The organism is Candidatus Arsenophonus lipoptenae (genome assembly GCF_001534665.1).
GTDB classification, from domain to species: Bacteria; Pseudomonadota; Gammaproteobacteria; order Enterobacterales; family Enterobacteriaceae; genus Arsenophonus; species Arsenophonus lipoptenae.
Genome location: NZ_CP013920.1, coordinates 461371 through 576713 on the forward strand (window position 1 = coordinate 461371; position 115343 = coordinate 576713).

Sequence of the window (115343 nt, forward strand, 5' to 3'; positions counted from 1 at the left end):
ATTAATCAATTATTATATATATTTAATTTAAAATATATATAAAACGATAAACGCCTTTTGTTTTATATCAAAATAATAATTTTGAGTAATTATTTTATTTAAAATGTTAATTTTTTTGTTTTTACCTTATCTTAATTATTCTTAATTATTTTTTATCATCTTATTTAAATTATGGATTTTATTTGTCTACTAATCTACTAATCTCTACTAATCTATAAAATCATAGCTTACTGCTAGTACTATAATTAATTTAAATTATAAATTAATCTTAAATTTAAATAAGATTTACTTAATCATACTTTATAAGTATGATATCATTTTTGATATTTTTGAAATTTTCCAGTTAATGTACAGTACATTAATTACAACTTCTATAATTTAAAAATAATTTTATGATGGTAGTATTAGATCTGGTTTTATAATTTCCTTTTATTTTTGATACAATTACTTGTTTTTAATTTTTTATTATCATTTGTATTTATATAAAATTATTTTATTATTAGTTATATCAACAACAAATCATAAAGATTAATCATGTTATTTTAATAATGCCGGTATTTTTTAGTTTTTATACAATATATTATAGTGTATTATTATGCTAATACAATATTTTATTTATTTATTTTGTAAATTTTTTTGTAATTATAAAATTTTTTTATAGCAAGATGCAATCATTTTATTAATGATTGATTGTTTTTAACATCCTGATTATGTAGTATTCTACCAATTATTATTGTATTAATAATTTTATTAATATAATAATAATATTAGAAAATCCCTAATTAACGTTAGGCTTAAATGCTAATGCACGTAATAATGTCATTTCAACTCCTATGCGCTTTTCTGGAGCATATGGAAGTTCTTTACGTCCAATTAACAAAATTTGATAATACAGTTGTAAATCAGTTGGTGTAATTGAACGTGCTAGTAATCTTAATCTTTCCTCTATTGGGGAAATAATATTTTGTATGCTCATAGGTAAAAGTTGGATCATTGCTATTCTATGAATTAGTGATAACATTTGAATAATAACTTGTTCCCAATCTATTCCTTGTAAAGAAAGTTCTGCTATTAAAGCCATTGTTTTTTTTCCATCAGAATGTACAATAGATTCAATAATATCTAGTGGTTGATTATCATCTAATATACTTAACATTTTTTTTACTAAGTCTAAAATAATTTTTCCATTACCTATAGCAATAGCTTGATCAGTTAAACTTAATGCATCTCGTAAACTACCATCAGCTGCTTTAGCAATTAATTGACAAGCACTCGGCTCACTTAATATTTTTTCTGCTGATAAAACTTTTTCTAATTGATTACTAATTTGATCAATATTTAGTGTTTTTAAGTGAAATTGTATGCAACGTGATAAAACAGTAATAGGTAATTTCTGTGGGTCTGTAGTTGCTAATATAAATTTCACATGTTCAGGTGGTTCTTCTAGTGTTTTTAGGAATGCGTTAAAACTATATCTAGATAACATATGTACTTCATCAATTAAATATATTTTGAAACGTCCATTTATAGGTGCATATTGAACATTATCTAATAAATCTCTAGTATCTTCAACTTTAGTACGAGAAGCTGCATCAATTTCAATTAAATCAATAAATTTCCCATACTTGATTTCAAGACAGTTACTACATTTATTGCAAGGATTTTTGTTTATACCAGATCTACAATTAAGACTTTTAGCGAATAATCTAGCAATAGTAGTTTTGCCTACCCCTCTAGTTCCAGAAAATAGATATGCATGATGTAGTCGTTTTTGTTGTAAACTATTTTTAATAGCAATTAAAATATGTTGTTGACCTACTACATCATTAAATGTTTGAGGACGCCATTTACGAGCAAGTACTTGATAATTCATGATTTCTTAAATAACTATTTAATTAATTCTATTTATGATCTTAACTACTAGTTAAACTAATTTAAATAATTAACATAATTAAATGTATTAAATTATGTTAATATAGCATTTAGTAATAAGTGGGATGAATATCACTTAATTTCTTTTGATTTTAAAAATTTTATACTTAATTTTATCATAAAATCATAATATGAAAAATATAAATTATAAATTAAATTTATTCAAATATTTTTATCATATGAATTGGCTTTCATATTTTTAGAATAGTTTATTTATTGATTATGTTAAATTTATATCTGATATATAATAGATTATTAATAATGACAATTATTTTAATTATAAAAAATAATATTAATTTATAGAAATACAATAATTTTAAATATTATTTAGATAAAAAATAAATATATAATATAAAAATTTTTTAGTTTACTGTAATTTAATCAAATATAATTTTTGGTAATATTTAATATTAAAATAATATAGATATAATAATAGTTACTTTTTATAAAAATAAAAAATGATAATTATTACAATAATTGTTGTGGTATATTCTTTATATATATTTATTCAATAATTATAAAATTTAGATATCATTAAATATATTTAATTTATTATTTTCAATTTTTGAATTTGATTTATATTTATTTAATTCTTTTTTTTTTAAAAAAAAGACTCAATATTTCACCACATTCATTTGCTAAAATACCCCCTAATACTGTAATACGATGATTTATTTTAGGATGATGAAAAACATTCATTACAGAACCTGCTGCTCCTGTCTTATAATCATGCGCTCCATAAACTAAACGACTGATCCGTGCATGAAGTATAGCACCAGAACACATAATACAAGGTTCTAGAGTTACATAAAGTGTTGTATTAACTAAACGATAGTTTTGTAAATATTGACCACCAGCTCTTAAGGTAATAATTTCTGCATGAGCACATGGATCGTGTTTTGCAATAGGTTGATTCCAGCCACTAGCAATTAATTTATTTTTGTATATTAATAGAGAACCAATAGGAATTTCACCTTTATCTTGAGCATTTTTTGCTAAAAAAATGGCTTTTTGCATCCAATAATAATCTTTTTTTATTTTTTTCACTAAGTAAAAACTCTAAAAATTATTTTATGTGATTAATTACTATAATATCATAAAATGCAATATTTAATATATTAAACATTTTATAATCATTTATATAATTAAATATACAATTAATTCATCTGTTGTTTGTTATTATTATAAGATATATTAATTATTAATTTTATTAAATTAATAATTAATATATCTTATAATTAATTTAGTTTTTTATTTTGTAATCTATGCCTTTCTAATGTATTTTAGTTATATATATTAGAATTTTATATTATATATAAATGAATAATTCTTATATTACAAATTATAAAAATAATTTTGGATGTTTAAGATTTTATTAATTATTTATCGTATATTATCAATTATATTATCAATATATATATTGAAAAATAATCATTTTTACTATAGTAAATTATATTTGTAGAATTTAAGTCTACTAATTTTAAATATAAATTAAAATATTTTTTAACTTATTTAATAGATAATATATATTATATATTAAATTAAATATTGGTAATTTATATCAAAATATTTAATTTTTTAATTAAAAATAAAAGTTAATAATTATTTTTTGATGTAAAAAAATTAAATATTTTATAAAATAAAAAAATATCAAATATATTATAAATATAATATTCATTATAACAATTTTAATTAAATTCTTTAGTGTAAATTACAGATTACAGATTAATCAAAATTAAATATACTTTAAACATGTAAAAATTTTTACTGAAACTGATCAGCTATAATAAAAAATTATATTTCATATAAAATATTATATAGAATGTAAAAAATATTTCAATTTTTTTTGATAAGCATGTAAAAATAATTAAAATATAATTACTTCAATAATACATAATTTAATATATTTTGACTGAAAATATTTTTAACAAAACTTTCATAAAATGTATAACTTATACAGTACTTATAAAGTACAAGTAATAATAAAATTATTTATTTTTATTTAATGATAAATTATATAAATAAATATATCATTATTAGAAATAATTAATTAAGAAATTTTATTTGACATATATTATGTCATGAATCAATTTTTAAAATTGATTTTAGGATAAATATGATTAACAAAAGTACAACTGAAATCCGTCAAATGTTTCTAACATTTTTTCAAAATAAGGGACATAAAATTATACCAGGTAGTTCATTAATACCAAATAATGATCAAACATTATTATTTACTAATGCTGGTATGAACCAATTTAAAAATATATTTTTAGGATTAGAGTCAATAAATCATTCTCGAATTACAACTGCACAACATTGTATTAGAGCTGGAGGCAAACACAATGATTTAAAAAATGTTGGTTATACTAACAGACATCATACTTTTTTTGAAATGTTGGGTAATTTTAGTTTTGATGATTATTTTAAACAAGATGCCATAAAATACGCATGGGAGTTACTTACTGGAAAAAATTGGTTTAATATACCAGAGAATCGATTTTGGATTACTACTTATCATACTGATGATGAGTCATATAATATTTGGATAAAGGAAATAGGTATCCCAGAAGATCGTGTTATTAGAATAGGTGATAATAAAGGTTCTATTTATGCATCTGATAATTTTTGGCAAATGGGTAATACTGGTCCTTGTGGTCCTTGTACAGAGATATTTTACGATCATGGTGAATCTATTATAGGAAATTTACCAGGTTCGGTTGATGGATATGGTGATCGCTATACTGAAATATGGAATATAGTTTTTATGCAATTTAATCGATATAATGATGGAAGTTTAAAGCTATTATCAAAACCATTTGTTGATACAGGTATGGGATTAGAACGTATTTCTGCTGTTTTACAAAATGTTCATTCAAATTATGAAATTGATATCTTTCGTGAATTAATTGCTTCTATTTCCAAATTAATTATGTTATCTGATTTTAATAATAATTCAAGTAATAAATCACTACGTGTGATCGCTGATCACATTAGATCTAGCGTTTTTCTTATTTCAGATGGCGTATTTCCTTCTAATGAAGGTCGTGGTTATGTATTACGTCGTATTATTCGTAGAGCTATTTATCATGGATATATGATAGGGGTTAAGGGTTTATTTTTTTACAAATTAGTAAAACCATTAATTTATTTGTTGGATAATAATAAAATAGAATCTCAACAAATCACTATTGAAAAAATATTAATGAATGAGGAAAGACAATTCTTACGTATTTTAGATCGTGGAATTAAATTATTAGATTATGAATTATCTCAATTACAAGGTGACATATTAACTGGTGAAATAGTATTTCTTCTTTATGATACTTATGGGGTTCCATTTGATGTAACTGCTGATATTTGTTATGAACGTGGTATTAAATTTGATGAATTAGGATTTTATGCTGCTATGGAACAACAAAAATCTAAATCACGAAATTCTAGTATATTCACTAGTAATTATAATAATATTATTAAAATAGATAAAAATAGTGATTTTTCAGGCTATGAAAAAATTATACAACGATCTAAAGTGACTGCTATTTTTAAAAATGATCAATTTGTTAATGTTTTACATCAAAATGAGAACGGCATTATTATTTGTGATAAAACTTGTTTTTATGCTGAATCAGGTGGTCAAGTTGGTGATAGTGGGATAATTAGTAATAATTATTTTCAATTCGTTGTATCTGATACAAAGAAATATGCTAAAGCTATTGGACATATTGGCAAATTAATCAGTGGTTCAATATCGTTAAATGATTTAGTTAATACACAAATAGATATTAAACGTCGTAATGCTATTAGTATTAATCATTCTGCAACGCATTTATTGCATGCAGCTTTACGTAAAGTATTAGGAAATCATGTAATTCAGCAAGGATCTTTAGTAACTGATAAATATTTACGTTTCGATTTTAATCATTTTTCTGCAATGACTGCTATAGAAATAGATAAAATTGAAAATATTGTAAATTATCAAATTCGTAAAAATCATTCTATTGTTACAACACTGATGTATTTAGAAGAAGCAAAAGAAAAAGGTTTAGTAATCTTTAAAAATGATAGATGCAATGTAAAAGTACGTGTTCTTAATATAGGAGATTTTTCAACTGAATTGTGTTGTGGTACACATGCTAATCGTACTGGTGATATAGGATTATTTCGTATTAATAGTGAATCGAGTATTGCTGCAGGAATTCGTAGAATAGAAGCAGTAACAGGTCAAGTTGCTATAGATCTTATGCGATCTCAATCACATCTTTTATCAGAAATTTCTAAATTAATAAATACTGATGTTAATAATCTATTAAAAAAAATTAAAGTTACTTTAGATAAAGTAAAGTTATTAGAAAAATCGTTAAATGAGTTAAAATGGAAACAAGTTGCTCAAAAAATTATTTCTTTACATAAGCAAGTTAAAAAAATAAATGAAGTTAATTTATTAATAACTAATGTAGATAATATGGATTTTAATCAGTTACGTATGATTGTTGATGGTTTGAAAAATAAATTAAAATTAGCAATTATTGTTTTATTTACCATATATAATGGTAAAGTTAATATAACTGTTGGTGTGACAAGTAATCTATCTACTAAAATTAATGCCAATGATTTAATTATGTTTGTTTCTCAAAGATTAGGTGGAAAAGGAGGTGGCCGTGCTGATATAGCGCAATGTGTTATATCTAATATCACAATAGTTCATGATTTATTATTTTTAATTGAAGAATGGATTTATTCACGTTTAAGACTAATGAATAAATAAAATTATATAATTTATAATCAATATATAGATTTAATAAAAATTAAATATTAGTATTATATTTATTTAATGTTTTAGTATCATTGTTTTGCGTTTTCATAATATATAATAGATAATAGATAGGTATAAATAAAAGAAATTATTTTAATTTTCAAGGAGTAAAGAATGCTTATTCTGACTCGTCGAGTTGGTGAAACGCTCATGATAGGAGATGATATAACAGTAACAGTATTAGGTGTAAAAGGCAACCAAGTGCGAATAGGAGTTAATGCTCCTAGAGAAATCTTTGTTCATCGTGAAGAAATTTATCAACGGATACAAGCTGAAAAAGTCCAGCCTAGTAAATAGATAATTATATCAATCGTTTGTTATTTTATATACTATTAATATGCTTGTAACTTAAAGTTTTTGTAATCATTTAAAATTTGTATTCGTTACATTTATGTAACTTACAATAAATATTATTTAGATAAATTCTTTTTTTAGATTTTTAATCAAATTATTTTTATTTTGTTATTTATTAATTTTATTTAAATGTAAATTGATTTATAATTTACTTATAAGATATATAAAAATTTTGTTTTTTTGAATGATTAATTATATATTTTAAAATGTATAATTAATTTATAACTATAAAACATTAAATTATTTGATTTTTAAAATTTAGAAAAGTAATATAAATGATATTATATCAACGGATATCATATAATTATATTAATTTTATTTTATGGTGAGGTGGCCGAGAGGTTGAAGGCGCTCCCCTGCTAAGGGAGTATGTTGTTAATAACTGCATCGAGGGTTCGAATCTCTCCCTCACCGCCATGTTAATAATGCATCCATAGCTCAGTTTGGATAGAGTACTCGGCTACGAACCGGGTGGTCGGAGGTTCGAATCCTTCTGGATGCGTAGAATATAAAACCTTGTCAATTAAGACAAGGTTTTATATTCTACGATATATATAATTATTAATACATATTTTTTTAATTTTAAATTAGATATAAGACAATAATTTAAATTATTTTCGTAAAAGTTACTTTTAACAGTAATAATTAATAATTAATAATTAATAAATAACGGAAGATAATTTTGATTCCTAATGTATCAAAAAATCTATTTTTATTAAATTCATATCCTAATATTTTTAATGATATCCGTCGAGGAATTGAACGTGAAACATTAAGAATTACCCAAAAAGGAAGATTAGCTCAGTCACAACATCCTAATAGTTTAGGAAAAGCATTAACCCATCCATGGATTACAACTGATTTTGCAGAATCTTTATTAGAATTTATTACTCCTGTTAATAATAATATTAGGTATGATTTGGCATTTTTAAGAGATTTATATCGATATACAATACGTAATCTTGATAATGAATTGTTATGGCCATTAAGTATACCTTGTTTTATAGAACATCAAGATAATATAAAACTTGCTAAATATGGTGTTTCCAATATAGGTCGTTTTAAAACATTATATAGAGAAGGATTAAAAAATCGTTATGGTGCTTTTATGCAAACAATTGCTGGTATACATTATAATTTTTCATTGCCAATTAAATTTTGGCAAATATTAATAGGAATTAAAGATGCTGAAAGCGGCAAAGAAAAAATTTCTGCTGGTTATTTTAGACTTATTAGAAATTATTATCGTTTTGGTTGGGTTATTCCATATTTATTTGGTGCTTCTCCGGCAATTTATAGTTCTTTTGTTAAAGATAGATCTAGGAAATTAAATTTTGAAAAAACATCTACAGGAATCTATTATTTGCCTTATGCAACATCATTAAGAATGAGTGCTGTAGGATATAATAATAAATTTCAAAATCATTTAAAAATTAATTTAAATAATTTAAAAAATTATATTGGATTAATTCAACAAGCTATAAAAAAACCATCACCTGAGTTTGTAAAATTAGGTATTTATAATAAATATGGACAATATTTACAATTAAATACTAATATTTTGCAAATTGAAAATGAATTTTATGCTCCTATTCGTCCCAAACGTGTACTTATTGGTAATGAATCATCGTCATATGCATTATTAAAACGTGGAATTGAATATATTGAAGTTAGATCTTTGGATATTAATCCTTTTAATGCTATTGGTATTGATGAAATTCAGATTCTTTTTCTTGATCTCTTTTTGATTTGGTGTGTTTTAGCAGATTCACCATTAATGGATGAAAAAGAATTGAATTGCTGTAGATATAATTGGAATAAGGTTATTCTTGAAGGGCGTAAACCAGGACAAATAATTGCTATTAATTGTGGTAAATTAATAAAACCTTTAAAAGATGTAGGTCGGATTTTATTTGATAATTTAATAAAAATTGTTGATATGTTAGAATACATCGATAAAACAAGATATGAGAAAATTTTCTCTCAACTAACTATAATGTTTGATAATCCAGATCTCACTTATTCTGGAAAAATATTATCACCTATGATTGAAAAAGGTATTAGTTATTATGGATTACAGTTATCGCAATATTATTATAAACAGTTAAATAATGAATCTTATGAAGTTATAAATTCTACTAAATTTACTAATATCTGTCATAATTCAATTTATAAACAATTAGAAATTGAACAAAGAGATAAAATGAGTTTTGATAATTATTTAAAATTTTATTTTAAATAAAAAAATAAAATATTTTAGATTAATTAATAGAATAATTTCTTAAGAAGAATAAGAACTATAAAATTTAAGTTGTCACGTTCTTTTTTTTGTTGTAAATGGCACTTCTATAGGTGTTGCTATTATTTTTTTTATTACATTACCGTTGATAGCTAATACTTTAAAACAATATTTACCTATCTTAATTTGAGTATTTATTTTTGGAATATCTCCTAATTCTTCTAATAATAAACCATTTATAGTTCTAGCCCCATCAACAGGTAAATCCCAATTTAAAGCCTTGTTTAATTCCCTTATATTAGTGGTACCATCAATTAAAATAGAACCATCTTTTTGTAGTAAAATTTCTTCATCCAAACTTGGAAATATTGAAGTAGTAAAATCACCAACAATTTCTTCAAGAATATCTTCTACTGTTACTAATCCTTGAATATCGCCATATTCATCAACAATAATACCTACTTTTTCATTATTTCGTTGAAATTTTATAAGTTGTATATTTAATGGTGTGTTTTCTGGGATGAAATAAATTTCATCGGCAGCTCTTATTAAATTTTTTTTATTGAATTCTTTTTTTTTAACCATGAGACGATATGCTTCACGAACACGTAACATACCAATCATATCGTCAAGTGTATCACGATAAAGAACAATTCTTCCGTGTGGTGTATGAGTTAACTGCCTTATAATAGATTTCCATTCATCATTAACATTAATTCCAATGATTTCATTTCTTGGCACCATAATTTCTTCTACAGTCACTTTTTCTAAATCTAAAATTGAAATTAACATATCTTGGTTACGACTAGATAGTTTGCTTTTAGATTCATTAACAATTGTACGTAATTCATCTTTACTAATTGCATCGCTATTTATAATAGGTGATTTGATACCTAATAAATGCATAAATATAAATGTAATATTATTAAATAACCAGATAATTGGTAGCATTAATTTTTGTAATGGTTTTAATAGTAGACTACTATTGAATGCTACTTTTTCTGGATAAAGTGTAGCCATTGTTTTTGGTAACACTTCAGCAAAAATCAAGATTATAATAGTTAAGCTACTAGTGGCAATAACAACACCAATATCACCGTATAGTTTCATACCAATAATGGTTGCCAATGATGATGCTAAAATATTAATTAAATTATTACTTATTAAAATAAGACTGATTAAACGATCAGGTTGTTTTAAAAGAATTTCAACTCTACGAGCAGCTGAATGCCCGTGTTTTGATAAATGACGTAATTTATATTTATTTATCATCATCATCCCTGTTTCTGATGCAGAAAAATATGCAGATAAAATAATCATTATAATTAATATTATAATTAAAGTATTTATTGATATTTGCTCCAAAATTAAATTCCTGTGTTAATTAGTAAATAAAAATATTTTTAAATACATATATATTTAAAATTTATTATAATAAATTCATTTTATTTATGAAATAAATATGCTATCCAAATTTAGATAATTAATAATTTATTGTAAAATTAAATTTTAATACTTATTAAATTTAAAATGATTTAATTAAAGATTAAATACTTTTAATCTAAATACTTTTAATAAAATTTAAATAATTCTAAAATTATATAGTTATAAATATATTATATTTTTATAAATTTTATAGTATATTTAATGACAGATATATTATAACTATTTAGTTATATGTAATTCTATTTTTATTGAATAAACTAACTTAGATAACTTATTTTTTAAAATTAATTTTTTATTAGAAAACTTTTAGTTATGTTATATATATTAATATATTAGTATTAAAATCTTTTCACTAAAATATTTTTTATTTAAATCTAAAATTAATAATATATCTTTTTAAGATTTAGTTTGTAATGCTTAAAAATAATTTTTTATGAATTTTAATATATAATTTTAATATTCTTAAAAAGTTTTTTTGATTATTAAAAGTATTAATTTAAAATAAATCCAATAGAGTAAATAATATGTTTGATAATTTAACAAATAAATTTTCTAGTATATTAAGAAATATTAGTAGTCGTGGAAGATTAACTGAGAATAATATAAAAGAAACACTACGTGAAATTCGTATAGCATTATTAGAGGCTGATGTGGCTTTACCAGTTATTAGTGAATTTATTAAATTAATAAAAAAAGAAGCCATAGGGCAAGATATAAATAAAAATTTAACCCCAGGTCAAGAATTTGTAAAAATTGTTCAAAAAAAACTAACAAAACTAATAGAAGGAGTTAGTGGTGTTTTAGATTTAGAATCACAAAAACCAAGTGTTATTTTTGTAGTTGGGTTACCAGGTTCTGGTAAAACTACTACTGTTGTTAAATTAGGAAAGTTATTAAAATATCAAAAGAAAAAAAAAGTTTTAGTTACTTCCATTGACGTTTATCGTCCTGCTGCTATTAAACAATTAGAGGTACTGACTAAAATAGCTAATATAGATTTTTTTGCATCTAAATCTCATGATAAACCAATTACAATTGCTGTTAATGCACTACAACATACAAAAATAGAACTTTATGATGTGCTTATTGTTGATACTACAGGATATTTACATATTGATGAGTTTATGATGAAAGAAATTCAAACTGTCCATAATGCTATTAATCCGATAGAAACATTATTTGTTGTAGATGCTATGGTTGGACAAGATATTGCACATGCATCTAAAATTTTTAATGAGAAATTACTATTAACTGGAGTCATTTTAACTAAAATTGACAGTGATACTCGTGGAGGAGCAGCATTATCTATTCAATATATTACTGGTAAACCAATTAAGTTTTTAGGAATAGGAGAGAAAATTAATGATTTAGAGATTTTTTATGCTGAGAGAATAAGTTCTCGTATTCTTGGTATGGGGGATACTTTATCTTTTATTCAAGCAATAGAAAATAAATTAAATAATAAAAAAATAAAAAATATTGCTTATAAATTTAAAAATAGTAATAGTTTTAATTTAAATGATTTTCTTGATCAGCTAAAATATATGCGTAGTATTGGAGGTATAACTGCCTTATTAAATAAAATACCTAGTGTATTACAATGTTTTAATTTTATTGAATCAGATATTAATAATAAAACGTTAATTAGAATGGAAGCTATTATTCGTTCAATGACAAATAAAGAACGAGAAAATCCAGAAATTATTAAAGGTTCACGTAAAAGACGTATTGCGCTTGGTTCTGGAACACAAGTACAGCATGTTAATAAATTGCTTAAACAATTTTATGATATGAAACATATTATAAAGAATGTAAAAAAAGGAGGATTATATAAATTAATATGTAAGATTAAGATGTTAAATAATTTTTATAGTAATTAATTACTAATAATTAAGAATTTAATTCTTACTTGCTTTTTATAATAAAAATAATAAAATAAATTTAAATGTAATATTTAGCATATTTTATGATTTGTATCTCGCTAGAATTTTTTTGTTGAGGGAAGTTATGGTATCAATCCGTTTAGCTCGTGGTGGTGTAAAAAAGCGTCCATTTTATCACATTGTTATTACAGATAGTCGTAATTCTCGTGATGGTAGATTTATCGAACGTCTAGGTTTCTTTGATCCTATATCAGGAGGTAAGTCTGAACAATTGCGTTTAGATTTAGATCGTATTAACTATTGGATTAGTATAGGAGCTAAAGCATCAGATCGTGTATTAACTTTAATAAAAAAATATAAAAATCATTTAAGTTTTGATGGTCATGTTAAATAAAAAAAATTATTTGCAGACGCCTATTAATCCAATTGCATTAGGAAGATTAGGATCTCCGTATGGTATTCTTGGTTGGATTAGAGTGTATTTGTATACTGAATACATTGAAAATATTTTTAAATATCAACCGTTATTTGTTCGTTATTCTTATGAATGGAAACTGATAGAATTAGAGAAATGGAAATATCACAATAAATGTATTATTTTAAAAATAAAAAATATCAATAATAGAAGTTCTGCTATTTTGATGACTAATTTTGAAATTATTATTGATTCAATACAATTACCTATTCTTAATGATAAGGAATATTATTGGAGGGATTTAATTGGTTGTGAGGTTATTACTATACAAGGATATTATAATTTAGGTTATGTTAAGGATTTAATAGATACTGGTGTAAATGATGTATTAATAATACAAGCAACTATAAACGATGCATTTCATATTAAAGAACGATTAATACCATTTATTGATAAACAAGTAATAAAAACTATTAATTTTACTACTAATATTATTGAAGTAGATTGGGATCCTAAATTTTAAATTTTATATATTAAAAATATATTAGTGAATAGAAAAATGTTGATAGGGATAATTAGCTTATTTCCGGAAATGTTTCGTGCAATAACAGAATATGGAATTATAGGTCGAGCAGTAAAAAATGGTTTGTTAATTATACATTTTTGGAATCCAAGATATTACTCTCAAAATAAACATAAAACTATAGATGATCGGTTATATGGTGGTGGACGTGGTATGTTGATGATGGCACAGCCACTTATAGATGCTATTCATGCAGCTAAATCTAAACTAGGAGGTGAAGAAGATGATATTAAGGTGATTTATTTATCCCCACAGGGACGTAAATTAAATCAACAAGATTTATATAAAATTATGGTTAATAACAAATTAATTCTAGTTTGTGGAAGATATAAAGGTATTGATGAACGTATTATTGAAATGGAAATTGATGAAGAATGGTCAATCGGTGATTATGTTTTGAGTGGGGGAGAATTGCCAGCAATGGTAATTATTGATGCAGTTGCTAGGTTGATTCCTGGTGTATTAAATCATTATGAATCATTAAAAGATGATTCTTTTGTAACTGGATTACTTGATTGTCATCATTATACTAGGCCTAAAATATTTAATAACATACAAGTTCCTAGTGTTTTATTATCTGGTAATCATGCGAAAATAAAACGTTGGAGAAAAAAACATTCATTAGGTAGAACATGGTTGAGAAGACCAGATTTATTAGATAATCTATTACTTACTGAAGAGGAAACAATTTTATTAACAGAATTTAAAAAAGAAATTAAAGATTGTTAAATTAAGTCTAGATTATAAAAAATATTTTTTATACTTTTTGATAAATAGTAATTTTACAAGTACTAGGAATAAAATATTAATTATGAGTAATATTATTTATGCTCTTGAACAGAAACAAATTAAACAAGATATACCATTATTTCGTCCAGGTGATACCGTAGAAGTTAAGCTATGGGTGGTTGAAGGGTTAAAAAAACGGTTACAATCTTTTGAAGGTATTGTTATTGCTATTCGTAATAGAGGGTTACATTCAGCATTTGCTGTTCGTAAAATTTCTTATGGTGAAGGTGTTGAGAGAGTATTTCAGATACATTCACCAATTATAGATAGTATTATAGTTCACCATTTAGGTTCGGTACGTAGAGCGAAATTATATTATTTACGTAAACTTTCTGGTAAAGCAGCTCGCATTAAAAAGCGTTTAAAAATAAAATAAGTGTTTTTTAGAAAAATTGTCAAAAATATGGTGCATCATATATATGATATAGTATAATTTTTGTAAAAATTATACTATTAATAATTTAAACCATATATGTTTAAATATTAAAATTCTAATAAAATTAATATTAATTTTATTAGATATAGTAAGTATAATTTTTTAGTTAAAACAGACAAAATATTATTTGTTGTTAGATATATCAGTATAATTATATATGTTATTATTTAATAATATGTTGTAAAAAATTTTATTTAGTTTAATAACTAAATAGCAGACTAAATTGTTTATTTTTTTAACTAAAAATTATAGCAATGTTTTTAAAAAATCATTTATTTTAGTAAGTTTAATATATTTTTTTTCGTTATTTTGATGATAGTTACGTTGTTTATATTCAAACTCATTATTATCTAAGTTGCGATCACTAATCACAATTATGTGTGGTATTCCAATAAGATCCATTTCAGCAAACATGATACCAGATTGTACTTTTCGATCATCAAAAAGTACATCAATACCGTTTGTTAATAAATCATAATAAAGTTTTTCAGCTATTTCTTTAACTCTAGTTGAGTTATACATGTTTATTGGTAAAATAGCAACTTGAAAAGGTGCTATTGCATCAGGCCAGATAATTCCTTTATCATCATGATTTTGTTCAATTACCGCTCCTATAATTCTAGTGATACCAATACCATAACATCCCATCATTATTTTTTGATTATAACCAAATTTATTTTGAAATTTTACATTCATAGCTTTAGAATATTTGGTGCCTAATTGAAAAATATGTCCAATTTCTATTCCTCGTTTAATTTTTAGTATTCCTTTTCCATCCGGACTTAGATCTCCTTCAATAACATTACGTAGATCATAAATATTAGACAAAGGAAGATCTCTCTTCCAATTAATACCAAAATAATGTTTATGTTCAATATTTGCTCCAGCACTAAAATCACTCATTACTGCAACACTCCTATCGATTATGATTGGTATAGGTAAATTAATAGGTCCTAATGAATTTAATTTGAGTTTTAGTTTTGTATAAATTTCTTTTTCTGTTGCAAATCTTAATGGACTAGCGATTATAGGATGTTTTTCTGCTTTAATTTTATTTAATTGATGATCACCTCTAATTAATAAGGCAACAAATTGATGACCACTATTTTTTTTTGCATCAACAACAAATATTTTAATTGTTTTTTCAATAGGTATATTATATTTACTTATAAGTTCAGAAATAGTTTTGACATCAGGTGTATCTACAAGACGTAAATTTTCAGTAGGTGCAGCACAACAAGATTGTATACAAATTGCTTCTGCTAATTCTATATTAGCAGCGTAATTTGATATATTAGAAAATACAATATTATCTTCACCACTATTAGCCAATGCTTGAAATTCATGTGAAGTATTACCACCAATAGAACCAGTATCTGCTTGAACTACTTTAAAATTTAAGCCAATACGCTTAAATATTGAACTATATGCCGTATACATTGCATCGTATGTTTGTTGTAGAGACTCTTTGTCTTTATGAAAAGAATAAGCATCCTTCATAATAAATTCACGAGATCGCATAACACCAAAACGTGGTCTAATTTCATCACGAAATTTTGTTTGTATTTGATATAGATTTAATGGTAGTTGTTTATAAGATCGTACTTCATTACTGATAAGATCACTAATAACTTCTTCATTAGTTGGACCAAGTACAAAATATCTTTGGCTACGATCAATAAAACGAAGTAATTCTGCTCCATATTTTTCCCAACGTCCACTTTTTTTCCATAAATCTGCTTGTTGTACTATAGGCATAGAAATTTCCATTGCACCAGTTCTATTCATTTCTTCACGAATAATATTTTCAATCTTTCTTAAAACTCGTATACCAGTAGGTAACCAGTTATATAATCCTAAAGACATTTTACGTATCATACCTGAACGAAGCATTAATTGATGACTAATAACTTCTGCTTCTTTAGGATTTTTTTTTAAAGTAGATAGAAGGTATTGGCTGGTACGCATTCTTAAATTTCCATTGATAAAGAATGACTTATCATATTATTTAATAAATTTAGTTTAATTGTATATTACAAATTTATTTATAATTATTTTTTATTGAAAATATAAATATAATATTTAACTTATTTAAAATAAATGATATTTAATATTTATTAAATTTTATTTTTTATTGAATGTTATAGAATCATATAATGTATATGGTACAATAACAATATTTTTATTTATTTTATGTTACAATTTAGTAAATAAAATATTTTTTAAAAAGTATCTGTGATTATAAATTAATAGTTTTTAGAGGTTAAAATTATTCTTTAATATTATTAATCTAAATGAGATAAATTAAATGATTTATTTGATATTTTATAATTGATATAGAAATATATTAAACATATTCTTATATAACTGTTGAGTGATGATATTAATGAATTTAAATATTTCAGCTATTTTTCTCGATCGTGATGGTATTATTAATTATGACTATGGTTATGTATATGAAAAGGATACTTTTCAATTTATAGAAGGTAGCGTTGAAGCACTTCAAGAATTAAAAACAATGAATTATGTTTTAGTTATAGTAACTAATCAATCAGGCATTGCTAAAGGATTGTTCACAGAAACACAATTTATTGATTTGACTAACTGGATGTATAGGGAACTTATTCAATATGGTATAAAAATTGATGGTATTTATTATTGCCCACATCATCCTAATGCAATTAAAATGAAATATAAACAAATATGTAATTGTCGTAAACCAAAAGCTGGTTGGTTATTTACAGCACAAAAAAAAATGAATATTAATATGAAAACTTCTTATATGGTGGGAGATAAATTATCTGATATGAAAGCAGGTAAAAATGCTGGAATAGGTACTACTGTATTAGTAAGTGTTAATAATTCTATTATGGATTATGATAAAAAATATGTTGATTGGATTATAAATAGCTTAGCAGAATTACCATATAGAATAAAAAAATATCAAAGTGTTAATAATATATTATTAAAATAAATAAAAATTTATACATATATTTATATCAAAATTAGATAATTAAATATTATAAACAGTATAAATTTATTATTTTTATTCTAAATTTGACTATTAATTAACAAAAAGATATAGTTGCATTCTTAAATGCAATTATTGCTTTAAGAAATAAAATATATAATTTAAAATACAAATATATATAAAAATTACTTTATATATAAATTAACAAAATAAATTTAAATTATTTTTAAATATTAGTAATAGGAGTTATTAATGAGTTATATATTACCTTCTTTATCATATAATTATGATGCATTAGAACCGTATTTTGATGAAAAAACAATGAAAATACATCATACAAAGCATCATCAAACATATGTGGATAATACTAATGATATATTAAAAGATTTTCCTGAATTTTCTAAACTTGAAATAGAAGATTTGATACAAAATTTGAATAAAATACCTTTAGTTAAGCGTACTTTTTTGCGTAATAATGCTGGCGGGCATGCTAATCATAGCATGTTTTGGAAAGGATTAAAAATAGGTACTGAATTACAAGGACAATTAAAATCAGCAATTGAACGTGATTTTGTTAGTGTAGAAAATTTTAAACAAGTTTTTGAAAAAACAGCATTAACCCATTTTGGTTCTGGTTGGGCTTGGTTAATATTAACATCTAATGATAAATTAGTAGTAATTTCTACTTCTAATCAAGATAATCCATTAATGGGAAACTTAGTTTCCAATATTTTTGGTTATCCCATTCTAGGATTAGATCTTTGGGAACATGCTTATTATCTAAAATATGAAAATCGTCGACAAGAATATATTCAAGCATTTTGGTCGGTTATTAATTGGGATGAAGCAGCAAAACGATTTGCAAAAAAAACATTCTAATAAAATTTTTATTGTTTTTATATAGTATTTTAAAAATTAAAAGTTTATTTAAATTTTTATAAAAGAAAATTAAAATTAATGAAAGATAAGTATATCGAAATATTCGATATTTATACAATCTTAAATTGTTTATATTATATAAACTATATTAAATTATATTAAAATAATTAGAAAACAGCTTTTAATGTTGTTATGTATAGAAGATATCTATAGGTGATCTATTATCTTATAAATATTCTAAGTTTGTTTATATAAACTAGTTGTTTTTATTTTTATCAAAAAATTTTTATAAAATATTTTATATTAATACAGTATATTGACTATAATATAATGCATATATAAGTTAAATATTTAATATTTTTGTTATTTATTAATAAACAAAGTAAAAGCATTTAAGCAAAAGCATCTATACTGTAAATGGATATTTAATTGGTTCATGATGTTGATAATTAATAACATTAAAATCATTGCTACTTACCCAAGTTTCAATGTCTTTTAATGTTTTTATAGCAGGGTTAATATATAATTGTGGTAAAGAATAAGGAGTACGTTTTAACTGAATATCTCTCATAATTTGTAATTGATTATCATAAATATGGGCGTTAACTATTTTATGGTAAACCTTACCTGGTATAAGGCTTGTAATTTGAGCTACTAATGCTAATAAAACAAAACATTGAATTTGATTAAAATTAAGCCCTAAAGGGACGTCACAACTACGTTGATAAGAAGTTAAATATAACTCATTGGATAATAAAGAAAAATGATGAGTATGCATACATGGTCGTAAACAACCTAATTCTAATTCCCCAGGATTATAAAAAGTAATTATTTCTGCTCTATCATCTATCCCAATTGATAAATTATTAATAACTTTTTTAAGCTGATCTAAAAAGGTTCCATCATGAAGTCTCCATGATCTTCCTTGAACTCCATAAATTCTACCTAAATCATCTGTACCTTTACGGTTTGGATTATTAAGCCATGCTTGATTTTGATTTGCATTAGCATTCCAAGTATTACATCCAATATTTCTAAATTGTGCAGCGCTAACATATCCCCTTAGATAACCTAATAATTCAGCAATGGCTGATTTATAAAAACTTTTACGAGTTGTAATTAATGGGAATTGATTATTTTTTACATCATATTCAAAATCAACATTTATAACAGTTAAACATTTTGCTTTAGTTCGTTGATTTTCTATCCACTTTCCTTCATTAATAATACGTTGACATAAATCTAAATATTGTTTCATTATTATTATTTAGTGATACTTTAAGTTTTATAAAATTATATAAAATATAAATTTATTTATTTTTTAATTTATTTATTTCTTTTTAACATTTTTAGTAATGTACTATTATCATCATTACTTTTATATGTTTTATATGCATATATAAATATAATAATACCAATAATAATCATAGGAATCGATAAAATTTGTCCCATGCTTACCCCATAAATTAATCCTAACTGTGTGTCAGGTTGACGGAAAAATTCAATAAAAACACGAAAAATACCATAATTTATTAAAAATAAACCAGACACACTCCCCTGTGGGCGTTTTTTTTGTATAAATAAATTTAAAATAATAAACAATATAATACCTTCAAAAAACATTTCATAAAGTTGTGATGGATGTCTGGGTAACACCCCGTATTGTTTTAAAATAGGTAAAAATGAAGGATGTTGATTAACAATTTTGATATCTTCTAAATGTGATCTTGGAAATAATATTGCCCACGGTGTATTTAATGTTATACGCCCCCAAAGTTCTCCGTTAATAAAATTACCTATTCGTCCTAATCCTAACCCGAATGGAATTAATGGTGCAATAAAATCTGAAATTTGAAGAAAACGATAATTAGTTTTTTGAGAATAAATAAATATAGCTAATATTACACCAATTAATCCACCATGAAAAGACATTCCTCCATGCCATATTTTAAATAAATATAAAGGATTATGTATAAAATAAGATAAATTATAGAATAGAACATATCCTATGCGTCCACCAATGATAACACCTAAGAATCCTATATAGAGGATATTTTCAACATCATTACTTGTTAATCCATTATTATTTTTAATAGCTCTTTTTTTTGCTATCCATAAAGTGAAAGAGAACCCTAATAAATACATTACACCATACCAATAAATATTTATTGGTCCAATTGATAACATAACAGGATTAATATTAGGAAATATTATATAATTATTATACATTAATTTTATTCCTTTATTGTTAAAATAGAATTTAATAAATATAACATCATTAAATGAAGTTTAAAAAATAATAATGTTTTTATTTATAAAATAAATATTAAATAAAAAATACTATATGATATTTTTTATCATAAATTTTAATATAGATTTAGTTGATATATAAATATATTATTTTAATAAATAATATTGTCATTAGCTAATGACATAACTATTGGAGCAAATTCTTTCATGACATGTCGATAAACATTATATTTAAAAGTAATTACTTGACGAATAGGGTACCAATAACTCACCCATCGCCAACTGTCAAATTCAGGTGTTTTGGTTTTTTGTAAATTAATATTTTTGTCATCACAAACTAATTCTAATAAAAACCAGAGTTGCTTTTGTCCAATACATAATGGTTTTTTATTCCAACGTACTAAACGTTTTGGTAGCTTATAATGAAGCCATTTTTTTGTATATGTTAATATTTTTACATCATTATCATTTAATCCAATTTCTTCAAATAATTCCCTATACATGGCTTGTTTAGGTGATTCATTTTGATGAATCCCTCCTTGAGGGAACTGCCATGAATGTTGTTCATACCGCTTAGCCCATAATACTTGACTCTTTCGATTACAAATTACAATTCCTATATTATGGCGGTAGCCATCATTATCAACCATCTGACTACCTCATTTAAAAGTTAATTAACTTATTAGTATATATTGTATTGTATTATTTTTTGATTAGTATTATTATGTCTATTAAAATTTATTTAATAATAATATTATTTTTTTAAAAAAAACAAATTACATAATGTGTTTTAATTAAAGTTAAGTGTTTCTAAGTTATTTATAAAATATTTTTAAATAATTAATAATTAGTTACATAACTATATTGTTCTAAATTAGAAGTAGTGGATATTGTATTATCCAGTCTTATGTTAAATAATTTTATTAAATGAATTATTCATATAAAATAATTAATTTAATAAAATATTATTAGTGATAAAATTGAAAATTTAGTGTTTTATTTTATAAAAAATTAAAAATCGTTTATTTATAGTATATGATGTTAGGTTAATATAGTTATAAATTTTTTAAAATGCATATTTTTATTTATAAAATATTTGTAATTGTAAAAGACATTCTAAAGAACAAAAAATATAGATTATTTTATTATAGTTATTTTTTAATATAATATATTTTAATGTAAAATATATTAATAATTGTAAACTATAGTAATAATTATATCATAAAATTAGTTTGTAATGTTTAACGTTTTTCATTTATATCTTACAAAGATTAATTATAAAATAAACTATAAAATATAGAAATATATATATTTTATTTTCAGTTAAAATTTATAATGAAATATTTTTAATTAATTCAAACAAATTATTATTATCATTTCTTTTTTACTGTTCTTGCAATTTAAGAATAGTATGTAAAATTTTAATAGTATGTTTTTATGAATAGTGGCAATATAAAACTTTATTAATATTTAGTAAATTATTTATTGATATGTAAGTATTGGTATAGTTAATTAAATTGCATTTATGTTAACTAATTAATAATTGTTAAAATTAACATATTTATGTAAAATTAATATTTACATGTAATATTTATATATAAATTTGAGTGACTGATCAATCTATTAAATATTTTTATTAGTTGTTTAAATTCTTATTTTAATTTAGTTAGATTTTATTATCTTTATTATAGATAAAGAGGAGCTAGTTATTGATATTTTTTAAATTAATAATTGTTATTATAATATTTTTATCATCTTTTTCAATTCAAACCAAACCTATATTGACTGTGTATACTTATAATTCTTTCATTTCAGATTGGGGTCCAGGACCTATAGCAAAATATATTTTTGAACAAGTATGTAATTGTAATCTTAAATTAATTGGTTTAAATGATGGAATATCTTTATTAAATCGACTTAGAATAGAAGGAAAAAATAGTCCAGCTGATATTGTATTAGGTCTGGATAATAATTTAATTGATTTAGCTAAAAAAACTGGATTATTTATTGAAAGTAAAGTTGATATAAGTCAATTGAAATTACCTATAGCTTGGAAAAATAATATTTTTATTCCTTATGATTATAGTTATTTTGCTTTTATTTATGATAAAAAAAGGATTACTGAAGTACCTAATAGTTTAGATGAACTTATCAACAGTCCAAAACCATGGAAAATTATCTATCAAGATCCACGTACTAGTACACCAGGTTTAGGGTTATTACTTTGGATCCAAAAAATTTATAAAAAATATAGTGTGCAAGCTTGGAAAAAATTATCTATAAAAACAGTGACTGTTACTAGAGGATGGAGTGAGGCATATGGACTATTTTTAAAAGGTGAGAGTGATTTTGTTCTCAGTTATAGTTCTTCACCAGGATTTCATTTATTAATAGAAAATAAGAAAAATTATGCTGCTGCTCTTTTTTATGAAGGCCATTATCTTCAAATTGAAGTTGCTGGTCAGTTAGCAACCAGCAAAAATCCTAAGCTTGCACAACAATTTATGCAATTTATTTTATCACCAAAATTTCAAAGAATATTACCAATAACTAACTGGATGTATCCAGTAATTGATATCCCCTTACCTGATTTTTATAATAATATACCAGTGCCAAAAAAATCTTTACAATTCAACGCAGAAGATATAAGTAAATATCATAATCAATGGATCTATTTATGGCAAAATGCTGTCAACCAAAAGTAAGTAATTCAATTTGGCCTGGGATAGTTATATCAATTATATTGATTTCTATCACTGTAGTTATTTTTAGTTCTTTATTGTTTTTTTTTTCTAAAATTAGATGGGAAGAATTTATATATGATGGTTATTTATTCTATGTTATTAAATTTACTTTTATACAAGCGTCAATATCTACCGGGTTAGCCATTATACCTGCAATTTTTTTAGCAAAAGCACTTTTTAGACGTCATTTTCTAGGTAGAAAATTATTGCTGCATTTATGCTCTATTACACTAGTATTACCAGTATTAGTAACTATTTTAGGTTTATTAACTGTATATGGGCGTATGGGTTGGATTTTCAAGTTGTGTAACTTATTAGGAATTAATTATAATTTTACTCCTTATGGATTAAAAGGTATAGTACTAGCTCATATTTTTTTTAATTTTCCATTAGCTAGCAAAATTTTATTATTTTCATTAGAAAATATTTCAGTTGAGCAAAGACAACTTGCTGCACAATTGGGTATGAATCAATGGCATATTTTTTGTATTATTGAATGGCCTTATCTTAGAAGACAAATATTACCAATATGTACATTAATTTTTATGCTGTGCTTTACTAGTTTTGCTACTGTATTAATACTTGGTGGTGGTCCTAATGTAACTACGATTGCATTAGCTATATATCAATCATTAAGTTATGATTTTGATCTAAATAAAGCAGCCGTATTGGCGTTAATTCAACTTTTTTTTTGTTTATCTGTAGCTTTATTAAATCAAAATCTTAATATTATTATTTCGGTTGGTAATAGCCACAATTTAAAATGGAAACATTTAAATGATAGTAATTTGCTAAAATTGTGGGATACACTAATAATTAGTATTACAATAATTTTTTTAATTCCACCATTATTAGCAATTATTATTGATTCCTTAAATTTTAGATTATTACAGGTATTACATAACATAAAATTACTGCAAGCATTTACAAATTCAATACTTATCTCCATTAATTCTGGTATACTTTGTGTTATCTGTACTGTAATGTTACTTTGGAGTATTCGTGAATTACGTTTACGACATTCAATATTTTTTTGCAGAATATTGGAAGTTAGTGGATTATTAATATTTTCAATATCAGATTTAGTTTTAGCAACTGGATTATTTTTGTTATTACATAATTTTATTAATTTAAGTTATTTAACTTATAGTTTACTTATATTAACAAATGCTTTAATGGCTATTCCTTATGCTTTTAAAATACTAGAAAACCCTATGTATGATTTAGCTGAACGTTATAATTTATTATGCATTTCATTAAATATAAAAGGTATTAATAGATTTAATCTTATTGAATTAAAATCTTTAAAAAAAACAATAGGACAAGCTTTTTCTTTTGCTTGTATGCTTTCAATAGGTGATTTTGGTGTTATTTCTTTATTTGGTAATGAGAATTTTCTTACGCTACCTTATTATCTTTATCAACAACTAAGTTCATACCGTAATAATGATGCTGCTGTAACTGTATTAATAATATTATTACTTTGTTTTAGCTTATTTATTTTGATAAAATATTTATCTGGAAAAAAATATGATTAAATTAGATAACCTTATTTATTCTTATAATAAAGTAAGAATGCAATTTGATTTTCAAGTAAGTAAAGCAGAAAAGGTTGTAATATTAGGACCTAGTGGTGCAGGAAAAAGTACTTTACTATATTTAATTGCTGGATTTAAGTTTTCACAAAGTGGAAAAATTTTATTGGATGGGAAAAATCATACTACTTCATTACCTGAAAAACGACCGGTTTCAATACTTTTTCAGGAAAATAATCTTTTCCATCATCTAACAGTTTGGCAAAATATTGCTTTAGGTATTGCACCAAATTTACATTTAGATCGAGCTCAACAAGTTGCAGTAAATAATATTATAGAACAAGTTTCATTAAATAATTGTATTCAATGCTTACCTTCTCAAATATCAGGTGGGCAGCGTCAACGTACTGCTTTAGCACGTTGTTTAATTAGAAAAAAACCAATTTTATTATTAGATGAACCATTTTCTGCCCTTGATCCAGTATTACGTAATGAAATGTTAACCTTACTTAAACAGGTATGTGATAAACATCAATTAACACTATTAATGGTATCACATAATCTAGAAGATACTAAAAAAATTGCAATTCGTGCAATATTAATTGCAGAAGAAAAAATTGCTTATGATGGTCAATTAGATAATTTGATAAATGGATTAACGCAAGAAAGCATTTTATTAGGTATAACTCCTCGTTAATAATAAAATAATTATAATAAAACTAATTAATTATGTATTTTTAAAAAGTGTATATTTATAAATATTTTTGAAGATTAATTACATGTATTATTTATTTAATGATCATCATTAAATATTTTAGCTATATTTCAGATTAATTAATATTAATAAATATTAATTATGCTTTATTATTACTGAATAACTAATCTTAAATTTGTATTTAAGACTAATCAGAGTATTTATATACTATATAATAATTTATTCATGACAATTATATAATATATATTATTATATCAGTAGAGAGTTAGTAGATTAATACTAAGTGATTTTTATATAAATTAAAAGTTTGATATTATTTGTTAATAATATATCTCCATTTTTTAAAAATTTTAATAATTTTAAATTATAGTGTTTCTATAATTGAAAGATAATTTAATATTTTGATATTTTTATTTTTTTATATTTTTTATCTTACTTTGAATTAAGGATAAATTTTGTTATTATATTTAATATAACAAAAAAATTAATTATTTTTAATATATAAAATTAATAAAACTTATTTCTTATTTTGATTTTAAAATGTATTTATTAAAATATTTTATATCATGTCATCATAAATAAAATCATTTAATAAGATGTAATAAAAAATAAATTATATATCATTTAAATAATTTTTAATTATAGTTTAATATTTATTAAATTTATAAAAAATAATAATATAAACATATAATGTAAAACAATTTTGTAATATTGATGTAATATTAGATTTTATATTAAATTATTTTTTTAGTTTTTATCTTAAATTTTTATTTTTTGAAAATGTGATAATGATAAAAAATCACTTAACACTATTTGCTATTTTGATTGGAATAATTATTCATAGCAAAAATACTTATTCTAAGCTAACAGAACAATGCTTATTAGGAATACCTATATATACCAAACCAATCGTAAAAGATAATCTAAATAATTTACCTATTTATATCAATGCAAAAAAAATGACTAGTAATAATACTAATGTTATTGAATATGAAGGTAATGTGGATATTCAACAAGGTAATCATACTATTAATGCTAACAAAGTTCTTTTAACTAAAGAAAAAACTACAAATAGAAAAATATTACGTAAGATCACTGCAACAGGAAACGTTAGTTATGATAATTCACAAATTATCTTGACAGGATCAAAGGCATGGTTTGATTTTAATAATCAAAATATTGATGTTGAAAAAGGTGAATATCTAATGATTGGGCGTCAGGGTCGTGGTTATGCAGATAAAATAAAGTTACGAATGAAAAATCGTTATACTATTTTAGAAAAAGGTATGTTTACTACTTGTCTTCCAGGTAATAATAGTTGGAGTATTATTGGTTCAAAATTTGTTTTAGATCGTGAAGAACAACTTACTAAGATATGGAATGCTTATTTTCGTATTGCCAATGTTCCTATTTTTTATATCCCGTATTTACAGTTGCCAACTGGTACTACTAAACATTCTGGTTTTTTGTTACCTAATGGCAGTTATTCTAGAGGAGTTGGATTGAATTTTATATTACCTTTTTATTGGAAAATTAAACCAAATTATGATTTAACTATTACTCCACAATTTATGACTTTTCGTGGAATAAAATTAAATAATGAGTTTCGTTATATTACTCCAGCTGGAGATGGCATTGTTTCTATTGATTGGCTTCCAAGAGATCGTAGTTATATTAAAAATAAAAAAAATGGTAAATATCCTAATCGTGAAAGTAATGGACGTTGGCTTTTATATTGGTATCATTCTGGTATCTTAAATCAAATATGGTGTTTTGATATTGATTATACAAAAGTTAGTGATTCAAAATATTTTACAGATTTTGCTTCTAAATATGGTAAAAGCACTGATGGATATATAACTCAAAAATTTAGTTTTGGTTATGATAAAGCTAATTTAAATATATCTTTAACATATAAACAGTTTCAGCTTTTTGTCCATTCATTAAATAACAAAAATAAAAATTATAAAATTGAACCTCAATTAGATATTAATTATTATAATAATAATTTAAATTTATTTAATTTTAATACTTATATCCAAGCTATGCGTATTATTAGCATTAAATCAACTAATCCTAATGTCACTAGATTACATGTTGAACCAGAATTTAATTTACCATTATCAAATGGTTGGATAAATATAAATAACAAAATAAAAGTAATGGCAACATATTATAATCAAAATATTGATAACACTATAGTTAATAGTCAATTAAAAAAAAATGTTGTTCGTATTTTGCCTTTAATAAGTTCTGAGATTAAATTATTGTTTAAAAGAAATATTTTGATGCAAAAATATTATTTACAAACATTAAAGCCTAGAATTCAATATCTTTATATCCCTTATCGTGATCAAAATAATATTAATAATTATGATTCATCATTATTACATACAGATTATAATGGATTATTTCGTCATCTTATATATAGTGGATTAGATCGTATTGCTTCTGCTAATCAATTGACAACTGGTATTACTATGAGTATTTATGATGATACATTAAATGAATGGTTTAATTTTTCTATTGGACAAAAATATTATTTTACTAATTCAAAAAATAAAGATGGTTTTTTACCTTTTAAAGAGAAAGTAAATAATGGTTCATTATTATGGGTTGGTGATATTTATTTACGATTAACTAATAATTGGTTATTGCGTGGTGGATTACAATATAGCAGACGTTTTAATGATATAACTATGGGTAATATTTTGACAGAATATCATCGTGGTTTTAATAAATTAATTCAATTAAATTATCGTTTTGTAGATTATAATTATATTAAAGACACTATTAAAACTCAACGAATTTTTCAAAAAGAGATATCTCAAATAGGAGCTATAATTAATTGGCCTTTAGGTTGTAATTGGGATTTTTGTGCATCATATTATCATGATATATATAAGAATCAACCAGTTAGTAGATTAATAGGTATACAATATAAAACTTGCTGTTGGTCAATTAATATCGGATATGAGCGTAAAATTGTTGATTGGCAACAAAAAACTTGTTTAAGTAGTTATGATAATAGATGGTCGATTAATGTAGAATTAAATGGATTAAATAATAATCATCATTGGGAAAGTAAAAAAATGTTATCAAGTGGCATTATACCTTATCAAGGATATTTTGAATAAATTTGATATATTATATTTGTAATATTAATAGGTCCAGTTATAAAAAAGATTAATTAAATAGTAATATGTTATGGCATATATAATGAGAATTATTATATGAATTTTAGCAAAAAATGTATTTTTGCCTTGTTTTTTATATTTAATATCCCTACATTGAAAGCAATAGAAAAATTAGATCAAATAACTGCTATTGTTAATGAAAGTATTGTATTAAAAAGTGATATTGATCGTATGTTAAGTATAGTTAAAATTAATACTAAAAATACTGGACAAAATTTTTTTAATGAAAAAAAATTATATAATAAAATATTAGAAAACCTAATTTTAGAAAAAATTATTTTGCAACTTGCAGAAAAAATGCAAATTCAAATATCAGATTCAGTAATAGATGAAACTATCAATAGTATTGCAGAACAAAATGGTTTAACAATTAATCAATTTAAACAACAATTATTAAGAGATGGTATTAATTTACAAGATTATCGTAGTAAAATTAATAATGAAATTATGATGCAAGAGGTGCGTAATAAGGAAATTAGCCGTCAAATTATCATTTTGCCACAAGAAGTAGATTTGCTAAAAAAACAACTTAATTCACAAGTTATTGGTCAGGATGTTAATGTTAATTTAAGTCAAATTTTGCTTTTATTACCAAAATATTCAACTAATGAAAATAATCAATCATTAATTAATTTAGTTAAAGATATCTTTATACAGTTAGAACAAGGAGTTGAGTTTGATAAACTTGCCACTAATTATTCTTCAGATATTAATGCTTTTAAAGGTGGTAGCATGGGATGGAGTAAAGTTTCCGAATTACCAATTGAAGTTGCTAAAGAAATACAATATTCTAAAAAAGGTGATGTAATTGGACCTATACGTTCTGAAATAGGATTTCATATATTAAAAATTAATGATATAAAAAATAATAATATTCCAATATTAGTTACTGAAGTAAAAACTTGTCATATACTAATTAAGTTTTCTCCAATTATGGAGAATAGGCGAGCATATTTAAAAATAAAACAAATTGCTAGGCAAATTCAAATAGGAAGAATAACATTTTCTGAAGCAGTTAAAAAATACTCAGAAGATCCATTATCTGTATTAATAGATAAAAATTTAAAGTGGAATATACTGAGTGAATATAATCCTATATTTCGTGATGCTATAATGAATTTAAGTAAAGGTGAAATAAGTAAGCCAATTAGATCTTCTTTAGGTTGGCATTTAATTAGATTGGAAGATATTAGACAGATTGATAAAACTGATATAATAAAGAAAGACTATGCATATCGAATATTATTCAATCGTAAATTTAATGAAAAATTTCCTTTATGGTTGAAAGAATTGCGTGCATCAGCATATATAAAAATTTTTCATGATAGTGATATGTAATAATTTTTATGAAAAAAATGACTAATACTATTGTTTTAACTACTGGTGAGCCATCTGGAATTGGTCCTGATTTATTAATTCAACTTGTTCAACAAGATTGGCCTGTACAATTAGTTACAATTGCTGATCCAGAATTGTTACTTAATAGAGCTAATCAACTTGGTTTAAAATTAGAATTAATTAGGTATTCTTCTAAGTTACAAAATAAAGGTCAAAGTGCTAAATCATTAATGATTTTACCTGTAAAATTACCAGAGCCTGTAAAATTAGGACAATTTAGTAAACAAAATAGTAGTTATGTAATAGAAACCTTAAGTAAAGCATGTGATGGTTGTATTTCAGGTGAATTTGCAGGATTAGTTACAGGTCCAATTCATAAAGGTATTATTAATGATGCTGGTATTCCATTTACTGGTCATACAGAATTTCTTGCTAAGAAAAGTAAAGTAAAAACAGTTGTAATGATGTTAGTTATAGAAACTTTTCGTGTTGCACTTGTAACAACTCATTTACCTATTAAGGAAGTTGCAGATCAAATTACTTTTGAGAACCTTCAGCAAGTCATTTATATATTAAATAGTGAATTACAATATAAATTTAGAATTAAGTCACCATCTATTTATATTTGTGGATTAAATCCACATGCTGGTGAAGGTGGTCATATTGGTCGAGAAGAAATTGATACCATAATTCCAGTAATAAAAAAATTACGCAATGAAGGATTACAACTGCATGGCCCTTTTCCTGCAGATACATTATTTCAATGTAAATATATAAATAAGGCTGATGTTATTTTAGCAATGTATCATGATCAAGGTCTTCCTGTGCTAAAATACTGTGGGTTTAATAATTCGGTAAATATTACTTTAGGATTACCTTTTATTAGAACATCAGTAGATCATGGTACTGCAATTGAGTTGGTTGGAACTGGTAATGCGAATGTGAATAGTTTAACCAATGCTTTAAAATTAGCTATCAGAATATTTCAAAATAACAATGAATAATCAAATGTATTTAGGATATGTTGCTCGTAAATGTTTTGGACAACATTTTTTGACTGATCAATTAATTATTAATGATATAGTTAATTTTTTTAATCCAAAAGTAAATCAGTCTATTGTTGAAATCGGTCCTGGTTTTGGTGCATTAACTGTGCCAGTTAGTAATCGTATAGATCATATGACAATAATAGAGTTAGATCGTAATCTTGCTATTTATCTATCTTTACATCCTATGCTTTTGGGAAAAATAACAGTAATACAAAAAGATGCAATGACGTTTGATTTTAGTAAAATATTAAAAAAAAATAATAAACTAATTAGAATATTTGGTAATTTACCTTATAATATTTCAATTCCTTTAATATTTCATATTTTTGCTTATTCTGATATTATTTTTGATATGAATTTTATGTTACAAAAAGAGGTTGTTAATCGTTTAATAGCAAAACCAAACACAAAGACATATGGTCGTCTTAGTGTAATGGCACAGTATTATTGCAAAATAATTCCTATATTAAATATTCCACCCTCAGCTTTTACACCAGTCCCAAAAGTGGAGTCAACTGTTGTTAGATTTATTCCTCATGAATTAAATCCATATTCTATTTGTGATGTAAAGTTATTACGTCTTATTACTACGAGAGCATTTAATCAACGACGTAAAACTATTCGTAATAGTTTAGGAAGTTTATTTAAAATTGAAGATTTTAAACAATTAGATATTAATCTAAACAATAGAGCTGAAAATATTTCAATAGAAAATTATTGTAAATTAGCTTGTAAATTATCTAAAATAATTAATGGTTTTAGATAAAATTTAGAAGTACTATGTTAAATAAATTACTGAGTATATATAAGTTTACAGTTTTTTATTAATAAAAAATCTTTACTAAAAATATATAAATTAGTTTTTATATAAACTTTTACTTACTTAAATTAGTATTTTTTAGTATGATTTTTTAAATATTAGTTAATTATTAATAATTATGTTATAACTTTCATAAGAAAATTTTATTTTTAATTTATTTTATTCTAACGGTTATAAATTAATTATGGCTACTTATCTTATAGGAGATATTCATGGATGTTATCGTGAACTCAGGGAACTTTTAAATAAAGTAAATTTTAAACCACAAAACGATATTTTATGGTTAACAGGTGATTTAGTTACTCGTGGTCCTGATTCTCTAAAAGTTTTACGATATATTAAAAATTTAGGTTCATCAGTTAGAATGGTTCTAGGTAATCATGATCTAAATCTTATTAGTGTATATGCTAATATTAGTCATCATAAACCAAAAGAAAAATTAAAAAAATTAATAAAAGCTAATGATTTTGCTGAATTAGTTTTTTGGTTACGAAATCAACCATTATTACAAGTAGATAATAATAAAAAAATTATTATGAGTCATGCTGGGATAACCCCTCAATGGAATTTATTAATCGCTGAAATGTGTGCTAAAGAGGTAGAAAAAGTACTAAGTAGTGATATTTATCATCCATTATTAATGGATTTTATGTATAAAGATATACCGAATAGTTGGTCTCCTAATTTAAGTGGATTATCTCGTTTATGTTTTAGTATTCAAGCGTTAACGCGCATGCGTTATTGTTTACCTGATGGTCAATTAAATATGATGTTTAAGAATAAACCAGAAAAAACACCATTACCTTTAAAACCGTGGTTTAGTTTTCCTATAAATATACCAGCAGGGTATTCTATTATTTTTGGTCATTGGGCTTCTTTAGAGGGTAAAGGGACTCCTAAAATGATTTATGGATTAGACACAGGATGTTGTTGGGGGGGGGAATTAACTTTATTACGTTGGGAAGATAAACAGTACTTTAGCCAGCCTGCTTTTATAACCAGATAAATTAAAAATTTTATTTTAATCGTTCTAATATCTCAAAACGGTAATTATGAGTATTTTTTTTGTCTGCTCTATGATACTCTATGAATACTGTTTTCCATGAAGTAGACTTATAATTAGGAAAAAAAACATCTCCTATAATATTAATATCTACATGTGTTAAATAAATTTTATTTGCATAGGGTAAAAATAATTCATAAATTTTTCCACCACCGATAATCATTGTTTCTTCCATACTTTCTGTTATATCTAGAACTTCATTAATTGAATGAACCCAAATAATTCTGTTATCATTATTTAAATAAGTATGACTAAGAATGATATTTAATCTTTGGTCTAAAGGATTACCTATAGATTCATAAGTTATACGTCCCATGACAACAGGTTTATTTAATGTGTTTTTTCTAAACCAAGCCAAATCAGTAGATAAAATCCATGGTATGCGGTTTTTAAAGCCAATAGCTTTATTTATTGAAATTGCTGCAATTAAGCTAATATTCATTAAGTTGTTTTATAATTATAAGTAATTTATATTTTATAATAAAAATATAACAATTGATAAATTAATATTTTTAATATTAATTTTATAATTTTAAAAATTATTATTTTTTAGATTATATAAAAACAATTAATATATTCTTATAATTTTTAATTATATTATTGTTAATAAATTTATACTATTATTTAATATAATTATTATTAATAATTATATTTTTTTAATGCAGCATATATAATAGACATAAATGAATCTAAATTTAGTGATGCACTGCCAACTAATACACCGTCAATATCTGGTTGAATAAAAAATTCAGCTGCATTATTAGCGTTTACTGAACCACCATATTGAATAATTACTTGTTTAGCAATAGAATAATTTTCTTTTGCAAGATAATTACGAATATGTTTATGTACTGCTTGTGCATGAGTTGGAGAAGCTGATTTACCACTACCAATAGCCCAAATAGGTTCATATGCAATAACAGTATTTTTAAAAGCATGAATACCTAATTTATTTAATATTATATCAATTTGATTAATACAAACTTTTTCAGTTTTACCAGAATTATATTCTTCTTGAGTGTCACCAATGCATAGTATTGGTATTAATTCTTTTGATTTTAAAATTAAAAATTTCTTTGAAATTTGTTCATTAGTTTCCTTATGGTGAATTCTACGTTCAGAATGTCCAATAATAGTATATTTTACACCTATATCTTTTAGCATTTCAGCTGATGTTTCGCCAGTAAAAGCTCCAGATATATTTATATCTACATCTTGAGCGCTAAGTTCTATATTACTACCAGTCAAAGCTTTTTTTACTTGTGATAGGTAAATTGTAGGTGGGGCGATTACAATATTACATTTAGTTATATTATTTAACTTTTTATGTAAAATTTGAACAAATTCTTCAATTATTTTTGTATTGCCATTTAATTTCCAATTCCCAATGATTAATGGATAATGCATTTTTTCTCCATATGTAATATGTTTATTATAAAAAATTAATTATTATTTTACATATGTTTTACATATTTTAAAATAGTAATTTTATTTTTGTTATTTAATAATCATTGAAATATTTGATTAAAAAATTATTTTTTAGTCCTCTATTAATAGAATTAAGTGTTTAATTTTAGTTTTGTCTATTAATAAATTCTATTTTTGCTAAATTAATAATTTACCAGTATTGCTCAGTACTAATTTGTCCATTTTTATTATTGAAACGTTTATTCATCCCCCTTTGTATTTTTAATAAATTTTGTGTATCTTTAATCATCCCTGGATTTCCACAAAGCATAATATGACTAGTTACTGGATCAATTTTTGCTTTTGTTTCTTTTTCTAGTTGTCCATTTTCAATTAATTTTGGAATGCGACCTGTAAGTGATCCAATCTTATTTTCTCGACTTATAATTGTTTGTATTTTTAATTTATTTTTATATTTTTTTTCTAATATTTTCATCAATGGTAAGTAACTAAGATCTTTAGCATATCGTACTGCATGTACTAAAATTATTTGCTTAAATTTCATGAAATTTTTACCTAGTTGTAAAATAGATAAAAACGGTCCAATTGCAGTCCCTGTTGATAACATCCAAAGAGTTTCACAATCAGGTAATTCTTCTAATATAAAAAAACCTGAAGCTTTTTCAGTGATATATATATCATCACCATATTTTAATTCTGCAAGATGCGGACTGAGTTTTCCATTTTTTATATTAACAAGATAAAATTCTAATTTATTATTAAATGGAGAATTAACATAAGAATAAGCTCGTTGAATACGTTGGCCATTAATTTCTAATGCAAGTTTAGCATATTGTCCAGCAATAAATGGTTTAATTGGTGCTTCAAGAATTAAACTAAATAATGATTTTGTCCATTTATGATTTTTAATAATTTTGCCTTTAACCCAATTAGTCATATAATTATCCTCAAGGTGCATAAGAATTTAATTCTTATTACTATTTGTATTAATAATAATTTATTAATGATGTAATTATTATTTAATAATTTATAAATATATTATAATATAAATAAAATCATAAACTATATATTTATAAGTTTATTTTTAATTTCTTCTTAAGAAGATTGGCGTTAATGTATTTTAAGGTATTAATTTTTATTTAAAAATAAGTAAGTTATTGAGATAATAGGTTAATTATATAATTGTAAGGTTAAATTAAAATTGCTTTTAATAAAATTATCTTAATAATTTACTTTAATAAAGTATGGTATTAAAGAAAATTGAAAAACGTAGTTTTATATGAACAAATACTTTTATTTTTTATTAAAAATCTGAAAAAATAATTTGTTTTTTAAAATAGTTATATTGTTATAATTAAAGATGTTATATTGAAAATAATAAGGTCATTAATGTCAAAAAAATTAATAAAACCCGCAGAAAATACTACAACAATATTGCGTCAAGAATTGAAATCTAGTCATTTAATAATGATAGCTATTGGTGGATCTATTGGAACAGGGTTATTTATTGCCTCTGGGGCAACTATAGCCCAAGCTGGGCCAGGCGGTGCTTTAGTATCTTATGTTATTGTTGGTTTAATGGTTTATTTTTTGATGACCAGTTTAGGTGAGCTTGCAGCCTATTTGCCTATTTCTGGTTCATTTGCTACTTATGGTTCTCGATATGTAGATGATGGATTTGGTTTTGCCTTAGGTTGGAATTATTGGTATAATTGGGCTATTACTATAGCTGTTGATTTAGTAGCAGTACAATTGATTATGGAATACTGGTTTCCTAAAATTGATGGTTGGGTTTGGAGTACAATATTTTTAATTATTATTTTTATTTTTAATTATATTTCTATTAAAGGTTTTGCTGAAGCAGAGTATTGGTTTTCTTTAATTAAAATAATTACTGTAATAATATTTATTATTATTGGTTTATTACTTATTATTGGTAGTATTAATCATGGATTAGAAAATATTGGATGGCATAATTGGAAAATTGGTGAAGCTCCTTTTGTTGGAGGATTATCCTCAATTATAGGAGTATCTATGATTGTTGGTTTTTCTTTTCAAGGAACCGAATTAATTGGTGTTGTTGCTGCTGAATCTAAAGATCCATATAGTAGTATCCCTAAAGCAGTACGACAAGTATTTTGGAGAATTTTACTATTTTATGTTTTGTCTATATTGGTCATCAGTTTAATTATTCCATATTGGGATCCACGTTTATTATGTAATAATATTAGAGATATTAATATTAGTCCATTTGCGTTAGTATTTAAAAATGCAGGACTAGTATCTGCAGCTAATATTATGAATATAGTTATTTTAATAGCAGTATTATCTTCATGTAATTCTGGTATGTATGCTTCTACTAGAATGTTATATAATTTAGCTAAAGAAGGAAAAGCACCTAAAATTTTTTCTAGGTTATCATCAAGTGGAGTTCCTAGATATGCTTTATTTGTTACTGCTACAGTAGCAGGATTTTGTTTTTTAAGTTCTATATTTGGAAATCAGGTTATTTATTTATGGTTATTAAATACATCAGGTATAACCGGATTTATAGCATGGTTAGGAATTGCTATAAGTCATTATCGGTTTCGTAAAGGTTATATATTAAATGGATATGATTTAAATCATTTACCTTATCTTTCTGTTTATTTTCCAATTGGACCGATATTTGCTTTTATTTTTTGTTTAGTAATTATTTTTGGTCAAAATTATCAATTATTTTTAGAAGATCAAATTGATTGGTATGATATAATGACTCATTATTTTGGTATTTTTATATTCCTCATAATATGGTTTTGTTATAAAATTATTAAAAAAACTCATTTTATTAATTATCGTAATATGAATTTTTCTAATTGTGATAAAAATAAATAATTATCAGTAATATTATTACTTTTTACTAAAAAAATAGTATTTTAAATTCATGATTATATATTTTATAATTATTAATAAAATATACTAATATCAAAAATTAATATTCCTAATTAAATAATTTATTAGACCAAATATTAAATTATATTAAAAGCTATTAAATATTGAGTGATATCATGCAATATAGTAAACGTCCTTTCATACTTAGTGGCACAATGATTATTACAGGAACAACTGTTGGTGCTGGAATGTTATCGATTCCTATCGTAACTGCTGGTGTTTGGTTTATAGGTTCAATAATTTTGTTAGCATATACCTGGATATGCTTGTTTTTTTCTGGTCTAATGATTTTAGAAGTAAATATGAATTATCCTATTGGCACTAGTTTTCATACTATGGTGAAAGATTTATTAGGTACTAAATGGAATATACTAAATAGTATGTCAATTATGTTTGTTCTTTATATCTTAACATATGCGTACATTTCAGCTGGTGGGAAAATTATTGCATATAATTTTGATAAAATTATATCGATAAACTATACTATTTCTAGTATATTATTTGGTTTATTAATTTCTTTTATTATTTGGCTTCCAACTAAAGTATTAGGTCGCTTAAGTATTATTTTAATTTGTGGTATGATGGTTTTTTTTATTATTTTTATCAGTGAAATTATAAAAAATATTTCATTTGAAATTTTGTTTAATCAAAATGACGTTGATAAAAATTATTTTTATTATACATTTATTGCCTTACCTTACTTATTAACTTCTTTTGGTTATCATGGTAATATACCAGGATTAATTAAATATTATAATGGGGAAAGTAAGGCTGTTATTTTAAGTATATTAAATGGTACATTTATTGCTTTAGTTATTTATGTTTTATGGCAATTTACTATACAAGGTAATATATCACGTATTAGTTTTAAAGAAATTCTTTTTGAGAATGCCAATGTTGATTCACTCTTACGACAAATTAATTGTTATATAAAAAATAATTCTATTAAACAGTGTTTAAATATCTTTTCTTATATGGCTATTATAAGTTCATGTTTAGGTGTTACATTAGGTTTATTTGATTTTTTAACTGATTTTTTAAAATTTAAAGATAATAATATAGGACGTTTACAATCAGTCATAATAACTTTTACTCCACCTATTATTTTAACTTTATGTTATCCTAATGGATTTATTCATGCTATTGGTTTTACTGGTTTAGCGGCTACTATATGGGCAGTAATAGTACCAGCTATGATGATGAAGGCTAGTAGAAAAAAATTTCCTAGTTCTGTCTATTATGTGCCTAAAGGTAAAATATTATTTTGTTTTGTTATATCATATGGTTTAATGAATGAAATTATTCAGATATTATCTATGTTTAATATATTGCCTGTTTACAATTAATATTTTTATAGCATTTCAAAGAAGTATTAAAATTAGATACTTTAATATTTATAGATTATATCTATGATAAATAATCATATTAAATCTAAACATTATTTTATAAATTAATTACTAATTTAGTAATAAATTTTATATATAATTATATTAAAAACAACTTATCTAGTAATAGATATATTATTAAAAATAAATTTTTTACTTATCTGTTTTCTATAACAGAGTTACTTTTTTTAAGTATGTTAATCTATCTAAATATGATAATAGATCAATAGATCATTAAATTAAATAACTTAAGATATAGGAATATCAAAATTAAAAAATATTTAATTGAGTTTTTATTAATATTAATACATAATAAACTAAATTATAGATGTTTTATCTTAGTATATTTTTATTTTTTAGAAAATTGAAAATTACTTTTTATAATATCTTAACATATAAGTAAATATCTTATATTATGAGAATAATTATGATTATTATTAATATTGCAGAAATTCGTTGTAAAAAAGGAAAGAGTGCTTGTCGTCGTTTGCGTAAAAATAAAAAAATACCTGCCATAATATATGGAAGGAATCAGAATGGGGGAAATCAAAATCCTATTCTAATTGAAATTGATCATGATGAATTTATTAATCAAGAATGTAAATTTGATTTTTATCATACAATAATAATTATGATTAATGGAGAAGAAAATAAAGTAAAAGTACAAGAATTGCAAAGGCATCCATTTAAACCAAAGATTACACATATAGATTTCTTACGTATATGAAAATTTATGGTTGTATTAATATTTAAAATTAAGATTAAAATATAATTTTTCATTTAAACTAAATTTATTTATTTAAAATAAAATTATAATTAATTAAATTATAATTAATTATCTATGGGATAAGATAATATGGTTGTTTATATAATAAGATTATAGGCATTAGTAATTATAAAAATATAATAAGACAGTTGTTTTTTGGAAAACTATTAAAAATAAATATTAGTAATAGATAAAATTTATAGGTTTATTAATTTTTAATATATATGTTTTTATATATCATATCGGCATGTAGCGCAGTATGGTAGCGTACCGTCATGGGGTGTCGGTGGTCAGAGGTTCAAATCCTCTCATGCCGAAAAATAATAAGTTATTTTTTTAATTTTTTAGAAAAATAAAATAGTTAATATATTTATATACTTATTAATAGTAATGTTTACTAATTAATTTTTTTCTAATATTTAATTATTATTTTTATACTTTATAAGTATAACATTATTTATTATTTATTTTTAATAAATTTTGTCTTAACAATTTTCGTTATGATATAAATCAAATATTATATTTTAAATAAATATTTTAGTTAAAATAGTTATAATAGATAATATAGTTAATGGTTATTTGTTTATTATTAATCTAAGTAAATTTGATATAAAATATTTAAAAATTGTAAAAAATATAATTACTATTAGTTATTTTAATGTGCTGTTATTAGTTTTTAATATATTTAATATTATATGACCGGAAGTCGTATTTCGTTATTTATAGAACTAAATTAATAATAAATAATAGATAAAAGTTATAATAATTTAATATTACCTAATATTTTAAAAATTCTTTGTTAAAACTGTTATAATAAAATTATTTAAAGAATATAGTGATTTATTTTATGTAATATATTTATCATAAAAATATTAATTAAGTATCAACAAGTATCAATAATACGTTGTAAGCCAACTACTTTTTCATTACTATCAATACGCATTAAAGTAACACCTTGAGTATTACGTCCAACAATACTAACTTCTGTTACTTTTGTACGCACTAAAGTACCGGTATCCGTAATTATCATAATTTGATCATTTTTATCTACTTGTAATGCTCCGACAACATACCCATTACGTTTACTAACTTTCATAGAAATAACTCCTTTTGTAGCTCTAGATTTTGTTGAATATTTTTTTTGCTCTGTTAGTTTTCCGTAACCATTTTCTGTAATAGTTAAAATATCCCCATCATTTTTAGGTATAATTAAAGAAACAACTTTATCTTTAGGTTGTAACTTAATACCCCTAACGCCCATTGCATTACGCCCCATAGGACGAACTGTATTTTCAGGAAAACGAACTACTTTTCCTGCAGCTGAAAAAAGCATTATTTCATTTTTACCTGATGTTAAGCTAACCCCAATTAATTCATCACTATCATTTAGATTAATTGCAACCATACCATTTCCTCTAGGACGACTAAAATCTTGTAGTAATGTTTTTTTAACTATTCCTTTAGCAGTGACCATAAATATATAATGTTGATTATCAAATTGCTGTACTGGTAAAATTGTGGTAATACGCTCATTTTGTTTTAGTGGTAATAAATTAATTATTGGTTTACCACGAGCATTACGTCCTGATTCAGGTAATTGATAAACTTTTATACAATAAAGTCTACCTTTATTTGAGAAACATAAAATACTGTCATGAGTATTAGCTATCAATAAACACTTAATAAAATCTTCTTCTTTAATACGTACTGCAGATTTACCCTTACCACCGCGTCTTTGTGTGTCATAAATAGATATTGCTTGATATTTCACATATCCTTGATGAGATAGTGTAATAACAACATCTTCTCGATTAATTAAATTTTCCGTATTAATATCTGCTTGATTTTCAGTAATTTCTGTACGTCGGACATCATTATATTGTTCTTTAACTATTTTTAATTCATTACGAATAATCTCCATCAATTGTTTTTGATTGTTTAATATGTATGATAATGAAGTAATTTGTTTTATCAAATTATTATATTCATTTAATATTTTTTCATGTTCTAAATTAATTAATTTTTGTAAACGTAAGTCCAAAATTGCCTGAGATTGTAGAGTAGTTAAGTAATATTGATTATTTTTTACTCCGTATTGAGATTGAACCCATTTAGGAATAGCTAGTTTATTAGCTGGTTTTGCTAAGATATTAGTAATATTACCTAATTTCCAAGGATAAGTTATTAAAGCTACCTTTGCTTCATGAGCTGTTGAAGATTTGCGTATTAATTCGATAATAGAATCAATATTTATAAATGCTATTGCAAGAGCTTCTAATATATGAGCACGTTCTTGTGCTTTATGTAATTCAAAAATAGTTCTTCTAGTTACAACTTCTTTACGGTGACGAATAAAAGCTTCAATAATTTCTTTTAAGTTTAAAAGTCTAGGTTGACCATAACATAAAGCAACCATATTAATACCAAATGAAACCTGAAGTTGAGTGAGTGAATATAAATTATTCAGCACTACATCTGCTTTTGAATCACGTTTTATTTCAATGACAATACGCATTCCATCTTTGTCAGATTCATCACGTAATGCACTAATTCCTTCAATACGTTTGTTTTTAACTAAATGAGCTATTTTTTCAATTAAACGAGATTTATTAACCTGATATGGAATCTCATTTATAATAATTATTTCTCGTCCATTTATACTATCAACTTCAGTTTTAACTCGTGCTCGAATATATACTTTACCCCTTCCAGTACGGTATGCATTTATAATACCATTACGCCCATTAATAATAGCTGCGGTAGGAAAATCAGGACCTGGAATATATTTAAATAATTCTTCAATACTAATATTTTTGTTATCTATATAAGCTAAACAAGCATTAATAACTTCATTAAGATTATGTGGTGGAATATTGGTCGCCATACCAACAGCAATACCTGAAGAACCGTTAATCAATAAATTTGGAATCCTAGTTGGCATAATATCAGGTATTTGTTCTGTATCATCATAATTTGGAATAAAATCAACAGTTTTTTTATCTAAATCTTCTAGTAATTCATGAGCAAGCTTTGTCATCCTTACTTCAGTATAACGCATAGCAGCTGCAGAATCACCATCGATAGATCCAAAATTACCTTGGCCATCAATTAACGTATAACGCATTGAAAAGGGTTGTGCTAACCGTACTATCGCATCATAAACAGCACTATCTCCATGAGGATGATATTTTCCAATAACATCACCTACTATACGAGCTGATTTTTTATATGGTTTGTTCCAATAATTACCTAATACATGCATTGCGTATAATACCCGACGATGAACTGGCTTTAATCCATCTCGTACATCTGGAAGAGCTCGTCCTATAATTACAGACATAGCATAATCCAAATAAGAACTTTTTAATTCCTCATCGATATTAATATGAGTAATTTCTCTTGCTATATCGTTCATTAATTCATTATCCTTTATTATTCTTATTTTTGATAAGAATAATAATATCACAAATCAATATTTTATAAAAATATGAGGATATAATAAGCGATTATTTTACAAGATAAAGTAGAGCTTTTTTTAATATAACTTAATCAAAGGAGTAACTTTTTAATGAAAAAAAAAATATTAATTGATAATTTAAATATTGATAAAACTGAAATTAACAAATTTAGTTCTATTGCTGCTGATGGATGGGATCATAAAAGTGTTTTTCAATCTCTTCATAATATTAATCCATTACGTTTAAATTATATTATGCATCATGCTAATGGTTTATTTGGTAAAAAAGTACTTGATATAGGTTGTGGAATTGGAATCTTATCAGAAAGTATGGCATTAGAAGGTGCTATAGTAACAGGAATTGATATGGATACTAAGTCACTAGCAGTTGCAAGGCAACATGCTTTAAAACAAGATATCATAATTAACTATTTACAAGAAACAGTTGAATCACATGCAAAATATTACTCTAAAAATTACGATATTATCACCTGTATGGAAATGTTAGAACATGTCCCTAATCCTGAATCAATAGTTCGTTCATGTGCTAAATTAGTTAGATCTAGTGGTCATGTATTTTTTTCTACAATCAATCGTAATAAAAAATCTTGGTTTTGTGCAATCATTATTGCTGAACATATTTTAAAAATAATTCCAAAAGGTACACATAATGTAAAAACATTTATCAGACCTTCTGAATTGCTTAGTTGGATAGATAAAACATCTTTAGAAGAAAGACATATAATTGGATTACAATATAATCCAATTATTGATAAGTTTCAATTAAAATCTAATGTTGATATTAATTATATACTACATTTATCAATTAGTAATAATGATTAGTATTGTTAAAATTTAAAATTTTAAAAAATAAATATTATATTATATAGTAATTTTTTTTAATTTTTGATAAGATCTATTATAATAATTTTATATAAATAATTATCTAAATTTAAGTGATTAAAAAATAAATTTTTAGACTTTAGTAAATGTATTAATTACTATTGTTATATAATACTTTAATATAATAATCTAATATTATACTGGAATATATCTTTTGTTATTGTTTATCTACTTAATGATAGATATATCATAAGAATAATAACTAGGAAGAATTATTAACTTATTTTTTATTAGTTGATTTATATATCAATCATAGGCATATTCGCTAATGAGTCAAAAACTATTAGTTACTAAACGTGATGGACATAAAGAATATATTGATCTTGATAAAATTCATAAAGTAATTACTTGGGCAGCTGATGGTTTAAAAGATGTATCTGTATCACAAGTAGAATTACGTTCTCAAATTCAATTTTATGATGGTATTAAAACGTCTGATATTCATGAGACAATGATTAAATCAGCAGCTGATTTAATTTCAGCTGATACACCTGATTATCAGTATCTTGCAGCTAGATTAGCTATTTTTCATTTACGTAAAAAAGCTTATGGTCAGTTTGAGCCACCTAAATTATATCAACATGTTACTCATATGGTTGATATTGGTAAATATGATAAACATCTTTTAAATGATTATTCAGCAGAAGAATTTAAAAAAATGGATAGTTTTTTAGATCATTGTCGTGATATGTATTTTTCTTATGCGGCAGTTAAACAATTAGAAGGTAAATATTTATTACAAAATAGAGTAACAGGTAAAATTTATGAAAGTGCTCAATTTTTATATATTCTTGTTGCGGCTTGTCTTTTTGCCCGATATCCGCTTAAAACAAGATTAAGTTATATTCATAGTTTTTATGATGCAATTTCAAAATTTAAAATTTCACTACCTACTCCTATTATGGCTGGAGTACGTACACCAACACGTCAATTTAGTTCTTGTGTATTAATTGAATGTGGTGACAGCCTTAATTCTATTAATGCTACTTCTAGTGCTATTGTAAAATATGTGTCTCAACGTGCTGGTATCGGTATTAATGCTGGTCGAATTCGCGCATTAGGTAGTCCAATTCGTGATGGAGAAGCTTTTCATACAGGTTGTATTCCTTTTTATAAACACTTTCAAACGGCAGTTAAATCTTGTTCTCAAGGTGGTGTTCGTGGAGGATCTGCTACATTATTTTATCCTCTTTGGCATTTAGAGATTGAAAGTCTTTTAGTATTAAAAAATAATCGTGGAATTGAAAATAATCGTGTTCGTCATTTAGATTATAGTGTACAAATTAATAAACTGATGTATGAAAGACTTCTTAAAGATAAACATATTACTCTCTTTAGCCCTTCTGATGTAATTGATTTATATGAATCATTTTTTACTAATCAAGATGAATTTGAACTGTTATATTTAAAATATGAACAAGATACACGTATACGAAAAAAGCTAGTGAAAGCTGTTGATTTATTTTCTTTAATGATGCAAGAACGAGCATCTACAGGTAGAATTTATATTCAACATGTTGATCACTGTAATACACATAGTCCATTTGATTCTAATATAGCACCTATTAGGCAGTCTAATCTTTGTATGGAAATAACCTTGCCAACTCAACTAATGAATAATATTGATGATGATAAAGGTGAAATTGCACTTTGTACTCTTTCCGCATTTAATTTAGGTATCATTAATTCATTAGATGAATTAGAAGAGTTAGCTATATTAGCTGTTCGCGCATTAGATTCTTTGCTAGATTATCAAAATTATCCTATTTTTGCTGCAAAAAAGAGCTCTATGGGTCGTCGTGCTTTAGGTATAGGAATAGTAAATTATGCTTATTATTTAGCTAAAAATGGTGTTTATTATTCAGATGGTAGTAGTAATAATTTAACTCATAAAACATTTGAAGCAATTCAATATTATTTATTAAAAGCATCTAATGAATTAGCAAAAGAACAAGGACCTTGTCCATTATTTAACGATACAAACTATGCAAAAGGAATTTTGCCGATTGATAATTATAAAAAAGCATTAGATGAATTAACATCTGAACCGTTACATTATGATTGGAAGACATTGCGTAAAAATATCAAGAAATATGGATTGCGTAATTCAACTCTTTCAGCTTTAATGCCATCAGAAACCTCTTCTCAAATATCTAATGCCACTAGTGGTATTGAACCTCCTAGAGGTTATGTTAGCATTAAAGCATCAAAAGATGGCATTTTGCGACAAGTAATACCAGAGTACGAACGTTTAAAAAATAAATATGAACTATTATGGCAAATGCCAAATAATGAAGGTTATTTACAGTTAGTCGGTATTATGCAAAAATTCATTGATCAATCTATTTCTACTAATACGAATTATGATCCGACACGGTTTCCTAAAAACAAAGTACCTATGAATCAATTACTAAAAGATTTATTACTTGCTTATAAATATGGAATAAAAACTTTGTATTATCATAATACTCGTGATGGTGCAAAAGATATTCAATCAGATCTTGAAGAAAATATTGAATATACGGATAATACTTGTGATAGTGGTGCTTGTAATATTTAACATGAGGTGATATGGAATATCAATATACAACTTTTTCACAAATTAAAAATAATCAATTACAAGAACCTATGTTTTTTGGACAGCCTGTTAACATTGCACGTTATGATCAGCAAAAATATTTTATCTTTGAAGAGTTAATTGAAAAACAATTATCTTTTTTTTGGCGTCCAGAAGAAATTGATGTATCTCGTGATCGTATTGATTATCAATCTTTACCTGAAATAGAAAAACATATTTTTATCAGTAACTTAAAATATCAAACTTTATTAGATTCTATTCAAGGACGTAGTCCTAATATTGCATTATTGCCAATTATTTCAATTCCAGAATTAGAAACTTGGATAGAAACATGGTCTTTTTCAGAAACTATTCATTCACGATCATATACTTATATTATTCGTAATATTGTTAATGATCCATCAATTATTTTTGATAATATTATAACTAATAATGAAATTTTAAAACGTGCAAAAGATATTTCTTCTTATTATGATAATTTAATTAAAATGACTAGTTATTATCATATGTTAGGTGAGGGTAATCATATAATTAATGGTGAAAAAATAATCATTTCTTTATATGATTTAAAAAAACAATTATATTTATGCTTAATTAGTATTAATGCTTTAGAAGCTATTCGTTTTTATGTTAGTTTTGCTTGTTCTTTTGCTTTTGCTGAACGAGATTTAATGGAAGGAAATGCTAAAATTATAAAATTGATTGCACGTGATGAAGCAATGCACTTAACAGGAACACAGCATATATTAAATTTAATGCGTTCTGGTCATGATGATCCAGAAATGTTTATTATTGCTAAAGAGTGTGAAGAAGCATGTTATAAATTATTTATTCAGGTAGCCACACAGGAAAAAGAATGGGCTGATTATCTTTTTTGTAGTGGATCAATGATTGGTCTAAATAAAGAGATTTTGTGTCAATATATTGAATATATTACAAATAATCGTATGCAAGCTATTGGATTAAAGTCACCATATAAAACTAGTTCTAATCCAATTCCATGGATTAATAGTTGGTTAGTATCTGATAATGTTCAAGCAGCACCACAAGAAGTAGAAGTTAGTTCTTATTTAGTAGGTCAAATAGATGCTAAAATTGATTTAGAATATCTTCGTAATTTTGAGCTATGATAAAGAATAATTATAGATTTTATCTATTAATATGGATAATGTAGATTGTTTATAATAAATTATTTTTGTAGATTTTAAAAATCTAAGTCTAAAATTATGATATAAATATAATATTTATCAATAATAACAATATATGTTGTATTATTTTAATCTATTATTTATTTTTATATTTTATTATTTGGAATGTAATATTTTCATTTAAAAAGCAACTTTCTACTAGATAAACTTTTCTCTTTTTCTCTTATTTTTTATAAAATATTTAATATAAATGGTTTACTTAGAAAAAATCTTTTTTATTAATTTTATTAAATTATTTATATATATTAATGATTTATTTAAATAATGAATCATTAGGATTTTATATAAAGCTTATTTTATTACTGAATAAATATAATATATAAATAACTATTTTAGTACAGTTTTGTATAAAAGTTTAATTTTTAAATTATAAATACTTATTAGTTAGTATTAAATTACTGTTTTATAATTTATATTTTAATAATTATTATATTTAATTTTTTTAAAGATAATGTAGTAATAATATGACTAAATTTAACTATAATGCTTCTTCAATAGAGTGGCTCAGTGGTTTAGAACATATACGTAGACGTCCAGGAATGTATACAGATATTTCTAACCCTAATCATTTATCACAAGAAGTAATTGACAATAGTATGGATGAAGTTCTTGCTGGTCACGCTAAAAACATTGATGTTTTATTATATAATGATACTTCATTAGAAGTTATTGATAATGGTCGAGGAATACCTATTGATATTCATCCTGAAAAAAAAATACCGGCTGTAGAATTGATTTTAAGTTATTTACATACTGGTAGTAAATTTTCTAATAAGAACTATCAATTTTCAGGTGGATTAAATGGTGTTGGTATTTCTGTAGTAAATGCTTTATCTAAACGTATTGAAGTAACTATCTATCGTAATAGTAAAATATATCAAATTATTTTTGAAAGTGGTAAGAAAGTTCAAGAACTAGAAGTAATTGGTTGTTGTTTAAAAAATAAAACAGGTACTAGTATTAGATTTTGGCCAGAACATCATTTTTTTGATAATTATCAATTTTCAATTTCATTTTTAATACATTTATTAAAAGCTAAAGCTGTACTATGTCCTGGTGTTAAAATAGTTTTTAATGATAAGACAAATAATAAAGTGTATAGATGGTATTATAAAAATGGTTTAATAGATTATATTATGGGAGAAGTTAATGGTTTAATTACTATACCTAAAAAGGCTTTTATTGGCAATTTTTCTTATCAATTAGGAATAATTGATTTAGCATTACTTTGGGTACCTAAAGGTGGAGCCACTTTGACAGAAAGTTATATTAATCTTATTCCAACTACAAATGGTGGTACTCATGTTAATGGATTACGTCAAGGTTTATTAAATGCAATAAAAGAATTTTGTGAATATCGTAATTTACTTCCTCATAGTGTTAAGTTAATTGGTGATGATATTTTTAAATATTGTTCTTATGTATTATCATTAAAAACACAAGATCCACAATTTGTTGGACAGACGAAAGAACGGGTTTCTTCTCGTAAAATTTATACATTTATTTCTAATACAGTACATAATGCTTTTAATTTATGGCTACATCAACATATTCAAGAAGCTAAACAATTAGCTGAATTAATCATTTCCAATGCAAAAAAACGTTTACGAGAATCTAAAAAATTTATCATCAAGAAACCATTTTTTTGGCCTACTTTGCCAGGTAGATTAGCAGATTGTATTTCTAAAGATTTAAAAATTACTGAATTATTTTTAGTTGAAGGAGATTCAGCTGGGGGAACTGCTAAGCAAGCTCGTGATCGTAAATATCAAGCAATTATGCCTTTAAGAGGTAAGATACTAAATACGTGGGAAATTTCCTCCAAAGAGATATTATCTTCGAAAGAAATTCATGATATCTTTTTAGCAATTGGTATTGATCCAAGTAGTCAGAATCTTAATACATTACGTTATGGTAAAATTTGTATTCTTGCTGATGCAGATTCAGATGGATTACATATTGCAACATTACTCTGTGCATTATTTATTCGTCATTTTCCATCTTTGGTAAAAGGAGGTTATATTTATATTGCTATGCCACCATTATATCGTATTGATTTAGGTAAAAAAATATACTATGCATTAAATGAAATTGATAAAATCACCATTCTTAATAAATTACATTATAAATTAGGTAAACCAAATATCCAAAGATTTAAGGGATTAGGTGAAATGAATCCGGTTCAATTACGTGAAACTACTCTTAATCCTAATACACGACGTTTAGTACAGCTTATTATTAATGATAAAAATAATCAAAAAACATTTACAATTATGGATATGTTATTTGGAAAAAAAAGATCAAAAGATCGTAGAAATTGGTTACAAAATAAAGGCAATGCTATAGAAATAGAAGTATAAAAAATAATTAGAATTAATAATAATTATATAGTAATAATTTAGGATGTTAAATATATGAGTAAAAGTATTACATGTAATATAGAGAGACAACCACTTTATGAATTTGTTGAAAATGCTTATCTTAATTATTCCATGTATGTAATCATGGATAGGGCTTTGCCATTTATAGGTGATGGTTTAAAGCCAGTACAACGTAGAATTATTTATGCTATGTCTGAACTTGGTTTTATTCATTCTTCAAAGTATAAAAAATCAGCTAGAACAGTAGGTGATGTATTAGGAAAATATCATCCACATAGTGATAACGCTTGTTATGAGGCCATGGTTCTTATGTCACAATCATTTTCTTATCGTTATCCATTAATAGATGGTCAAGGAAATTGGGGGGCCCTAGATGCCCCCAAATCTTTTGCAGCTATGCGTTATACTGAATCGAGATTATCAAGATATGCAGATGTTTTGCTGGCTGAATTAAAATATGAAACTGTATCGTGGAAACCTAATTTTGATGGAACATTAATTGAGCCAAAAACACTTCCAGCAAGATTGCCAAATATTCTTCTTAATGGTACTGCAGGCATTGCAGTTGGTATGACTACAGATATTCCTTTACATAATATTCGTGAAGTAGCAAATGCATTAATTGTTTTATTAGAAAATCCTCAAGCTGATCTTAATACATTGATGAATTTTATCCCCGGGCCTGATTATCCAACATCAGCAGAAATTATTTCTTCAAAAGAAGATATTCAAAATTTTTACCAAACTGGCAAGGGTTCTATTAGATTGCGTTCTTTATGGCAAGTAGATAATGGTAATGTAATTATTACTGCACTTCCTCATCAAGTTTCAAGTTCTAAAGTTTTAGAACAAATTACAGCACAAATGCGTGCAAAAAAATTACTTATGATAAAAGAATTACGCGATGAATCAGATAATAAAAATCCTATACGTTTAGTGATCATACCAAAAAGTAATCAAGTAGATTGTGAACAATTAATGTTATATTTATTTGCAACTACTGATTTAGAAAAAAGCTATCGAGTTAATTTAAATATGATTGGATTAGATAATCGACCAGCAGTTAAAGGTTTAGTAGAAATTTTAAATGAATGGTTATTATTTCGAAAAGAGACTGTACGTAATCGGCTACATCATAATTTAGCAAAAGTATTAAATCGGTTGCATATTTTAGAAGGTTTATTGAAAGTTTATATTAAAATAAATGAAGTAATTCGTATTATTCTTTATGAAGAAGATTTGAAAGAAATATTAATGACACATTTTTCCCTTTCAAAAATTCAAGTTAATTATATTTTAGACTTAAAATTACGTAATTTAGCTACATTAGAGAAATATAAATTATATGCTGAGAAAGATGAATTAGAAATAGAGAGAGATCAAATAAAAAATATTTTAAATTCAGAATATTATCTGAATACTTTAATTAAAAAGGAAATTGAAAATGATGCTCAAATTTTTGGTGATGATCGTAGATCGCCTATCAAAGAATATATAAAAACAAGAAGCATTCATAAATACGATACCATAACTTCTTCTAAACCAATAACTATTGTTATATCTACTATGGGCCGTATTAGAAGTATAAAAGGTCATGATATTGATCCAGTGAATTTAAATTATAACACTGGAGATAGTTTCTTGAGTGCAGCAAAAGGTTATGCTAATCAAACAGTTGTTTTTTTTGATAATATTGGTCGTAGTTATTCACTGAATCCTATTAATTTACTTTCCATTAGTAGTTATGGAGAGTTATTGACTAATAAATTTATATTACCCACAGGTGTAATGATTAAATATGTATTAATGGCTAATGAAGAGCAAAAGTATTTATTAGCATCTGATGCTGGTTATGGATTTATTTGTAATTTTAATAATTTAATTACGAAAAATAAATCAGGCAAGGAATTAATAAAATTATCTAATAATTCTAAATTATTATCACCATTAAAAGTTAATGATAAAGATCAAGACCTGTTATTATCAATTACTAAAGCAGGTAGAATGTTAATATTTCCAGTTAGAGATTTACCTCAACTTTCCAAAGGAAAAGGGAATAAAATTATTAATATTCCAGTTGACAAATCATCTCATAGAGATGATTTGTTGAAATGGTTAATATTTTTAAAATCACAATCTTCAATTATAATATATTTTAGTAAAAGAAAAATAAAATTAAATGAAAAAGATTTACAAAAATATTATGCTAAGCGAGGTTTTTATGGTCATTTATTACCTGGCAGATTGCGTAGTATTGAGCATATAGAAGTAATTTCTTCTAGTAATTAAAATATTAATTTTTTATATATGTTAAGCAATTATAACTTGAGGTAAATATGTTAGCTGTTATTCGTATTTTTATAGTAATAATATTTACGATATTAGTTTGTATATTAGGTTTTATTTATTGTTTATTTAATCCAAGAAATCCGCGTCATGTTATGTATTTTGGTCGTCTTTTTGGTAAATTATCATATATTTTTGGCATTACTATTATTACCAGAATACCTTTAAAAGCAAAAAATTATGGTCCTAGTATATATATTGGAAATCATCAAAATAATTATGACATGATAACTATGTCAAATGTAGTACAACCAAATACTATAACTGTAGGTAAAAAGAGTTTGTTGTTTATTCCATTTTTTGGTCTATTATATTGGTTAACTGGTAATATTCTTATTGATAGAACTCATCGAATGAAATCGTATTATACCATTGCACGAATAGTTAAACAAATTAAAAAAAAGAAAATTTCTATTTGGATGTTTCCTGAAGGTACTCGTAGTAGAGGTAAAGGTTTATTACCATTTAAAACCGGTGCATTTCATGTGGCTATTGCAGCCGGTGTACCTATAGTACCTATATGTTTATCTGAAACATACGGACGAATAAAATTAAATCGCTGGAATAATGGAATTGTCATTGTCGAGATGTTGGAACCTATTGATACAACAAAATATAATAAAGAAAATATACAAGAATTATCTGATTATTGTTATAATTTATTTAGAGCTACAATTTTAAGATTAAATAAAGAAGTAATAAATTTAGAAAAAACAAAATAATATTTATTTAAATTGTTTTTAGTAGTTTTTAATATTTGTTAAAAATTATTTTAAAAATGATATTTTCATATCAAAAATAATTTTTGATTTATAAAAGTTTTTAATTAAAGTTCATCTAACTAATAAAATATAATTTATTTAATTAATATTTATTATGCTATTTATATTATATTATTTATATAATAAATAGGCATTTTGTCATTGTATTTTCTAATTATTTATTTTTTTAATATTATATTTTTAGTATAACTATTTTAGTTTATGTAAAACGTAATTATTTTATTAAGTTTATTTATAATTTATTGAATTTATAATAATAATTTGAATATTTAAATTATATAATATAGTAAAAGTATTTTACTTTATGAGTATTATATTTTAATTGTTATTGTACTTCAATATTATTGAAAAATAATACCTAAAAAATTAATGTTATTTAACATCTAAAGTATATTTAGTAAATTTTAAATATTCATAATTTGTTATAATAAATACTACATAGATGATGTTATTTAACATTTTTATGAAATTATTTAATTAGTTGTAATTATTTTACGTAGCAAATAATAATATTATTATAGTGGTATTAACTTTTACAGTTTATCAATTAAAGATTTATTCCCATTTAAATATTAAAAATTTTACCCAATTGAGGTAAATATTAAATGAAAAATAGGAACTTAGAATTTTTTCAATTGGATCCTTATGATTTTCCTTTAAATGGTGAGAGATTAATAGAAGCATCAGCTGGAACAGGAAAAACTTATACTATTGTTTTGCTATATTTGAGATTATTATTAGGTGTTGGACAACAAAATTCATTTTTTCGTCCATTAACTGTTGAAGAAATTTTAGTTGTCACATTTACAGAAGCGTCAACCAAGGAATTACGATCACGTATTTTTCATAATATTCATCAGATGAGAATAGCATGTATTAGGAATGGTATTGGTTTTGAGTCGACTTCAATATACTTAAAATTATTACCATTTATTTTAGATAAAGAATTAGCAATCCAATTATTATTAGATGCTGAAAGAAAAATAGATAAAGCAGCAATTTACACTATACATGGATTTTGTAAACGTGTTTTAATGCATAATGCTTTTGAATCAGGCATGTTATTTGAACCGTATATCATAAAAGATGAAAATATTTTACAGCAACAAGCTTGTATTGATTTTTGGCGTTGCAATTATTATCTTTTAGATTATTCATTATCAAAATTTATTAATAATGAATGGAGCAGCCCAACGGCATTGTTAAATGAAATAAAACCTTATTTACAAGGTGATATACCAATATTTATACATCATTCAATTCAGTATCAATCAATACAACAATGTTATAAGCATTTTATTAATATGATTGAAATAGTTAAAAATTTATGGATTTTAAATTCAGATATAATTTTAGATTTAATTAGTAATTCAGCTGTAAATAAACATACTTATAATAAGCGTAATTTAGATACATGGTTTATAAATATTAATAAATGGGCAAGATCAGTTACTTTAGATTATAAAAATCCAAAAGAACTATATCGGTTCTCTCAATCTTATTTAATCAAGCAGACATTAACTGATAATGTACCAGAACACGAAGTTTTTTTGGCTATTGATAATTTATTAGAGAAATCAAGTATTTTACGTAATTTTTTTATTTTTAAAGCTATTATTGATATTCGTCAAATAATTATAAAGAAAAAACAATTATATGGCGCAATTGGATTTGATGATTTGTTAAATAATTTAGATCAAGCATTACATGCAAGTAATGGAGAAAAGTTAGCTAATATTATTCGTAATCGTTATCCATTTGTTATGATTGACGAATTTCAAGATACTAATTCACGACAATATAAAATTTTTAATCGTATTTATCATGGATATAATAAATGTGGCATAGTATTTATTGGTGATCCCAAACAAGCTATTTATGGTTTTCGTGGTGCCGATATTTTTGCTTATTTAAAAGCTAAAAAGAATATTAAATTCCATTATACTCTTGATATTAATTGGCGTTCTTCAGCTAATATGATTTCTGCTGTTAATCAATTATTTAATTTAGTAAAAAATCCATTTATTTTTGAGCAAATACCTTTTCATAAAATTTGTTCATCTATTTTTAATAAAGACTTAGCTTTTATTTATAAAACAAAAAAATTATCAGCATTAAATTTTTTTTATTTAGATAAATCAACTGTTTCTATACTAGAGTATCAACAAATTATGGCTGCTAAATGTGCTAGTGAGATTTGTAATTGGCTTCAAGATAGTAAAAATGGGACAACTTGGTTATATCGAGATGCTATAAAAAAATCTGTGAAGGCTACTGATATTATGGTATTGGTAAGAACTCGTTATGAAGGAACAATGATAGAAAATGCGTTAAGTAAATGCAATATTCCATCAGTTTTTCTTTCTAAACAAGAAAGCGTATTTTCTACTAATGAAGCAAATGATTTATTACTTTTATTACAGGGCATATTATCACCTGAAAAAGATTTAACATTGCGTTGTGCATTGGCTACAAGTTTAATTGGACTTAGTGCAGAAGATCTTGAAAAATTAAATAGTGATGAAAATCAATTAGCAATATTTATTGAAGAATTTGCTAATTATTTATTACTTTGGCAGACACATGGTATTGCATCTGTATTACGAGCTATTATGGTGAACCATAAAATTGCTGAAAATTTAGTGATGGATAATATAGATGGTGAAAAACGATTAATAAATTTTATGCATTTAGGTGAATTATTACAAGAAGCTGAATTGCAGCTTAATAATGAATATGCTTTAGTAAATTGGTTATCAAGGCAAATTAAACAGCCTAATCCTAAATTAGAAAATCAGCAAATACGTTTAAAAAATGATGAAGATATTGTCAGTATTAGTACGATTCATAAATCTAAAGGTTTAGAATATCCAATAGTTTGCTTACCTTTTGCTTGTCAATTTTCAGAACAGAAATCAATATCTTTTCATGATCGTGAAAATTTTCAAATGTATGTTGATTTAACAAAACAAAGTGAAAATATTAAATCTTCTAGTGAAGAGTGTTTATCTGAAGATTTACGTTTATTATATGTTGCATTAACACGTTCAATTTATCATTGTAGTATTGGTATTGCACCATTAATAAAGAGAAATCGTAGTAAAAAAAAAGTAAATACAGATGTTCATAAAAGTGCATTAGGTTATTTATTACAACAAGGTAAAGCTGGTAATGCTGATTTATTGCGTGATGCTTTAAATTCATTAATTAATGAAAATATTAATGTTATACCATTTGATGGTATTAATTTATATCCCTGGTATCATCAAAAAAATAAATCTTATGATCTATTAGCTAAAAATTTTACAGGTTATATCCAAAAAAATTGGCGAGTCACTAGTTATTCAGGATTAATTTATAATGAAAAATATCCATTATCTGATCATTTAGCTGTCAATAATGTAATAAATATTGATAGTATAAATATTAAAATTGATATCCAATATTTGATGCCTAAAATAAATAATGAATCATTAGATGATGATTTTGTAGTTCAATCTAAAATACAAGAGAAAAGTATTCATACATTTCCTAGAGGTCCTAAAGCAGGAACTTTTTTACACTCAATATTATCATTATCATCATTTAATCAATATCCTAAAGAAGATTGGTTAGCTGAGAAATTAGAACAATCAGGTTTTTCCACTGATTGGGTAGATGTATTAAAAATATGGTTAATTAATATTTTTAATGCTCCTATATTACAAAATAACTTCAGTTTATCAAAAATTACATCTAAATATAAAGTAAATGAAATGGAATTTCATTTACCAATAGAAAAATTATTGCATCCATCTGCATTAGATCGATTAACCCATCAGTATGATTATTTATCTAAACTTTGTTCACCATTTAACTTTGAACCAGTAATAGGAATTTTAAATGGTTTTATTGATTTAGTTTTTATTTGGCAAGATAAATTTTATTTACTTGATTATAAATCAAATTGGTTAGGTAAAAAAAGTCAATCATATAGTCCTGATAATATACAGAAAGTAATGGTAAAAAGTAGATATGATTTACAATATCAACTTTATACGTTAGCTTTAAATCGTTATTTGGAAAATCGTATACCTAATTATAATTATCAAAAACATTTTGGAGGTATTATATATTTTTTTTTAAGAGGTATTGATGTTAATAATCCTAATTATGGTATTTATTATACCATTCCTTCTTACGAGTTAATACAAAAGCTGGATGATTTATTTAGTTCCATTAATTGAGGTTATAAATGTAATGATAAGTTTATTAAAAAAGGCTATTAATCTTAATTTATTTCATTCTCTAGATGTACAACTTGCTATTCGATTAGTGAAAGATGAAAATCCATTATTATTGCTGATATTTTCATTGTTAAGTGCGGCAACTAGAATTGGTCATGTTTGTTTATTTATCGATAAATTACAACCTGATTATCTATTTTTTGGTAACCATATCGAAATTTCTCTTGCACTTTGGGAAAAATCAGGATCACCAAATGTTGATAAAATTTATTATGAACTGAAAAAATGTAATGCTGTTTATGATCTACACAATGCATCAATAAAACCTTTAGTGTTGTCTGGTAATAAATTATATTTTCAACGAATGTGGTTTGATGAAGGATTAGTAGCTAATTTTTTTTCTAATAATTTAATAAAAATTATTGATGAAGAACGATTAAAGATTACTTTAACTCGTTTTTTTGAACCTTCTAATATAATAAATTGGCAAAAAATAGCCGTTGCATTAGCAGTAACAAGTCGTATTGCTATTATTTCTGGTGGTCCTGGTACAGGAAAAACAACTACAGTAGCACGTCTATTAGCCACTCTAGTTGCATTAAGTGATAAAAAATTAATCATTAAATTAGTAGCACCTACAGGAAAAGCAGCTACAAGATTAACAAAATCTTTAAATTCTACATTATTAAAATTAAATTTATCAAACACTGAAAAAGAAATTATCCCTTATAAAGCCCAAACTATTCATAGATTATTAGGTGCACAGATAGATAATGAGTCATTACGTTATAATGAAGAAAACTTATTATCATTAGATGTATTAATTATTGATGAAGCATCGATGATTAGTTTATCGATTATGGCTAAATTAATCAAGGCTTTACCTGATAATAGTCATATTATTTTATTAGGTGATAGTGATCAATTAGCTTCAGTTGAAGCCGGTGCTGTTTTTCATGATTTATGCAGTTTTTCAAAATATGGTTATAGCTATGAACGAGTTAAACAACTTTCAAAAATAACAAATTATGATTTATCTAATTTTATTTCTAATAATGGACCAGAAATTAAAGATAGGATTTGTTTATTACATACAAGTTATAGATTTGATACTAAATCTCAAATTGGGTTATTTGCCACTGCAGTTAAACAATGTAACATGAACTATATAAATAAATTACTAACAAAATCAGCTAATGGTGCAGAAGTTACTTTTAACCATCTAGGATCATCAGATCAGTATGCGCAATTATTATTTGATATTGTTAAAAATTATAGTTACTATTTTAATATGATATACATAAATTATGATCCTGAAGAGATCCTAACTGCTTTTAATAGTTATCGTTTACTAGTTGCTCTAAGAGAAGGTCCATATGGCGTTATGGGATTAAATTATCAATTAGAGTATGTTTTATATCATAATGGAATAATTAAATATAAAGATCATAGTTGGTATAAAAATTACGAAGGACGTCCAATTATGATTTTAGAAAATGATAGTAGTTTGAATTTATTTAATGGTGATATTGGCATTATATTACGGGATGGACAAAGAGATTTAAAAGCTTTTTTTCAGTTATCAAATGGAATAACAAAAAAAATATCTTTAAGTAGACTACCTAAGCATGAAACAACTTTTGCGATGACAGTTCATAAATCGCAAGGATCTGAATTTGAACATGTTGCATTGGTTTTGCCACCTATTTTTAGCTCTATTATTAGTAAAGAACTTATTTATACAGCAATTACCAGAGCGAAAAATCAATTAACTATTTATTCTGATATTAATGTTTTAATTAAAGGATTATGTACATCTACTGAACGGTTTAGTGGTCTAACCGAACGTTTATTTTATTAAAATATTTTAATGTTGTAAGTATTAATATGTAAATAGATATTTAATCATACTAATTTATGTTATAATACTTATATGATTTGTTAATTTTAATTAATGAACATAATGTATACTATGATAGTAGTATATGAGTTTTTTTAATAGTACATAAATAAATAATAGATTTAATAAAAAATTTTTATGTCTGATATTTCTCCTAAACCAGATTATATTATTAATCTATATGGATTACGTTGTCCTGAAACCATTATGATGATAAGAAAAATGGTTCGCCAAATGATTAGTGGTGAAACTTTATTAATTATATCTGATGATCCATCTACGATACGTGATATTCCTATCTTTTGTCATTTTATGGCTCATCAATTATTAGTTAAAGAAATTCAACATATTCCATATCGTTATTTGATTCTTAAAAAAAATGTGAATCAAATGAAATAAATAGTATATAAAATATTTTTAATAAAAAAAATAAAAATAAAGTATTTTATATATTTTTATTATAACTTAATTTATTTTTGTACACATAGATATAAAAATATTTGTTTAAATAGTTTATTAAGTTATTTTATTTGTATCTGATATTATTAAATTAAAATCAATTTTGTCTAATTTAAATAAAAAATATGTTTCTGACCATTTTTTATTTGAAAAATTATATTTATGTTGGCTATTTTATCATGAATCGTCAATAGCGTGTATAAAGACAGTAAGCTACTTGTCCTACTTTTTTTTGACGGTATATTAACCAATTTTTAGGTAAAATATTTAAATTGTTTTCTATTTCTGTTTCAATATATATCCAACAATTTTTAGTTAACCAACCATTTTGTTCTAATAGAATAGAAGTATTTTTTAGTAAATTTTTACGAAATGGCGGATCTAAAAAAATAATATCATAAGGCGAACCTTTATGAGATAGGTAATTTAATATATCATGATTAATTACTTGTGAATTTTTTGCTCCTAATTTTTCTAAATTAGCTTTAATTTGTAAAGCAGCATGTCTTTTTATTTCAATGAATGTAGCTGCAGCTGCATATCTAGAAAGTGCTTCAATAGCTAAAGATCCGCTACCAGCAAAACAGTCAAGACATCTAGTTTTTTGAATAAAAGGTATTAACCAATTAAATAAAGTTTCTTTTATACTATCCATAGTAGGACGTAGTTCATTACAGTTGAAAACTGATATTTTACGCCCCTTCCATTTACCTCCAATTATACGAACTTGATAAAATGACTTACATAATTTTTTTTTTGACATAGCTTATTATATACTTTAATTAATATCTTATAAAAAAATATTTATTTATTACACTTATAAAACTAAATATTTTTTGTTAAACTAAATTTTATATAAAATTTATTAATTAGTAAATGATTTAATAGCTTATAGATTTATTATTTGTATTAGTAATAGTATTTAGTAATAGTATATTGAAATATTTTTATTAAATAAGGTGCTTTTGAGTAATAAAATTATTATAATTTAGTAAATAGAGCACTAATTTTAGAAAATAGAAAAAAGAAAGAATAAAAATAAATTATTGATAGAAAAGCAAAAAAAATTAATGAAAGAAAATTTTCTTACATATTTAAGAAATAAATTATTAAAAACAAGACAAAATATAGGAGTTAATTTAATCAATTTTTTTAAAAATAAAAAAATTGATTATGATTTTTTTGATCAATTAGAAGAACAATTATTAATAGCTGATCTTGGTATAGAGACAACTAGAAAGATTATAAATAACTTAATTTCTTATACAAGTAGTAAAAAAATTAGTGACACATCTTTGCTTTATAGTATCTTGCGTGAAGAAATGAAAAAAATTTTATTTACTGTTGATAAACCGGTTATGATAAAAGATACAATATTGTATATTATCTTAATGGTAGGGGTTAATGGTTCTGGTAAAACTACAACAATTGGTAAATTAGCACGTCAATATCAAGAAAAAGGCAAATCGGTCATGTTAGTTGCTGGAGATACATTTAGAGCTGCAGCAATAGAACAATTACAATTTTGGGGGGAATATAATAATATTCCTGTTATTTCTCGTCATACTGGTGCAGATCCTGCATCAATTATTTTCGATTCTATTCAATTAGCAAAAATTAAAAAAATTAACATATTAATTATAGATACTGCTGGAAGACTACATAATAAATTATATTTAATGGAAGAATTAAAAAAAATTATTAAAGTTATAAAAAAAATTGATCAAGAAGCACCTCATGAAGTACTGCTAACTGTAGATTCTAGTACTGGTCAAAATGTAATAAATCAGGTTAAAATTTTTCATGATATGGTTAGTTTAACTGGTATAATTGTCACTAAACTTGATGGTACTGCTAAAGGCGGTGTAATTTTTAGTATTGTTGATAAATTTAAAATTCCAATTCGTTATATTGGCATTGGTAATGGTGTTTATGATTTAAGAAAATTTGTAGCTCATGATTTTATTGAGGCTATTTTTGTCAGAGATAAAAAAATTAATGATTTCTTTTGAAAATGTTAGTAAAGTTTACTATAGCAGTAAACAAGCACTCCAAAGTATTAATTTTCATATCATTTCTGGAAAAATGATTTTTCTTGTTGGTAGTTCTGGTTCTGGTAAAAGTACGTTATTAAAATTGCTTTATGGTATTGAGCGTCCTACTACTGGTAGTGTTTGGTTTAATGGTTGTGAAGTTAATCGTTTAAAAAAGACAAAATTACCTTTTTTACGTCGTCAGATAGGTATGGTTTTTCAAGATCATCGTTTGTTATTTGATAAAAATGTATATTATAATGTCTCTATTCCTTTACTTATTACTGGTTTTAGTATTGATGTTATTAGACGTCGTGTTTCCGCTGCTTTAGATAAAGTAGGTTTGATTAATAGGGCAAAAAGTTTTCCTATTCAATTATCACATAAAGAGCAAAAAAGAATAAGTATAGCTCGTGCTATTGTTAATAACCCTAGTGTATTATTAGTAGATGAACTTACTGATTGTTTTGATATTGATGACAAATTATCCAATAATATAATAGAGTTATTTGAAGAATTTAATAGAATTGGTGTAACAGTTTTGATTGCTACTCATAATCCAGATCTTATTTCTAGCTATAAATATTCCATATTAAAATTAAATAATGGAAGAATGATAGAAGGTTAATATGGCTAAAAAACCTATCTATAAAATTAAAAAATTAAAAGGTGGTTGGTTAGATAAGTATAGATACGCATGGTTAGATACATTATCGGATATATTACGTCAGCCTTTATTTACAATGCTAACTATTATTGTGATTTCTATTTCGATAACAATACCAACCATATTTTATATGGTATGGAAAAATATTTCACAAATAAACGAAAAATGGTATCAAATCACTCGAATAACTATCTTTTTAGATAAAAATTTATATCAACATAGTTTTAAAAAACATTTTATTATACTTAGCAAAATAAAAAATATGAGAAATATAGATTTTTTATTAGAAAAAAATATTTTGAGTAAATTTTTGAGTTGGTTAGAGTTTAATTCTAAATTTACTTTTTTTAAAAAAAATAAGTTATCATCTTTAGGTATTATGATTTCTGAAATTAATTTTCAAAATTCAAAATCATTGTTGTACTTAAGTAATCAATTAAATAAATTAAGTGTAATTAAAAATATTCGTATATATAACAATTGGTTTATGAATTTATCATTATTAACTGATTTAATTGGGAAAATTACAATAATAATTAGTATTTTTATGGTTATAACTATTTTTTTAGTGATAAGTAATAATATTAGATCAAATATCTTTTTTCGTAGAGATATGATTAATGTAATGAAATTAATTGGAGCTACAAATAGTTTTGTTATGCGCTCATTTTTAAATAGTGGTATTATATTAGGATTTTTAGGTTCTTTACTTGCATTAGCATTATCAATTATATTTATGTGGAAAATAAATAGTAATTTTATACAAATAACTAGTGGTTTCATTGGTATTAGAATAATAAATATTCAAGGTTTTTTATGGAATGAAATTTTAATTATTATTTTTATTTCTACAATAATTGGATGGATTACAGCTTGGTTAACTACAATTCAATATTTAAGAAGTTTTGCAGAATAAAAACTTATTCTTAAAATAAAATAATATTAATTTAGTGTATTATTTAATTTGGTTTATTGTTTTTGAAATTTTTTGGACTTTTATGTTATAATTATATATTCCATTTAGAAGATATTTAATATAAATTTATTTTATAAATATATTGTTTAAATAAAGTGATAAATTTTGCTATTTATAGTTATCTAATAGTGAATTAGATTCAAAGAGGATATCTATGATTAAAGATATGCAATCATTAGTATTACTTTCGCAAAGTAGCATTGAAGCTTATGTAAGATTAGCCAATGCTTATCCAATACTAACAGCTGATAAAGAAAAGGAATATGCAAAAAAATTACACTACTATAGTGATTTAAATGCAGCTAAACAACTTATATTATCTCATTTGCGTTTTGTTATTCATATTGCACGTAATTATTCAGGTTATGGATTACCACAAGCAGATTTAATTCAAGAAGGTAATATTGGGCTCATGAAAGCTGTTCGGCGTTTTAATCCTGAAGTTGGAGTACGTTTAGTTTCATTTGCTGTTCATTGGATTAAAGCTGAAATTCATGAATATGTGTTGCGTAATTGGCGAATAGTAAAGGTAGCTACTACGAAAGCTCAACGTAAACTTTTTTTTAATTTGCGTAAAAATAAAAAACGTATTGGATGGTTTAATCAAAATGAAATTGATATTGTTGCTAATGAGTTAGGTGTTACTAGTAAAGATGTGCGAGAGATGGAATCTAGAATGGCTGCACAAGATATGGCATTTGATATGAATGATAATGATCATGACAATGCTTCTGCACCTGTTTTATATATACAAGATAAAACTTCTGATTTTGCTGATAGTATTGAAGAAAATAATTGGGAAAATCATGCGACTGATAAATTAACTCAGGCAATTTCTACTTTAGATAAGCGTAGTCAAGATATTATCTATGCCAGATGGTTAGATGATGAAAATAAAACTACTTTGCAAGATTTAGCTGATAAATATTGTGTATCTGCTGAGAGAGTGCGTCAGTTAGAAAAAAATGCTATTAAAAAACTTAAGTTTATGATAGAATCAACATAGTGTAGTATAAATGTTAAAAATATAAAAATTGGCAATAAAGTATTTTATATATTAAAAGTATAAATATATAAAATAATAAAATTCAGCTTATTATTATATTTTTTGTTAAATATCAGTCATTTTTTATTTTTTATTTTTTTTTCTAAATAATGAATATTGGTACCTCCTTTTAAAAAATTATGATCATCCATAATGTTTTGTTGTAGTGCTATATTAGTTTTAATTCCATCAATAATTAGTTCAGATAAAGCATTTTTCATTCTAATAATAGCAATTTCACGAGTCTCACCATAAGTGATCAGTTTACCTATTAAAGAGTCATAATAAGATGGCACTGTATAACCTGTATAAATATGTGATTCCCAGCGTATACCTAAACCACCAGGAATATGTAGATGAGTAATTTTACCAGGACTTGGTAAAAATGTATTTGAATCTTCTGCGTTAATTCTACACTCAATTGAGTTACCATGAATTTTAATATTTTTTTGTTGAATTAATAAAGGTAAACCTGAAGCAATTTTCAATTGTTCTTTAATTAAATCAACCCCAGTAATCATTTCTGTCACAGGATGTTCAACTTGAATACGTGTATTCATTTCAATAAAATAAAATTTATCATTTTCATAAAGAAATTCAAAAGTACCAGCACCACGATAATTAATGTTAAGACAAGCATTTACACATTGTTCACCAATTTTTTTGCGTATTTCCATTTTTATACCAGGTGCTGGTGCTTCTTCAACTACTTTTTGATGCCGGCGTTGCATTGAACAATCGCGTTCAGGTAAATAAATCGCATTTCCTTGACCATCAGCGAGTATTTGAATTTCAATATGACGTAAATTTTTTAGAAATTTTTCCATATAAATTGTACTATTATTGCAAGAAGCTTTTGCTTCTACACGTGTCATAAAAATATTTTCTTCTAGATTTTTTTCATCATGAACAACCCTCATACCCCGACCACCACCAGTACCAGAAGCTTTAATAATTACTGGATATCCAATTTGATTAGCAATAGCTATATTATTTTTAATATTATCAGTTAAAGGCCCATTTGATCCAGGAATACAAGGTATTCCTACTTTCTTCATAGTTGCAATTGCAGATATTTTATCACCCATGAGTCTAATTGTTTCTGATTTAGGACCAATAAATATAAAACCGGAACGTTCAACTTTTTCAGCAAAGTCAGCATTTTCAGATAAAAAACCGTATCCAGGATGTATTCCTTCTGCAGCAGTAATTTCTGCTGCAGAAATTATTGCTGGTATATTAAGATAACTTTCAATTAAAGCTGCAGGACCTATACATATTGTTTCATCAGCAAGTAATACATGTTTTAAATATCGGTCAGCTGAGGAATGTACGGCTACAGTTTTTATTTTCAGTTCTTTACAAGCTCTTAAAATGCGTAAGGCAATTTCTCCACGATTAGCAATAACGATTTTTTTAAGCATATGTTGCCTCATCATTTTCTATGATAACCAGTGGTTCTTCAAATTCAACAGCAGCTCCGTTTTCTAATAAAATTGCTTTGATTATTCCTGATTTATCAGTTTCTATTTGATTCATCATTTTCATCGCTTCAATAATACATAAAGGATCTCCTAATTTCACCCTTTGACCAACTTCAATAAATGGTTTTGCTTTTGGATTTGGTGCTCTATAGAAAGTACCTACTATAGGAGATCTAATAATATAATCATCAATTTTTGTTTTTTTTTCACTTTTATTTTCAGATAAAATTTTATTTTGTTCTGTATGGTGTAATAAATTTGTCTGTGGTGTATTTTTTGTTATCATATAATGTTGTAAATTCGATGAATTTTGTATATTTTTACGATTAATTCTAATTGATTCTCCATCTTCTGATATTTCTAATTTAGAAATATCATATTTTTCTACAAGCTCAATTAATTTTTTAATTTTACGAATATCCATAAGTGAATTCCATATTTTTATTATTTATAAGTTTTTTATAGTTTTTGATTATTAATTAGTTAATAGGTTTTTAGTTTCAATATTTAATAAAAATTTAGCAGCAGATTCTAATGCAAAAAGATAACCATCAACTAGAAAACCACAAATGACGCCATTTGCAATATCAGATAGATAAGATTTTTTTCTGAATGATTCCCTTATATAAATATTAGTAAGGTGAATTTCATAAAAAGGAATCCCGACACTTAATATTGCATCTCGTAATGCTATACTAGTATGCGTTAATGCTGCTGGATTTATCAACATGAAATCAATTAAACCTTCAGCTTGATGTATTTTATTAATCAATTCATGTTCTGCATTAGATTGAAAATGGCTTAATTTAAATCCTAGTTGTTTTGCTTTTTCATTTGTTATATTGATAATATCCTTAAGTGTAATTGAACCATATAATTCTGTTTCTCTAACCCCCAGTCTATTTAAATTAGGCCCATTTAGAAGTAAGATATGAAAATTTTTTACCATTATAGTATCTCCTTTATTGATAATTTTCTATAATATGAATTTATATATTTTAATTTAATTAGTTTATTAATTATTGATAATAAAATTTTTAACTAATTTTTTTATTATAAAATTAATCATTTAAATTTCTATTAATACTCCTAATTAATTATCTATTTTGATTTTTATATTTTTACATTACATTACGTAATATAAAAATATACTATTAATATTAATATTAATATTAATAGTATATAAAAAATTATTTATCTATTTTAAATTATATTTAATATATAATTTGCTAAAATAATAGTATGGTATATTATTTTTATATGGTTTTTATAATAATCTATTTTAGATAGTTTTTATTTTAATTTAATTAATTTATTCGTGAAGTTAATAATATTAATTTGAATAAATATTAATATATTTGTTTATTAATATTTGACAATTGATGATATCAAATATATTTTTTATTTTTTAAATAAAAATATATATAATTAATAAAGTTAATTACTTAGTATTAAGTAAATTTATTAAAAATTTGTTGTCAATTCATTTAATTATTAAAATAAACTATATGTATTAGTTTTATCTTTACAGGATAATTCTTTCGTTATGTTTAAAAAAATTCGTGGTATGTTTTCCAACGACTTGTCTATTGATTTAGGTACAGCTAATACTTTAATCTATGTAAAAGGGCAAGGTATTGTATTAGATGAACCATCAGTTGTTGCTATTCGTCAAGATCGTGCAGGATCACCTAAAAGTGTTGCAGCTGTAGGTCATGAAGCAAAACAAATGTTAGGTAGAACACCAGGTAATATTGCAGCTATTCGTCCAATGAAAGATGGTGTAATTGCTGATTTTTATGTTACTGAAAAAATGTTGCAATATTTTATTAAACAAGTGCATAGCAATAGTTTTATGCGTCCTAGTCCTAGAGTACTAGTTTGTGTACCTGTTGGAGCAACTCAGGTAGAACGTCGTGCAATTCGTGAATCAGCATTAAGTGCTGGAGCTCGTGAAGTTTTTTTAATTGAAGAACCTATGTCTGCTGCAATTGGGGCAGGATTACCAGTTTCTGAAGCAACTGGTTCTATGGTTGTTGATATTGGTGGTGGAACAACTGAAGTAGCTGTTATTTCATTAAATGGTGTAGTTTATTCATCATCTGTACGTATTGGTGGTGATCGATTTGATGAAGCAATTATTAATTATGTGCGTCGTAATTATGGGTCATTAATTGGTGAGGCAACTGCTGAAAGAATTAAACATGAAATAGGATCAGCTCATCCTATTGATCAAATTTATGAAATTGAAGTACGAGGACGTAATTTAGCAGAAGGTGTACCTCGTGGTTTTACTCTTAATTCTAAAGAAATACTTGATGCTTTACAAGAAGCTTTAACTGGTATAGTTAGTGCAGTTATGTTGGCATTAGAGCAATGCCCTCCAGAATTAGCTTCTGATATTTCAGAACGTGGTATGGTGTTAACAGGTGGTGGTGCATTATTGCGTAATTTAGATTATCTTTTAATGGAAGCAACAGGTATTCCTGTCATTGTTGCAGAAGATCCTTTAACATGTGTTGCACGTGGAGGTGGTAAGGCATTGGAAATGATTGATATGCATGGTGGTGATTTATTTAGTGATGATTAAACTTTAATTTATAAAGTTTAATTATTTATATAAATAATTAATTTTTAAATTATTTTAAAAAATTAATATTTTAAAACTTATTTATTTTTATTAAAATAATCTATGAAGCAAATATTTAGTAGAGGGCCATCTTTAGAATTACGTGTTATTATTGCAGTTATTATTGCTATTTTATTAGCTGTTTTTGATCATGAATTTGATACTTTTAAAAAAATACGAGGTTATATAGAAACATCTCTAAGTCCTTTTTATTTTTTTATAAATATACCTAAAAAAATACTTGATAATATTTCAGATGTATTGGTAAATAGAGATCGATTATTATTTGAGAATAAAGTTTTAAAAAAAGAAATTTTACTTAAGAGAGCGGATAATTTATTACTTGAACAACTTAAACAAGAAAATTCTAGATTACGTGAGCTTTTAAGTTCACCAGTACGTCAGTATGAACATATTACTGTTACTCAAGTTCTTTCAGGTTTTAATACACCATATAGAAAACAAATTATTATTGATAAAGGGTTACTTGATGGTGTATATCAAGGTCAACCTGTTATTAATGATAAAGGTATTATTGGTCAAGTAATTACAGTTAGTATATTTAATAGTAGAGTTTTATTAATTTGTGATAAAACACATGCATTGCCTATACAAGTATTACGTAATGATATTCGAGTTATTGCAATGGGTACAGGATGTATTGATCATCTTCAACTTGAACCTTTACCAGATAATGTTGATATTCGTATCGGTGATATAATTGTGACTTCTGGGTTGGGTGGCCGGTTTCCTGAAGGGTATCCTGTTGGGATTGTTTCCTTTATAAAACGCGATATTCAACGCGCTCATACGATTGTTCATGCACGGCCTACTGCTAATTTACAGAGATTACGTTATTTATTATTATTATGGAATGATGATAAAAATAATTCTCATACTTTAGAACCTTCAAAAGTATACCGTACAGCAAATGAACGTTTAATGAAAATTAAACCAAATATTATTAATGGTAAAAATTAGTTATAAGTTTTTATTTATTTAAAAAATAAATAAATAATATTATATAATATAATTTATTAGTTAAATAATACTAAATATCTTAGTATTTAATAAATAAAAAATGATATGGACCAATTTTATTATAATGGTAAATGGATCATTTGGCTTTCTTTTTTTATTATGATAATTTTAGAACAAATGCCCTGGCCTGAACAATTTATTTATTATCGTCCCACCTGGTTATTACTAATTTTAATTTATTGGGTTATAGCTTTACCACATAGAATTAGTGTGGGTACCGGATTTTTTTTAGGAATCTTAATGGATTTGATCCAAGGTTCGACACTATCTGGTCATATATTAGCATATAGCATAATTTGTTACGTAATTTCATATAAATATCAGATTCTTCGTAATATGGAACTTTGGCAACAATCATTTTTAATTTCAGGATTATCATTATTAATGAATTTAATAATATATTGTACTGAATTTTTATATTCAATTATTTTATTTTATCCAGAAATATTTTGGAATTGTTTGATTAATGGGATTTTATGGCCTTGGATTTTTTTATTATTACGTAAAATACGTAGGCATTTTTTAATTTACTAAATTAGATAACTTTAAATATATTATTTTTAATAATATTAGTTTAATGAGCTAATTATAATTTATTTAAAAATCATGCTGTGTTTTTTATTATGCATACTTATAGTAATTATATACTCTAAATAGTTAACATATTAAGAATATTAAATATAGATCTAATGATAAATTTTTAAGATAAAATCAAATTTTATATATTTTAACTATAAAATAATTCATTTTAATTTCATTAAAGTTTAATTATTAAATAACATAGAATAATTTAGTATTTTTTAGAGTATTTAAATTATCTTTAATTAATTATTATATTATTAACTAATAAAAATTATTTATATTTATTTCTAAAATAGAATATTATAAAAATTCTTTTTAAAGATTAAGTTTTAATTTTATAAATAAGCAGTTTTGTGCTATTATAAAATATACAAATACTTAGCATAAGTATTATTTAATAATATAAAAAATTTCTAGAATATTAAATTTAAATTTACATATAATTTTTTATTTAAAGAATTCATTTATTGAATATAATGGATAATAAATATAATTTGATATATAATGTGCTAAATTGTAATTAATTAATAATGTATTTATTATTAAATTATCAAAAAAAATTTTATCATTTATACTTCATAAATAAATTTAATAAATATATTGTATTTATATAAAATATGGTTAATTATAACTAATAATTAGTTATTTTATTTTTTAATAATAATCATTTATATTTATATTTATATATATATTTATTTAGTTAATTTTAATTTATTGAGATAATATAAAAATACTTTTAAGTATAAATTATTAGTACTAATTAAACATCAAAGTAATACAAAGACATAAATATGAATATAACTTATGTAAGTGATTATTTATTAACACCAAATAATATTAAAAATCAAGATCTGTATGATATTTTACAATTATTAACTGAACGAGATTTAGATTATGCTGACCTTTATTTTCAATCATGCCACCATGAAACATGGGAATTAGAAAATAGAATTATTAAAAAAGGATCATATAATGTAGACCGTGGTGTAGGTATACGTGCTGTTTATAATGATAAAACTGGATTTGCTTACGCTAATGAGATAACTTTAGCAGCATTACATAAAAGCGCTAATGCGGCAAAAAATATTATAAATCAAAATGGGAAAAAACAAATATCTTCTATAAAAACGATTGATTTTAATAATTTCTACTCTAATATTGATCCTATGCAAACTATGAGTCATGAAGAAAAAATTGCATTATTATATCGTATTGATCGAATTGCAAGAGAGGAAAATCCTTTTGTACAAGAAGTAGATGTAATACTGTCTAGTGTTTATGAATATGTTCTTGTTGTTGCCACAGATGGGACAATGGCCGCTGATATTCGTCCATTAGTACATTTATCAGTTAATGTTTTAGTTGATTATAATGGTAAGCGTGAACGTGCTAGTAGTGGTGGTGGGGGGCGTTATGGTTATCAATATTTTCTTGAAATAGATAATAATGAAATCAGAGCTGAACATTATGCTCGAGAGGCAGTAAGGATAGCATTAATTAATATTTCTTCTATCCCTGCTCCAGCAGGAGCAATGACCGTGGTACTTGGGTCTGGCTGGCCAGGTATTTTACTACACGAAGCTGTCGGTCATGGGTTAGAAGGTGATTTTAATAGACGTAAAACATCTGTATTTAGCAATAAAATAGGGCAAAAAGTTGCCTCATCACTTTGTACTGTGGTTGATGATGCTACTTTAATAGGACATAGAGGTTCTTTATCTATTGATGATGAAGGTGTCCCTGGTCAATATAATATTTTGATTGAAAATGGTATTTTAAAAGGTTATATGCAAGATAAAATGAATGCACGTTTAATGGGTGTTTTGCCAACAGGTAATGGACGAAGAGAGTCTTATGCTTCTTTACCTATGCCACGTATGACAAATACATATATGTTAGGAGGTAAATATTCTCCTGAAGAGATAATTTATAGTGTTGATTTTGGTATTTATGCATCTAATTTTTCTAGTGGACAAGTTGATATTACTTCTGGAAAATTTGTATTTTCTACTGCTGAGGCATATTTAATTGAAAAAGGCAAGGTAACGAAACCTATAAAAAGAGCGACATTAATTGGAGAAGGTAAAGAAATTATGCAGCAAATTTCTATGATTGGTAATGATCTAAAATTTGATAACGGGGTAGGTGTGTGTGGTAAAGAGGGGCAAAATATTCCAGTTGGTGTTGGCCAACCAACATTAAAAATTGATAATATCACAGTTGGGGGGACAGCATAAAATGCTATATAAAACCTATTTAAACAAGTAATTCTTTTAAAATTTAAAAATAAACATTAAAAGTTTAAATATAAGCTTATGTAAGCTAGATTAACGGTCTTTAAATTAAAATATTAATAACTATTTAAAGTTATATTAAATTTAATATACTATATAAATTTTTAAGAACAATATTATATAATATAAAAATAAAATTATTATTTAATTTACTTCATTGTATATTATTACGTATATTAAAGTTTAATAAAGTACCAAAAATAGTTTATTTTTACATTTAGCAATCTATTATAATACTAATTGAGTAATTTACTTAATAATTATTTTTAATATTGATTTTTTATTATTTAGAAGCAAAATAAAATGTGCAATTATTTAAGTTATGAAAAACTATAACTTAAATTATAATTAATTAGTTTTCATATTTATATTTAAAAATTTTTGTTCAACTAATAAATTTAGCATATTTATTAATTTTAGATAGCAATCTTTAAATATCTTTAAGTCTTTAATTATCAAGTTTTACTTATTTTTAAAGGTTCTTTTTTAAGAAAAGAATAATTATTTTGATATTCTATATAAGTGTAATAATTTTATAATATTAATTTTTCATCATAATTAATTCTTCTAATAGAAACTAAATAACTTATAAAAGTTATTTTTATTGAGATTATTTTATTATTGGATATTTTAAATGAAATTAAAGGAACAAGTTTTATTACAGCGTAAACAATTAGAAGAAATAGTTGCATCTGTATTATCATATGCTAAAAATTATTCTGACGAAATTGAAGTTACAATAAATCAATCGACTGGTGTTGGGGTAAGTACTCGTTTTGGTGAAACTGAAAGTATTGAATTTAATAATGATGTTATTCTACATATTACAGTTTATCATAAAAGATGTAAGGGTAGTATTTCATCTACCAATTTACATCCAAAAATGATTAAGCGTATGGTAAAAACTGCTATTGAAATTGCAAAATATACTTCAGAAGATTCATGTTCAGGTTTAGCTGATATTAAACTTTTATCATATCAATCACCTGATTTAAAACTTTTTTATCCATTTGATATTAATATTGATAAATCAATTAAATTGGCAAGTCAAGCTGAAATATATGCTTTAAATGCTGATAAAAGAATTAAAAATTCTGAAGGATCAAAATTTAATAGTCATTATGGTATTAAAGTATTTGGTAATAGTTATGGTATGTTACAAAGTTATTGTTTTAGTACTCATACAATGTCAATTTGTGTAATTGCTCAGGATAATAATAGTATGGAGCGTGATTATTCTTATACTATTGCTCGTAAATTAAAAGATTTAGCATCCCCAAAATGTATTGGTAGAGAAGCAGCTAAGCGAGCCATATCTCGTTTATCCCCTTGTAAATTACCTACTATGAAAACTCCAGTAATTTTTACTGCTGAAGTTGCAACTAGTTTATTTAGTCATCTTATTAGTGCTATTAGTGGTATAAATATTTATCGAAAATCTTCTTTTCTTTCAAATAGTATGGGTAAAAAAATTTTTCCAAATTGGTTAACTATTAAAGAGGATCCACATGTAATTGGCGGATTAGCTTCATCTCCATTTGATAATGAAGGTGTGAAAACAAATAAATGTAATATTATTAAAGAAGGAATATTACAAACGTGGTTATTAAATACTTATTCATCTCGTAAACTAGGATTACAAACAAATGGCCATGCTGGCGGTATTTATAATTGGTATATTAATAATCAAGGAGTTAATTTTGATGATTTGTTAAAAGAAATGGATACTGGATTAGTGATTACTGAATTATTGGGTTATGGAGTTAATTTAGTAACTGGAGATTATTCTAGAGGAGCTGTTGGATTTTGGATAGAACATGGAAGGATAAAATATCCTGTCAGTGAAATTACTATTGCAAGTAATTTAAAAGAGATGTGGTCTAATATAATAACAATAGGTAACGATATAGAAACTCGTGGTAATATTCAATGTGGTTCAGTTTTTTTATCAGCAATACAAGTTGCTGGGCAATAAACCAATAATTGTTATAGTAACACTACTATATTAAATCTGGATAAATTATTAATTTAAATCGTAATTTTGTAATAAATAATTTATTAAATTTTTAAATAGTTATTCGGTAATAACTTCATAAAGCTCTTTATTACTTTTTGCAGATCGTAATCGACGACATAAATCTTGATTAGCTAACCTCTTAGCAATAATAGGTAGAGTATGTAAATGTATTGTACATTTTTGTGAAGGAACTAATATTGCAAATAGTAAATCTACAAAATTATTATCAAGGGTATCAAACGGTATAGGTTTTTCTAAATGAAGAAAAACCCCAACTACATCAGATGAATTGCTATTATTCAATTTTCCATGAGGAATTGCAATTCCTCCACCAATACCAGTTGTACCAACTTTTTCACGTGTTTTTAACGAATTAAAAACAATATTTTTAGATATGTTTAATTCAATGGCAGCCACATTGCTAATAATTTCTAATGCCCGTTTTTTACTTGTGCAATGTATATTATTTAATGTACATGATGGTGTTAAAATTGAACTAAATAAAAATTTTTTTTCACTTTTCATTTTATTTATTTACCTAAGTGAATTTTAGACTAAATAATAATGAAGATATATTATAAATAATTTACAATTATTCTCATAGAATTCTTTGTTATTTAATCATAATTAATATTATTTCTCTTTATTAAAAGGAGAAATGAAAATTTAATATATTTCTTTTATTTTTGTTTCATTAATCTATTTATATTTTTATATTTACAACATATAAAATTACAAATTATTTATTTGAGTTTTATTAAAAATATTTTTATAAATATTATGATGTTAAGTATAAGTATATGAGATATTTTTAATATTTTTCCAGCAAATTAAAACTTTAATTATGATTTTTATGATATATGCTAAGTATAATATGACAATGATAGTTATATTGTTTTGGTAATCTTTATTTAACAGAAGTAGTACTTTTTGTACAAATATTTTAAATAAAATATATTTTAATAAGTATATATATAATAAATAAAATTATTAATATAGTTAATTGTGTATATAATAATTTTTACATATATTTTAACTTTAATAATTTTACAATTAAAGGCGAAATCCTTCTCCTAAATATACACGTTTTACTTGCTCATTATTTAAAATTGTTTTAGGTGTCCCATTAGCAATAATATGACCTTGACTTACGATATAAGCCCGCTCACATACATCTAATGTTTCTCTAACATTATGATCTGTTATTAATATCCCTAATCCATAATTTCTTAGATGCTGTATAATTTTTTTTATATCTAATACTGAAATAGGATCAACGCCAGCAAAAGGTTCATCTAAAAGAATAAATTTAGGATTAGCTGCTAATGCTCTAGCTATTTCTACTCTACGACGTTCTCCTCCGGAAAGTGATTGACCTAGATTATTTTTTAAATGAGCAATATGAAATTCTTCCATTAATTCTTTAGAGCGTTGTTTTTTTTCTGAATATGTTAAATCTTTGCGGATTTCTAATACCGCCATTATATTATCATATACGTTAAGTCTACGAAATATTGAAGCTTCTTGTGGTAAATAACCTATTCCTTTACGTGATCGTTCATGTAATGGAAGCAAACTAACATCTTCATTATCAATAGTGATTTTTCCATTATCTCTTGAAATAATACCTAGTACCATATAAAAAGTAGTTGTTTTACCTGCACCATTTGGACCTAATAATCCAACTATTTCACCTGATTTTACTTCCAGGCTAACATCTTCAACAACTTTATATTGTTTATATTGTTTTGCTAAATTTTTTGCAACTAATCTAGACATTCTATTATTTAATATTATTATTTATATTTATTTTTGAATTAATATTTTTTCTTGTAATTGATAAGGCAAAAGTATAGTAGTTACTCGGTTCCCTTTATCACTTAACGCTTCAATTTTATTTGTTTTTATTAAATAAGTAATTTTATCAGCTGTGATATTATTATCTAATTGTTTAAGATATGCATTACCTTTAAGGATAATAATTTCATTTTCCATTTCATAACGTATTTTATTGCTATGACCTTTAATGAGTTTATCATCATTTTGTAATTGATAAAAGAATATTGGGGTACCATAGGCTTCAATAACTATTTTTTTTGTATTTTTTTTCTGACGAGTAACGACTACTTTATCTGCTCTAATATTTAGAGAACCTTGTTTTATAAAAACATTTTTTGTAAATATGATTACATTTTTTTCTAAATCTAATGATTGTTTCACTGAATTAATTTGAATAGGTTGTTTGGTATCATATTTTAAAGCTAATGTTGGTGAACTTAATACAAGTATTAAACTAATAACCATTAATTTAATATATTTTTTTATTAATAATATAATTTTATTATTAGCATTTCTTTTTGATTTTTTAATTATTTGGTATTTCGTAATAAGTTTTAACATCTTCAATTAATTCTGCAGTATTAGTATTTATATTGCCTAACATTTTCATACCAATTGATTTTAAACCTCTACCAATTATTGTTACTTGATTATTAGATGAAATATCTCGTGTAAGTAGATTAATTATACCCTCTTCCATTAATATTTTTTTTAATTCTGAATTAATATTCAAATTATTTATTTGAATATCACCATACAAATATAACATATTATCATTAATTAATTTTGCTTTATTAGCACGTATAGTCCAAGTAGGAATTTTTTTTATATTATAAATTGTCAATATTGGGTTAATAAAAAAACTAATTTTATCACTTGAAAAGTAATAAAATTTATCTATTATCAGTTTATAATCTAATTTACCTTTTGGATTAAATAAATGCATTACTGCATTACCAGTTTGGTAATTTGGTTGATTCTTGTTTATGATAATAGATGTGCTTGATTGATTAAAACTTGATAAATTCCAACCAATAAGAGATAAAATTATTATTGTTAATATAATATTAAGACATAATTTAAATCTATTCATTCATTATGTATTTATTTTGTATTTTTATTTATTTTTTATTTTGTTATGAGCAAATAAAATTAGATCACAAACTTCACGTACAGCACCTTTACCTCCTGGTTGAGAGGTAATATAATTTGCTCTTTCTAATAAAAAAGGATGGGCATCTGCCACAGCAACTGATAACCCTATTTTTTCCATTACAGGCCAATCAATCAAATCATCACCAATATAAGCAATTTGTTGAGATTCTAGTTTTAATTTAGTTTTAAGGTCATTATATGCTAATATTTTTTTATTATAACCCTGATATATATAATGTATATCAAGTGTTTTAGCTCTAATTTCTAATAATTTTGACTTACTGCCTGTAATAATAGCTACTTCAATAAAGTTATTTAATAAACTACGAATGCCATAACCATCCTTTGCATTAAATACTTTAAATTCTTCACCATCATTTCCCATATAAACTAAACCATCTGTCATGACACCATCAACATCACAAATCAATAACTTTATTAATTGAGCTTTTTCGATAATATAACTTTTTACTGGGATATAAAAATTTTTTATTTTATTATTCTCATTCATGTATTATTTCCAATGATTATATAATACCAGCATGCAATAGATCATGTAAGTGAATAACTCCAATAAGTATATCTTTTTTTGCTACTAGTAATGAAGAAATATGATATTGTTGGATTAAATTTAAAGCATCAATTGCTAGCATATTAGGATTTACTCTAATACCACCATGGGTCATCAAATCGGCAATTTTAGCACTATTTAAGTCAATTTTCATTGAAAAAACTCTTCTTAAATCACCATCAGTGAAAATACCTTCAATCTGCATTTTTGTATCGCAAATGACAACCATACCTAATTTTTTTCTAGTGATTTCTATTAATGCTTGTTGTAATGTTGCTTGTTTCCTTACGTTAGGAATATTATTTCCCGTATGCATTAAATCACTGACTTTTAATAATAGTTTACGTCCTAAAATTCCACCTGGATGAGAAAGTGCAAAGTCTTTAACTGTAAATCCTCTAGCTTCTAGTAAAGATACAGCAATTGCATCACCCATAACTAACATAACTGTTGTGCTAGTTGTTGGCACTATTCCTAATGGGCAAGCTTCTTTTGGTACTTGGATACAAAGATGAATGTCAGCCACTTTACCCATACTACTGAGATGATTTTTAGTCATGCAAATTAATCCAGTATGTTGTTTTTTTAATATAGGTATCAGTGTCAATATTTCATTTGATTCTCCAGAGTTAGATATTGCTAAAACAATATCTTTATTACTAATCATTCCTAAATCACCATGACTAGCTTCTCCTGGATGAACAAAAAAGGCTGGTGTTCCTGTACTAGCTAATGTTGACGCGATTTTACGTCCAATATGCCCTGATTTACCCATACCCATAATTACGACTTTTCCAGTACATTTAAAAATAAGTGTACATGCTTTATTAAAATCATTATTTATGTATTGCTCTAGATTAGCAAGTCCATTACGCTCAATTTCTAATACTTTTTTCGCGGTTTTTTGAAAATTAATATCAGACATTTTATATTCCATATTTCAAAAATGTAATTTAAGTAGATGGATTAATAAATTATTAATGTTTAATGATATAATATTTCCATATTTAATTATCAATATCTTGCTTATAATATAATGTTTAAAAATAAATATATTGACTTTTATTAAGATTAAATGGGACAATAATTATTGTTAATTTTTTAATTTTAATTAAGAAATAAAAATTAATATTCATAAAATAATATTAATAATATATTTATATTTTTAAATAAAATTTTTGCTAAATATTTAGTATATTTAAAAAGCATTTTCAAATATAAACGAATTTAACATATTATATAGTAAAAATTACAAGTATTATTTAAAATAACATATTAGTAATAATGTTATCATAAAGATATTAAATAATAGAATCTTTTGATTTTATAATAGTATTTTACAATTTTATTAATTTATAAAATAAATTTTTATAATTAAAAAATTATTTACTTCTTTAGTACTTCAATATTTATTGAATCAATTTTAACTTAGTAATAGTTATACATCAAATTCATATTATATTTTTAAAAATTAGCAAGTTATAGTAAAAATTATATAGAATAATTCATTCTATATTGTAAAGTATTATTTTTAATTTATATCATTAGATAGGTTTTAGTTAATTAATTTATATATATTATATATAGAGTAATATTATGGATAAAAATGAAATAAAACAAATTTTAATAAAACAATTAAAATTAAATAAAGTATTTGTTAATGGTAATGGTAATAATTTTCAAATAATTGCTATTGATGATATGTTTATAGGTAAAAGTAGAATTGAAAAACAACAAATCATTTATAGACCATTAATGGAATATATTATAGATAATCGAATCCATGCGTTATCAATAAAAACATATACATCATTAGAATGGATAAAAGATCATAAATTAAATGTTTTGTAAAAATATAACTTATTCATGAGTAATATAACTTTTAATCATAGAGAATTAATTAATGGATAAGTTTCTATTAAAAGGACCTACTCGTTTAATTGGAGAGGTTGCTATTTCTGGTGCAAAAAATTCTGCGTTACCTATACTATTTGCATCTATTTTAGCAGAAAATTTGGTTGAATTACAGAATATTCCAAATCTAAAAGATGTCGATACAACAATTGAATTGCTCAATAAACTAGGAACTAAAATTAAACGTAATAGTACAATTTATATTGATTCAAGTAGTATTAATAAATTTTGTGCTCCTTATAGATTAGTTAAAAAAATGAGAGCATCTATTTGGGCCTTGGCACCATTAGTGGCTCGTTTTGGTCAAGGTCAAGTATCATTACCTGGTGGATGTGCTATTGGTTCTCGTCCAATAGATTTACATATTTTAGGATTAAAAAAATTAGGTGCTAAAATAATTTTAGATAATGGTTATGCTAAAGCATATATTGATGGACGTTTACAAGGAGCTAATATTATCTTAGATAAGATTAGTGTTGGTGCTACAGTATCTATAATGATAGCAGCAACTTTAGCAAAAGGTAAAACAATTATTAAAAATGCGGCTTGTGAGCCTGAAATTGAGGATACTGCTAATTTTTTAAAATTATTAGGAGCAAAAATTACTGGTGCTGGTACAGATATAATTATAATTGAAGGTGTAGCTCATTTAGGCGGTGGTATTTATCGTATTTTGCCAGATAGAATTGAAACAGGAACTTTTCTTGTTGCAGCTACTATTTCTGGAGGAAAGATAATTTGTCGTAATACTAAACCTGATATCTTGGATGTAGTTTTATCTAAATTACGTGAAGCTGGTGCAGATATCAAAATTGGTAAAGATTGGATTCAACTAGATATGCATGGTAAGCGACCGAAGGCAGTAACTATTAGAACCGAGCCTCATCCTGGATTTCCAACAGATATGCAAGCGTTATTTAGTTTGCTTAATTTAGTTGCTGAAGGTGTCAGTACGATAACTGAAACTATTTTTGAAAATAGATTTATGCATATTCCAGAATTAATTCGTATGGGAGCTCAAGCAGAAATAAAAGAAAACAGTATTATTTGTTATGGAGTAAAACAACTAATAGGTGCTCAAGTTATAGCCACTGATTTACGTGCATCTGCAAGTTTAGTGCTTGCTGGTTGTATTGCTAAAGGAAAAACAATTATTGAACAAATTTATCATATTGATAGAGGATATGAAAAAATAGAAGAAAAGCTGCGTAATTTAGGAGCTAATATAGAACGAATTATCACATGTAAAAAATAATCTATTTGTTTTATAAAAATAAAATTTATAATAATAATCAATTTAATTTATATTAATAAATTATAAAATAGTGAATTTAAATGCACTAAGCAATTTTAATATTGTGTGTAATGAAATAATAACTAATTTTAAAAATTATTAATTTGATTATATAAAGTTAGCAGTTTTAACTAAAATATTTCTATTAAAGAATAAGAAAGAAATTTATTTTTTTAACTTATAGTTAATAAGTAACTTAAAACGTAAATAAAATAATAGCAGTAACTATTTTTTATTATTAAATTAATTAAATATATTATTACCACGCAGTAATAAATAAATATTTTGATCTCCTCGCAATATATTTAATGCTAAAGCAGTAGGTTTAGTTTTAATAATTTTGCGCAACTGATTTATATTCTCTATACGTTGTTCATTTGCACTGATGATAAGATCACCTTTTATTAAACCAAAAGTTGCTGCAGGTGAATTGGATAAAACGCTTTCTACTTTTACACCTTTAGTACCATTAATAATACTATTACTTAAAGTAGCACCCATTAGTGAAGCAGTTAAAATTTCAGCTTTTGTACTATTAGATTCACTATCTTCTAATATAACTTTTACTGTTATTTGTCTGCCTTTACGAAGTAAACCTATGTCAATTGGTTTACCAATTTCACTAGTACCAATTTTTGCTCTTAACTCTGCAAAACTATTAATATACTTATTATTAATTGAAATTAAAACATCTCCAGGTTGGATACCTGCTTTAGCAGCTGCAGAATTTGGAATTACTTCACTAACAAATGCTCCTTTTTGTGCATCAATATTTAATGCTTTAGCTACATCAGAAGTCATTTCAGTTCCTTTTATTCCCAATAATCCACGTTTTACTATACCATATTTAATAATTTGATCACTAAGCGATTTTGCCATATTTGCTGGAATTGCAAATCCAATTCCAATATTACCACCTCCAGGAGCTAAAATAGCAGTGTTAATGCCTATAAGTTCTCCATTTAGATTAACTAATGCACCACCTGAATTACCTCTATTAATAGAAGCATCTGTTTGAATAAAATTTTCTAAACCTTCTATATTTAAACCACTACGCCCTAATGCAGAAATAATCCCAGATGTCGCCGTTTGCCCTAATCCAAAAGGGTTACCAACTGCAATTGCAAAATCACCTACTCGTAGTTTATCTGAATCTGCTATTGTTATAGTTTTTAGATTTAATTTTTTTAGGTTTGCTGTACTAGAATCTTTTATTTGTAAAAGTGCTATATCTGTTTGAGGATCCTTGCCTATTAATTTAACATCAATTTCTCTACCATCATTAAGTTGAATATGTATTTTATCTGCATTATCAATTACATGATTATTAGTTATAATATAACCTTTTTCAGCATTAATAATAACTCCAGAACCTAATCCTTCAAAAGGGCGAATACTTTGTTGTTGTGAAGGAAAATTTGGGCCAAAAAAGAATTTAAATTCTTCTGGTAACTGTTGATTTTGAATACGTGTTCCAGATACACGAATACTAACTACAGCAGGAAGTACTTTTTCTAACATAGGAGCTAAGCTATATAATTCTTGATTTTGATTATTAGAAAAATTTGTTGATGGGATTGATGCAGAATAACTTATTGTAAGTATATTTATGAAAAAAAGAATAATACTTATAGTTAACATAGTTAAAAATTGTTTTTTTATTTTTATCATGAATTCAATTCTCTTATATACCTTATACAGAGTTTAAAGTGATTTAATTTTTTAGATATAAAGTATATTAGCAGTTTTTTAGAAAATTAAAATGATTATGAATAACTTATTTAAGTAATAATAGTAAATATCTTATTATATAAGATAACAATATTTATTATTCTTTTATAATTATTTATATTTAATAATAGTATATAGTTGTATTATTAATTGATTTTGATTTAAAAAATTTTAGTAACCACGTTTTCATTAAATTTAAAATGTATTTTTATTATAATATTCAGAATGAAAACAATTTTTTAAATTAGTTATTAATATTAACAATATTATGTATTTAGAAACTAATACAGTATTACATTATATGTATTACTAATAATTTTTAAAATATCCAAAATTATAATTAGATAATTAATTATTTTTAATAAAAGATATTGTATATTAATAGTTAAAGTTAAGTGTTGATAACAATAAAAATAGATTTTATAACTATTGAAATTAATTCAGTATTTTTTTATTTTAAATATATTAATTTAATATGCTAACTTAGATTTTTAAAAAATTGAGATTTTATTTTTTTAAATTAATATATGACTTAATGTTAGTTTTATATTAAAGATATTTTTACTTGATAATTATGAATCAAGTTTAACGATAAATTTATATTATAAAAAAAATATATATTTATTATTCATAATATAAATGCTGATATTATAATATATGATTGCATTATATCAATATCAGCTTTATAATTAAAATTATTAATTATAAAAAATAATAAATCATTATAAATGATATCTTTATAATTACATAACAACAACTTAAGTATAATAAAATATATTTTAATATAAAAGCTTAAATTGATATTTTTAAAATATATTATTATTGTTATTAATACCATTTCATTATATTTAAGTGTAATGTATTATAGTTGAATGGTATGATAATTAATTATCAAGTTGTAAGTTGTAATTATAATTTAATATAATAAAATTTATAATTTAATATAATAAAATTTTTTATTAAGTATTTTTGTATTAAACACTGTTATTTTTGTTGATTTATAATAACAGAAATTAATATAATATTTAATTATAAATATAAAATTATTTTAATATAAATTATTTTTCTAAAATTTTAAAATATGGATAAGATGAATGAAAACTTTTACAGTTAAATCAGAAATCGTAAACCGTAACTGGTTCGTTGTTGATGCATATGGAAAAACTTTAGGAAGACTAGCAACTCAGATTGCTCGTATTTTACAGGGTAAACATAAAGTGGAATATACTCCACATGTGGATATTGGTGATTATATAATTGTTATTAATATAAATAATATTTTTCTTTCTGGTAATAAACGTAAGAGTAAAATATACTACCGTTATACTGGTTATACAGGTGGTATAAAACAGATAAGTTTTGAAAAAATGATTACAGATAATCCTGAACGTGTAATTGAAATTGCTGTAAAGGGTATGTTACCTAAAGGATCTCTTGGTCGTGCTATGTATCGCAAAATGAAAGTTTATCAGGGTAGTGATCATAATCACGCGGCACAGCAACCGCAATTTCTTGACATTTAATATGTATGGATATAGTATAATGGCTGAAAATCAATACTACGGTACCGGTCGCCGTAAAAGTTCTTCTGCACGTGTATTCATGAAAGCAGGTAAGGGTAATATTACCATTAATAAACTTAGTTTAGAGGAGTATTTTTGTCGAAAAACAGCTCGTATGGTTGTTCTTCAACCATTAGAATTAGTAAATTTATTGCAAAAAATGGATTTATACATAACTGTTAAAGGTGGAGGGATTTCTGGTCAGGCAGGAGCTATCCGACATGGTATTACTCGTGCTTTGATTGAATATGATAACACTTTGCGTTCTTTATTACGTACAGCTGGATTTGTTACCCGTGATAGCCGTTCTGTTGAACGTAAAAAAGTAGGTAGACGTAAAGCTCGTCGACGTCCACAATATTCTAAACGTTAATTAATTATTAGCAATAATACGCTAAATAACTATTTTTTAGTTTTAATATATTATAGTTATTAAATAACTTTTTAAATTTATTATTAGCGTCAAAATTTTTTAGTAAAAATATATATTTTATTTAATATTAATTTATACATTTTAATTTAAACTAAGTTACTTTGGTTTACATAAACTTTAAAACATACAAAATTGCCAAAATTGGTTATATGATGTTGATATTTTTATTTTTGTAAAAAATTTTGGAGGTTTTTCATGACTGTCGCTGCTAATAAACGTTCAGTAATGACACTGTTTTCTGGCCAAACTGATATCTTTAGCCATCAAGTTAGAATTGTATTGGCAGAAAAGGGAGTGAGTGTCGAAATTGAGAATGTAGAAGCAAGTCATTTACCTAAAGATTTGATTGATCTAAATCCCTATAAAACCATACCTACATTAGTTGATAGAGAATTAACATTATACGATTCACGTGTTGTTATGGAATATCTTGAGGAACGGTTTCCTCATCCATCGTTAATGCCAGTTTATCCTGTAGCTCGTGGTAGCAATCGTTTGATGATACATAGAATAGAAAAAGATTGGTATTCTTTGACATATAAGATTAAAAATAAAGATCCTCAAGCTAACGATGCTCGTAAGAAGTTAAAAGATGAATTGATATCAATATCAGCAATTTTTAAAGAAATGCCATTTTTTATGAGTGAAGAATTTAGTTTAGTTGATTGTTATTTAGCACCACTTTTATGGCGTTTGCCGTATTGGCATGTACACATACCAAAAGTAAAAGAAACTGAGGGTATTTATTCTTATATGGAACGTGTATTTGAAAGAAATTCTTTTCTTGCATCGTTAACTGATGCAGAGCGCGATATGCGCATAGGTTAAATATAAATTAGCAAATAAAGGGTTACAATAATTTTACTATATAATTATAGAAGTAATCATAAAACTTCAATAAAATTTGTAAACAATATTACAGAGAAATATTGAATTTCACTGTAATTTTACTTAAAAGAATTTTTATTACATCTATCTAATATAAAGACAGATATAAAATTGCATGCATACATAATTACATGTATACATATTGAGTATGTATAAGAGAAAAAATTTGCTAGATAAATTTTAAATTTAAATATTCTTTTATTATGAAATATATTTTATTTTAATTTATTTTTTATAGTTAGTTTAACTAGCAGTATTATTAAATAAATAATAAATTGTATAAACATTAACATTAAGCTATATCTTAATTAAGATAGCTAAATGCTGTAACAACTCGTTTAACGCCATAGATTTTACTAGCAATTTTTGCTGCTATTTTTCCTTCTTGTTTAGGTAAAATACCTAGTAAGAAAACTTCCCCATCTTCTGTAAGAACTTTAATAGAAGATGATTGAATAGAATCATTAATAAAAATAAGCATTTTTACTTTGGTTGTTATCCATGTATCTTTAATAGCAGTATAAAGATTAATAGGCATTTTTTGATGTATTTCATTATAAACGTTTTTAACTCCTATTATTTTTGTAGCTATTTTTTTTGCTCTTTCAGCTAAAGTAAAATCATCTGTTTGTCCTATAAGTAATATATTGCCTGAATAAGCAGTAACAATAATACGCGCATGATGTCTAATGTACTGATCTTTATTAATAACAGAATTTACTTGCGCTTCTAATGTTATATCATTAGCTTGTTGATTTATACTTCTTGGATCAGTAGCACTTTTTGTAATAAGTGCTACTGATCCAATTATAAAAGCACCAAAGCATCCTTGTAATAAAAAAATACTATATATCATGGTAATAATAGGAAAAATTTTCATTATTACTCCTTAATTATATTTTTTATAAAATAATTTTGATTATAAATTATAAGTTTTATGTAATTATCATAAAAAAACAAGTAATTTTACTATATTAATTGATTTTTAATTTTATTATTAATATACAATTACATTGTATATTAAATTGATAATATAAGGGTTATAAAATTTCTTAATTAAAATAAATATTAATAATTAGAAATTTTATTTAAATGTTATTAATAAGATATTAAATATACTTAAGATTATTTATAATGGATTTTTATATAAATATTTTCTTTAAATTTTCAAATTTTAATTAATTATAATTTTTTAGTTTATCTTTGATTGATATCAATAAAATATGGATTTCATAAATTTAAGCTATTTTTTTATAAAAAATTAATTATTTTTAAAAATGCAAAAAAAATTACATTTTTCTGTTATTGAAATAATATTGTTATTTTAAGTTGATAAAATATAATATTTTAAAAATTAATAAGTTATTTAAAATAAATATTTAAGGTAAGAATTAATGTTATATGTTGTACCAACACCTATTGGCAATTTAGATGATATAACCTTACGTGCATTAAAAGTGTTAAATGAAGTCGATCTTATTGCTGCAGAAGATACAAGACATACTAGTTTATTATTACGGCATTTTGATATCAACACTGGTATGATATCTTTACATATTCATAATGAACATCAAAAAACATATCAAATAATTTCTCAAATAAAAGATGGAAAGAATATAGCATTAGTTTCTAACTCAGGAACACCTTTGATTAATGATCCAGGTTATTTTTTAGTAAAATATTGTAGGTTAGCTGGCATACGTGTCGTGCCTTTACCTGGTCCTTGTGCTGCAATCACAGCTCTTTCTTCATCAGGTTTAGCTGTAAATCGTTTTTGTTTTGAAGGATTTTTACCAGCAAAAAAGAAAAATAGACAGAGTCTACTACGTAAATTAATTGAGGAACCTAGAACACTTATTTTTTTTGAATCACCACATCGTTTATTAGATACATTATTAGATATGGTATTTATTTTAGGTGTAGATCGTTATGTAGTATTAGCTAGAGAATTAACAAAAATATGGGAATCTATTCATGGATTACCTGTTGGAGAATTACTTGAATGGATAAAGTTTAATAAAAATCGTTATCGTGGTGAAATAGTTTTAGTTGTTGAAGGATATAAAATATCAAAAAAAAATCATAAAGCTATTTCTAATGATGTAAAAAAAACATTAGCATTATTACAACAATCATTATCTTTTAAGCAGTCTATAGTTATTACAGCAAAAATTTATGGAATAAAAAAAAATTATTTATATAAATATGCACTTGAACAATAAATTATAATTTTTAAAAAATATTTAATTTTACATATCTTTAGATTTTAGAAATTTATATTAATTTAATTAAATTAATATATTTATTAGAGTTAGCTAGACAACCGCTGCTTTACTATTATTAATAACAATTATACTTAGTAATAAAGGAGAGGAAAGTCCGGGCTCCATAGGGTAAGGTGCCAGATAACATCTGGGAGGTGTAAGCCTACGTTAATGCAACAGAAAATAAACCGCTAATATTATAAAAGTATATGTAAGGGTGAAAAGGTGCGGTAAGAGCGCACCGCACAACTGGTAACAGTTTGTGGCAAGGTAAATGCCACCTGGAGCAAGGCCAAATAGGAGTTCATATAATGTGGCCCGCATAGAACTCGGGTAGGCTGCTTGAGTCAATACGTAATTATTGATCTAGATGAATGGTTGTCCACGACAGAACCCGGCTTATAGGCTAACTCTAAAAGTTAAAAACTTTAATTAGTTAATATTCAGAGAATATATATGTAATTAATGAATATTTGTAAATAAAATTATTTACTTATTAATTATAAGTTGTAAATTTTTTATAATAAATAATTTTTATAAAAAAACAGAATTTATTCATTAATATTAGATAAATATTTAAGTATATATTTATATTAATTAATTTTATGGTTGTTATTTGTTATAAAATTTATATTTATATACTTTATAATTTTAGAAAATTATCATACTTATTCTTAATAAGGATGACAAAAATATGAGTGAGATTTATATTTTATATTTTTATGTATCATGATTTTTTAATCTTTTTTTTATTATTACTATCAATGTACCTATAAAACCAATAAAAAATAAAATAATTGGTAGCAGTACTAAGATGTTCATTATTTTTTTTTCATAATATTGAAAGAATAAACTATTACCAAATAGATAACCAAGAGTTGTTAAAATAAATACCCAAAGTAATCCACTAATCCAATTAAAAAACTGAAAATATTTATTAGGAAATCCTGATAAACCAGCAATGATAGGTAATATTGACCTGATAAAAGCAAGAAACCGTCCAATAATTAGTGCTGCTAAACCATAATTATGGAACAATCTATATGCTTGTTGTTGATAATGTTTTGGTAAATTAGATAACCAATATTTTACAAATTTATTATCTCCTAACCATTTTCCTTGTAGGTATGCTATCCAATAGCCTAAACTAGAACTTATAGTTAAAATAATTATTGTTAATGGATAATTCATGACACCTTTGGATATTAAAACACCAACTAAAATAAGTAAACTATCGCCAGGTAAAAAAGCTGCTGGTAATATTCCGTTTTCTAAAATTAATATTATAAACAATATTATATAAATACTTAATGCTAATGAAGGATTCATTAGTATGTTATGATCTTGATTCCAAAGTGCAAAAAATAGTTCTTTAGTTGATTTCATAAATTATTCCTTAGATACTATTATCTTGTATTGATCAATTCATAATTAATTATTATCACCTGTTAAATTAATTTATTTTTAAGTATATTAAATATTAAATTTATTTGTAAATAATAGATTTTAATACTTTAATGGTTTTATGAAATTAAAAATCATTAAATCTTAAATAGTAAAATTATTAATTAAATAAATTTTGTTATTTGATATTTTTAATTAAAATTAAAAAATAATTAACAATGAGTTAGCTATATTTTTATTATATTATTATGTCGATCAGTAATCTTACTATATAAAATAATTATTTTATATTTTAAAAATATGTTTTTGATTTTATAAATATATTTTTGTTATTTAGTAGATAAATTTTATTAATATTAATTATTTTTAGTTGAAATATATAAAACTAAAATTAGTAATAATTATTAAGTTTTTTTAAAAAAACATTTTTTATGTTAGGAGTTTAAATGAATTCAGTTGGTACTCCAATACTATGGTTTAATTTTGCTATAATGATTACTGGTTCATTACTTATTGATATATTTTTACAGAATTATCTTAAAAAAAAGAAAATAATCGTACAACAAGATATTATATGCATTTTTGTTGGTATTATTTTAACTCTGTTATTTTCCTTATGGTTGCATTTTTATCTCAAAGAGACAATAAGCTTAACTTTTGCTAATCAGCAAGTGATGAATTTTCTTACTGGATATGTATTGGAAAAAGCATTAGTTGTTGATAATGTATTTGTTTGGCTGATGTTATTTAATTATTTTTCAATTTCAATAAAAATGCAACATAAAATACTTATTTATGGGATCTTTGGTGTTGTAGTATTACGTATTATTATAATTTTTACCGGTAGTTGGTTATTTCTGTATTGTCATTGGATTTTTTATTTATTTGGTATTTTTTTGTGTTTTAGCGGCATTAAATTATTTCTTTTGAAAGAATATAATCAATCTTTTGATAAAATACCTATAATAAGATGGCTTAGTGCTCATTTGCCGATGACAACTATTTTACATGGTGATAGTTTTTTTGTTCGTCAACAAGGCACTATATTTGTTACTCCATTAATAATGGTACTAATTTTAGTAGGGATTAGTGACATTATTTTTGCGTTAGATAGCATTCCAGCAATTTTTTCAATAACAACTGATACTTTTATTGTATTGACTTCAAATTTATTTGCACTTTTAGGTTTACGTGCAACGTATTTTGTTTTATCTAATATTTCTAAGAAATTTTTCTTTACAATAAAATATGGATTATCTGTTATTTTAATTTTTATTGGTATAAAAATGTTATTAATAGATATACTTTATATTACTACTACTACTTCATTGATAATTATCATGGTTGTTTTATTATTAACTATGTATGTTAATTATTTTCTTTGTAGATATAAAAAATAGTATAATTATAAATTATTGTTATTTTTATAAAAAATATTTATTAATTTTATATACCTTAATTAAACTTTTCTTAGTTTTATTTTCCTATTTAAAGTGTTACAAAATAATAATTTTAAATTAAATAATATAGTTAGCATAAATTTATTTTTTATAATTTAACTCATTTTAATAAAACAATTAATTAATATATAGTTATATTATACATAATTATATATTGATATATTATGAATATTTCTGACTAATAAAATTAACTATAAAAACAGCAGTTAATAATAATTAGTTAGTTCATATTATTCATTCAATAAAATTATTTATATTTAGAAAAATTAATATAAACATTTTATTAAATAATTTTTTTTAGTAAGATACTACTATTTTTTATTAGATTAAATGTATGTAAAATTTTTTTAAATATTTAATCTATTTTTAGATAAATTTTTTTTGTATTTAACTAGATCATTGATAGTTATCACTGGTATATTATATTTTTTAGCAAAAATAAGAACTTCTGGAAGTCTAGCCATACTACCATTATCATTTGTTAATTCACATAAAACCCCAGCCGGCTTAAATCCAGCCAAAGTAACTAAATCAATAGTAGCCTCAGTATGCCCCCGACGTATCAATACACCTCCTTCTTGTGCTCTTAAAGGAAAGACATGGCCAGGGCGATTAAGATCAGTAGGTTTTACATCATCTGCAATTGCTGTACGTATAGTTACTATACGATCACTAGCCGATACACCTGTTGTGACTCCTCTTGATGCTTCTATAGTGATAGTAAATTGAGTTTTAAATTGACTAGTATTTTCTTCAACCATCATTGGTAATTCTAATTTTTTACGATGCTCTTCTGTTATAGAAAGACAGACAATACCACTACCATATCTTATCGTTAATGCCATTTGTTCAACTGTCATAGTTTCAGCTGCAAAAATAATATCACCCTCATTTTCACGTTCTTTATCGTCAAGTATGATAACACCTTTTTTCTGATACAATGCTTCTATAGCTCGTTCTATACGTACAATAGAATTGCCGTATATTGAAAGTAATAATTGATTCATTTTAAACACCTCATCATAAAAAAATAATATACTGAAATATTTTATTTAAATAAAATTTAATAAATAATTTATAATTAAATATATTATTATTTTTATTAATATTTTTTATAAGATTATTCTATAAATTATAGTTTTTATTGTTTTATCCATTATGTAATAAATTTTATATAAATTGTTATAATAATTTATATAATTATTTATTTTATTTTGTTTGTGATATGTTATTCAACTATTAATAATTAAATAATATTTGCAATAAAAATTTATAATAGTTTATGATGGCTAATATTATAATTACAAGATTGGTAATCTTATGATTGATCATTTATTATTTTAATATTTTTGATTAGTTTTAATTATTTATAAATAAAATTAATTATTTTTAATATTTATAATACAAAAATATTTTTGTTTTAATTAGATAGAGAATAATAATGGATGATAATAAAAATATTAAACAAATTTTTTGTAATATCAAAAATATTGTTTCAAAAATTATATTTACTATTAGTGATAATTTTAATCAAAAATTATTTGAAATATTGCAATATCAATTAGAAAAATTAGATTTAATTTCACGTAAAGAATTTGATATTCAAATGAAAATCTTATTTAAAAATCATAAAAAAATAATTCAAATGGAAACAAGAATAGAGGAATTAAAAAAAATATTGTTATCTAATAACAAAAAATAAAATTAATTATTTTTAATAATAGTATCAATAATCTTTGTTGTAGATATTTTTTGATCAGAATTAAATATTCTAACATCTCCACCTGCAGCTAAAACTTCTTTGCTACCAATAATATCTTCTGGTTTGTAATCGCCACCTTTCACTAATACATCTGGTAATATTTCACTTATTATACGTTGAGGATTGTCCTCTTCAAAAGATACCACCCAATCTACTGAACTTAGAGATCCTAACACAATCATACGCTGTATTAATGGATTAATTGGACGGTTATTTCCTTTTAGCCTTTTTATTGATGCATCACTATTTATAGCAACAATTAATCGATCTCCTAATTTATGTGCCTTAGCTAAATATATCACATGTCCTGCATGTAATATATCAAAACAACCATTAGTCATAACAATTTTTTCACCACGAGAACGTGCATTTTTAACTGCATATTTTAATTGCTTTTCATCCATTAAACCAAAATTATTATTATTTTGATCATCAATAGCATTTTTAAGTTCAATCTTTGATATTGTTGAAGTACCTAATTTTCCAACCACAATTCCAGCAGCAGTATTAGCTAATAAAGAAGCTTGATGAATATCTAATCCAGAAGCTAATGATGCAGCTAAAACGCCAATCACAGTATCACCTGCCCCAGTGACATCATATACTTCTTTTGCTTGTGTCGGTAAATGTAATGGAGATTTTTCATATTGCAATAATGTCATACCTAGTTCTGATCTAGTAATTAATAACCCTTTAAGTTTCAATAAATTAATTAATTTCATTCCTTTTTTTTCAATATCAATATTATTAATACATTTGCCTACAATAGATTCAAATTCAAATATATTAGGTGTTAATAAAGTAGCCTTACGATAATAATTAAAATTATTACCTTTTGGATCAACGAGTATTGGTATTTTTGCTTGATTTCCTAATTCAATGATTTTTGAAATTTGTGTTAATGCCCCCTTGCCATAATCAGATAATACAAGCGCTCCAAAAAGTGGTAATATTGATTTAATGTGTTCTAATATTGGATTTGTATCGATGCTACTAAAATCTTCTTCAAAATCAATCCTGATCATTTGTTGATTATGTGATAGAATTCTTAGTTTAGTAATAGTAGGATGAGTTGATAAATTGATAAAATCGCAAACTACATTAGCTTTATTAAGTTTTTCTGTTAATATTACAGATTCATTGTCAATACCAGTTAGTCCTATGAGATGTACTTTAGTTCCTAAACTGGCAATATTCATTGCGACATTAGCTGCACCTCCAGGACTATCTTCTTTCATTTTTATTTTTACTATTGGAACAGGAGCTTCTGGTGAAATTCTATTAGTTAATCCATACCAATAACGATCTAACATAACATCACCGATTACTAGAATATTAGATTTTTTAAAATTAGGTAGTTTAATTTTCATTTTTATTCCTATTAAAAATATATTATTACGTTGATTTTTAGTAAAAATAAATAAAAGATTAATTATAGTTTTATAATTATTATTTTTTATAGTGAAAAGTTTTTATAAAAAATTTAATATTTGATAATAATTAATAATATTTATTATATTAATGTGTTACAGTTAATAAAAATAATTTTTATATTAACTATTTTATCTAGAAATATAAAATAAAGTTATAATTACTTTTAAATTTTTTCTTATTATATTATCGATATATAGTATAATAAAATAAAAAAAATAAAGTTCTTTATTTAGATGCTTAGAAATGATGTAAAATTTTACAAATATTATTTTATTTTTAATATTTATAATAATTATTAATAAATAAAGCACATTGTTTTATTTGTATAAATGTAATCAAATTATTATTTGAAATATAATCATTTAAAGATAAGAGTATGCAAATTTATCTTGTTGGTGGTGCAGTGAGAGATCAATTATTAGGATTGCCTATTTCTGATCGTGATTGGGTAGTTGTTGGAGCCACTAAGAATGATTTGATAAAATTAGGTTTTCAACAGATAGGTAAAGATTTTCCAGTTTTTCTCCATTCTCAAACACGTGAAGAATATGCTTTAGCTCGTACAGAAAGGAAGAGTGGTATAGGCCATATCGGTTTTTCTTTTTGTACTAACCAATATGTTACAATAGAAGAAGATCTTTTGCGTAGAGATCTTACTATTAACGCTATTGCTCAATCTAAGGATGGCAGATTAATTGATCCATTTAATGGTAAAGATGACATAAAAAATCGTATATTACGTCATGTTTCATACGCTTTTATAGAAGATCCATTACGAATATTCCGTGTTGCAAGATTCGCAGCTCGGTTAGCTCCCCAAAATTTTACTATTGCTAATGAAACAAAATTATTGATGAAAAAAATTATTTTAAATTATGAAATTAATGAAATTAGTGCAGAAAGAATATGGGAAGAAACTGAAAAAGCATTACAATCATCTTCTCCTGAAATTTATTTTCAAGTTTTGTATGATTGTGGTGCCTTAAATATTATTTTTCCTGAAATTAATAAATTATTTGGCATATCAAAAGTAACAGGATTTATATCCAAAATAGATGTTGGTTTGCATACACTTTTTGCTTTAAAAATAGCAGCTTCATTAACTAATGATATTGAAATACGTTTTGCAGTTCTCTGTCATGATTTTGGTGAAATATTTACTAAAGAAGAAAATTATTCTGATAATCATAATTTCTTTGTTCATGTCTATACTTTAATTGATGTTATGTGTACTAGATTACGTATTCCTAATAGAATAAAAGAATTAGCTAAGTTAGCTGCTAGATTTCATCCATTAATACATAATATTAATAAATTAAAACCAGATATTGTAGTAAAATTATTTGATCAATTAGATTGTTGGCGAAAACCAGAGAGAATTTATCAATTAGCTATAGTTTGTGAAGCAGATTTCCGTGGATGGCTAGGAAGAGAGCATTTTTTTTATTCTCAAGGTCAATTTATGATTGAAGCATTTAAAATATTAAAACAAATATCAAGCAAACATTTTATAAAACATGGTATGCAAGGTATTGAAATTAGAGATAAACTGATTAAAATACGTATCCAAGTATATACTGAATGGCGAAAACAACAAAATATCTTACCGATTTAAATGTATTTTTATTCTTAAATTATTTTGTTCTTTTAATAATAACGCTAACTTGTTTAGCTCTAGCTATTGCGCTTGGTTTACAGACTTTAACTTTTACCCAAGAACAATCAAATTTATTCAAAATAATTTCAGATATCTTTTGAGCTACATGTTCTATTAACATAAATTTTTGAGATTCTATATGTTTAATTATTAATTTACTAATTTGAGCATAATCTAAATAATACCCATTAGAGTAATTTTTAACTGTAATTTTTTTGTTATTTCCAATTTTAATATCAATTAATAATTTTTGTTGGATAATTTGTTCCCAATCATATATACCAATAGTTGTAAATACTGTTAATTGTTCAATAAATATAATGTCCATTTATTTTTTACTATTTTATTAAAATTTATAATAAAACAATCTATTAAATACAAAAATACATTAATAGAGATTATTATACTGATATATTTATTCACAATAATTGTGAATTAAAAAATAAAATTAATATGAATTTAAATTTATTAAAAATACTTTTAATTATTTATGATTAAAGTATATAGATTAATAATATTTAAAATGATAATTTTATATAAAGCATTTACTATTTTTTGTGAAAACTTGTCATTTAGAATAAATTTTTAGTAAAACGATTAATTTTTATAGTTAAATTTTATTATTTAATGATTTATTACGCTATATAAATAGATCATTAGTATTAATATAAATATATATTATTATTAATAATATATATTTATTATTTTAAATAAATAAAAATTTATTCATATTATTATATATTTAAAAAATTAGTTGTTAACTATTTTAAAAATATTAATAATTAACATCTTGAATATAATAAAATCTTGTTAGATAAATAAAAATATAAAAATATTTAGTAGATTTAATAGATAATATAATTGTTTATTAATTTGTTAATTTTTGTAGGTTAAATATAATTTAATTATGATGTAATTATTAATGGAGGTAAGTCTTCTAATGACCAATATTTTTTGATAGTAATCTCTATATTATGTTTGGTACCATATTTAAAACGAAGCATACCCACTAATGCTATCATTGCCCCATTATCGGTACAAAATTCTAATTTAGGATAAAATAATGTTCCTCCAAAATTTGTTATTGATTTTAACATTTTCATTCTTAATGTATTATTTGCACTAACCCCACCAGCTATAATTAAATTTTTAGCACTAGTTTGTTTTAAAGCTCGTATGCATTTAATAATTAATGTGTCTACTAACGCATCTTCAAATGCCCTAGCAATATCTGCTAATGTTTGTTTATCTTTATTATTATTACGTATAGTATTGGCTACAAAAGTTTTTAACCCAGAAAAACTAAAATCTAATCCAGGACGATCTGTCATAGGACGTGGAAATATAAAACGTTTGGCACGTCCATGTTTTGCCATTAATGATAATGCAGATCCTCCAGGATAATCTAAACCTAATAAATTAGCTATTTTATCGAATGCCTCCCCAGCAGCATCATCTAGTGATTCTCCTAATAATTTGTATTGACCAATTGACATCACATGAATTAATTGAGTATGCCCACCTGATACTAATAATGCTATACAAGGAACTTTAATGTTATTTTTTTCTAATATTGGGGACAGTAAATGGCCTTCCATATGATTTATAGGAATAGCTGGTATATTCCAGGAAAATGCCAATGAGCTTCCAATTGTAGCTCCTACCAACAAAGATCCAGTTAACCCTGGTCCAGCAGTATAAGCAATAGCATCAATATCTTTGCTAGTTGAATTAGATTGTTTTAAAGCCTTTTTAATTAAAGGTATAGTTTTGCGAATATGATCTCGAGAAGCTAATTCAGGCACTACTCCACCATAGCTAGAATGTAATTTTGCTTGACTGTATAGCTGATTAGCTAATAAGCCTTTTTGATCATCATAAATTGCTACACCAGTCTCATCACAAGATGTTTCTATACCTAAAATACGCATTTATTTCCCATCATATTTATTAAATTAACAAACTTATTTTATAATAAACTAGTTTTATCACTATTATATGACTTACCAGTCTAAGAATTTTTAATAAATAAACACTGAATTGTATACTTTTTATTGTAATTAAGATAAAAGTAATTCTTCTAATTTGATAATATATTAAGTAATAATACAAATTATTTTAATTTATTTTATTTTATACTAATAAGTTATTTAATGTGTATTTTTTTATTATGATCTATAATATATATTTATTTAAATAAAATATATTGTGTCGATTTTAATGATCTATCAATATGAATGTTTATAATATCATTGTAATTAAAATTAATTCTGAGGTCACCAAGGTAAATGCCGATAATTAAAGTACGTGAAAACGAACCATTTGATGTAGCATTGCGTCGTTTTAAACGTTCTTGCGAAAAAGCAGGAATATTAACTGAAGCACGTCGTCGTGAATTTTATGAGAAACCAACTACTATACGTAAACGTGAAAAAGCATCAGCAGTAAAGAGACATATAAAAAAATTAATTCGTGAAAATGCTAAGCGTACACGTTTATACTAATTAATAGTATTGTAATTTTTATAATGTGATATTAATCATCAAAATCATTTATAATAAAACTATTGTTTGTTGTTTTCTTACTATAAGAAAAGGCTTATGTCTGAGAGAATTCCACACATATTTATTAATGATTTATTAGCTAGAACCAATATAGTTGATCTTGTCGGTACTAAAGTAACACTAAAAAAACAGGGAAAAAATTATTATGCTTATTGTCCTTTTCATAATGAAAAAACCCCCTCATTTACTATTAATGAAGATAAACAATTTTATTACTGTTTTGGTTGTGGTGCTCAAGGTAATGCAATTGATTTTTTAATTCATTATGAGAAATTAAATTTTATTGAAACTATTGAAGAACTAGCTAGTAGACAAGGTTTAGATATTCCATATAAAATAGTTAATAGTTCTAATAAAATAAAATGGTATCAAAGAAATAATTTCTATCAATTGATGAATGATATTAATCAATTTTATCAAAAATCATTAAGTGAATTAAATTCAGATAATGCAAAAAAATATTTGATAAAACGAGGTTTAAATGATGAAATCATTCGTCAGTTCTCTATCGGTTTTGCACCAAAAGGATGGAGTAATCTACTTACTTATTTTAATAATAATACTGATAATCATAAACAACTTAATGCTATTGGTATGTTAATTATTAATAATAATGGTAAAACTTACGATTATTTTCGTAACCGTATTATGTTTCCTATTAAAGATAAATTAGGACGTGTCATAGCTTTTGGTGGTCGTGCTTTAGATAATATTATGCCAAAATATCTAAATTCACCAGAAACTGAAATTTTTCATAAGGGTCGTGAATTATATGGACTTTACGAAGCAATACAAAGTAATAGATTACTTACTAAGCTATTAGTTGTTGAAGGTTATATGGATGTTATATCTTTAGCTCAATTTGGTATTAATTATGCTGTAGCATCATTAGGTACCGTAACTACGGTGTATCATATCCAATTATTGTTCAGAACAACAGATAGAGTTATTTGTTGTTATGATGGTGATAATGCTGGACGATTAGCTGCATGGCGAACACTTAAAATAGCTCTTCCTTATTTAAAGGATGGTCGTCAATTAGAATTTATATTCTTGCCTGATGGGGAGGATCCTGATTCATTAATACGGAAAGAGGGTAAAAAAAATTTTGAACAGCGTATTATTAAATCATATTCTTTATCAAAGTTTTTGTTTGATAAATTAATTAAAGAAGTTAATTTAGGTAATTATGAAGGTAAGGCAAAATTTAATAGTCTTGCTATCCCTTTGATTAAGCAAGTACCTAGTGTTACATTGCAATTATTTTTAATTAAGGAATTAGGAAAGTTTATTGGTATTCCAGATATTTCATATCTTTTTTCTATTTTAGAAAAAAGATATAATAAAAAAACGAATTATAAAAAACCAAAATTTATTAAACCTACAACAATTAGAATTTTGATTGCATTATTGCTACAAAATCCAAGTTTTGTGAATTTTGTTCCTCCACTTGATGGAATTAAGCACTCACAGCTACCAGGAATCATGTTATTTTTAGAGTTGGTAAAACTTTGTAAATCTCAACAAAATATAACTACTGGTCAATTATTAGAATATTACCGTAATAATATATATATTAAACAATTAAAAGCATTAGTAATTTGGAATGATATAGATATACCGGAAATAGCTAAAAGAATATTTAAGGATTCATTAAAACATTTATTTATCATAGTTCTTAATGAACGATTTGAATATTTAATGGCAAAAGAAAGAACAGAGGGATTAACTAGTGTAGAGCGTAAAGAAGTTTATTTAATTACTGCTTCAAAAATACAATAGTTATTTAAAAATAATTTTTTAAATATTAATTTAATAAAATAAAATTTATAAATTATTATTGATATAAAGAACATACTAGATATAGTAATTATATCCATTTAATCTTATTGTTGGTAACTTGTTTTGCTAACTGATACAAAACTAAATTATGAAGTGTGGAAAATATCGCATTATGGAACAAAACTCGCGGTCACAGTTTAAGTTACTAGTGACTAAAGGTAAAGAGCAAGGTTATTTAACCTATGCTGAGGTCAATGATAATCTTCCGGAAGATATTGTTGATTCAGATCAAATAGAAAATATTATTCAAATGATCAATGATATGGGCATTCAAGTAATGGAAGAAACTCCTGATTCTGATGATCTTATTTTAACAGAAACTACTACTGATGACGATGCTGTTGAAGCTGCTACCCAAGTATTATCTACTGTTGATAGTGAAATAGGTCAAACAACAGATCCTGTACGAATGTACATGCGTGAAATGGGTACTGTGGAATTATTAACTCGTGAAGGTGAAATTGATATTGCTAAACGTATAGAAGATGGTATTAATCAAGTTCAATGTGCTGTTGCCGAATATCCTGAAGCTATTGCTTATTTACTAGAACAATATGAGCGTATTGAAAATGGTGAAATTAGATTATCTGATATCATTATAGGTTTCATTGATCTTGATACTGAAGAAGATTTATTACCCACAGTAGCACATATAGGTTCTATGCTACCTGAACAAGCTATAAATGATGATGATAATGATGAAAATAATATTGATCCAGAATTAGCTTTGCAAAAATTTTCAGATCTTCGTAAACAATATGAATTAACTTTATTCGAAATTCAAAAAGGTGGACGAAATAATATTAATTCAATTATAGCAATTGAAAAATTATCTGAAATTTTTAAGCAATTTCGTTTAGTACCAAAACAATTTGATTATTTAGTAAATAATATGCGTGATATGATGGAACGAGTTCGCACTCAAGAGCGATTCATCATGAACTTATGCATTAAAGAATGTAAAATACCTAAAAAAACCTTTATTTCTTTATTTTCTGGCAAAGAAACTAATTTACATTGGTTAGTTACTGCAAAAGGTATGAATAAACTTTGGGCTAAAAAAATAGTTAATTTTGAGGAAGATATACAACGATCTTTACAAAAATTAAAACAAATTGAAGAAGAGACTGGTTTAACTATTGAACAAGTAAAAGATATTAATCGTCGTATGTCTATTGGTGAAGCAAAAGCACGTAGAGCTAAAAAAGAGATGGTTGAAGCTAATCTACGTTTAGTAATTTCTATTGCTAAAAAATATACTAATAGAGGTCTACAATTTTTAGATTTAATTCAAGAAGGTAATATTGGACTTATGAAGGCAGTTGATAAATTTGAATATCGTCGTGGATATAAATTTTCAACATATGCAACTTGGTGGATTAGACAGGCTATTACTAGATCTATTGCTGATCAAGCACGAACTATCCGTATCCCAGTTCATATGATTGAGACGATTAACAAATTAAACCGTATTTCTAGACAAATATTACAGGAAATAGGTCGTGAACCTTCACCAGAAGAATTAGCACAACGTATGTTAATACCAGAAGATAAAATACGTAAAGTATTAAAAATTGCTAAAGAACCTATTTCTATGGAAACACCTATTGGTGATGATGAAGATTCACATCTAGGTGATTTTATTGAAGATACTACTTTAGAGTTGCCATTAGATTCTGCTACTTCTGAAAGTTTACGTTCAGCTACTCATGAGGTATTAGCTGGTTTAACTACTCGTGAAGCTAAAGTTTTACGTATGCGATTTGGTATTGATATGAATACTGATCATACTTTAGAGGAAGTTGGTAAGCAATTTGATGTTACTCGTGAAAGAATAAGACAGATTGAAGCAAAAGCTTTACGTAAGTTAAGACATCCAAGTCGTTCAGAATTATTACGTAGTTTTTTAGATGAATAAAAAATACTTATGCAAAATAACTTTCATTAATAAATATGATTTTAAAAAAAATTAGTAAAATTAATAAAATAAGTATTCTGTGATGTGTAGTAGGCATAAACTAACTTTTTAATATAATTAAAAATATTAACTAATAATTTATATATTTTGTTAGAAAATATTAATAATTTTCTCTTTTTATAAGAAGATGATGGCCCTTGTTGGATTTGAACCAACGACCAAGCGATTATGAGTCGCCTGCTCTAACCTCTGAGCTAAAGGGCCTTATTTTAGTATTAGCAATTGTATGCTATTTTTTTAGGCAGGTCTAGTTTTTATGAATTTAAATATTATTTTATAAATTTAATAAGTGTAAAAATGGTTTTTTTAATAAACTTTATTATTATAAAATAATATATATCATTAATATTAATAATATCTTAATGATATTTATCGTAAAATAAATAAATTTAAAAATAAACTTTATTTATTAAATAGTTTTGATGAAGATAAAAAAATCTATGATGTACTTTAATTTATTATTATCAAAGATAAATCTGCATCCAATATGGTTATTTGTTATATTGTTTAGTATAGCAATGAGTAAATCTACAATTATTTTGTCTTCTTTTTTTCCACCTGCATCAATAATGTTAATAACAGGTATTAGCTTCAGTTTGTCTAAACTAAATATTATTTTGGTATGGTTAGCTATTACTTTAGGAGCTACAATAGGATCAATAATTTCTTATTGTTTGGGTTGTCAAATAACTAATAAGAAAATTTTTCATAGTTTTTTAAATCGATATCAAATAACCATTAATAATGCTTATAATAAATTAAAAAATCAGGGTTTTTTATGTTTATTTTCATCACGATTTATTGCTATATTAAGATATGTAATACCTTTAGTTGCAGGAATGATATTAATGAATCGAACTAAAGTATATAGTATTTTTTTATTATCCGCAACTATTTGGTCTGCCATGTTTATTTTAATTATAAAAAGTACATTTATTTTTATTGTATAAGTAAGTTTTAGAAACAAACTTTGTAAATAGCGTAAATGTTAAGGATTATTTTATAATTAAAAAAAACAGTAAAACTAATTTAGTTTTGTACTATATCATAATTGCAATAAATTTAATCAATTACATATTTAATATATACATATGAAATATGTAATTGATTTATACATATGAAATATGTAATTGATTTTGTATTTGTTATTTTCTTTTTTTGTTATTTACTTTTTATAAATTTATGTTAGCTATAATATTCTTTAAAATAAATAGCTCTAAACTAATAGAAGTACATAAATAAGTAAATTGAATATATGTTATGCATTAGTACTGCATTAGTATGCAAATAAATATAAAGACATATTCGTTATACTATAATAATAGATTTCTTGATAATTTGGATAACTTCAAATTCAATTAATTTTAAATGCTTATTACTTTTAAAACTTTCACAATAAATCTTATAAAGTTCTTCAGTTCCTGAAGAACGTATTGTGAACCACCCATGATCTGTTATTACTTTTAAGCTATCTATTTCTCCATCTATTTTTTTTGTAAAATGAGAAGTAATAGGATCGCCAGCTAACACTTTAATTGATGCTATATCAGTGATTAATTTAGTAAAATATTTTTTTTGTTCATAGTTAATTTTAATTTGTATTTTCTTATACCAAGATTTGCCGATTCTATGAGTAATATCTTGATAATATTGCTGTGGATTTTTACCAGTTACTGCCATTATTTCAGCTGCCAATAAACATAAAATAATACCATCTTTATCAGTTGTCCATGGAGTTCCGTTAAATTTTAGGAAAGTTGCACCAGCACTTTCTTCACCAACGAAACCATACTTACCTTTATATAAATTATCAACAAACCATTTAAAACCAACTGGCACTTCAATTAGTTCAAGACCTAAATCAGCCACTACACGATCAATAATTATACTGGACACTAACGTTTTTCCTACAGCAAGATCTTTTTTCCATTTTGGGCGATGGCGAAATAAATAATCAATAGCAACAGCTAAATAATGATTTGAGTTCATAAGTCCTAATGGTGTTATAATACCATGTCGATCATGGTCAGGATCATTAGCAAATGCTAAGTCAAATTGTTTTCTTAAATTTAATAATTTTTTCATTACCCAATGTGATGAACAGTCCATTCTTATTGTGCCATCATAATCTAAAGTCATAAAACTAAATGTGGGATCTATTTGTTCATTAATTATTTTTAAATTTATTTTATAATATTCAATAATACGTTTCCAATAATTTATTCCAGCACCACCTAATATATCGACAGCTATTTTTAATTTAGATTTTTTTATTGCAGTCATGTTGATAACAGAATTTAAAGAAATTACATAAGATTCAACAAAATCTTTTTCTATATAATGAGAGTCTTTAATAGCAATTTGATAATTTGTACGTTTGACTGTTGATAATTTATTAGCTATAAATTTGTTAGCTATAAATTCAATTTTACTTGTTAGCAATGTATTAGCTGGACCTCCATAAAATGAATTATATTTTATACCTCCATACTCAGGAGGGTTATGTGATGGAGTTATAATAATGCCATCAGCTTTTTGTTCATGGGTTTTATTGTAATTTAATATAGCATAAGAAATAGATGGTGTCGGTGTAAAACCATTATTTTTTTGTACGATTACATTTATTTTATTACCTATTAATATTTCAACTACTGTCATAAAAGCAGCTGATGATAAAGCATGAGTATCTTTTCCTATAAAACATGGCCCAGTAATGCCATAATATTGACGTACTTCTACAATGGCTTGCGTAATAGCTAAAATATGTTGTTCATTAAAATTATAACGATATGAACTACCTCTATGACCAGATGTACCAAATTTAACATTTTGATCTGGATTTTTTATTTGAGGTTTTAGTAAATAATATTGTTTAATTAATTGTTTAACATCAATTAAATCACTTTTTTTTGCAAATTTTCCAGCACGTTTATGTAGTGCCACTTATTTTACTCCGAAGAAATATAAAAATAATACTATTGGATTTATTGTATTCAATAATACACATATCAAATATTATTAATCATATCATATAATCATTTATATTTTATCTGATTATTTTAATATATTATATTTATAATATAAAGGTAATTTGTTATAATTTTAACTTATTAATTAATAACGTTTTATTTAAATAAATAAATCAGTTTTAATAATACTATTTTGATATATATAAATTATTATGGAAATTAGTTAATACATAAAAATTTATTAGTAGAAATATTCTCATTATTTTTGAATATTTATTTTAAATTATGTATATATAGAAATATAATTTCTAATAAATTTAAAAAAAGTAGATAATATTTTAATATTTATTAAATTAAAAATTATTATTTTTCATATAATCTTATAATAATACTAAATTATGATATTCATTTATATATATAAAATATGGTATGACTAATTTATTAAATAATCACCTATTATATTATAATATTTTGCAGCCTAAAAATCCTATTTCTTCTACTAGTATTGTATTACTTCATGGTTTATTTGGTGATCATCAAAATTTAGGTCTATTAGGAAGATATTTACAAAATTATTTTAAAGTTATTGCAGTAGATATTCGTAATCATGGTCAATCTCCCCAAACAGAAACTATGTGTTATTCAGAAATAGCAATAGATGTTATAGAATTATTAAGTTATTTAAATCAAAAAAATGTTATTTTAATTGGACATTCCATGGGTGGAAAAGTAGCCATGACTATGGCTTCATTAATGCCTAATTTTATAGAAAAAATTATAATTATTGATATTGCTCCTGTTAGTTATCATATTAATGTTCATAAACATATATTTTTTGCTTTAGAACAAGTAGTACAATCTGGTGTCACTTCAAGAAAAGAAGCAGCTATTATTATGCGTAATTTAATTATTAAAGAAAACAAAATTCAATTTTTACTAAAATCTTTTAATAAAGGTAAATGGAAATTTAATTTGCCTGTTTTAAAGAAAAATTATCATCAATTAATGAATTGGAAAGTAATTTCTCCATGTCGTCTCCCAGCACTTTTTATTAGTGGTAGTTTTTCTAATTATATTGCTGAATCCTATTATGAAAATATTATCAATCAGTTTCCTGAAGCGACAATACATATTGTTTTGGGATGTGGACATTGGGTACATATTGAAAATTCAGAAGCAGTTATTCGGGCTATTTATAAATTTTTAAATATCCATATTTAAAAAAAAGTTTTTAAAATAAAAATAACATACATTATATAATGTAATGTATACTTTTTAAAATACAATTAATTTAATAAAATTTTTTACTAAAAATGAAATTCATTTATTGATTTTAAAAACAATATTTTTTATTATGTATAATATTTATATTTTTTTAGAAATTGCAATATAGATGTTTTTTATATAAAATTAATTACTTTTAACCTATGCAGATAAAATTATTTGAAAGTGTATAATTTAAAATATAAATTAGATATTTTTGTTATCATTTGTCAATTTACTAGATAATAAAATATATTTCATTAAAAGTAATTTTTGTTTAATTTAATAAATTCATACAGACATGTTAAATATGTCACTTCTAAGTATTTTATCTTTTTTATTTATTATCAATAAATAAAAAATTAAATTTAAGAGGTTTTTAATTTATGTCAAAAATAGGTATTTTTTTTGGTAGTGATACTGGTAATACAGAGAATATTGCTAAAATGATCCAAGAAATGCTTGATGATTCTGAAATGTATGATATTGCTAAAAGTAGTAAGGAAGATATTGAAGCCTTTAATATTTTGTTATTTGGTATACCCACCTGGTACTATGGTGAACCTCAATGTGATTGGGATGATTTTTTCCCTATTCTAGAAGAAATTGATTTTAATAATAAATTGGTAGCTATTTTTGGTTGCGGTGATCAAGAAGATTATACGGAATATTTTTGTGATGCTATGGGTATATTGAAAAATATTATTGAACCTAATGGTGCTATTATTATTGGTCAATGGCCAGTAGAAGGTTATTACTTTCAAGCATCAAAAGGACTAGCTAATGATACTCATTTTGTTGGACTTGCTATTGATGAAGATAGACAACCTGAATTAACTACTAATAGAGTGGAAAGTTGGATAAAAAAGATATCTAAAGAAATTAATTTATAACTTTAATATATATGTTGATATTTTTGCGTATGATCATTTTGTTAAATTATTTATAACAATAAGAAACATATGCTATTTAAAAAATTATTTATAAAAAAGTACTTTACTATTATTACTTTGATTTTTATAAAATTTAGTATTTATACTAAAAGGTATAAATGGTATGCTAGACAATGATGAAGTATTAAAAAACGCAGGATTTAAGGTAACGATATCACGTTTAAAAATTTTAAAATTGTTACAAGAACCTAAATATATCCATAGTAGTGCTGAGGAACTTTATAAAAAACTTATTGATATGAAAGAAGAAATTGGTTTATCAACCGTCTATCGTATTCTTAATCAATTTGATGAAGCAGGAATAGTAACTCGTCATAATTTTTTAGGTAGTAAATCGGTTTTTGAATTAACACAACCATATCATCATGATCACTTAATTTGTTTGGATTGTGGTAGAATTATTGAATTTATTGATGAATCAATTGAATTGATACAACAAAATATAGCTGAAAGATATGGTATTAAATTATCTAATCATAGTTCTTATTTATACGGTTATTGCTTTCAAAAAGAACAATGTAATAATATTAATTTTAAAATTCATTTTAATGAGCAATAAAAATAATCAATATAATTATTAATTAATAAAATTATAAAATATCTATTTTTATAATTTTATGGCTTAATTTATTTTTATACAAATTAACAAAAAAATATTATTTTATTTTTATCCATCTATTTTTTAATTTTACTGTACGATTAAATACAAAATGTTTTTTTGTATGATCATGTATATCGGCACAAAAATAACCTTCTCTTTCAAATTGGTAAATTGAACCAGGTTTTGCAGAAATTAAACTTGGTTCTACAAATCCATATCGAATTAATAAAGAATCTGGATTAATGGTATTTAAAAAATTTACTTCTAATGCAGGATTTGGAATCCTAAATAAGTAATCATATAATCTAATTTCTGCCGGTATACAATGTAATACACTTACCCAATGAATAACTCCTTTAACTTTACTTCCATTTGATGGGTTTTTATTTAAAGTATTTGAATCATAAGTACAATAAATAGTAGTTATATTTCCATTTGCATCTTTATCAATGCGATGAGCTTCTATAACATAAGAATTGCGTAACCGGACTTTTTTGCCTAATGTTAAACGGTTGTATTGCTCATTAGCCGTTTCAAGAAAATCAGCTTTATCAATATATAATTCTCGACTAAATGGTACTTTACGAGTTTTCATATCCAGTTTATTAGGATGATTATACATAGTTAATATTTGTTCATTACTGGACATATTTTCTATGATTAATTTTATTGGATCTAATACAGCCATTACTCTTGGTGCATTTTTATTTAAATCATCACGAATACATGATTCTAATGCTTCCATTTCAATAACATTATCTTTTTTAGTAATTCCTATTCGTTTACAAAATTCACGAATAGCATTAGCAGTATAACCTCTACGACGTAAACCTGAAATAGTTGGCATTCTAGGATCATCCCAATTTGCAACTTTATTTTCTGTAATTAATTGATTAAGTCTACGTTTTGACATTACTGTATAAGTAAGATTTAGACGTGAAAATTCATATTGTTTAGGATGATTATTAATTGTGATATTATTTAATATCCAATGATATAATCTACGATTATCTTGAAATTCTAGTGTGCAAAGTGAATGAGTGATTCCTTCTAATGCATCAGAAATACAATGTGTAAAATCATACATTGGATAAATACACCATTTTTTACCTACTTTATGATGTTCAACATATCTTATACGATATAAGATTGGATCTCTCATCACTATAGAAGATGATGACATATCAATTTTAGCACGTAAACATGCCTTGCCTTCTTTAAAGCCACCAGATTTCATTTTATGAAATAGTTGTAAGTTTTGTTTTATACTTCGATCACGATATGGACTATTTTTACCTGCTTTATCCAAAGTTCCTCGATATTCACGAATAGTATCCGGACTTAATTCGTCAACATAAGCTAATCCTTTTTTGATCAATTCAATAGCATACTTATATATTTTATTAAAATAATCTGATGAATATTTTATTTTACCATCCCACTTAAATCCTAACCATTTTATATCTTTTTTAATAGAATCGATATATTCAATATTTTCTTTTATTGGATTAGTATCATCAAATCTTAAATTACATTGTCCATTATAGTCTTTTGCAATACCAAAATTTAAACATATTGATTTAGCATGGCCAATGTGTAAATAACCATTTGGTTCAGGTGGAAATCGAGTATAAATTTTGCTATATTTACCTGATGTTAAATCTTTCTCAATAATCTGACGAATGAAATTTGTTATTTTTATATCTGATTGATTCATTCTCATGATCCTTTGAATACATAAATAATTTAATAATTTTATTTAAATATTTTAGTTATATAAAACGTTAAAATTTTATTAATTATTTTATATTAAGCAATATTTTTCCTAATATGTATTATCAATTTAGAAATAATTTTTAGAAAAATATTTTTATTTAATAAATATTATATATCTTTTTTTATAACTTTAGAACAAAATAATTACGTATTAAATATTTTTAACTTATTTAAAATAATAATCAGATGTCTATTAAGTATTTTATGTTATTAGTTAATAATAACTTTATATATTTTTGAGTTTATTAAATATTACTGATATTAAAATGAAGTTATTATTATGTTTTATTCATAATTTATTGTAAAATAGTCATTGCATAATATCAATTTTATTAATAGATATTTTAAATATATGATAAAAAATTTAGTTGATATATTATAATTTTTTATATTAATTAATAATTATTTTGTTATCTTATCGATAATGTTTTATCGATATGTAAATACAATTTAGTTTAATTATATAAAAATATATACTTAGTGAATTTAAAAATAATTTGACAAATCAAATTGATAGACACATAATTATTTTATTTAATTTTTATTAAAACTTATATAAGTATGGCTATGTAGCTCAGTTGGTCAGAGCACAGCACTCATAATGCTGGAGTCACGGGTTCGATCCCCGTCGTAGCCAGTTGATATTTGCGGGGGTGGCGAAATTGGTATACGCACCAGATTTAGGTTCTGACGCCAAATGGCATACGAGTTCAAGTCTCGTCTCCCGCATCATCTTGTATAGTTATTGCATGCATCTCTTCTGGGGTATCGCCAAGAGGTAAGGCACCAGGTTTTGATCCTGGTATTCCCTGGTTCGAATCCAGGTACCCCAGCCATTTTGTTCTAACCATAATTTTATATTATGTATGAATTCTGCTTTGTTTAGATGAATAGGGATAGTTTAAAGTGATATAGCAGTAATATGGTAAATATTAATGCTAGTTTTTATTTTATTTTGATATTAAACTTGTATAAGTTAAAAAAACTTAAAAAATTTTTTAAATTTTAAAAATATGGTGCATATTTATATATTATATATATACGGTTTAATATACTTAAAAGAATAAATATGTTGATTTTAGATTATTTGACATTAATTTAATTTTTTATAAACCTAAAGCATATTTTAGTATGTAGTTTTTTAGCTTTTTGTTTTTTTGTACTAATTTTAAGATCACAGTTCTAATAATTATTATACATGTTAAATGAGAACTAAATATTGTATAGATGGCATCTATACTCATTTGCATTAATTTATTATCATGTATTCTGTCTGTTTGATAGATAAGTAAAGTTTTTTTTTCGTAGATAGGAATTAAATGTTCTTTTGCATTAATTAATACATTTAATAAACTATTAATATCACGATAACCTAAATTTACTCCTTGTCCAGCCAGTGGATTAATACTATGTGCAGCATCACCAATTAATGCTAACCCTGTTTTCACATAATTACTAGCATGATGACGATTAAATGAAAAACTACCTTTAGAAATAACTTCAAATATACCTAAACGTTTAGGAAAAGCTAGAATAATTTCTTTTTTAATTTGTTTTAAAGACATACTTTGTAGGTTTCTAACCTTAGTAGGTTTGTCATACCAAACCAAACAAGCCCAATGATCAAATAAAGGTAAAAATGCACGCGGTCCAGAAGGAAAAAATTGTTGCCAAATAATATCTTTTTGTTTTTGTTCCATATGAATTGTAATAAGTAGACATAATTGATTATATTGCCATCCATTAGTACCAATTCCAACTAGAGATCTAATTTGAGAATTGGCACCATCAGCAGCAATAATTAATTTTGTAAAAACTTGTAGATGTTGATTCTCATTTTTTAATGATAATATCCATTGTTTGTTTTTACGTTTAATAGATATCAATGAATATGGGCATAATAAAGTAATATTATAATATTTATTAAATTGTTGCCATAATGCTAATTTTAAAATATGATTTTCAACAATATAACCTAATTCAGGTATAAAAAGATTTTTTGCTTCGAATATTACATGAGTATTGTCTTTTTCCCAAGTATCTAGTCTCCTATAAGGAGCAACACGCATATTTATAACGTCATCCCATACCCCAAGTTGCTTAAGTAAACTAACAGTAGCATAGTTTAATGCTGAAACACGCAAATACGGTGGACTTAATGGATTAAATGATTTTTCTAATAAGTTACTATGTTCTAGTAAAAGAATCTTCCATCCTTCTTTTGCTAAACCAATTGCCATTGCAGCACCTATCATACCAGCACCAACAACTATGATATCATAATTTTTATCTACCACATTCATGATTTATTTTTATATTAATTTAGCTATATAATACCTGTTTTAAAAAATAGCTTAATTTTTTAATTATTAATTAATGATATCATATTAATTATGAATCTTTCAAATATATATTATATAAATATGTAGTAATATTTACTGATAATAAAATTAATTTTACTATTAAAATGGTTGATACATAAAATGTTAATAAAGAAAAAGTTATATATTAAAACTTGGGGTTGTCAGATGAATACTTATGATTCTTCTAAAATAATTGATTTACTCAATAGTACCCATGGATATCAAATAACAGAAATTGTAGAAGAAGCAGATATTTTATTATTAAATACTTGTTCAATTCGTGAAAAAGCACAAGAAAAATTATTTCATCAATTAGGTCGTTGGAAAAAATTAAAAGATATTAATCATAATATTATTATTGCTGTTGGTGGTTGTGTAGCATCACAGGAAGGTAATTCTATTTTTAAACGAGCACCAAGTGTTGATATTATTTTTGGGCCTCAAACTTTACATCGTTTACCAGAAATGATTAATAAATTTAAAAGTAATGGTAATCCAATAATTGATATTACTTTTCCTGAAATTGAAAAATTTGATTATTTACCAGATCCAGTAGCAAAAGGTCCTTCTGCTTATATTTCTATTATGGAAGGTTGTAATAAATATTGTTCATTTTGTATTGTTCCTTATACTAGAGGTGAAGAGATAAGTAGACCATGTGATGAAATTTTATTTGAAATTGTTCAATTAGCTGAACAAGGGGTACGTGAAGTTAATTTATTAGGTCAAAATGTTAATGCATATTGTGGTAAAACTTTTGATGGTGCAAATTGTTCATTTGCCGAGTTGTTACGTTTAGTAGCCGCTATTGATGGTATTAATCGTATTCGATTTACAACTAGTCATCCAATTGATTTTACTGATGATATTATTGATGTTTATGCAGATACACCTGAATTGGTTAATTTTTTACATCTTCCTGTTCAAAGTGGTTCCGATCGAATTTTAAATATGATGAAAAGATCGTATACCATTCTTGAATATAAAAATATTATTCGTAAATTACGTAAAGTACGTCCAGGTATTCTTATTAGTTCAGATTTTATTGTCGGATTTCCTGGTGAAACAGAAAGTGATTTTCACCATACTATGCAATTAATTTATGATATTAATTTTGATATGAGTTTTAGTTTTATTTATTCACCTAGACCTGGTACCCCAGCAGCTTATTTATCTGACAATGTTAGTTATTATGAAAAAAAACAACGTCTTTATATACTTCAGAAACGTATTAATCAACAAGCAATAAATCATAGTGCAGCAATGTTGGGGAGTATTCAACGTATTTTAGTTGAAGGTATTTCACATAAAAATATTATGGAGCTTGCAGGACGAACTGAAAATAATAGATTAGTAGTTTTTGAAGGTACACATAATATGATTGGTAAATTTGTTGATATAGAAATTATTAATGTTTATGCAAATTCTTTACGTGGTAAAATTTTAAGAACTGAGGATGAAATGCAATTAATTAATTAATAATTAGCATTGATACTTAATATTACGTATATTATATATTAAAAACTTATATATAAGCTGATTATTAATATTAATTTTGCAATATTACCATTTCAATAAAAAATTTTTAATGAAAATTTTACTTTTAAAATAATATTATAATTAAAAGTTATTTGACTTAAGATTAATTAATTTTTTAAAAATCAGTTATTATAAAGAATATATGATATGTAGATTATATTATATTACTAATATTAGTAATAAATATGAGTATATATGTGTAATTATTAATCCTTTTTAAAAGGAAATATTTCAATTTGAAATCAGTAGTTCTTGATCTTCAATTAGCTTGTAAGGATTGCAATGGATTACCTAGTAAAATGGTATTCCAATACTGGCTTGAAGTTTGTTTAATAAACTTTCAATTTAAAAATGAAATTACAATTCGTATTGTTGATATACCAGAAATACAATATTTAAATTTAGCATATAGAGGAAAAAATAAACCGACAAATATATTATCTTTTCGATTTGAATCATTATATAATAATAAAATACCATTACTAGGTGATTTAGTAATTTGTCGTCAAATAGTTGAACAAGAAGCTATAGAACAACAAAAAAATATAAATGCTTATTGGGCACATATGGTAATACATGGTTGCCTTCATTTACTTGGTTATAATCATCAGAATGATTTAGAAGCAGAGGTAATGGAAACAATGGAAACTATAATTATAAAAAAATTAGGTTATCCAGATCCTTATAATTATTAAAAATATAATCATAATACTATTTTTATATTAAAAAATGTTATAATGCTCTCAATTACCGAGATCAAATTAATAATACTTCATGAGCGACGACTATCCTATAAATAATGATAATTATCCATCGAAAAAGAGTTTTTTTCAGAGATTTAATGAATTATTTCACAGTGAACCTAAAAATAGGCATGATTTAGTTGAATTAATTCGTGATTTTGAGCAAAAAGATGTTATTGATCCTGATACTAAAGAAATGTTAGAAGGAGTAATAAATATTTCTGACGAACGTGTTCGTGATATCATGATCCCACGTTCTCAGATAGTAACTTTAAAAAAAAATCAATCATTAGATGAATGTCTTAATGTTATTATAGGATCAGCACATTCACGATTTCCAGTAATTAATGAAGACAAAGATAGTATTGAAGGTTTATTAATGGCTAAAGATTTATTACCATTTATGTGTACT

The 115343-nt window shown here is 24.4% G+C and carries 86 protein-coding genes, 7 tRNA genes, 1 other RNA gene and 3 pseudogenes (1 of these 97 running past the window's edge); 65 read left to right on the forward strand and 32 right to left on the reverse strand.

Going from position 1 to position 115343, the window contains the following annotated elements; all coding sequences use genetic code 11:
* Positions 1-790: 790 nt before the first annotated feature.
* Positions 791-1873: pseudogene (gene dnaX, locus AUT07_RS01860) on the reverse strand (DNA polymerase III subunit gamma/tau); the annotation flags it as partial.
* A gap of 641 nt (positions 1874-2514) precedes the next feature.
* Positions 2515-2979 (reverse strand): tRNA adenosine(34) deaminase TadA, encoded by a 465-nt coding sequence (tadA, locus tag AUT07_RS01865; RefSeq protein WP_071889668.1) that lies wholly within the window; start codon positions 2977-2979, stop codon positions 2515-2517.
* A 1072-nt stretch (positions 2980-4051) separates the two neighbouring features.
* On the opposite strand from tadA, the gene alaS reads away from it, so the two are divergent.
* The 5 genes from alaS (at position 4052) to gshA (ending at position 9344) form a co-directional block, all read left to right on the forward strand.
* On the forward strand, positions 4052-6700 hold the full coding sequence (gene alaS / locus AUT07_RS01870; RefSeq protein WP_066284168.1) for an alanine--tRNA ligase: 2649 nt from the start codon (positions 4052-4054) through the stop codon (positions 6698-6700).
* Positions 6701-6862: 162 nt separating this feature from the next.
* Entirely contained in the window at positions 6863-7045 is a 183-nt protein-coding gene (csrA, locus tag AUT07_RS01875) for a carbon storage regulator CsrA (RefSeq protein ID WP_066283439.1), read from the forward strand.
* Between the two features lie 381 nt (positions 7046-7426).
* A tRNA-Ser gene (locus AUT07_RS01880) sits at positions 7427-7519 on the forward strand.
* Between the two features lie 10 nt (positions 7520-7529).
* Positions 7530-7604, forward strand: a tRNA-Arg gene (locus AUT07_RS01885).
* A 180-nt stretch (positions 7605-7784) separates the two neighbouring features.
* The gene (gene gshA / locus AUT07_RS01890; protein WP_066283441.1) at positions 7785-9344 is read left to right on the forward strand and encodes a glutamate--cysteine ligase; all 1560 of its coding nucleotides are present in this window, start codon (positions 7785-7787) and stop codon (positions 9342-9344) included.
* A gap of 72 nt (positions 9345-9416) precedes the next feature.
* Here gshA and AUT07_RS01895 read toward each other — a convergent pair whose 3' ends face one another.
* Positions 9417-10709, reverse strand: a complete 1293-nt coding sequence (locus AUT07_RS01895; protein WP_395496607.1) for a CNNM domain-containing protein — start codon at positions 10707-10709, stop codon at positions 9417-9419.
* 602 nt (positions 10710-11311) lie between these two features.
* Between AUT07_RS01895 and ffh the strand changes: the two genes are divergently transcribed.
* From ffh to rplS, 5 genes are all read left to right on the forward strand, one after another.
* Entirely contained in the window at positions 11312-12667 is a 1356-nt protein-coding gene (gene ffh, locus AUT07_RS01900; protein WP_066283446.1) for a signal recognition particle protein, read from the forward strand.
* 127 nt (positions 12668-12794) lie between these two features.
* Positions 12795-13064 carry a 30S ribosomal protein S16 gene (gene rpsP / locus AUT07_RS01905; RefSeq protein WP_066283454.1) on the forward strand — a complete coding sequence of 90 codons (270 nt, stop codon included), beginning with the start codon at positions 12795-12797 and terminating at the stop codon, positions 13062-13064.
* On the forward strand, positions 13054-13608 hold the full coding sequence (gene rimM, locus AUT07_RS01910) for a ribosome maturation factor RimM (protein ID WP_066283461.1): 555 nt from the start codon (positions 13054-13056) through the stop codon (positions 13606-13608). The genes rpsP and rimM overlap by 11 nt, the downstream gene beginning before the upstream one ends.
* 36 nt (positions 13609-13644) lie before the next feature.
* Positions 13645-14397: a tRNA (guanosine(37)-N1)-methyltransferase TrmD gene (gene trmD, locus AUT07_RS01915; protein WP_066283462.1), complete on the forward strand. Its 753-nt coding sequence runs from the start codon at positions 13645-13647 to the stop codon at positions 14395-14397.
* An 82-nt stretch (positions 14398-14479) separates the two neighbouring features.
* A complete protein-coding gene (gene rplS / locus AUT07_RS01920) occupies positions 14480-14833 on the forward strand; it encodes a 50S ribosomal protein L19 (protein ID WP_066283464.1) in 354 nt (117 codons plus the stop codon).
* Between the two features lie 306 nt (positions 14834-15139).
* On the opposite strand, the gene AUT07_RS01925 is transcribed toward rplS, so the two are convergent.
* Complete coding sequence (locus AUT07_RS01925) at positions 15140-16861, reverse strand: proline--tRNA ligase (RefSeq protein ID WP_066283470.1); 1722 nt, start codon at positions 16859-16861, stop codon at positions 15140-15142.
* Positions 16862-17279: 418 nt separating this feature from the next.
* On the opposite strand from AUT07_RS01925, the gene gmhB reads away from it, so the two are divergent.
* Together gmhB and AUT07_RS01935 are read left to right on the forward strand one after the other, a co-directional pair.
* Positions 17280-17867, forward strand: a complete 588-nt coding sequence (gene gmhB / locus AUT07_RS01930; protein ID WP_066283472.1) for a D-glycero-beta-D-manno-heptose 1,7-bisphosphate 7-phosphatase — start codon at positions 17280-17282, stop codon at positions 17865-17867.
* A gap of 249 nt (positions 17868-18116) precedes the next feature.
* Complete coding sequence (locus tag AUT07_RS01935; protein WP_066283480.1) at positions 18117-18743, forward strand: Fe-Mn family superoxide dismutase; 627 nt, start codon at positions 18117-18119, stop codon at positions 18741-18743.
* Between the two features lie 406 nt (positions 18744-19149).
* On the opposite strand, the gene AUT07_RS01940 is transcribed toward AUT07_RS01935, so the two are convergent.
* The 3 genes from AUT07_RS01940 to rppH form a co-directional block, all read right to left on the reverse strand.
* Complete coding sequence (locus AUT07_RS01940) at positions 19150-20001, reverse strand: thymidylate synthase (protein ID WP_066283482.1); 852 nt, start codon at positions 19999-20001, stop codon at positions 19150-19152.
* Between the two features lie 68 nt (positions 20002-20069).
* Complete coding sequence (gene lgt, locus AUT07_RS01945; RefSeq protein ID WP_066283484.1) at positions 20070-20972, reverse strand: prolipoprotein diacylglyceryl transferase; 903 nt, start codon at positions 20970-20972, stop codon at positions 20070-20072.
* 173 nt (positions 20973-21145) lie between these two features.
* Complete coding sequence (gene rppH / locus AUT07_RS01950; RefSeq protein WP_066283487.1) at positions 21146-21643, reverse strand: RNA pyrophosphohydrolase; 498 nt, start codon at positions 21641-21643, stop codon at positions 21146-21148.
* 1062 nt (positions 21644-22705) lie between these two features.
* Between rppH and thiB the strand changes: the two genes are divergently transcribed.
* The 8 genes from thiB to apaH all read left to right on the forward strand — a co-directional run bounded on the left by thiB (position 22706) and on the right by apaH (position 33397).
* A complete protein-coding gene (gene thiB, locus AUT07_RS01955; protein WP_066284172.1) occupies positions 22706-23698 on the forward strand; it encodes a thiamine ABC transporter substrate binding subunit in 993 nt (330 codons plus the stop codon).
* Positions 23671-25275: a thiamine/thiamine pyrophosphate ABC transporter permease gene (gene thiP / locus AUT07_RS01960; protein ID WP_066283489.1), complete on the forward strand. Its 1605-nt coding sequence runs from the start codon at positions 23671-23673 to the stop codon at positions 25273-25275. Before thiB ends, thiP begins: the two co-directional genes overlap by 28 nt.
* Positions 25268-25969 (forward strand): thiamine ABC transporter ATP-binding protein ThiQ, encoded by a 702-nt coding sequence (thiQ, locus tag AUT07_RS01965; RefSeq protein WP_066283491.1) that lies wholly within the window; start codon positions 25268-25270, stop codon positions 25967-25969. Before thiP ends, thiQ begins: the two co-directional genes overlap by 8 nt.
* Positions 25970-26775: 806 nt before the next feature.
* Positions 26776-29124: an LPS assembly protein LptD gene (gene lptD / locus AUT07_RS01970; RefSeq protein ID WP_066283495.1), complete on the forward strand. Its 2349-nt coding sequence runs from the start codon at positions 26776-26778 to the stop codon at positions 29122-29124.
* 96 nt (positions 29125-29220) lie between these two features.
* A complete protein-coding gene (gene surA / locus AUT07_RS01975; RefSeq protein ID WP_066283497.1) occupies positions 29221-30522 on the forward strand; it encodes a peptidylprolyl isomerase SurA in 1302 nt (433 codons plus the stop codon).
* A gap of 8 nt (positions 30523-30530) precedes the next feature.
* Complete coding sequence (pdxA, locus tag AUT07_RS01980) at positions 30531-31526, forward strand: 4-hydroxythreonine-4-phosphate dehydrogenase PdxA (RefSeq protein ID WP_066283500.1); 996 nt, start codon at positions 30531-30533, stop codon at positions 31524-31526.
* A complete protein-coding gene (gene rsmA, locus AUT07_RS01985; protein ID WP_066283503.1) occupies positions 31519-32337 on the forward strand; it encodes a 16S rRNA (adenine(1518)-N(6)/adenine(1519)-N(6))-dimethyltransferase RsmA in 819 nt (272 codons plus the stop codon). The genes pdxA and rsmA overlap by 8 nt, the downstream gene beginning before the upstream one ends.
* Before the next feature lie 238 nt (positions 32338-32575).
* Positions 32576-33397 carry a bis(5'-nucleosyl)-tetraphosphatase (symmetrical) ApaH gene (gene apaH, locus AUT07_RS01990; RefSeq protein WP_066283505.1) on the forward strand — a complete coding sequence of 274 codons (822 nt, stop codon included), beginning with the start codon at positions 32576-32578 and terminating at the stop codon, positions 33395-33397.
* Positions 33398-33407: 10 nt separating this feature from the next.
* Here apaH and folA read toward each other — a convergent pair whose 3' ends face one another.
* From folA to fpr, 3 genes are all read right to left on the reverse strand, one after another.
* A complete protein-coding gene (gene folA, locus AUT07_RS01995; RefSeq protein WP_066283508.1) occupies positions 33408-33896 on the reverse strand; it encodes a type 3 dihydrofolate reductase in 489 nt (162 codons plus the stop codon).
* A 197-nt stretch (positions 33897-34093) separates the two neighbouring features.
* The gene (gene tpiA / locus AUT07_RS02000; RefSeq protein WP_066283510.1) at positions 34094-34861 is read right to left on the reverse strand and encodes a triose-phosphate isomerase; all 768 of its coding nucleotides are present in this window, start codon (positions 34859-34861) and stop codon (positions 34094-34096) included.
* 211 nt (positions 34862-35072) lie between these two features.
* The gene (fpr, locus tag AUT07_RS02005; protein ID WP_066283512.1) at positions 35073-35819 is read right to left on the reverse strand and encodes a ferredoxin--NADP(+) reductase; all 747 of its coding nucleotides are present in this window, start codon (positions 35817-35819) and stop codon (positions 35073-35075) included.
* 452 nt (positions 35820-36271) lie between these two features.
* On the opposite strand from fpr, the gene AUT07_RS02010 reads away from it, so the two are divergent.
* The 4 genes from AUT07_RS02010 (at position 36272) to AUT07_RS02025 (ending at position 40281) form a co-directional block, all read left to right on the forward strand.
* The gene (locus AUT07_RS02010) at positions 36272-37756 is read left to right on the forward strand and encodes an amino acid permease (RefSeq protein WP_066283514.1); all 1485 of its coding nucleotides are present in this window, start codon (positions 36272-36274) and stop codon (positions 37754-37756) included.
* 173 nt (positions 37757-37929) lie between these two features.
* Positions 37930-39159 carry an aromatic amino acid transporter gene (locus tag AUT07_RS02015; RefSeq protein ID WP_066283516.1) on the forward strand — a complete coding sequence of 410 codons (1230 nt, stop codon included), beginning with the start codon at positions 37930-37932 and terminating at the stop codon, positions 39157-39159.
* Positions 39160-39625: 466 nt separating this feature from the next.
* Positions 39626-39925 carry a 50S ribosomal protein L25 gene (gene rplY, locus AUT07_RS02020; RefSeq protein WP_066283520.1) on the forward strand — a complete coding sequence of 100 codons (300 nt, stop codon included), beginning with the start codon at positions 39626-39628 and terminating at the stop codon, positions 39923-39925.
* Positions 39926-40207: 282 nt separating this feature from the next.
* Positions 40208-40281, forward strand: a tRNA-Pro gene (locus AUT07_RS02025).
* Between the two features lie 575 nt (positions 40282-40856).
* On the opposite strand, the pseudogene gyrA reads toward AUT07_RS02025, so the two are convergent.
* A pseudogene (gene gyrA / locus AUT07_RS02030) lies at positions 40857-43379 on the reverse strand (DNA topoisomerase (ATP-hydrolyzing) subunit A); the annotation flags it as partial.
* A 153-nt stretch (positions 43380-43532) separates the two neighbouring features.
* On the opposite strand from gyrA, the gene ubiG reads away from it, so the two are divergent.
* From ubiG to tusA, 9 genes are all read left to right on the forward strand, one after another.
* Positions 43533-44264 (forward strand): bifunctional 2-polyprenyl-6-hydroxyphenol methylase/3-demethylubiquinol 3-O-methyltransferase UbiG, encoded by a 732-nt coding sequence (gene ubiG / locus AUT07_RS02035; protein ID WP_066283522.1) that lies wholly within the window; start codon positions 43533-43535, stop codon positions 44262-44264.
* Positions 44265-44592: 328 nt separating this feature from the next.
* Positions 44593-46884: a class 1a ribonucleoside-diphosphate reductase subunit alpha gene (nrdA, locus tag AUT07_RS02040; RefSeq protein WP_066283526.1), complete on the forward strand. Its 2292-nt coding sequence runs from the start codon at positions 44593-44595 to the stop codon at positions 46882-46884.
* Between the two features lie 11 nt (positions 46885-46895).
* On the forward strand, positions 46896-48032 hold the full coding sequence (nrdB, locus tag AUT07_RS02045) for a class Ia ribonucleoside-diphosphate reductase subunit beta (RefSeq protein WP_066283530.1): 1137 nt from the start codon (positions 46896-46898) through the stop codon (positions 48030-48032).
* 542 nt (positions 48033-48574) lie between these two features.
* Entirely contained in the window at positions 48575-50470 is a 1896-nt protein-coding gene (parE, locus tag AUT07_RS02050) for a DNA topoisomerase IV subunit B (protein ID WP_066283533.1), read from the forward strand.
* 54 nt (positions 50471-50524) lie between these two features.
* Positions 50525-52780, forward strand: coding sequence for a DNA topoisomerase IV subunit A (gene parC, locus AUT07_RS02055; protein WP_066283536.1), 2256 nt, complete (start codon positions 50525-50527; stop codon positions 52778-52780).
* 47 nt (positions 52781-52827) lie between these two features.
* Positions 52828-53559: a 1-acylglycerol-3-phosphate O-acyltransferase gene (locus AUT07_RS02060; RefSeq protein ID WP_066283538.1), complete on the forward strand. Its 732-nt coding sequence runs from the start codon at positions 52828-52830 to the stop codon at positions 53557-53559.
* 665 nt (positions 53560-54224) lie between these two features.
* Positions 54225-57845 (forward strand): exodeoxyribonuclease V subunit beta, encoded by a 3621-nt coding sequence (gene recB, locus AUT07_RS02065; RefSeq protein WP_066283540.1) that lies wholly within the window; start codon positions 54225-54227, stop codon positions 57843-57845.
* Entirely contained in the window at positions 57820-59706 is a 1887-nt protein-coding gene (gene recD / locus AUT07_RS02070) for an exodeoxyribonuclease V subunit alpha (protein ID WP_236860967.1), read from the forward strand. The genes recB and recD overlap by 26 nt, the downstream gene beginning before the upstream one ends.
* Before the next feature lie 177 nt (positions 59707-59883).
* The gene (gene tusA, locus AUT07_RS02075) at positions 59884-60144 is read left to right on the forward strand and encodes a sulfurtransferase TusA (protein WP_066283543.1); all 261 of its coding nucleotides are present in this window, start codon (positions 59884-59886) and stop codon (positions 60142-60144) included.
* Between the two features lie 247 nt (positions 60145-60391).
* Here the strand turns inward: tusA and rsmD are convergent, their stop codons facing one another.
* Positions 60392-60967: a 16S rRNA (guanine(966)-N(2))-methyltransferase RsmD gene (rsmD, locus tag AUT07_RS02080; RefSeq protein WP_066283545.1), complete on the reverse strand. Its 576-nt coding sequence runs from the start codon at positions 60965-60967 to the stop codon at positions 60392-60394.
* A gap of 307 nt (positions 60968-61274) precedes the next feature.
* On the opposite strand from rsmD, the gene ftsY reads away from it, so the two are divergent.
* The 4 genes from ftsY to rpoH all read left to right on the forward strand — a co-directional run bounded on the left by ftsY (position 61275) and on the right by rpoH (position 64886).
* Entirely contained in the window at positions 61275-62216 is a 942-nt protein-coding gene (gene ftsY, locus AUT07_RS02085) for a signal recognition particle-docking protein FtsY (RefSeq protein WP_083495557.1), read from the forward strand.
* Positions 62203-62865, forward strand: a complete 663-nt coding sequence (locus AUT07_RS02090) for a cell division ATP-binding protein FtsE (RefSeq protein ID WP_066284178.1) — start codon at positions 62203-62205, stop codon at positions 62863-62865. Before ftsY ends, AUT07_RS02090 begins: the two co-directional genes overlap by 14 nt.
* A gap of 1 nt (position 62866) precedes the next feature.
* The gene (locus tag AUT07_RS02095) at positions 62867-63820 is read left to right on the forward strand and encodes an FtsX-like permease family protein (protein WP_066283549.1); all 954 of its coding nucleotides are present in this window, start codon (positions 62867-62869) and stop codon (positions 63818-63820) included.
* A 214-nt stretch (positions 63821-64034) separates the two neighbouring features.
* Positions 64035-64886 (forward strand): RNA polymerase sigma factor RpoH, encoded by an 852-nt coding sequence (rpoH, locus tag AUT07_RS02100; RefSeq protein ID WP_066283555.1) that lies wholly within the window; start codon positions 64035-64037, stop codon positions 64884-64886.
* Between the two features lie 116 nt (positions 64887-65002).
* Here rpoH and accC read toward each other — a convergent pair whose 3' ends face one another.
* From accC to aroQ, 3 genes are read right to left on the reverse strand one after another with little or no spacing between them, the layout of a single operon-like run.
* Entirely contained in the window at positions 65003-66349 is a 1347-nt protein-coding gene (accC, locus tag AUT07_RS02105) for an acetyl-CoA carboxylase biotin carboxylase subunit (protein WP_066283556.1), read from the reverse strand.
* Positions 66342-66833: an acetyl-CoA carboxylase biotin carboxyl carrier protein gene (gene accB, locus AUT07_RS02110; RefSeq protein WP_066283558.1), complete on the reverse strand. Its 492-nt coding sequence runs from the start codon at positions 66831-66833 to the stop codon at positions 66342-66344. The genes accC and accB overlap by 8 nt, the downstream gene beginning before the upstream one ends.
* Before the next feature lie 51 nt (positions 66834-66884).
* A complete protein-coding gene (gene aroQ / locus AUT07_RS02115; RefSeq protein WP_066283565.1) occupies positions 66885-67358 on the reverse strand; it encodes a type II 3-dehydroquinate dehydratase in 474 nt (157 codons plus the stop codon).
* A 597-nt stretch (positions 67359-67955) separates the two neighbouring features.
* On the opposite strand from aroQ, the gene AUT07_RS02120 reads away from it, so the two are divergent.
* The 5 genes from AUT07_RS02120 (at position 67956) to pmbA (ending at position 74930) form a co-directional block, all read left to right on the forward strand.
* A complete protein-coding gene (locus tag AUT07_RS02120; RefSeq protein ID WP_066283566.1) occupies positions 67956-68999 on the forward strand; it encodes a rod shape-determining protein in 1044 nt (347 codons plus the stop codon).
* Between the two features lie 102 nt (positions 69000-69101).
* Entirely contained in the window at positions 69102-70019 is a 918-nt protein-coding gene (mreC, locus tag AUT07_RS02125) for a rod shape-determining protein MreC (RefSeq protein WP_066283569.1), read from the forward strand.
* A 105-nt stretch (positions 70020-70124) separates the two neighbouring features.
* On the forward strand, positions 70125-70613 hold the full coding sequence (gene mreD / locus AUT07_RS02130; protein ID WP_066283571.1) for a rod shape-determining protein MreD: 489 nt from the start codon (positions 70125-70127) through the stop codon (positions 70611-70613).
* A gap of 839 nt (positions 70614-71452) precedes the next feature.
* A complete protein-coding gene (gene tldD / locus AUT07_RS02135; protein ID WP_066283572.1) occupies positions 71453-72898 on the forward strand; it encodes a metalloprotease TldD in 1446 nt (481 codons plus the stop codon).
* Positions 72899-73589: 691 nt separating this feature from the next.
* Positions 73590-74930: a metalloprotease PmbA gene (gene pmbA / locus AUT07_RS02140; RefSeq protein WP_066283574.1), complete on the forward strand. Its 1341-nt coding sequence runs from the start codon at positions 73590-73592 to the stop codon at positions 74928-74930.
* Positions 74931-75029: 99 nt separating this feature from the next.
* Here the strand turns inward: pmbA and ptsN are convergent, their stop codons facing one another.
* The 6 genes from ptsN to kdsD form a co-directional block, all read right to left on the reverse strand.
* Positions 75030-75497: a PTS IIA-like nitrogen regulatory protein PtsN gene (gene ptsN, locus AUT07_RS02145; protein ID WP_066283576.1), complete on the reverse strand. Its 468-nt coding sequence runs from the start codon at positions 75495-75497 to the stop codon at positions 75030-75032.
* A gap of 528 nt (positions 75498-76025) precedes the next feature.
* Positions 76026-76751: an LPS export ABC transporter ATP-binding protein gene (lptB, locus tag AUT07_RS02150; RefSeq protein WP_066283578.1), complete on the reverse strand. Its 726-nt coding sequence runs from the start codon at positions 76749-76751 to the stop codon at positions 76026-76028.
* A gap of 27 nt (positions 76752-76778) precedes the next feature.
* Positions 76779-77276, reverse strand: a complete 498-nt coding sequence (gene lptA / locus AUT07_RS02155; protein WP_066284181.1) for a lipopolysaccharide transport periplasmic protein LptA — start codon at positions 77274-77276, stop codon at positions 76779-76781.
* A 61-nt stretch (positions 77277-77337) separates the two neighbouring features.
* Positions 77338-77904, reverse strand: a complete 567-nt coding sequence (gene lptC / locus AUT07_RS02160) for an LPS export ABC transporter periplasmic protein LptC (RefSeq protein ID WP_066283581.1) — start codon at positions 77902-77904, stop codon at positions 77338-77340.
* 24 nt (positions 77905-77928) lie between these two features.
* Positions 77929-78477: a 3-deoxy-manno-octulosonate-8-phosphatase KdsC gene (gene kdsC / locus AUT07_RS02165; RefSeq protein ID WP_066283583.1), complete on the reverse strand. Its 549-nt coding sequence runs from the start codon at positions 78475-78477 to the stop codon at positions 77929-77931.
* 16 nt (positions 78478-78493) lie between these two features.
* Positions 78494-79474 carry an arabinose-5-phosphate isomerase KdsD gene (gene kdsD / locus AUT07_RS02170; protein ID WP_157871126.1) on the reverse strand — a complete coding sequence of 327 codons (981 nt, stop codon included), beginning with the start codon at positions 79472-79474 and terminating at the stop codon, positions 78494-78496.
* A 659-nt stretch (positions 79475-80133) separates the two neighbouring features.
* On the opposite strand from kdsD, the gene AUT07_RS02175 reads away from it, so the two are divergent.
* Positions 80134-80388 (forward strand): BolA family protein, encoded by a 255-nt coding sequence (locus AUT07_RS02175; RefSeq protein ID WP_066283591.1) that lies wholly within the window; start codon positions 80134-80136, stop codon positions 80386-80388.
* Between the two features lie 52 nt (positions 80389-80440).
* Positions 80441-81706, forward strand: coding sequence for a UDP-N-acetylglucosamine 1-carboxyvinyltransferase (gene murA / locus AUT07_RS02180; protein WP_066283596.1), 1266 nt, complete (start codon positions 80441-80443; stop codon positions 81704-81706).
* Positions 81707-81988: 282 nt separating this feature from the next.
* Here the strand turns inward: murA and AUT07_RS02185 are convergent, their stop codons facing one another.
* Positions 81989-83416 carry a Do family serine endopeptidase gene (locus tag AUT07_RS02185; RefSeq protein ID WP_066283599.1) on the reverse strand — a complete coding sequence of 476 codons (1428 nt, stop codon included), beginning with the start codon at positions 83414-83416 and terminating at the stop codon, positions 81989-81991.
* Between the two features lie 1154 nt (positions 83417-84570).
* Here AUT07_RS02185 and rplM point away from each other — a divergent pair.
* From rplM to sspA, 3 genes are all read left to right on the forward strand, one after another.
* The gene (rplM, locus tag AUT07_RS02195; protein WP_066283606.1) at positions 84571-84999 is read left to right on the forward strand and encodes a 50S ribosomal protein L13; all 429 of its coding nucleotides are present in this window, start codon (positions 84571-84573) and stop codon (positions 84997-84999) included.
* Positions 85000-85018: 19 nt separating this feature from the next.
* The gene (gene rpsI, locus AUT07_RS02200) at positions 85019-85411 is read left to right on the forward strand and encodes a 30S ribosomal protein S9 (protein WP_066283608.1); all 393 of its coding nucleotides are present in this window, start codon (positions 85019-85021) and stop codon (positions 85409-85411) included.
* 255 nt (positions 85412-85666) lie between these two features.
* Complete coding sequence (gene sspA / locus AUT07_RS02205; RefSeq protein ID WP_066283610.1) at positions 85667-86299, forward strand: stringent starvation protein SspA; 633 nt, start codon at positions 85667-85669, stop codon at positions 86297-86299.
* 364 nt (positions 86300-86663) lie between these two features.
* Here the strand turns inward: sspA and dolP are convergent, their stop codons facing one another.
* Positions 86664-87239 carry a division/outer membrane stress-associated lipid-binding lipoprotein gene (gene dolP, locus AUT07_RS02210; RefSeq protein ID WP_066283611.1) on the reverse strand — a complete coding sequence of 192 codons (576 nt, stop codon included), beginning with the start codon at positions 87237-87239 and terminating at the stop codon, positions 86664-86666.
* A 514-nt stretch (positions 87240-87753) separates the two neighbouring features.
* Between dolP and rsmI the strand changes: the two genes are divergently transcribed.
* Both rsmI and rnpB read left to right on the forward strand, forming a co-directional pair.
* Complete coding sequence (rsmI, locus tag AUT07_RS02215; protein WP_066283614.1) at positions 87754-88581, forward strand: 16S rRNA (cytidine(1402)-2'-O)-methyltransferase; 828 nt, start codon at positions 87754-87756, stop codon at positions 88579-88581.
* Positions 88582-88666: 85 nt separating this feature from the next.
* An RNA gene (rnpB, locus tag AUT07_RS02220) (RNase P RNA component class A) lies at positions 88667-89041 on the forward strand.
* Positions 89042-89343: 302 nt separating this feature from the next.
* Here rnpB and AUT07_RS02225 read toward each other — a convergent pair.
* On the reverse strand, positions 89344-90009 hold the full coding sequence (locus tag AUT07_RS02225; RefSeq protein ID WP_066283616.1) for a DedA family protein: 666 nt from the start codon (positions 90007-90009) through the stop codon (positions 89344-89346).
* A 464-nt stretch (positions 90010-90473) separates the two neighbouring features.
* On the opposite strand from AUT07_RS02225, the gene AUT07_RS02230 reads away from it, so the two are divergent.
* Positions 90474-91427 carry a TerC/Alx family metal homeostasis membrane protein gene (locus AUT07_RS02230; RefSeq protein WP_066283618.1) on the forward strand — a complete coding sequence of 318 codons (954 nt, stop codon included), beginning with the start codon at positions 90474-90476 and terminating at the stop codon, positions 91425-91427.
* 407 nt (positions 91428-91834) lie between these two features.
* Here the strand turns inward: AUT07_RS02230 and ribB are convergent, their stop codons facing one another.
* On the reverse strand, positions 91835-92494 hold the full coding sequence (gene ribB, locus AUT07_RS02235) for a 3,4-dihydroxy-2-butanone-4-phosphate synthase (RefSeq protein WP_066283620.1): 660 nt from the start codon (positions 92492-92494) through the stop codon (positions 91835-91837).
* A gap of 434 nt (positions 92495-92928) precedes the next feature.
* On the opposite strand from ribB, the gene AUT07_RS02240 reads away from it, so the two are divergent.
* Positions 92929-93189: an accessory factor UbiK family protein gene (locus tag AUT07_RS02240; protein WP_066283623.1), complete on the forward strand. Its 261-nt coding sequence runs from the start codon at positions 92929-92931 to the stop codon at positions 93187-93189.
* 2 nt (positions 93190-93191) lie between these two features.
* On the opposite strand, the gene hldE is transcribed toward AUT07_RS02240, so the two are convergent.
* Positions 93192-94619, reverse strand: a complete 1428-nt coding sequence (gene hldE / locus AUT07_RS02245; RefSeq protein ID WP_066283626.1) for a bifunctional D-glycero-beta-D-manno-heptose-7-phosphate kinase/D-glycero-beta-D-manno-heptose 1-phosphate adenylyltransferase HldE — start codon at positions 94617-94619, stop codon at positions 93192-93194.
* Positions 94620-95059: 440 nt separating this feature from the next.
* On the opposite strand from hldE, the gene AUT07_RS02250 reads away from it, so the two are divergent.
* On the forward strand, positions 95060-96298 hold the full coding sequence (locus AUT07_RS02250) for a multifunctional CCA addition/repair protein (protein ID WP_066283634.1): 1239 nt from the start codon (positions 95060-95062) through the stop codon (positions 96296-96298).
* A 19-nt stretch (positions 96299-96317) separates the two neighbouring features.
* Here AUT07_RS02250 and AUT07_RS02255 read toward each other — a convergent pair whose 3' ends face one another.
* Positions 96318-96668: a FolB domain-containing protein gene (locus AUT07_RS02255; protein WP_066283635.1), complete on the reverse strand. Its 351-nt coding sequence runs from the start codon at positions 96666-96668 to the stop codon at positions 96318-96320.
* Positions 96669-97245: 577 nt separating this feature from the next.
* Positions 97246-98271, reverse strand: coding sequence for a tRNA (adenosine(37)-N6)-threonylcarbamoyltransferase complex transferase subunit TsaD (tsaD, locus tag AUT07_RS02260; protein ID WP_066283638.1), 1026 nt, complete (start codon positions 98269-98271; stop codon positions 97246-97248).
* A gap of 357 nt (positions 98272-98628) precedes the next feature.
* Between tsaD and rpsU the strand changes: the two genes are divergently transcribed.
* The 3 genes from rpsU (at position 98629) to rpoD (ending at position 102664) form a co-directional block, all read left to right on the forward strand.
* On the forward strand, positions 98629-98844 hold the full coding sequence (gene rpsU / locus AUT07_RS02265) for a 30S ribosomal protein S21 (protein WP_066283644.1): 216 nt from the start codon (positions 98629-98631) through the stop codon (positions 98842-98844).
* A gap of 96 nt (positions 98845-98940) precedes the next feature.
* Complete coding sequence (gene dnaG, locus AUT07_RS02270) at positions 98941-100686, forward strand: DNA primase (RefSeq protein ID WP_066283646.1); 1746 nt, start codon at positions 98941-98943, stop codon at positions 100684-100686.
* Positions 100687-100858: 172 nt separating this feature from the next.
* Positions 100859-102664, forward strand: coding sequence for an RNA polymerase sigma factor RpoD (gene rpoD, locus AUT07_RS02275; RefSeq protein WP_066283648.1), 1806 nt, complete (start codon positions 100859-100861; stop codon positions 102662-102664).
* Positions 102665-102855: 191 nt separating this feature from the next.
* On the opposite strand, the gene AUT07_RS02280 is transcribed toward rpoD, so the two are convergent.
* Positions 102856-102928 (reverse strand) — tRNA-Ile (locus AUT07_RS02280).
* A 218-nt stretch (positions 102929-103146) separates the two neighbouring features.
* On the opposite strand from AUT07_RS02280, the gene AUT07_RS02285 reads away from it, so the two are divergent.
* Positions 103147-103674, forward strand: coding sequence for a DedA family protein (locus tag AUT07_RS02285; protein ID WP_236860968.1), 528 nt, complete (start codon positions 103147-103149; stop codon positions 103672-103674).
* 358 nt (positions 103675-104032) lie between these two features.
* On the opposite strand, the gene pgm is transcribed toward AUT07_RS02285, so the two are convergent.
* The gene (pgm, locus tag AUT07_RS02290) at positions 104033-105667 is read right to left on the reverse strand and encodes a phosphoglucomutase (alpha-D-glucose-1,6-bisphosphate-dependent) (RefSeq protein ID WP_066283654.1); all 1635 of its coding nucleotides are present in this window, start codon (positions 105665-105667) and stop codon (positions 104033-104035) included.
* A gap of 455 nt (positions 105668-106122) precedes the next feature.
* Here pgm and AUT07_RS02295 point away from each other — a divergent pair, with 455 nt between their 5' ends.
* From AUT07_RS02295 to fur, 3 genes are all read left to right on the forward strand, one after another.
* Positions 106123-106914 carry an alpha/beta fold hydrolase gene (locus AUT07_RS02295; protein WP_066283655.1) on the forward strand — a complete coding sequence of 264 codons (792 nt, stop codon included), beginning with the start codon at positions 106123-106125 and terminating at the stop codon, positions 106912-106914.
* 428 nt (positions 106915-107342) lie between these two features.
* Positions 107343-107849 (forward strand): flavodoxin FldA, encoded by a 507-nt coding sequence (gene fldA / locus AUT07_RS02300; RefSeq protein WP_066283660.1) that lies wholly within the window; start codon positions 107343-107345, stop codon positions 107847-107849.
* A gap of 163 nt (positions 107850-108012) precedes the next feature.
* Positions 108013-108468, forward strand: coding sequence for a ferric iron uptake transcriptional regulator (gene fur / locus AUT07_RS02305; RefSeq protein WP_066283662.1), 456 nt, complete (start codon positions 108013-108015; stop codon positions 108466-108468).
* Between the two features lie 97 nt (positions 108469-108565).
* Here fur and glnS read toward each other — a convergent pair whose 3' ends face one another.
* Positions 108566-110227: a glutamine--tRNA ligase gene (glnS, locus tag AUT07_RS02310; RefSeq protein ID WP_083495548.1), complete on the reverse strand. Its 1662-nt coding sequence runs from the start codon at positions 110225-110227 to the stop codon at positions 108566-108568.
* 622 nt (positions 110228-110849) lie between these two features.
* Between glnS and AUT07_RS02315 the strand changes: the two genes are divergently transcribed.
* The 3 genes from AUT07_RS02315 to AUT07_RS02325 all read left to right on the forward strand — a co-directional run bounded on the left by AUT07_RS02315 (position 110850) and on the right by AUT07_RS02325 (position 111122).
* Positions 110850-110923 (forward strand) — tRNA-Met (locus AUT07_RS02315).
* A 10-nt stretch (positions 110924-110933) separates the two neighbouring features.
* Positions 110934-111015: transfer RNA gene (locus AUT07_RS02320), tRNA-Leu, on the forward strand.
* Positions 111016-111047: 32 nt separating this feature from the next.
* Positions 111048-111122, forward strand: a tRNA-Gln gene (locus AUT07_RS02325).
* Positions 111123-111392: 270 nt separating this feature from the next.
* Here AUT07_RS02325 and AUT07_RS02330 read toward each other — a convergent pair.
* Complete coding sequence (locus AUT07_RS02330; RefSeq protein ID WP_066283667.1) at positions 111393-112589, reverse strand: FAD-dependent monooxygenase; 1197 nt, start codon at positions 112587-112589, stop codon at positions 111393-111395.
* A 180-nt stretch (positions 112590-112769) separates the two neighbouring features.
* Here AUT07_RS02330 and miaB point away from each other — a divergent pair.
* From miaB to corC, 3 genes and pseudogenes are all read left to right on the forward strand, one after another.
* Positions 112770-114119, forward strand: a pseudogene (miaB, locus tag AUT07_RS02335) (tRNA (N6-isopentenyl adenosine(37)-C2)-methylthiotransferase MiaB); the annotation flags it as partial.
* A gap of 305 nt (positions 114120-114424) precedes the next feature.
* Positions 114425-114883 carry an rRNA maturation RNase YbeY gene (ybeY, locus tag AUT07_RS02340; protein ID WP_066283669.1) on the forward strand — a complete coding sequence of 153 codons (459 nt, stop codon included), beginning with the start codon at positions 114425-114427 and terminating at the stop codon, positions 114881-114883.
* Between the two features lie 79 nt (positions 114884-114962).
* Positions 114963-115343, forward strand: the 5' end (the start) of a protein-coding gene (corC, locus tag AUT07_RS02345) for a CNNM family magnesium/cobalt transport protein CorC (RefSeq protein WP_066283671.1). It continues 516 nt past the right edge of the window; the window shows 381 of its 897 coding nt (coding positions 1-381); its start codon is at positions 114963-114965; the stop codon falls past the right edge of the window.

Coding starts and splice junctions, on each gene's coding strand:
- kdsD (WP_157871126.1), bottom strand. CDS start 79,474: ATGGAATATAAAATGTCTGATATTAATTTTCAAAAAACCGCGAAAAAA.
- fldA (WP_066283660.1), top strand. CDS start 107,343: ATGTCAAAAATAGGTATTTTTTTTGGTAGTGATACTGGTAATACAGAG.
- gmhB (WP_066283472.1), top strand. CDS start 17,280: ATGAATTTAAATATTTCAGCTATTTTTCTCGATCGTGATGGTATTATT.
- csrA (WP_066283439.1), top strand. CDS start 6,863: ATGCTTATTCTGACTCGTCGAGTTGGTGAAACGCTCATGATAGGAGAT.
- AUT07_RS02090 (WP_066284178.1), top strand. CDS start 62,203: ATGATTTCTTTTGAAAATGTTAGTAAAGTTTACTATAGCAGTAAACAA.
- recB (WP_066283540.1), top strand. CDS start 54,225: ATGAAAAATAGGAACTTAGAATTTTTTCAATTGGATCCTTATGATTTT.
- rpoD (WP_066283648.1), top strand. CDS start 100,859: ATGGAACAAAACTCGCGGTCACAGTTTAAGTTACTAGTGACTAAAGGT.
- rpsU (WP_066283644.1), top strand. CDS start 98,629: ATGCCGATAATTAAAGTACGTGAAAACGAACCATTTGATGTAGCATTG.
- lptC (WP_066283581.1), bottom strand. CDS start 77,904: ATGAATAGATTTAAATTATGTCTTAATATTATATTAACAATAATAATT.
- AUT07_RS02175 (WP_066283591.1), top strand. CDS start 80,134: ATGGATAAAAATGAAATAAAACAAATTTTAATAAAACAATTAAAATTA.
- lptD (WP_066283495.1), top strand. CDS start 26,776: ATGATAAAAAATCACTTAACACTATTTGCTATTTTGATTGGAATAATT.
- parC (WP_066283536.1), top strand. CDS start 50,525: ATGAGTAAAAGTATTACATGTAATATAGAGAGACAACCACTTTATGAA.
- AUT07_RS02120 (WP_066283566.1), top strand. CDS start 67,956: ATGTTTAAAAAAATTCGTGGTATGTTTTCCAACGACTTGTCTATTGAT.
- pdxA (WP_066283500.1), top strand. CDS start 30,531: ATGAAAAAAATGACTAATACTATTGTTTTAACTACTGGTGAGCCATCT.
- fpr (WP_066283512.1), bottom strand. CDS start 35,819: ATGACTAATTGGGTTAAAGGCAAAATTATTAAAAATCATAAATGGACA.
- tusA (WP_066283543.1), top strand. CDS start 59,884: ATGTCTGATATTTCTCCTAAACCAGATTATATTATTAATCTATATGGA.
- pmbA (WP_066283574.1), top strand. CDS start 73,590: ATGAAATTAAAGGAACAAGTTTTATTACAGCGTAAACAATTAGAAGAA.
- rimM (WP_066283461.1), top strand. CDS start 13,054: ATGTTAAATAAAAAAAATTATTTGCAGACGCCTATTAATCCAATTGCA.
- ptsN (WP_066283576.1), bottom strand. CDS start 75,497: ATGAAAAGTGAAAAAAAATTTTTATTTAGTTCAATTTTAACACCATCA.
- ribB (WP_066283620.1), bottom strand. CDS start 92,494: ATGAATCAATTATTACTTTCAATATACGGCAATTCTATTGTACGTATA.
- AUT07_RS02015 (WP_066283516.1), top strand. CDS start 37,930: ATGCAATATAGTAAACGTCCTTTCATACTTAGTGGCACAATGATTATT.
- rsmD (WP_066283545.1), bottom strand. CDS start 60,967: ATGTCAAAAAAAAAATTATGTAAGTCATTTTATCAAGTTCGTATAATT.
- rpsP (WP_066283454.1), top strand. CDS start 12,795: ATGGTATCAATCCGTTTAGCTCGTGGTGGTGTAAAAAAGCGTCCATTT.
- AUT07_RS02095 (WP_066283549.1), top strand. CDS start 62,867: ATGGCTAAAAAACCTATCTATAAAATTAAAAAATTAAAAGGTGGTTGG.
- trmD (WP_066283462.1), top strand. CDS start 13,645: ATGTTGATAGGGATAATTAGCTTATTTCCGGAAATGTTTCGTGCAATA.
- folA (WP_066283508.1), bottom strand. CDS start 33,896: ATGAATATTAGCTTAATTGCAGCAATTTCAATAAATAAAGCTATTGGC.
- nrdB (WP_066283530.1), top strand. CDS start 46,896: ATGGAATATCAATATACAACTTTTTCACAAATTAAAAATAATCAATTA.
- sspA (WP_066283610.1), top strand. CDS start 85,667: ATGACTGTCGCTGCTAATAAACGTTCAGTAATGACACTGTTTTCTGGC.
- thiP (WP_066283489.1), top strand. CDS start 23,671: ATGGCAAAATGCTGTCAACCAAAAGTAAGTAATTCAATTTGGCCTGGG.
- rpsI (WP_066283608.1), top strand. CDS start 85,019: ATGGCTGAAAATCAATACTACGGTACCGGTCGCCGTAAAAGTTCTTCT.
- murA (WP_066283596.1), top strand. CDS start 80,441: ATGGATAAGTTTCTATTAAAAGGACCTACTCGTTTAATTGGAGAGGTT.
- AUT07_RS02060 (WP_066283538.1), top strand. CDS start 52,828: ATGTTAGCTGTTATTCGTATTTTTATAGTAATAATATTTACGATATTA.
- ffh (WP_066283446.1), top strand. CDS start 11,312: ATGTTTGATAATTTAACAAATAAATTTTCTAGTATATTAAGAAATATT.
- recD (WP_236860967.1), top strand. CDS start 57,820: ATGATTTATTTAGTTCCATTAATTGAGGTTATAAATGTAATGATAAGT.
- lgt (WP_066283484.1), bottom strand. CDS start 20,972: ATGTATAATAATTATATAATATTTCCTAATATTAATCCTGTTATGTTA.
- rpoH (WP_066283555.1), top strand. CDS start 64,035: ATGATTAAAGATATGCAATCATTAGTATTACTTTCGCAAAGTAGCATT.
- AUT07_RS02240 (WP_066283623.1), top strand. CDS start 92,929: ATGGATGATAATAAAAATATTAAACAAATTTTTTGTAATATCAAAAAT.
- AUT07_RS01940 (WP_066283482.1), bottom strand. CDS start 20,001: ATGAAACAATATTTAGATTTATGTCAACGTATTATTAATGAAGGAAAG.
- nrdA (WP_066283526.1), top strand. CDS start 44,593: ATGAGTCAAAAACTATTAGTTACTAAACGTGATGGACATAAAGAATAT.
- accB (WP_066283558.1), bottom strand. CDS start 66,833: ATGGATATTCGTAAAATTAAAAAATTAATTGAGCTTGTAGAAAAATAT.
- tpiA (WP_066283510.1), bottom strand. CDS start 34,861: ATGCATTATCCATTAATCATTGGGAATTGGAAATTAAATGGCAATACA.
- parE (WP_066283533.1), top strand. CDS start 48,575: ATGACTAAATTTAACTATAATGCTTCTTCAATAGAGTGGCTCAGTGGT.
- rppH (WP_066283487.1), bottom strand. CDS start 21,643: ATGGTTGATAATGATGGCTACCGCCATAATATAGGAATTGTAATTTGT.
- mreC (WP_066283569.1), top strand. CDS start 69,102: ATGAAGCAAATATTTAGTAGAGGGCCATCTTTAGAATTACGTGTTATT.
- hldE (WP_066283626.1), bottom strand. CDS start 94,619: ATGAAAATTAAACTACCTAATTTTAAAAAATCTAATATTCTAGTAATC.
- apaH (WP_066283505.1), top strand. CDS start 32,576: ATGGCTACTTATCTTATAGGAGATATTCATGGATGTTATCGTGAACTC.
- AUT07_RS02295 (WP_066283655.1), top strand. CDS start 106,123: ATGACTAATTTATTAAATAATCACCTATTATATTATAATATTTTGCAG.
- AUT07_RS01935 (WP_066283480.1), top strand. CDS start 18,117: ATGAGTTATATATTACCTTCTTTATCATATAATTATGATGCATTAGAA.
- AUT07_RS02010 (WP_066283514.1), top strand. CDS start 36,272: ATGTCAAAAAAATTAATAAAACCCGCAGAAAATACTACAACAATATTG.
- aroQ (WP_066283565.1), bottom strand. CDS start 67,358: ATGGTAAAAAATTTTCATATCTTACTTCTAAATGGGCCTAATTTAAAT.
- ubiG (WP_066283522.1), top strand. CDS start 43,533: ATGAAAAAAAAAATATTAATTGATAATTTAAATATTGATAAAACTGAA.
- fur (WP_066283662.1), top strand. CDS start 108,013: ATGCTAGACAATGATGAAGTATTAAAAAACGCAGGATTTAAGGTAACG.
- accC (WP_066283556.1), bottom strand. CDS start 66,349: ATGCTTAAAAAAATCGTTATTGCTAATCGTGGAGAAATTGCCTTACGC.
- dolP (WP_066283611.1), bottom strand. CDS start 87,239: ATGAAAATTTTTCCTATTATTACCATGATATATAGTATTTTTTTATTA.
- AUT07_RS02285 (WP_236860968.1), top strand. CDS start 103,147: ATGAAGATAAAAAAATCTATGATGTACTTTAATTTATTATTATCAAAG.
- dnaG (WP_066283646.1), top strand. CDS start 98,941: ATGTCTGAGAGAATTCCACACATATTTATTAATGATTTATTAGCTAGA.
- glnS (WP_083495548.1), bottom strand. CDS start 110,227: ATGAATCAATCAGATATAAAAATAACAAATTTCATTCGTCAGATTATT.
- AUT07_RS02185 (WP_066283599.1), bottom strand. CDS start 83,416: ATGATAAAAATAAAAAAACAATTTTTAACTATGTTAACTATAAGTATT.
- AUT07_RS01925 (WP_066283470.1), bottom strand. CDS start 16,861: ATGCGTACCAGCCAATACCTTCTATCTACTTTAAAAAAAAATCCTAAA.
- AUT07_RS02225 (WP_066283616.1), bottom strand. CDS start 90,009: ATGAAATCAACTAAAGAACTATTTTTTGCACTTTGGAATCAAGATCAT.
- lptB (WP_066283578.1), bottom strand. CDS start 76,751: ATGTCTAGATTAGTTGCAAAAAATTTAGCAAAACAATATAAACAATAT.
- ftsY (WP_083495557.1), top strand. CDS start 61,275: ATGAAAGAAAATTTTCTTACATATTTAAGAAATAAATTATTAAAAACA.
- rplS (WP_066283464.1), top strand. CDS start 14,480: ATGAGTAATATTATTTATGCTCTTGAACAGAAACAAATTAAACAAGAT.
- rplY (WP_066283520.1), top strand. CDS start 39,626: ATGATTATTATTAATATTGCAGAAATTCGTTGTAAAAAAGGAAAGAGT.
- lptA (WP_066284181.1), bottom strand. CDS start 77,276: ATGGTTATTAGTTTAATACTTGTATTAAGTTCACCAACATTAGCTTTA.
- AUT07_RS02330 (WP_066283667.1), bottom strand. CDS start 112,589: ATGAATGTGGTAGATAAAAATTATGATATCATAGTTGTTGGTGCTGGT.
- thiQ (WP_066283491.1), top strand. CDS start 25,268: ATGATTAAATTAGATAACCTTATTTATTCTTATAATAAAGTAAGAATG.
- tldD (WP_066283572.1), top strand. CDS start 71,453: ATGAATATAACTTATGTAAGTGATTATTTATTAACACCAAATAATATT.
- rsmI (WP_066283614.1), top strand. CDS start 87,754: ATGTTATATGTTGTACCAACACCTATTGGCAATTTAGATGATATAACC.
- kdsC (WP_066283583.1), bottom strand. CDS start 78,477: ATGAATGAGAATAATAAAATAAAAAATTTTTATATCCCAGTAAAAAGT.
- rplM (WP_066283606.1), top strand. CDS start 84,571: ATGAAAACTTTTACAGTTAAATCAGAAATCGTAAACCGTAACTGGTTC.
- mreD (WP_066283571.1), top strand. CDS start 70,125: ATGGACCAATTTTATTATAATGGTAAATGGATCATTTGGCTTTCTTTT.
- AUT07_RS02255 (WP_066283635.1), bottom strand. CDS start 96,668: ATGGACATTATATTTATTGAACAATTAACAGTATTTACAACTATTGGT.
- surA (WP_066283497.1), top strand. CDS start 29,221: ATGAATTTTAGCAAAAAATGTATTTTTGCCTTGTTTTTTATATTTAAT.
- rsmA (WP_066283503.1), top strand. CDS start 31,519: ATGAATAATCAAATGTATTTAGGATATGTTGCTCGTAAATGTTTTGGA.
- tsaD (WP_066283638.1), bottom strand. CDS start 98,271: ATGCGTATTTTAGGTATAGAAACATCTTGTGATGAGACTGGTGTAGCA.
- AUT07_RS02250 (WP_066283634.1), top strand. CDS start 95,060: ATGCAAATTTATCTTGTTGGTGGTGCAGTGAGAGATCAATTATTAGGA.
- AUT07_RS02230 (WP_066283618.1), top strand. CDS start 90,474: ATGAATTCAGTTGGTACTCCAATACTATGGTTTAATTTTGCTATAATG.